This window comes from Ruegeria sp. AB8, from assembly GCF_056542605.1.
In genome coordinates this window covers 55112-166362 of the sequence record NZ_JBQGAB010000003.1, presented here as the reverse complement: position 1 = coordinate 166362, position 111251 = coordinate 55112, and the positions used below count along the sequence as shown (strand labels likewise).

General features: G+C 59.8%; 110 protein-coding genes and 1 pseudogene (2 of these 111 running past the window's edge). 61 read left to right on the top strand and 50 right to left on the bottom strand.

All coding sequences use genetic code 11. The features are described from left to right. On the top strand, positions 1-60 hold the final stretch of the coding sequence (ahcY, locus tag ACR0CG_RS04685) for an adenosylhomocysteinase (protein WP_480523039.1). The gene continues 1329 nt to the left of window position 1, outside the view; the window shows 60 of its 1389 coding nt (coding positions 1330-1389); its start codon lies off the left edge, out of view; the stop codon is at positions 58-60. 50 nt (positions 61-110) lie between these two features. On the opposite strand, the gene ACR0CG_RS04680 is transcribed toward ahcY, so the two are convergent. Then, on the bottom strand, positions 111-758 hold the full coding sequence (locus tag ACR0CG_RS04680; protein ID WP_480523038.1) for a DUF899 family protein: 648 nt from the start codon (positions 756-758) through the stop codon (positions 111-113). 191 nt (positions 759-949) lie between these two features. Here ACR0CG_RS04680 and ACR0CG_RS04675 point away from each other — a divergent pair, with 191 nt between their 5' ends. Beyond that, positions 950-1291, top strand: a complete 342-nt coding sequence (locus tag ACR0CG_RS04675) for a DUF2853 family protein (RefSeq protein WP_170807098.1) — start codon at positions 950-952, stop codon at positions 1289-1291. A 236-nt stretch (positions 1292-1527) separates the two neighbouring features. Here ACR0CG_RS04675 and ACR0CG_RS04670 read toward each other — a convergent pair whose 3' ends face one another. The 5 genes from ACR0CG_RS04670 to tsaD form a co-directional block, all read right to left on the bottom strand. After that, positions 1528-2556: a hypothetical protein gene (locus tag ACR0CG_RS04670; protein WP_480523037.1), complete on the bottom strand. Its 1029-nt coding sequence runs from the start codon at positions 2554-2556 to the stop codon at positions 1528-1530. A gap of 439 nt (positions 2557-2995) precedes the next feature. After that, a complete protein-coding gene (locus tag ACR0CG_RS04665; RefSeq protein WP_480523036.1) occupies positions 2996-3418 on the bottom strand; it encodes an EVE domain-containing protein in 423 nt (140 codons plus the stop codon). Beyond that, positions 3418-3687, bottom strand: a complete 270-nt coding sequence (locus ACR0CG_RS04660; protein WP_480523035.1) for a YciI family protein — start codon at positions 3685-3687, stop codon at positions 3418-3420. The genes ACR0CG_RS04665 and ACR0CG_RS04660 overlap by 1 nt, the downstream gene beginning before the upstream one ends. A gap of 1 nt (position 3688) precedes the next feature. Further along, positions 3689-4651, bottom strand: a complete 963-nt coding sequence (locus tag ACR0CG_RS04655) for an NAD(P)H-dependent glycerol-3-phosphate dehydrogenase (RefSeq protein WP_480523034.1) — start codon at positions 4649-4651, stop codon at positions 3689-3691. Then, positions 4648-5745: a tRNA (adenosine(37)-N6)-threonylcarbamoyltransferase complex transferase subunit TsaD gene (tsaD, locus tag ACR0CG_RS04650; protein ID WP_480523033.1), complete on the bottom strand. Its 1098-nt coding sequence runs from the start codon at positions 5743-5745 to the stop codon at positions 4648-4650. Before tsaD ends, ACR0CG_RS04655 begins: the two co-directional genes overlap by 4 nt. Before the next feature lie 169 nt (positions 5746-5914). Between tsaD and ACR0CG_RS04645 the strand changes: the two genes are divergently transcribed. The 3 genes from ACR0CG_RS04645 to ACR0CG_RS04635 are packed head-to-tail and all read left to right on the top strand — an operon-like array spanning position 5915 to position 9356. Beyond that, positions 5915-6556: a uroporphyrinogen-III synthase gene (locus ACR0CG_RS04645; protein ID WP_480523032.1), complete on the top strand. Its 642-nt coding sequence runs from the start codon at positions 5915-5917 to the stop codon at positions 6554-6556. Positions 6557-6610: 54 nt separating this feature from the next. Beyond that, positions 6611-7858, top strand: coding sequence for a COG4223 family protein (locus ACR0CG_RS04640; protein ID WP_480523031.1), 1248 nt, complete (start codon positions 6611-6613; stop codon positions 7856-7858). A gap of 10 nt (positions 7859-7868) precedes the next feature. Next, entirely contained in the window at positions 7869-9356 is a 1488-nt protein-coding gene (locus ACR0CG_RS04635; protein ID WP_480523030.1) for a heme biosynthesis HemY N-terminal domain-containing protein, read from the top strand. A 77-nt stretch (positions 9357-9433) separates the two neighbouring features. Here the strand turns inward: ACR0CG_RS04635 and ACR0CG_RS04630 are convergent, their stop codons facing one another. From ACR0CG_RS04630 to ACR0CG_RS04610, 5 genes are read right to left on the bottom strand one after another with little or no spacing between them, the layout of a single operon-like run. Next, complete coding sequence (locus ACR0CG_RS04630; protein WP_170680051.1) at positions 9434-9976, bottom strand: DUF3833 family protein; 543 nt, start codon at positions 9974-9976, stop codon at positions 9434-9436. Then, positions 9973-10590, bottom strand: a complete 618-nt coding sequence (locus ACR0CG_RS04625) for a DUF3833 domain-containing protein (protein WP_480523029.1) — start codon at positions 10588-10590, stop codon at positions 9973-9975. The genes ACR0CG_RS04630 and ACR0CG_RS04625 overlap by 4 nt, the downstream gene beginning before the upstream one ends. Then, the gene (locus tag ACR0CG_RS04620; protein WP_170612854.1) at positions 10587-11810 is read right to left on the bottom strand and encodes an MFS transporter; all 1224 of its coding nucleotides are present in this window, start codon (positions 11808-11810) and stop codon (positions 10587-10589) included. The genes ACR0CG_RS04625 and ACR0CG_RS04620 overlap by 4 nt, the downstream gene beginning before the upstream one ends. Beyond that, positions 11810-12352: a hypothetical protein gene (locus ACR0CG_RS04615; RefSeq protein ID WP_480523028.1), complete on the bottom strand. Its 543-nt coding sequence runs from the start codon at positions 12350-12352 to the stop codon at positions 11810-11812. The genes ACR0CG_RS04620 and ACR0CG_RS04615 overlap by 1 nt, the downstream gene beginning before the upstream one ends. After that, the gene (locus ACR0CG_RS04610; RefSeq protein ID WP_480523027.1) at positions 12306-13637 is read right to left on the bottom strand and encodes an NAD(P)/FAD-dependent oxidoreductase; all 1332 of its coding nucleotides are present in this window, start codon (positions 13635-13637) and stop codon (positions 12306-12308) included. The genes ACR0CG_RS04615 and ACR0CG_RS04610 overlap by 47 nt, the downstream gene beginning before the upstream one ends. A 187-nt stretch (positions 13638-13824) precedes the next feature. Between ACR0CG_RS04610 and ACR0CG_RS04605 the strand changes: the two genes are divergently transcribed. After that, on the top strand, positions 13825-14550 hold the full coding sequence (locus ACR0CG_RS04605; protein WP_480523026.1) for an SDR family NAD(P)-dependent oxidoreductase: 726 nt from the start codon (positions 13825-13827) through the stop codon (positions 14548-14550). Positions 14551-14552: 2 nt separating this feature from the next. Here the strand turns inward: ACR0CG_RS04605 and ACR0CG_RS04600 are convergent, their stop codons facing one another. After that, positions 14553-16205, bottom strand: coding sequence for a DUF6504 family protein (locus ACR0CG_RS04600; RefSeq protein WP_480523025.1), 1653 nt, complete (start codon positions 16203-16205; stop codon positions 14553-14555). A gap of 67 nt (positions 16206-16272) precedes the next feature. After that, entirely contained in the window at positions 16273-16560 is a 288-nt protein-coding gene (locus ACR0CG_RS04595; RefSeq protein WP_480523024.1) for an I78 family peptidase inhibitor, read from the bottom strand. 131 nt (positions 16561-16691) lie between these two features. Here ACR0CG_RS04595 and ACR0CG_RS04590 point away from each other — a divergent pair, with 131 nt between their 5' ends. Further along, on the top strand, positions 16692-17804 hold the full coding sequence (locus ACR0CG_RS04590) for an S-(hydroxymethyl)glutathione dehydrogenase/class III alcohol dehydrogenase (RefSeq protein WP_480523023.1): 1113 nt from the start codon (positions 16692-16694) through the stop codon (positions 17802-17804). Positions 17805-17898: 94 nt separating this feature from the next. Further along, positions 17899-18624, top strand: a complete 726-nt coding sequence (locus tag ACR0CG_RS04585) for an NYN domain-containing protein (RefSeq protein WP_480523022.1) — start codon at positions 17899-17901, stop codon at positions 18622-18624. A gap of 21 nt (positions 18625-18645) precedes the next feature. On the opposite strand, the gene ACR0CG_RS04580 is transcribed toward ACR0CG_RS04585, so the two are convergent. From ACR0CG_RS04580 to ACR0CG_RS04570, 3 genes are all read right to left on the bottom strand, one after another. Further along, positions 18646-19584, bottom strand: a complete 939-nt coding sequence (locus ACR0CG_RS04580; protein WP_480523021.1) for a DMT family transporter — start codon at positions 19582-19584, stop codon at positions 18646-18648. Positions 19585-19737: 153 nt separating this feature from the next. Beyond that, positions 19738-20151: a group III truncated hemoglobin gene (locus tag ACR0CG_RS04575; protein ID WP_480523020.1), complete on the bottom strand. Its 414-nt coding sequence runs from the start codon at positions 20149-20151 to the stop codon at positions 19738-19740. A gap of 49 nt (positions 20152-20200) precedes the next feature. Further along, positions 20201-23119, bottom strand: a complete 2919-nt coding sequence (locus tag ACR0CG_RS04570; RefSeq protein WP_480523019.1) for an error-prone DNA polymerase — start codon at positions 23117-23119, stop codon at positions 20201-20203. Between the two features lie 108 nt (positions 23120-23227). Here ACR0CG_RS04570 and ACR0CG_RS04565 point away from each other — a divergent pair, with 108 nt between their 5' ends. Beyond that, complete coding sequence (locus ACR0CG_RS04565; protein ID WP_480523018.1) at positions 23228-23692, top strand: DUF1203 domain-containing protein; 465 nt, start codon at positions 23228-23230, stop codon at positions 23690-23692. On the opposite strand, the gene ACR0CG_RS04560 is transcribed toward ACR0CG_RS04565, so the two are convergent. Further along, positions 23689-24681 (bottom strand): ABC transporter ATP-binding protein, encoded by a 993-nt coding sequence (locus ACR0CG_RS04560; protein WP_170619097.1) that lies wholly within the window; start codon positions 24679-24681, stop codon positions 23689-23691. The two genes, ACR0CG_RS04565 and ACR0CG_RS04560, sit on opposite strands and share 4 nt — an antisense overlap. An 87-nt stretch (positions 24682-24768) precedes the next feature. Here ACR0CG_RS04560 and ACR0CG_RS04555 point away from each other — a divergent pair, with 87 nt between their 5' ends. From ACR0CG_RS04555 to polA, 3 genes are all read left to right on the top strand, one after another. After that, positions 24769-24948, top strand: coding sequence for a zinc-finger domain-containing protein (locus ACR0CG_RS04555; protein WP_170612878.1), 180 nt, complete (start codon positions 24769-24771; stop codon positions 24946-24948). 34 nt (positions 24949-24982) lie between these two features. Further along, the gene (locus ACR0CG_RS04550; RefSeq protein WP_170612880.1) at positions 24983-25645 is read left to right on the top strand and encodes a YrbL family protein; all 663 of its coding nucleotides are present in this window, start codon (positions 24983-24985) and stop codon (positions 25643-25645) included. 93 nt (positions 25646-25738) lie between these two features. After that, positions 25739-28537 (top strand): DNA polymerase I, encoded by a 2799-nt coding sequence (gene polA / locus ACR0CG_RS04545; RefSeq protein ID WP_170680029.1) that lies wholly within the window; start codon positions 25739-25741, stop codon positions 28535-28537. A 50-nt stretch (positions 28538-28587) separates the two neighbouring features. Here polA and ACR0CG_RS04540 read toward each other — a convergent pair whose 3' ends face one another. Together ACR0CG_RS04540 and ACR0CG_RS04535 are read right to left on the bottom strand one after the other, a co-directional pair. Continuing rightward, on the bottom strand, positions 28588-28818 hold the full coding sequence (locus tag ACR0CG_RS04540) for a DUF2798 domain-containing protein (RefSeq protein WP_480523017.1): 231 nt from the start codon (positions 28816-28818) through the stop codon (positions 28588-28590). A 41-nt stretch (positions 28819-28859) separates the two neighbouring features. Further along, the gene (locus tag ACR0CG_RS04535) at positions 28860-29636 is read right to left on the bottom strand and encodes a hydroxypyruvate isomerase family protein (protein ID WP_480523016.1); all 777 of its coding nucleotides are present in this window, start codon (positions 29634-29636) and stop codon (positions 28860-28862) included. Between the two features lie 172 nt (positions 29637-29808). Between ACR0CG_RS04535 and ACR0CG_RS04530 the strand changes: the two genes are divergently transcribed. Then, a complete protein-coding gene (locus ACR0CG_RS04530; protein ID WP_480523015.1) occupies positions 29809-30753 on the top strand; it encodes a DMT family transporter in 945 nt (314 codons plus the stop codon). Here the strand turns inward: ACR0CG_RS04530 and ACR0CG_RS04525 are convergent. Continuing rightward, on the bottom strand, positions 30750-31331 hold the full coding sequence (locus ACR0CG_RS04525; protein ID WP_480523014.1) for a DUF1285 domain-containing protein: 582 nt from the start codon (positions 31329-31331) through the stop codon (positions 30750-30752). The two genes, ACR0CG_RS04530 and ACR0CG_RS04525, sit on opposite strands and share 4 nt — an antisense overlap. Before the next feature lie 64 nt (positions 31332-31395). On the opposite strand from ACR0CG_RS04525, the gene ACR0CG_RS04520 reads away from it, so the two are divergent. Genes ACR0CG_RS04520 through ACR0CG_RS04505 form a run of 4 tightly spaced genes read left to right on the top strand, consistent with a single transcriptional unit; the run spans position 31396 to position 38073 of the window. Beyond that, a complete protein-coding gene (locus ACR0CG_RS04520) occupies positions 31396-32403 on the top strand; it encodes an AAA family ATPase (RefSeq protein WP_480523013.1) in 1008 nt (335 codons plus the stop codon). Beyond that, a complete protein-coding gene (locus ACR0CG_RS04515) occupies positions 32400-33275 on the top strand; it encodes a DUF58 domain-containing protein (protein WP_480523012.1) in 876 nt (291 codons plus the stop codon). The genes ACR0CG_RS04520 and ACR0CG_RS04515 overlap by 4 nt, the downstream gene beginning before the upstream one ends. Beyond that, positions 33272-36034 (top strand): DUF4159 domain-containing protein, encoded by a 2763-nt coding sequence (locus tag ACR0CG_RS04510; protein WP_480523011.1) that lies wholly within the window; start codon positions 33272-33274, stop codon positions 36032-36034. The genes ACR0CG_RS04515 and ACR0CG_RS04510 overlap by 4 nt, the downstream gene beginning before the upstream one ends. After that, positions 36031-38073: a DUF7408 domain-containing protein gene (locus ACR0CG_RS04505; protein WP_480523010.1), complete on the top strand. Its 2043-nt coding sequence runs from the start codon at positions 36031-36033 to the stop codon at positions 38071-38073. Before ACR0CG_RS04510 ends, ACR0CG_RS04505 begins: the two co-directional genes overlap by 4 nt. Before the next feature lies 1 nt (position 38074). Here ACR0CG_RS04505 and ACR0CG_RS04500 read toward each other — a convergent pair whose 3' ends face one another. The 3 genes from ACR0CG_RS04500 to ACR0CG_RS04490 are packed head-to-tail and all read right to left on the bottom strand — an operon-like array spanning position 38075 to position 46427. Beyond that, positions 38075-38914: a 2-keto-4-pentenoate hydratase gene (locus tag ACR0CG_RS04500; RefSeq protein WP_480523009.1), complete on the bottom strand. Its 840-nt coding sequence runs from the start codon at positions 38912-38914 to the stop codon at positions 38075-38077. 13 nt (positions 38915-38927) lie between these two features. Further along, positions 38928-40964: a penicillin-binding protein 1C gene (gene pbpC, locus ACR0CG_RS04495; RefSeq protein ID WP_480523008.1), complete on the bottom strand. Its 2037-nt coding sequence runs from the start codon at positions 40962-40964 to the stop codon at positions 38928-38930. 36 nt (positions 40965-41000) lie between these two features. Beyond that, on the bottom strand, positions 41001-46427 hold the full coding sequence (locus tag ACR0CG_RS04490; RefSeq protein WP_480523007.1) for an alpha-2-macroglobulin family protein: 5427 nt from the start codon (positions 46425-46427) through the stop codon (positions 41001-41003). Between the two features lie 115 nt (positions 46428-46542). Here ACR0CG_RS04490 and ACR0CG_RS04485 point away from each other — a divergent pair, with 115 nt between their 5' ends. Continuing rightward, complete coding sequence (locus tag ACR0CG_RS04485; RefSeq protein WP_480523006.1) at positions 46543-48750, top strand: response regulator; 2208 nt, start codon at positions 46543-46545, stop codon at positions 48748-48750. Between the two features lie 9 nt (positions 48751-48759). Next, positions 48760-49236: a VOC family protein gene (locus ACR0CG_RS04480; RefSeq protein WP_480523005.1), complete on the top strand. Its 477-nt coding sequence runs from the start codon at positions 48760-48762 to the stop codon at positions 49234-49236. On the opposite strand, the gene yaaA is transcribed toward ACR0CG_RS04480, so the two are convergent. The 3 genes from yaaA to ACR0CG_RS04465 form a co-directional block, all read right to left on the bottom strand. Further along, positions 49227-49997, bottom strand: a complete 771-nt coding sequence (gene yaaA, locus ACR0CG_RS04475; protein ID WP_480523004.1) for a peroxide stress protein YaaA — start codon at positions 49995-49997, stop codon at positions 49227-49229. The two genes, ACR0CG_RS04480 and yaaA, sit on opposite strands and share 10 nt — an antisense overlap. A 33-nt stretch (positions 49998-50030) precedes the next feature. Then, a complete protein-coding gene (gene recQ, locus ACR0CG_RS04470) occupies positions 50031-52070 on the bottom strand; it encodes a DNA helicase RecQ (protein WP_480523003.1) in 2040 nt (679 codons plus the stop codon). Between the two features lie 78 nt (positions 52071-52148). Beyond that, entirely contained in the window at positions 52149-52436 is a 288-nt protein-coding gene (locus ACR0CG_RS04465; RefSeq protein WP_480523002.1) for a YggT family protein, read from the bottom strand. Positions 52437-52565: 129 nt separating this feature from the next. Between ACR0CG_RS04465 and ACR0CG_RS04460 the strand changes: the two genes are divergently transcribed. The 10 genes from ACR0CG_RS04460 to smpB all read left to right on the top strand — a co-directional run bounded on the left by ACR0CG_RS04460 (position 52566) and on the right by smpB (position 60772). Beyond that, positions 52566-53933, top strand: coding sequence for an MFS transporter (locus tag ACR0CG_RS04460; RefSeq protein WP_480523001.1), 1368 nt, complete (start codon positions 52566-52568; stop codon positions 53931-53933). After that, positions 53930-54793 (top strand): penicillin-insensitive murein endopeptidase, encoded by an 864-nt coding sequence (gene mepA, locus ACR0CG_RS04455; RefSeq protein WP_170807062.1) that lies wholly within the window; start codon positions 53930-53932, stop codon positions 54791-54793. Before ACR0CG_RS04460 ends, mepA begins: the two co-directional genes overlap by 4 nt. Beyond that, positions 54766-55650, top strand: a complete 885-nt coding sequence (locus tag ACR0CG_RS04450) for an esterase-like activity of phytase family protein (protein WP_480523000.1) — start codon at positions 54766-54768, stop codon at positions 55648-55650. The genes mepA and ACR0CG_RS04450 overlap by 28 nt, the downstream gene beginning before the upstream one ends. A 96-nt stretch (positions 55651-55746) precedes the next feature. Next, positions 55747-56391, top strand: coding sequence for a queuosine precursor transporter (locus ACR0CG_RS04445; protein ID WP_170679990.1), 645 nt, complete (start codon positions 55747-55749; stop codon positions 56389-56391). A gap of 263 nt (positions 56392-56654) precedes the next feature. Continuing rightward, positions 56655-57074, top strand: coding sequence for an alternative ribosome rescue aminoacyl-tRNA hydrolase ArfB (gene arfB / locus ACR0CG_RS04440; protein WP_170612920.1), 420 nt, complete (start codon positions 56655-56657; stop codon positions 57072-57074). A 60-nt stretch (positions 57075-57134) separates the two neighbouring features. Beyond that, positions 57135-57881, top strand: coding sequence for an SDR family oxidoreductase (locus tag ACR0CG_RS04435; protein WP_480522999.1), 747 nt, complete (start codon positions 57135-57137; stop codon positions 57879-57881). Between the two features lie 71 nt (positions 57882-57952). Beyond that, positions 57953-58969, top strand: a complete 1017-nt coding sequence (locus ACR0CG_RS04430; protein ID WP_480522998.1) for a P1 family peptidase — start codon at positions 57953-57955, stop codon at positions 58967-58969. A gap of 113 nt (positions 58970-59082) precedes the next feature. Next, a complete protein-coding gene (locus ACR0CG_RS04425) occupies positions 59083-59496 on the top strand; it encodes a c-type cytochrome (RefSeq protein ID WP_170612926.1) in 414 nt (137 codons plus the stop codon). 209 nt (positions 59497-59705) lie between these two features. Continuing rightward, positions 59706-60248 (top strand): isopentenyl-diphosphate Delta-isomerase, encoded by a 543-nt coding sequence (idi, locus tag ACR0CG_RS04420; RefSeq protein ID WP_170612928.1) that lies wholly within the window; start codon positions 59706-59708, stop codon positions 60246-60248. 47 nt (positions 60249-60295) lie between these two features. Then, entirely contained in the window at positions 60296-60772 is a 477-nt protein-coding gene (smpB, locus tag ACR0CG_RS04415; RefSeq protein ID WP_170679982.1) for an SsrA-binding protein SmpB, read from the top strand. A 13-nt stretch (positions 60773-60785) separates the two neighbouring features. Here the strand turns inward: smpB and glpK are convergent, their stop codons facing one another. The 3 genes from glpK to panB form a co-directional block, all read right to left on the bottom strand. Further along, on the bottom strand, positions 60786-62264 hold the full coding sequence (gene glpK, locus ACR0CG_RS04410) for a glycerol kinase GlpK (RefSeq protein WP_480522997.1): 1479 nt from the start codon (positions 62262-62264) through the stop codon (positions 60786-60788). Positions 62265-62331: 67 nt separating this feature from the next. Then, positions 62332-63174, bottom strand: a complete 843-nt coding sequence (panC, locus tag ACR0CG_RS04405) for a pantoate--beta-alanine ligase (protein ID WP_480522996.1) — start codon at positions 63172-63174, stop codon at positions 62332-62334. After that, on the bottom strand, positions 63171-64010 hold the full coding sequence (panB, locus tag ACR0CG_RS04400; RefSeq protein WP_170807053.1) for a 3-methyl-2-oxobutanoate hydroxymethyltransferase: 840 nt from the start codon (positions 64008-64010) through the stop codon (positions 63171-63173). The genes panC and panB overlap by 4 nt, the downstream gene beginning before the upstream one ends. 183 nt (positions 64011-64193) lie before the next feature. On the opposite strand from panB, the gene ACR0CG_RS04395 reads away from it, so the two are divergent. The 6 genes from ACR0CG_RS04395 to ACR0CG_RS04370 all read left to right on the top strand — a co-directional run bounded on the left by ACR0CG_RS04395 (position 64194) and on the right by ACR0CG_RS04370 (position 71684). Continuing rightward, the gene (locus ACR0CG_RS04395) at positions 64194-65669 is read left to right on the top strand and encodes an ABC transporter substrate-binding protein (RefSeq protein WP_480523170.1); all 1476 of its coding nucleotides are present in this window, start codon (positions 64194-64196) and stop codon (positions 65667-65669) included. Positions 65670-65801: 132 nt separating this feature from the next. After that, positions 65802-66800 (top strand): ligand-gated ion channel, encoded by a 999-nt coding sequence (locus ACR0CG_RS04390; RefSeq protein ID WP_480522995.1) that lies wholly within the window; start codon positions 65802-65804, stop codon positions 66798-66800. Between the two features lie 40 nt (positions 66801-66840). Next, a complete protein-coding gene (locus ACR0CG_RS04385; RefSeq protein ID WP_480522994.1) occupies positions 66841-67788 on the top strand; it encodes an ABC transporter permease in 948 nt (315 codons plus the stop codon). Further along, positions 67785-68600, top strand: coding sequence for an ABC transporter permease (locus tag ACR0CG_RS04380; RefSeq protein ID WP_170824956.1), 816 nt, complete (start codon positions 67785-67787; stop codon positions 68598-68600). The genes ACR0CG_RS04385 and ACR0CG_RS04380 overlap by 4 nt, the downstream gene beginning before the upstream one ends. After that, entirely contained in the window at positions 68597-70195 is a 1599-nt protein-coding gene (locus tag ACR0CG_RS04375) for an ABC transporter ATP-binding protein (RefSeq protein WP_480522993.1), read from the top strand. Before ACR0CG_RS04380 ends, ACR0CG_RS04375 begins: the two co-directional genes overlap by 4 nt. 34 nt (positions 70196-70229) lie before the next feature. Beyond that, on the top strand, positions 70230-71684 hold the full coding sequence (locus ACR0CG_RS04370; RefSeq protein WP_480522992.1) for an aldehyde dehydrogenase family protein: 1455 nt from the start codon (positions 70230-70232) through the stop codon (positions 71682-71684). Position 71685: 1 nt separating this feature from the next. Here ACR0CG_RS04370 and pncB read toward each other — a convergent pair whose 3' ends face one another. Continuing rightward, a complete protein-coding gene (pncB, locus tag ACR0CG_RS04365; protein ID WP_480522991.1) occupies positions 71686-72978 on the bottom strand; it encodes a nicotinate phosphoribosyltransferase in 1293 nt (430 codons plus the stop codon). 164 nt (positions 72979-73142) lie between these two features. Between pncB and ACR0CG_RS04360 the strand changes: the two genes are divergently transcribed. Further along, complete coding sequence (locus ACR0CG_RS04360; protein ID WP_480522990.1) at positions 73143-73700, top strand: hypothetical protein; 558 nt, start codon at positions 73143-73145, stop codon at positions 73698-73700. Here ACR0CG_RS04360 and pncA read toward each other — a convergent pair. Continuing rightward, on the bottom strand, positions 73697-74290 hold the full coding sequence (pncA, locus tag ACR0CG_RS04355) for a bifunctional nicotinamidase/pyrazinamidase (protein WP_480522989.1): 594 nt from the start codon (positions 74288-74290) through the stop codon (positions 73697-73699). The genes ACR0CG_RS04360 and pncA overlap by 4 nt on opposite strands. Positions 74291-74386: 96 nt before the next feature. Between pncA and trhO the strand changes: the two genes are divergently transcribed. Further along, positions 74387-75292, top strand: a complete 906-nt coding sequence (trhO, locus tag ACR0CG_RS04350; protein WP_480522988.1) for an oxygen-dependent tRNA uridine(34) hydroxylase TrhO — start codon at positions 74387-74389, stop codon at positions 75290-75292. 41 nt (positions 75293-75333) lie between these two features. Beyond that, entirely contained in the window at positions 75334-75876 is a 543-nt protein-coding gene (locus ACR0CG_RS04345; RefSeq protein WP_480522987.1) for an ion channel, read from the top strand. A gap of 25 nt (positions 75877-75901) precedes the next feature. Here the strand turns inward: ACR0CG_RS04345 and ACR0CG_RS04340 are convergent, their stop codons facing one another. The 6 genes from ACR0CG_RS04340 to ACR0CG_RS04315 form a co-directional block, all read right to left on the bottom strand. Then, a complete protein-coding gene (locus ACR0CG_RS04340; protein ID WP_170612952.1) occupies positions 75902-76231 on the bottom strand; it encodes a hypothetical protein in 330 nt (109 codons plus the stop codon). Positions 76232-76729: 498 nt separating this feature from the next. Further along, a complete protein-coding gene (locus ACR0CG_RS04335; RefSeq protein WP_480522986.1) occupies positions 76730-78868 on the bottom strand; it encodes a hypothetical protein in 2139 nt (712 codons plus the stop codon). Continuing rightward, complete coding sequence (gene motA / locus ACR0CG_RS04330; protein ID WP_480522985.1) at positions 78865-79734, bottom strand: flagellar motor stator protein MotA; 870 nt, start codon at positions 79732-79734, stop codon at positions 78865-78867. The genes ACR0CG_RS04335 and motA overlap by 4 nt, the downstream gene beginning before the upstream one ends. Before the next feature lie 46 nt (positions 79735-79780). Next, on the bottom strand, positions 79781-80365 hold the full coding sequence (locus ACR0CG_RS04325) for a MotE family protein (RefSeq protein ID WP_480522984.1): 585 nt from the start codon (positions 80363-80365) through the stop codon (positions 79781-79783). Next, entirely contained in the window at positions 80362-80880 is a 519-nt protein-coding gene (locus ACR0CG_RS04320; protein ID WP_480522983.1) for a hypothetical protein, read from the bottom strand. Before ACR0CG_RS04320 ends, ACR0CG_RS04325 begins: the two co-directional genes overlap by 4 nt. Positions 80881-80889: 9 nt before the next feature. After that, entirely contained in the window at positions 80890-81381 is a 492-nt protein-coding gene (locus ACR0CG_RS04315) for a flagellar basal body-associated FliL family protein (protein ID WP_480522982.1), read from the bottom strand. Positions 81382-81500: 119 nt separating this feature from the next. Here ACR0CG_RS04315 and fliF point away from each other — a divergent pair, with 119 nt between their 5' ends. The 4 genes and pseudogenes from fliF to fliP all read left to right on the top strand — a co-directional run bounded on the left by fliF (position 81501) and on the right by fliP (position 84703). Continuing rightward, on the top strand, positions 81501-83096 hold the full coding sequence (fliF, locus tag ACR0CG_RS04310) for a flagellar basal-body MS-ring/collar protein FliF (RefSeq protein ID WP_480522981.1): 1596 nt from the start codon (positions 81501-81503) through the stop codon (positions 83094-83096). Next, positions 83096-83692: a FliH/SctL family protein gene (locus tag ACR0CG_RS04305; RefSeq protein WP_480522980.1), complete on the top strand. Its 597-nt coding sequence runs from the start codon at positions 83096-83098 to the stop codon at positions 83690-83692. The genes fliF and ACR0CG_RS04305 overlap by 1 nt, the downstream gene beginning before the upstream one ends. Continuing rightward, entirely contained in the window at positions 83685-83972 is a 288-nt protein-coding gene (locus tag ACR0CG_RS04300; RefSeq protein ID WP_480522979.1) for a FliM/FliN family flagellar motor switch protein, read from the top strand. The genes ACR0CG_RS04305 and ACR0CG_RS04300 overlap by 8 nt, the downstream gene beginning before the upstream one ends. After that, positions 83972-84703, top strand: a pseudogene (gene fliP, locus ACR0CG_RS04295) (flagellar type III secretion system pore protein FliP). Before ACR0CG_RS04300 ends, fliP begins: the two are co-directional and overlap by 1 nt. Positions 84704-84712: 9 nt before the next feature. Here the strand turns inward: fliP and ACR0CG_RS04290 are convergent. After that, on the bottom strand, positions 84713-86164 hold the full coding sequence (locus ACR0CG_RS04290) for a sensor histidine kinase (protein ID WP_480522978.1): 1452 nt from the start codon (positions 86162-86164) through the stop codon (positions 84713-84715). After that, entirely contained in the window at positions 86161-86898 is a 738-nt protein-coding gene (locus tag ACR0CG_RS04285; protein WP_480522977.1) for a response regulator transcription factor, read from the bottom strand. Before ACR0CG_RS04285 ends, ACR0CG_RS04290 begins: the two co-directional genes overlap by 4 nt. A gap of 218 nt (positions 86899-87116) precedes the next feature. Between ACR0CG_RS04285 and ACR0CG_RS04280 the strand changes: the two genes are divergently transcribed. From ACR0CG_RS04280 to ACR0CG_RS04265, 4 genes are read left to right on the top strand one after another with little or no spacing between them, the layout of a single operon-like run. After that, positions 87117-88361, top strand: a complete 1245-nt coding sequence (locus ACR0CG_RS04280) for an ABC transporter substrate-binding protein (protein ID WP_480522976.1) — start codon at positions 87117-87119, stop codon at positions 88359-88361. Between the two features lie 57 nt (positions 88362-88418). Beyond that, positions 88419-89291, top strand: coding sequence for a carbohydrate ABC transporter permease (locus ACR0CG_RS04275; RefSeq protein ID WP_480522975.1), 873 nt, complete (start codon positions 88419-88421; stop codon positions 89289-89291). Next, positions 89284-90183 (top strand): carbohydrate ABC transporter permease, encoded by a 900-nt coding sequence (locus ACR0CG_RS04270; RefSeq protein WP_170444061.1) that lies wholly within the window; start codon positions 89284-89286, stop codon positions 90181-90183. The genes ACR0CG_RS04275 and ACR0CG_RS04270 overlap by 8 nt, the downstream gene beginning before the upstream one ends. Positions 90184-90186: 3 nt before the next feature. Next, entirely contained in the window at positions 90187-91284 is a 1098-nt protein-coding gene (locus tag ACR0CG_RS04265; protein WP_480522974.1) for an ABC transporter ATP-binding protein, read from the top strand. A gap of 58 nt (positions 91285-91342) precedes the next feature. Here ACR0CG_RS04265 and ACR0CG_RS04260 read toward each other — a convergent pair whose 3' ends face one another. Together ACR0CG_RS04260 and ACR0CG_RS04255 are read right to left on the bottom strand one after the other, a co-directional pair. Continuing rightward, entirely contained in the window at positions 91343-91951 is a 609-nt protein-coding gene (locus tag ACR0CG_RS04260; RefSeq protein ID WP_170612982.1) for an MlaC/ttg2D family ABC transporter substrate-binding protein, read from the bottom strand. Further along, positions 91941-92756: an MlaA family lipoprotein gene (locus ACR0CG_RS04255; RefSeq protein WP_480522973.1), complete on the bottom strand. Its 816-nt coding sequence runs from the start codon at positions 92754-92756 to the stop codon at positions 91941-91943. Before ACR0CG_RS04255 ends, ACR0CG_RS04260 begins: the two co-directional genes overlap by 11 nt. Positions 92757-93050: 294 nt before the next feature. Between ACR0CG_RS04255 and ACR0CG_RS04250 the strand changes: the two genes are divergently transcribed. The 4 genes from ACR0CG_RS04250 to ACR0CG_RS04235 are packed head-to-tail and all read left to right on the top strand — an operon-like array spanning position 93051 to position 95794. Next, a complete protein-coding gene (locus ACR0CG_RS04250; protein WP_170612984.1) occupies positions 93051-93506 on the top strand; it encodes a RidA family protein in 456 nt (151 codons plus the stop codon). Next, positions 93503-94270: a glycerophosphodiester phosphodiesterase family protein gene (locus tag ACR0CG_RS04245; protein WP_480522972.1), complete on the top strand. Its 768-nt coding sequence runs from the start codon at positions 93503-93505 to the stop codon at positions 94268-94270. Before ACR0CG_RS04250 ends, ACR0CG_RS04245 begins: the two co-directional genes overlap by 4 nt. 46 nt (positions 94271-94316) lie before the next feature. Next, positions 94317-95504, top strand: coding sequence for a GNAT family N-acetyltransferase (locus ACR0CG_RS04240; protein ID WP_480522971.1), 1188 nt, complete (start codon positions 94317-94319; stop codon positions 95502-95504). Then, positions 95501-95794, top strand: a complete 294-nt coding sequence (locus ACR0CG_RS04235) for a 4a-hydroxytetrahydrobiopterin dehydratase (RefSeq protein ID WP_170612990.1) — start codon at positions 95501-95503, stop codon at positions 95792-95794. Before ACR0CG_RS04240 ends, ACR0CG_RS04235 begins: the two co-directional genes overlap by 4 nt. On the opposite strand, the gene ACR0CG_RS04230 is transcribed toward ACR0CG_RS04235, so the two are convergent. The 4 genes from ACR0CG_RS04230 to ACR0CG_RS04215 form a co-directional block, all read right to left on the bottom strand. Further along, positions 95791-96102, bottom strand: a complete 312-nt coding sequence (locus ACR0CG_RS04230) for a hypothetical protein (RefSeq protein ID WP_170807028.1) — start codon at positions 96100-96102, stop codon at positions 95791-95793. The genes ACR0CG_RS04235 and ACR0CG_RS04230 overlap by 4 nt on opposite strands. A gap of 53 nt (positions 96103-96155) precedes the next feature. After that, a complete protein-coding gene (locus ACR0CG_RS04225; protein ID WP_480522970.1) occupies positions 96156-96503 on the bottom strand; it encodes an EF-hand domain-containing protein in 348 nt (115 codons plus the stop codon). Between the two features lie 11 nt (positions 96504-96514). Next, on the bottom strand, positions 96515-96760 hold the full coding sequence (locus ACR0CG_RS04220) for a glycine zipper 2TM domain-containing protein (protein WP_170612996.1): 246 nt from the start codon (positions 96758-96760) through the stop codon (positions 96515-96517). Positions 96761-96865: 105 nt separating this feature from the next. After that, positions 96866-97351, bottom strand: coding sequence for a peroxiredoxin family protein (locus ACR0CG_RS04215; RefSeq protein ID WP_170612998.1), 486 nt, complete (start codon positions 97349-97351; stop codon positions 96866-96868). Positions 97352-97450: 99 nt separating this feature from the next. Between ACR0CG_RS04215 and ACR0CG_RS04210 the strand changes: the two genes are divergently transcribed. The 4 genes from ACR0CG_RS04210 (at position 97451) to ACR0CG_RS04195 (ending at position 100135) form a co-directional block, all read left to right on the top strand. Further along, positions 97451-98662, top strand: coding sequence for an NAD(P)/FAD-dependent oxidoreductase (locus ACR0CG_RS04210; RefSeq protein WP_170824946.1), 1212 nt, complete (start codon positions 97451-97453; stop codon positions 98660-98662). After that, the gene (gene rsmD / locus ACR0CG_RS04205) at positions 98659-99219 is read left to right on the top strand and encodes a 16S rRNA (guanine(966)-N(2))-methyltransferase RsmD (RefSeq protein WP_480522969.1); all 561 of its coding nucleotides are present in this window, start codon (positions 98659-98661) and stop codon (positions 99217-99219) included. The genes ACR0CG_RS04210 and rsmD overlap by 4 nt, the downstream gene beginning before the upstream one ends. Positions 99220-99295: 76 nt before the next feature. Continuing rightward, the gene (locus tag ACR0CG_RS04200; protein ID WP_480522968.1) at positions 99296-99931 is read left to right on the top strand and encodes an HAD family hydrolase; all 636 of its coding nucleotides are present in this window, start codon (positions 99296-99298) and stop codon (positions 99929-99931) included. A gap of 24 nt (positions 99932-99955) precedes the next feature. Beyond that, positions 99956-100135: a hypothetical protein gene (locus tag ACR0CG_RS04195; RefSeq protein ID WP_170613006.1), complete on the top strand. Its 180-nt coding sequence runs from the start codon at positions 99956-99958 to the stop codon at positions 100133-100135. Here ACR0CG_RS04195 and map read toward each other — a convergent pair. Next, positions 100123-100935, bottom strand: coding sequence for a type I methionyl aminopeptidase (gene map / locus ACR0CG_RS04190; RefSeq protein ID WP_170613008.1), 813 nt, complete (start codon positions 100933-100935; stop codon positions 100123-100125). The two genes, ACR0CG_RS04195 and map, sit on opposite strands and share 13 nt — an antisense overlap. A gap of 177 nt (positions 100936-101112) precedes the next feature. On the opposite strand from map, the gene ACR0CG_RS04185 reads away from it, so the two are divergent. Further along, positions 101113-102789, top strand: coding sequence for a tetratricopeptide repeat-containing sulfotransferase family protein (locus ACR0CG_RS04185; protein ID WP_480522967.1), 1677 nt, complete (start codon positions 101113-101115; stop codon positions 102787-102789). 123 nt (positions 102790-102912) lie between these two features. Here the strand turns inward: ACR0CG_RS04185 and sfsA are convergent, their stop codons facing one another. Next, positions 102913-103614, bottom strand: a complete 702-nt coding sequence (sfsA, locus tag ACR0CG_RS04180) for a DNA/RNA nuclease SfsA (protein WP_480522966.1) — start codon at positions 103612-103614, stop codon at positions 102913-102915. 49 nt (positions 103615-103663) lie between these two features. On the opposite strand from sfsA, the gene ACR0CG_RS04175 reads away from it, so the two are divergent. From ACR0CG_RS04175 to ACR0CG_RS04160, 4 genes are read left to right on the top strand one after another with little or no spacing between them, the layout of a single operon-like run. Next, complete coding sequence (locus ACR0CG_RS04175; protein ID WP_480522965.1) at positions 103664-104386, top strand: competence/damage-inducible protein A; 723 nt, start codon at positions 103664-103666, stop codon at positions 104384-104386. After that, the gene (locus tag ACR0CG_RS04170) at positions 104383-105093 is read left to right on the top strand and encodes a GNAT family N-acetyltransferase (protein WP_480522964.1); all 711 of its coding nucleotides are present in this window, start codon (positions 104383-104385) and stop codon (positions 105091-105093) included. Before ACR0CG_RS04175 ends, ACR0CG_RS04170 begins: the two co-directional genes overlap by 4 nt. A gap of 14 nt (positions 105094-105107) precedes the next feature. Further along, positions 105108-105680 (top strand): peroxidase-related enzyme, encoded by a 573-nt coding sequence (locus ACR0CG_RS04165; RefSeq protein WP_480522963.1) that lies wholly within the window; start codon positions 105108-105110, stop codon positions 105678-105680. Then, positions 105677-106579: an OmpA family protein gene (locus ACR0CG_RS04160; protein ID WP_480522962.1), complete on the top strand. Its 903-nt coding sequence runs from the start codon at positions 105677-105679 to the stop codon at positions 106577-106579. The genes ACR0CG_RS04165 and ACR0CG_RS04160 overlap by 4 nt, the downstream gene beginning before the upstream one ends. Positions 106580-106662: 83 nt before the next feature. On the opposite strand, the gene ACR0CG_RS04155 is transcribed toward ACR0CG_RS04160, so the two are convergent. Then, positions 106663-107568, bottom strand: coding sequence for a LysR family transcriptional regulator (locus ACR0CG_RS04155; RefSeq protein ID WP_170679902.1), 906 nt, complete (start codon positions 107566-107568; stop codon positions 106663-106665). A 229-nt stretch (positions 107569-107797) separates the two neighbouring features. Between ACR0CG_RS04155 and ACR0CG_RS04150 the strand changes: the two genes are divergently transcribed. Then, entirely contained in the window at positions 107798-108238 is a 441-nt protein-coding gene (locus tag ACR0CG_RS04150; protein ID WP_480522961.1) for a DUF4399 domain-containing protein, read from the top strand. A 92-nt stretch (positions 108239-108330) separates the two neighbouring features. On the opposite strand, the gene ACR0CG_RS04145 is transcribed toward ACR0CG_RS04150, so the two are convergent. Beyond that, the gene (locus tag ACR0CG_RS04145) at positions 108331-108957 is read right to left on the bottom strand and encodes a dioxygenase family protein (protein WP_480522960.1); all 627 of its coding nucleotides are present in this window, start codon (positions 108955-108957) and stop codon (positions 108331-108333) included. Between the two features lie 122 nt (positions 108958-109079). After that, on the bottom strand, positions 109080-111107 hold the full coding sequence (locus ACR0CG_RS04140) for a 2,4-dienoyl-CoA reductase FMN-binding domain-containing protein (RefSeq protein WP_480522959.1): 2028 nt from the start codon (positions 111105-111107) through the stop codon (positions 109080-109082). Between the two features lie 138 nt (positions 111108-111245). Between ACR0CG_RS04140 and ACR0CG_RS04135 the strand changes: the two genes are divergently transcribed. Continuing rightward, positions 111246-111251, top strand: partial view of an RNA pyrophosphohydrolase gene (locus tag ACR0CG_RS04135; protein WP_480522958.1) — the beginning only. 480 nt of this gene lie beyond the right edge of the window; only the first 6 of its 486 coding nucleotides appear in the window; the start codon lies at positions 111246-111248; the stop codon falls past the right edge of the window.

Here is a 111251-nt window from a genome sequence, read left to right as displayed (position 1 = left end):
GCGGCGTATATCGGTGTAAAGCCGGAAGGCCCCTACAAGCCCGAGCATTACCGCTACTGATTGCGGCGAAACTCAGGAAAACGGCGGTCGATCCGGCCGCCGTTTTTGTTTCAGCGTAGTGGCGGCATGAAATCTCCGCGACCCTGCGGTGTGAAATCCAGGATGTTCCAAAGCGGCCATGCCGCATCTATGTGCCGCGGATGCCAGTCGCTGGGCTCAAAGAACAGCTCGGATCCCCAAAAATGATGAATTCCGTCCTGATCCCGTTGAAACACGTTCAGGATCGGCAGTTGATTACCGTCTTCCGTTTCAGCCAGATAGTCACGCTGGTATTCCGTACCAAGCGCTGAAAACAGGGGCAGATCATTCCAGCCCATCTGCATCTTTAACGCTGCCAGCTTCTGAGGCGTATTCTCGGCTACGACCAGAATCGATATTTTCCTTCGGATATGGGTGACTTGCCCGTTCAGCCCATCCAGAAATGCCGAACACATCGGGCAAGGGCTGGTGGCATTCGGCCCGTACATCAGAGAATAGATGGCAAGCGTGTCATGTTCGCCAAACAATGAAGACATCTTCGCGGCTTCACCGTCCAGCGACCTGAACGCATAGTCGTCTGGTACTTGCCCGCCTTTTGGCAGGCTGCGACGCATGGCTGCGACGGATTCGATTTGCGCTCTTAGTTCGGTTTCAGCCGTCAACAAAGCATTCCTGGCATTGCGATATTCGGGACTTTCGTTTGGCAGGGATACGGTCATTGCTTCCTTCGCTTTCATTATTTAACACTTATGTTAAATTAAAGCTGCGTTTCGATCAACCCCTGCTTATCCAATGGCGTTTACCTTAGGGGGGAAAGCGCGGTTTTTTTCCCTTTGTGCAAATCTCCACGCCCGCTACCGTATGTGCTGTGCTGAATGGACAGGACATGAACATCTAACAGGAGACGAAAATGGGAAAACGCGACGACCTGATCGCCAAGTATGCCGATGACCTGAAATCCAAATGCGGCATGGACCCGGACATGGACCTGCTGACCAAGGTTACGATTGGATGTGGTCCCGCCATTTATGACGCAGACGCCGCGACCGTGGCTGCCAGCCAGGAAAGCGAGCTGGAAACAGTCAAGAACAATTTCCTGATCAAGAAACTTGGCCTGTCCGACGGCCCGGAACTGATGGAAGCGATCAACAAGGCCATGGAAACCTATGGCATGTCCGAGCGCAACAAATACCGTGCTGTCGTCTATTACATGCTGACAAAGCATTTCGGCAAAGAGTCGGTCTACGGCTGATCCCGGATTCCGAATCTGATTGCGCCTGAACGGGAATCGACACCCGCTGATCTTACGGCGGGTGTGCTTAGTTTTACTTATATTCTAAACACTTGATTGTTGAACGACCTGCAAGAAACCGGGTAGGTTCAGTTCAGGACTAGGACGGTCAGAGCCAAGAATTCTATACACGTGTGGTGAGTTGGGAGCACGTGGGGTAGGGAAGGTTCTGCATCGTCGGAACCTTCCCGCATATTTCAGTTTGCGCCGCCCAACAGGCGGGCGATGAACTGGTCAAATCTGGTTTGTTTTTCGTCGCCGTCGCTTTTGCTGCTGCCGCCGCCACGTCCAGCCAGATACACCTCAATGCGGCCGGGCCTGGTTTTCACGTTGGAATCCGTAAAGTCTCGGGAAATTGCACCCAGGGCTTTCGCGGTCAGTGCCGCCATTTCCGCATCGTTCGGGTGATAGAACCGAACCTGGGTTTCCTTGACCGAATATCCCACCCGGGCTGACGCCACCACATTGGCTTCACCGTCGGCCAGAACTTTCAGCGCCACGTTTCGCGCATCCTCTGTAACTCGGGTCGGCACAATCAGCGCGACCTCGATATCCAGTTCTGGTTTTAAGTCAGGCAGTACTTCATCGGGCAATTGAGGCTCGACAATCATGCTGACTGGCGGGTCGGGGTTCAACGCCACCAAGCTGACCTGCGGTTCATCGGGCAGGTTTTCAACCTCTGTTTTTGCGACTTCCACATCATCGATAACTGCGTCTGGGGTTACTGCATCTTCGGCAACTGCGTCTTGAACCACTGGGTCTTCAACAACTGCGGCTTCTACAATGGCATCTTCGACGACCGGGGCTTCGACCACGCCTGTTTCGACTTGATCGGCCGGGGGACTCAGGTCTTCCTGAGGCGCAGGCGCGCTTTGCGCTTCTGCAGACAGGGCAGTCAGCTTGGGGTCCGGCTGTGCAACACTGTTGGAAAAGGCAGGGCTCCCTCGTTGAAGGGGCATCAGTTCCGCTCCGGGAAGGTTGATGCTGGCCACTTGGCTTCGCGGGTACACCTTTTTTCGGGAGGCCGGCGGTTCAGTTGCAATAGTGTCCGGTGCGGCAATCCTGACCGGAGGCTCATTCTCGGGGGCAGCAACCTCAGCAGTTAATTCGGGATCGCCCATCGCCGCGTCCAGAATGGCTTCATCTTCAGCGACCTGAGACCATTTGGTGGTGACCTTGGCACCGCCCCATTGCAATGCCGCGCCGCATGTCATTGCGATAAGCACAACAAGCAGGAGCCTTGTCGTGCCGCGATTGCGTTTCTTGTGCGGTCGAATTTCCGGATGTACAGGTTCCGAAACCGTTGGATCGGGCGCAGGGTCCGGGATTGCCTGCGCAGTATCCTTTGATCGTGCTACAGCTGGAATTTTGGCTACGCCATTCCTGGGGGCTGACCCATTCGTACGCGCCAGCGCCTTCTGCCGCTGCTTTCGCGCCTCTTCAAGTCGCGCCTCCCAATTTTTTGGGTTTCGCGGCTTGGACTTCCCAGTACTGCCTCTGGCGTCAGACATGGCTCAGACTTTCGAACAAGATCAAACTATGAACAAACAACACCAGAAATTAAGGTATCGCCAAAACCACAACCGAGATGCCCCCAACAGGCGAATTCCATTGGGTTATAGCATTTTGGAGGTCGCTTGAGAAGGTTTAGGCCCAAGAAGCGTTTCAATCAGGGCGGGTTTGCCCCAACGCGCAAATGGCGTCCCATTCCGATTCCGTGACCGGTTGCACGGAAAGTCGGGAGTTTTTGACCAAAACCATTTCGGCCAGACGCTCATCCGACTTGATCTGCTCCAAAGTGACTGCAGTCTCGAAAGGGCGAACGGCTTTGATATCTACGCAATCCCACCGGTCGTCATCCGTTGTGCTATCGGGATGCGCCTCGGCACAGACCTCGACGATGCCGACTATGGCCTTGTCTTTTTGCGAATGATAGAAAAAGCCGCGATCGCCTAAGGCCATCTGTCGCATGATATTGCGGGCCTGATAGTTGCGCACGCCGTCCCATTCCTCGCCCGTCTCGCCCTTGGCGACCTGTTGATCCCAGCTCCAGGTGGAAGGTTCGGATTTGAACAGCCAATACGCCATCAGCCAATGACCTTCTTCCAGGGAACCAGTTCGACCGATTTGAACAACCCAGCTTTGGCATAGGGATCGTTGTCGGCCCAGCTTTGCGCGGCTGCCAGATCTTCAACTTCCAGAATGATCATCGAACCAATCATCGCGTCGCCGTTCAGAAGCGGACCGGCCTGTGCCACGACGCCGGTTTCTTCGATATAGGCCAGGTGCGCAGCACGATTGTCCAGTCGCGTTTGCAGCGCCCCGTCCTTGTCGCGGGCGATCAGAGCGATCAGCATTTTATTCCTCCTTCAAAGGGCGATTGAGCAGCGATTGAATCGCCTTGGTTACACTGTATTCACCATGGCTGAGTTCCGCCACTGTTGTACTGATGGGCATGTCCAGTCCCTCGGCCCGGGCAATGTCGGACATGGCTTTTGCGGTGGCCACACCTTCCACTGTTGTTCCGGGGTCGAAACTATCGTTTCGACCCAAACTAAGGCCAAAACGATAGTTTCGCGACAACTCGGATGAACATGTCAGGACAAGATCCCCCAATCCCGACAGGCCCATCAAGGTCTCGGGCCGTGCGCCGCGCATGGCCGCGAAGCGCTGCATTTCCGCGAACCCCCGTGTCATCAGCGCCGCGCGAGCACTGTCGCCAAGACCGGCGCCGATACAGGCCCCACAACCGATGGCCATCACGTTCTTTAGCGCCCCACCCAATTCGGCGCCGATCAGATCAGTTGTCCGATACAGGCGCAGGTTGGTCGTTGTAAGCGCGTGTTGCAGGTGCTGGCCCGGTTCATCCTCATCGCAGGCCAGCGTCAGCGCGGTGGGCAAGCCGCGCGCGATGTCGTCGGCAAAGCTGGGACCGGTCAGCAAAGCGGGCCTTACATCCCGGGCGGTCTGGCGGATGACCGAAACCGGTCCAAGCCCGGATGTCAGTTCAATCCCCTTGCAGCAGGCCACAAGCGTCTTGTGCCGCAACAAAGGTGCATGTTCCGTGATGACTGCGCGAAGCTGCTGCATGGGTACGGCCAGCAACAGAACATCGTTGCCGGCAGCGACTTTGATATCCGACGTCACGGCGATATTCGGGCCGAGCTGAATGCCGGGAAGGCGTTTCGCGTTCTCGCGCCCGTCCTGCATGGCCCGCGCCTGATCCTGCGAGTGCGACCAGAGCGTCACAGGCCCATTTCCGGCAAGTGACACGGCCAGCGCTGTACCAAACGCGCCCGAGCCTAGGACTGAAATGCTCATGCCTTGGCGCCTTTCTTGCCGCTTCCCAGCATGGCCGGGCTGGTTTGGTCCAATGGCCACCGCGGGCGGGCGGTCAGGTCCAATCCGTCAAGTGTGCCACTGCGGAACCGTTCCAGCCCGGCATAGGCGATCATGGCCGCGTTGTCCGTGCACAGGTTCAACGGGGGTGCCGTGAACCGGGCGCCGGTTTCCGCGGAAACAGTCTCTAACGCTGCCCGAATTGCCCTGTTGGCCGCCACACCCCCTGCCACTGCAATGACAGATTCAGATGGCTTTTCGCCGAGATAGTGGGTAATCGCCCGACGGGTCTTTTCCGCCAGAGTATCGACGACGGCCTGTTGGAAGCCCGCACACAGGTCGGCCCGATCCTGACGGGTCAGGCCGTCTTTTTCACTCACGATCTGGTCCCGCATGCGCATCAATGCGGTTTTCAGGCCCGAGAATGACAAATCACAGCCCGGACGATCCAGCAAGGGCCGGGGAAAGCGGAACCGGTCCGGGTTGCCCATACGGGCTTCAGCCTCGACCGAGGGGCCGCCGGGTTGCGGCAGTCCCAGCAATCGGGCGGTCTTGTCGAACGCTTCCCCTGGCGCATCATCGATCGTGCCGCCCAAACGGGTGAATTGGTCAGGGCCATGGGCGATCAAATATTGGCAATGCCCGCCCGACACCAGCAGCATCAGGTAGGGAAATGCAATGCCGTCGGTCAGGCGCGGTGTCAGAGCATGCCCGGCAAGGTGGTTGACCCCAATCAGGGGTACGCCGGTTGCAGCACTCAACCCCTTGGCGCACATGACACCCGAGATTACCCCGCCAATCAGTCCCGGGCCGGCCGTCACCGCAATCGCGTCCATATCGCGAAGGTTCAGGCCGGACTCGTTCAGGGCCTGCGCCACGCAAACATCCAGCTTTTCAGCATGGGCCCGCGCGGCGATTTCCGGCACGACGCCGCCAAAGGCACTGTGAAGCTCTGTCTGGCCATGCACGACAGAGGACAGGATTTCAGCCCGCGCACCCTCGGTCTGGCGCACCACGGCGGCGGCCGTATCGTCGCAGCTGCTTTCCAGCCCCAGAACGGTAAGTGTTTGCACCATTGGCCTGATCCGTTGCATCATGATTGCAAAGCGGGGTATCACCCTGCGCGGACGCAAACAATCCCAAGGCCGAAGGCGCCGATAGTTGTATTTGTTGATGACCCGCCCTCACGCCGCATCCGAAAGGTTTGTTGCACAGTTGCCAAACCGCGTCAGATCGCGGGTTCAAGTGATTTACTCCCCGATTCTGGATATCAGGCCGCTTGCCGTTCAGGTTGACACAAAGGGAATGCGCGGGTTGATCTTCACCTCCGCAAACGGGGTCAATGCAGCGGCGTCGCTGGGCGTAACGCGGAACCTTCCCGCCTTTTGCGTCGGTCCCGCAACAACGTCCGCGGCCCTGTCCGCAGGATGGACTGCCCGGATGGCGGGGCAGACGGCAGAGGAATTGATGGGAGATCTGCTGCAACTCAGGCCGCAGACCCCATTGCTGCACATTCGGGGGGAACACAGCCGGGGCAATATCGCCGAGCGGCTGACCGAATCCGGCCTGACCGTGCATGAGCAGCCGGTCTATCAGCAAAAGCTGCTGCCGCTGTCGTCCGAGGCCGAGGAAATGGCGAACGACGATGATCCGGTCATTGCGCCGTTGTTTTCCCCCCGCTCGGCGCGACAATTTGCCGATATCTGGTCCGGTTCTGCCCCTTTATGGCTAGCGCCAATCAGCGAAGCGACGGCTGAACCGCTTTATGCATTGAACTATGCCCGGCTGAAGGTAGCGAAACAACCGACGCCGGGGAAAATGCGGAAAGCCGTGAAAAAGCTTGTGAAACACGCGATGCGGGTTGAGGGAAAAGAGAGCACGGATTAACTTGGTCAGGTCTGTTGTTCAGGATTTTTTGGAATCGATAAGGGGAATGTGACGGTGGCTGGTAAAACGAAATCCGATCAGGAGCCGGAGAAAGACCCTAAGTCGGAAGATATTGCCGAAAGCGTCGAAACTGAAGCCACGGATCAACCGGATAGTAAGCCCCTTGACGCGGCTGACCAGCCTAACGACGTAGTTTCCGAAGCCGAAGCCGAAGCCGAAGCCGAAGCCGAAGCCGAAGCCGAAGCCGAAGCCGAAGCCGAAGCCGAAGCCGAAGCCGAAGCCGAAGCCGCGCTTGCGCCGGTTGCAGAAAAAACTGTCGAACGGGTTGCGGAAAAAAAGGGCGGGTTCGTGCCAGCCCTGATCGGCGGCGTGGTCGCGGCGGCTATCGGCTATGTCGTGGGCAGCGGGTATCTGACCAATGGCTCGGGTTCAGAAGACGCCCTTTCCGCGCTTGAGGCGAAACTGGCCGAACAGTCAGACCAGATTGCGAAGCTTTCGAAATCTCTTGCGGACGCTCCAGATGTTACCGGTCTTTCCGATCAGATGACGGCTCTGGCTGACAAGCTGGCCCCGGTCGAAACGGATTTGGGTGCCCTGAAATCCAGTGTCGACACACTCAGCAGCAAGCTGGCTCCTCTGGATACCCGCCTGAGTGATCTTGAAAGCAACGCTCTGACCCAGGGGGCATCTCAGGAAACATCAGCTGCCTTCGAGGCTGAGCTGAAAAAGCTGCAGGATTCCCTGGCCGCACAGCGCGCCGTGGTCGAGAAGATGGTAAGCGACGCACAGGCGCTCGAGGCGAAAGCTTCGGCCGAAGCACTGGCTGCGACAAACGCAACGATCGTGTCGCGCCTGCAGGGCCAACTGGATGCGGGCCAGCCTTATGCCGATCTGGTGGCCGAACTGAAAGCCAATGGCGTGGATGTGCCTGACGCCTTGTCGGGTCCGGCGGACAAGGGTGTGGACAGCCTGTCCAGCCTGCGGGCCTCGTTTGATCCGGCGGCCCGGGCGGCGCTGGCGGACGCTCGTGATGCGGACAAAGGTGCGGGCGTGATTGCATTTTTGCAGCGCCAGACCGGCGCCCGGTCAGTTACACCGCAGGATGGGGACAGCCCGGACGCGATCCTGTCGCGGGCGCAGGCCGCTTTGGCCAGCGGGGACCTGCCGGCGGCGCTGAATGAACTCAAATCCCTGCCTGAAGCCGGACAATCGGCAATGGCAGACTGGGAACAGGCGGCTCAGACACGGGTCGCTGCTGTAGCCGCCGCAAATGCGCTTCAACCAAGCGCAAACTCGAACTGAAGGGCCTGCCATGCTGTGGTCATTGTTTAAGATTCTTGTTTTTGTTGCGATTATCGGTCTGCTGGCCATGGGCGCAGGGTTCCTTATGGAAACCAGCGGCGGTGTTCAGATCACGGCCGGGGGCACGGAATACACGTTAGGGCCGCTTCAATCGGTGATTGGGCTGGGTCTGCTGGTCCTGGGTGTCTGGCTGTTCTTCAAGTTGCTCAGCCTTTTGGTTGCGACGCTGAAATTCCTGAATGGCGACGAAACCGCCTTGTCGCGCTATTTCGACCGCAGTCGCGAACAGCGCGGCTATCAGGCACTGGCTGATGGCCTGATGGCGCTGGCTTCGGGGGAAGGACGCATAGCATTGAACAAGGCCACAAAGGCCGAAAAACTGTTGAACAAGCCCGAGCTGACGAACCTGCTGGTGGCGCAGGCGGCCGAATTGAATGGCGACACCAAAAAGGCGTCAGAGACCTACAAGAAACTGGTTACGAACAATTCGACCCGTTTTGTCGGTGTACGCGGCATCATGAAACAGAAACTTGCCGAAGGTGATGATGAAACCGCGCGAAAGCTGGCCGAAAAGGCGCTGGCGATCAAACCGCGGCATCAGGAAACGCAGGATATTCTGCTGGGCCTTCAGACCAAGGCCCAGGACTGGGCTGGCGCGCGTTCCACACTGACGGCCAAACTGAAAGCGGGCCAACTGCCGCGTGACGTGTTCAAGCGCCGCGATGCAGTTCTGGCCCTGTCCGAGGCCAAGGATATTCTGGACGAAGATGCGACTCTCGAACAGCAGGAGCACGCGATAGAAGCCAACAGGCTGTCACCCGATCTGGTTCCGGCCGCTGCAATGGCTGCGCGGGCCTATATCGCCAAGGGCAAGCCCCGGGCGGCAACCAAGATTCTGAAAAAAGCCTGGGAGGTTCAGCCTCACCCCGATCTGGCGCATGCCTTTGCCGAGATCGTGCCGGATGAAACGCCATCCGAACGGATCAAGCGCTTTACGGCACTGACCCGCATTCATCCTCAGCATCAGGAAACCCGGCTGATACTGGCGGAACTCAATATCGTTGCCGAAGATTTCCCCGAAGCCCGCCGCGCGCTGGGCGATGTGGTGGAAAAACAGGCAGATGCCCGGGCCTATACGCTGATGGCTGCAATCGAGCGCGGCGAGGGTTCGTCGGACGCGGTGGTGCAGGGGTGGCTGGCCAAGGCGCTGAACGCGCCGCGTGGTCCGCAATGGGTCTGTGACAACTGTCACGACATTCAGGCTGAGTGGGCCCCGGTCTGCCAGAACTGTCACAGCTTTGATACGCTCAGCTGGCAAACGCCGCAAACACCGGAAATCGCCAGTGCCACAGGGGTGCACATGCTGCCTCTGATCGTCGGTGCGCTCGAGGATAAATCCGAGCCGGAACAAGACGTTGTGGATGTTTCGAGTGACGAGGCGGAAGTGATCGAAATGGATGCTGAGCCAGTCGAGGACAAAACCGAAAAGTCGGCCTAGTGTTCAGACAGAATGCGGTGCCCAGCCGTTTGGGGCGTCAGGCTGCGGTTGCATGACCGTGGCCGCTCATCCCCGAACTACTTCTTTTCGAAGAACAGGATAACCTCGCCCAAACGGACGCCAAATCGTGACAGGTACGCACGATTGAGAAGCCTGTCGTCGTCCAGCAGCCACATCCAGTCATCGAAATCGGCCCGCATCGTGCCGTCTTTGACCGGCAGGTCGATGCTGTACTTCCAGTTGAATGTGTCGCCCCGCTCTATGCCTGATGCGGTGCCCAGCACACCCGGGGCTGTTCCGGTCCAGGTATCCTCACCTGTCTTTGTCAGGGTCCAGACACGTTGCTCGGTCGCGCCGTCGTCATAAGTGAAGTCTTCGACCAATGTCAGTGTTTCGCCGGTCCACCTGCCTTCAATATCGACCGTGAAGCGGCGCGAGACATTGCCCAAAACATCCTGAAACTGCCCATAGGCCACCGTCTGACCGTCAAAGAATTCCTCAAGGTTCAGTTGGCGATCAGAAAGAAAGGTCTTGGGAACCTTTGGCTTGGCGGAACAGGCGGCAAGGATCATAAGCGCGGCAATGGCCATACAGCCTGCCAGAAAGCGGCGAAAGGTCATTGCAGTGGCCTCGCCTCGGTTGTCGTGTCGCGACCATGTGCACCGTTCAGGTGCTTGGTCTTGACCGCTGGGGCGGGGCGCATGGTCGCTATCAACTCGACGACCTTCACCCCAAATTTCCGCATCTCGGACCGGTTCATGATCGCGCCGTTTTCGGTGAGATACATCCAGTCTGTGACGTCCAGAATATGCCCGCCGGCGTCTTCAGGCAGCACGATCCGGTAGGAAAGTCTGACGGTCGAGCCTGCGATAACGCCCTTTCCTTCTCCGACAATATCGTCTGCGGTTGCCGTGAAAGTGTTGCCGGCGCCCAGGGTCAGGTACCATTTGCGGGTAATTTGTTTGCCGTTGGAATAGCTGAAATGCTCGGTCAGCGTCCCGGAATTTCCGGTCCATTCCCCCACCATGCGCGCGACAAAGCTGTTGGACATCTTTCCGTTTGGCCCAAAGATCAGCCCTTCGGACAGGATTTCCCCGTTCAGTTGCTCTTTCAGCGAAAACTTCGGACCTGTGTCGGAATAGTCTGCGGGTGATTGAGACCGAAAGCTGAAGTAGCGCCTTTTTGCAAACAACAGGGCAAGCAGGGCAAACAGGAGAATTGCAAGGAGTTTCATTGGACGGGCTCCTTTGAGGGCAACGTCAGGACCAATCCGAACGCGCCAAGTTTCAGAATGCAGGGCAGCACGGCGTAAGCCAGGTTGAGTGTTTTCAATGCCTGGGCCGAGTTAGCCTGTCCGGGGGTGAATCCGCTGCGTTCAAGCAGGGGCAGTGTGAAGAAGGCGGCCAAGGCCAGACCCAGTTTTCCAGCGAAAGACCAGATGCCAAACGCAGCCGAAGCATTCAGCCCGGCACGTGTCAGAACCACCGAGAACATGGCGGGCAAGACCACCATGTCTGCCCCCAGCGCCGCGCCCGAGGTCATGCAGATCAACGCAAACCCCGTGAGGTTCCCGGTAGCCAGAAGGGCCGCCCCGACAAAGCTGGCAATCGACAGAGGCATCGCAATAATCAGAGTCTGTTTAGGGCCAATTCGGTTGCTGAGACGCGCCCAGAACGGAACACTTGCGCCCGCGCTAAGGAAAAACAGGATCAAAAGAGGTCCCGCTTTACCAGGCAGTTGCAGCCGGTCTTCGACAAAGAAAAGAAAGAGTGTGGATGTTATTGCCACAGGCAGGCTGTTTACAAGAGCAAGCACCAGCAGCCTGAGCGCACCAGCCTGGCCCAGGCCGGAATATGTCAGCCCTTCTCCGGTTATCGGCGGTCGCCGCCACATGGGGAAAGTCAAAACTATTGACAGGATAGCCATTATCCCAAGGAACAGCCCAAATGCGGGATATCCTTGCGATTGCGCCCCAAGGGCCGCCAGCAATGCCGGCGCACCTGCGGCAAGGATCACTCCGGCCAATTGCCCGCTTTCCCGATAGGCGGCCAGCGTCATCAGCTCTTTCGGGTCAGGCCGTTTGGCAAGTGTCGCGCTGCGGCCATAAAGCAGGATAGTGCCAAGGCTATAGGCTGAAAACAACAGGATCAGAATGGCGACCAAAGCCGCCACACTTGCGCCCTGAGGCAATGAGAATAGCAGGGGAAATCCGACCGCCAGACCCGCCATGGCCATGGCCGCGAACAGAACCTGCGCACCTGGCCAACGGTCTATGGCCCAGCCGATCAGTGGATCCTGCACCAGATCGATCAGGCGGATCGCCAGAAGTACCGTGCCGATCGTGGCCAGTCCAATGCCCAGATTGACAGCCGCAAACCGAGGCAAATGTATGTACAGCGGGATACCGGCCGCAGCAAGCATCAGCGCATACAGGCTGACCCGCGGATAAAGCATCATTTCCCCAACAGCGACTGGGTGAAAGCGGCAGAGCGCGTGTTGTCCCCAACGAAGATCGACATAAAGCTGCGTGTGATCCCCGGGTAAGCCATCGTGCATGTCTTGCGACCGTTCAGCCAGAAGCTCACTTTGTCCGGGCCCTGGGACACGGCCAGAAAGGTGTCGCCTTTGCTGACGGCGTCGAAACAACCATCCAGCTGTTGCCGAACCGGGGCGGCGCGTCCGATGCGTTTCATTTCATCCAGTGTCGAGTTCACGAGCGCCTTCTTTGTCAGGTTCCGCCGATAACGCAGTTCCAGGCCAAAATCTCTGCTCCAGCTGAGCGGCGCCCCACCTCGCGTGAACAGTTGCGCGTCATACAGAGGAAAGCCCAGGTACCGGAAGGTCGCCGCGCCGCGCGTCTGAGCATTGTCCAGAACACCAAAGACCGGAGAGGCCGCCAGCCCGCCCGGGGCAAGCATTGCAACGGACAACAGCGCGGCACGCCAGCTGTTATGCGTCGGTTGAAACAGGGATGGCAGCTTCTTCAGGAACGCCATGTTCAGCTCCGGGTGTTTGCGAGTTTCCTTTGATCAGCCCGACAACATGCATTGCGCTGGCAATCCCGTCTTCATGGAACCCATGTCGATTGTAGGCTCCGGCAAACCATGTCCGGTTTTGCCCCTGCATGTTTCGGATCTGCGCCTGCGCCTTTATGGCGGCCTTGTCGAAGACCGGATGCGCGAATTCCACCTGATCATAGATCTTGTCGTCGGCGATTTCGGTCGGCGCATTCAGCGTAACGAACAGAGGATCGCTATCAGGAATGTTCTGAAGCCGGTTCATCCAGTATGTCACGCCTACCTGTCCGGCTTGCGACCGGTAGGTCCAGCTGGACCAGCATGCGCGCCGACGCGGCATCTGGGCGGGGTCGCAGTGAAGCGTTGCGACATTCGGCTGATACCGGATCGCGCCCAGGGCAGCCTTCTCTGATGCAGTGGCGCCCTGGCCCAGAACGGCAAGTGACTGATCCGAATGGGTGGCCAGTACCACCTCGTCAAACAGGTCCGAGACACCCTGGCTGTGAATTGTAACTCCCAGATCGCTGCGCTGAATGTGATCAACCGGTGCGGCCAGGCGGATCTCACAGCCACGCGCACGCAGTGCGGCATCGATCCGGCGGACATATTCGATGCTTCCGCCCGTGACTGTGTACCATTGATGCTGATTGGCGCGGCCAGAGGCCAAAAGTGCGTGGTTGCGGAAAAACTGAACCAGTGAACGGGCCGGGAACTGGTCGACGAACTCGACCGGGGTGGACCAGATCGCGCCACACATTGGCATCAGATAGTTGTGGCGGAACCAGTGACCCAGGCGCAACTGGTCAACCAGTTCGCCAATTGTGGTGTCGTCATCCTTGGCCGCATCGGGTGCTTCTTTGCCAAAGCGCAAAATGTCCGCAATCATCTTGTAATAGGCAGGGCGTGTCAGGTTACGTTTCTGCGCCGTCAAGGTTCGCAGGTTGTTCAGCCCGTACTCGATCCGGCCGTTGTCGATGGTTGCCCCGAAACTCATCTCGCTTTTGCTGACGGGAACGTTCAGTTCATCGAACAGGCGCGTCAGATGCGGGTAGGTGACGTAGTTGAATACAATGAACCCGGTGTCGACGGGCTGGTCGCCGTTCCTTCCAGCCATAACCGTTCGGGCGTGACCACCCAGCCGGGGCTCGGCCTCGAACACGGTTACGTCGTTGTCTTCGGAAAGGTAATAGGCTGCAGAGAGGCCTGAAATGCCTGCGCCGATGACTGCGATTTTCTTGCGTACACGCGGGGTTTCGTCGAACATTCCATCCTCGTTATGCGTTATTTACTGAGATACGCGGGGCCAAAGACAGTGGATCAATAAAAAGCAATGCTTTGCTGTATCTTAGCATCCCAAGGCCGTTTGAGGTGGCATCCCCAGGTCCGGACGGTGGGTGATCCTTTCGGGTCACCGGTGCGTAAAACGACTGTCACAACCGGAATGAAAAGGCATGATCGATTTTGATGGAAAGACCTACTGGATCATTGGCGCAAGTGAAGGGCTGGGCCGCTCGCTGGCCGAGGCGCTGAGCAACAAAGGGGCGCATCTGGTCCTGTCCGCCCGCAACGCCGAACGTCTGAAAGAAATCTGCGGGTCGCTGCCCAATGCGCGCGCCGTTCCATTTGATGTCGCGGACCTTGAGGCGGTTCGCCGTGCGCGGCAACAGGTCGGAGAGGTTGACGGACTGGTTTACAATGCCGGCATCTATGAGCCGATGCCCGCAAAACACTGGGATACCGAGGCCGTTCTCGCGATGAATGACGTGAATTTCACGGGTGCCCTGCGGGTTCTTGGCGAAACAGTGCCGGGCTTTGTTCAGGCTGGTCGCGGGGATATCACGCTGATCGGGTCGTTGTCGGGTTATCGTGGGTTACCGGCGGCGATTGGTTACGCCGCCAGCAAGGCGGCGCTGATTTCATTGGCGGAATCCATGCGGCTTGATCTTGCCGGCACCGGTGTGACTGTGCGCATCGTCAACCCCGGTTTCATCAAGACCCGGCTGACCGAGAAGAACAAATTCAAGATGCCGATGCTGATGACGCCGGAAGATGCGGCAAACCGTGTGGTCAAGGCGATGTCGCGACGCCGGTTTCGCACCGATTTTCCGGCTCCGTTTTCGTGGCTGGTCCGGTTGTTTGATTATCTGCCGGACTTTCTGGTGTTTCGCGGCAGGTAGTATCAGCCGAACTGCCCCTGACAGAACCAGCCCGCCGACAGGGTGCCGCCATGGCCGTAAAACAGCCAAAGCCGCTCACCCTGTTCCGTCACCACCACCCAGTAATCGCGCACCCCGCTGCGCCAGTTGGGATCGTCCAGCCACCACTCGGGCGCGATGCGTTCCGGACCGGTGGCCTGCGCCAGCTGCCAGTCCCGCCCGCGCCAGCGAAAGGCACCGGGCACTTCTGGGGTTTCCGGGGCCATTACCGGTTCGGGTTGCCACATCTGCAAAGGCCGGGGGCGTGGCGGGACGGGCCAGTTGCGGGCGGGTTCCGACCACGCGGCGGCCAGGGTCTGAGCCGTTTTCTCGGGAATGTGAGACGCCGCCGGGTGGCGCCGTGTGATCGCCTCCAGACCCACCCGCGCGCCCAGTTTTCCGATCAGGTCTTCGACGGCTCTGTTGCCCTCCAGCCGTTCGCGGGCCGCGCGGCTGGCTTCGGCATGGCCGGTTCGGGTCCGGGCGTGGATGGGCTCGGACTGAACCGCCTCAAGTCGCAGCATGTCGATGCCATAACCTGCGTCGATCTTGTCGATTTTCATCTCTAACAAAGGGCGAATACGGTGTTTGTCATAGGTTGGGCGAGCCAGACCGACCTCGATGATCTCGGCCGCCTGATCCGCACGATGCGCTTCGAGCCGTAGGGTACGGACGCCGCGGCCCTTCTCTTCCAATCTGGCGCAGAGCGTGGGCAAAACCCGGTCGATGGCGGCCATCACGTCCTCGACCAATCCGATCGGGTTGGGCAGGGTCATCCGCACCGCAAAGTGATGCGGCGGACGGGCGGGCGAGACCGGCTCGGGGGCGCTGCCCATCGCCTGATCCAGCCGCAGCACCAGCCCCCGCCCGAACCGCCGCGCCAGAGAGGCGCGGGGCTGGCCCAGCAGATCGCCGATCCGGCGCAGGCCCAGCCGGTTCAGCTGCGCCACCACCTGATCCTCGAGCCTCAACGCTGCGATGGGCAGGGGGCTGAGCGCGCCATAGGATTGCCCCGGCGCTGCGATCCGTGCGCCGCCACCCAGTGCCATCACTTGCGGCGCGGCCCCGCCTTTGGTCCAGTGCCGCCGCTTGCCTGCGCGGGCGCGCGTGGCGCGGGCCTCCTGGCTGATGGCGTCACCGTTGCGGTCGGACGTGGCCTCTTGCCCGGCATAGCGCGCCAAGGCCCAGGCTGCCCCCAACGTATCTGCGATGCCCATCTGCACGCTCAGCCCCATATCGGCGCAGTCGGTCTCGATCACGCTCAGCAACGCTTCTTCGCCACCGAACAGATGTGCGCAGCCCGACAGGTCGACAATCAGCCCGTCCGGTGATTCCTCGGCCACCCAAGGGCTGAACTTGCCCACCCAGCGACGCAACGCGGTCAGAAACGCGGCCTCGGCCGGGGCATTGCGGGGGCGTGTCACAAGTGCTGCACACATGGCATGGGCGTCGCGCACCGGCTGACCCACGCGCAGACCGGCGGCCTGGGCTTCGGCGTTCAGCGAGGTGACGACCTGCATGTTCGATTGCTCGGTCACCACGGCCAAAGGCCCATCCTGCAGGCCCCGCGCGGCGCGGACCAGCCGTTCAGCCCCCAGACGGGGGAACCACAGCGAAAGTATTCGGCGTTTGGGCATCGGCAGACATCAAAGTGTTCTCATTTTGTTCTTATCTGAGAATCGATGCCAGAGTCGAGTCCGACCCCTAGCCGCAGGCCAGCCGCTGAACGATCCCGGCCCCGTTCACGTAAACGTTCAGTCGGTCGATGCGGTAATCCTGTGTGGCGATGTCATCCGGGCCCAGTACACGGGCTCGCTCGGGCAGGTCCGCCTGAATGCTCGAGACCGGCTGGCCAACGGAATCGGCAAAGGATTCCCCCTTGCAAAAGGCCAGTTCCACCGAAGCGGCTTGGGGGGTGGCGGCGACATCTTCGGGAATGCTGGTGTCGGTACAGGCTGCCAGAAGGATCACAAGCGGGATTAATCGAAGCATTGGCGTTCCTCTTTCTGACAATGTCGTTTCTGCAATATCAAACAATTAGCCAATTTGCCATCAAAGCGCAGTTGAAAACGCTCTGCAATTGACGCAGGGTCGGGGCAATTTAAGACAGGGAGACAAACACCATGCGTACCCGTGCCGCCGTTGCCGTTCAGGCGGGCAAACCTTTGGAAGTGATGGACGTGAACCTTGAAGGCCCCAAGGCGGGCGAGGTTCTGGTTGAAATCAAAGCCACCGGCATCTGCCATACAGACGAATTCACCCTTTCAGGTGCTGACCCCGAAGGCCTGTTCCCGGCCATTCTGGGCCACGAAGGCGCAGGTGTTGTGGTCGAGGTTGGTCCGGGTGTGACCAGCCTGAAGCCGGGCGACCACGTGATCCCGCTTTACACTCCGGAATGTCGTGAGTGTGAATACTGTCTGCATCCCAAAACAAACCTGTGCCAGGCGATCCGCAGCACGCAAGGTCAGGGCCTGATGCCCGACGGCACCTCGCGCTTTTCGACGCTGGATGGCGATCCGATCCTGCACTACATGGGCTGTTCGACCTTCTCGAACCACACGGTTCTGCCGGAAATCGCGCTGGCCAAGGTGCGCGAGGACGCACCCTTCGACAAGATCTGTTATATCGGCTGTGGTGTGACCACCGGCATCGGCGCGGTGATCAACACTGCCAAGGTCGAAATCGGCAGCCGTGCCATCGTGTTCGGTCTGGGCGGTATCGGCCTGAACGTGATTCAGGGCCTGCGTCTGGCCGGAGCGGATCAGATCGTCGGCGTCGACCTGAACCCGTCCAAGGTCGAGATGGCCACGAAGTTCGGCATGACCGATTTCGTGAACCCGAAAGAGGTCGAAGGCGATCTGGTCCCCTATCTGGTCAACCTGACCAAGGGCGGTGCGGACTACACCTTCGACGCCACCGGCAATGTCGGCGTGATGCGCGCAGCACTGGAATCGGCGCATAAGGGCTGGGGTGAGTCGATCATCATCGGCGTGGCGCCCGCGGGGGCCGAAATCTCGACCCGTCCGTTCCAACTGGTCACTGGTCGTTCATGGCGCGGCACCGCCTTTGGTGGCGCCCGTGGCCGGACCGACGTGCCCAAGATCGTCGATTGGTACATGGAAGGTAAGATCGAGATCGACCCGATGATCACCCACACCATGGGGCTGGATGACATCAACCACGGCTTCGACCTGATGCATAAGGGTGAGAGTATCCGGTCGGTCGTAGTTTACTGATCAGATTAAAAATAATCACGGGGCGGGCATTTTCCCGCCTCTTTTCGTTCATACATTCCTCACTACGAATTGATTTGTGAGTTGAGGAATTGAAGTGACGACAGGGAGTACGGACCGGCTGGCGGTTTTGATTGATGCGGAGAATGTTCCGGCAAAGCATGTTGTCGAGATTTTCGAGGAAGTCGCTACATTGGGTGAAGCCAGTCTGCGCCGGATCTACGGAGATTTCTCGGGTGACGCTCCACAGGGATGGAGCGCAGAGAAACTGGCGAAATACGCCATCGTTCCTCATCAGCAGTTCGCCAACACTACTAGGAAGAATGCCGGAGACATCGCCCTGGTGATAGATGCGATGGACATTTTACATTCGGGCCGGTTCGACGGGTTCGTTCTAGTATCCTCGGACAGCGATTTCACGCGGCTTGCCAGTCGCATCCGTGAACAGGGGTTGAGCGTGTTCGGGATTGGCGAGGAGAAGGCACCTTGGGCATTCAAGGCAGCGTGCAACCGCTACATTTCAATCGAAAACATCAAGAAGGATGAACCGCAGGCTGCGAGCGACACCAAGGGAAAGAATTTGGCGCCAATAAAGGAAATCAACCACGCCTCTCAACTCATTCGGAATGTTGTGCTCAAATCTGCAGAACCCGACGGATGGGCTGAGCTTGGCTGGCTCGGAAATCAACTGCTCAAGAATTACCCCTCTTTCGACACGCGATCATACGGGTTCGGACGCTTGAGTGATCTTGTTCGCGCGACAGGAAAATTTGAAGAGGCAGGCGTAAACGGAGGCCTGAAGATCAGGCCCAACGACAGGTAAAGATTCATGTGCGCGGTGGCGCTACTCCCCCGGTCTCGACGCCCCCGTATCCGACCTTGGCGATCGGACCCGCAGAACGGGTGTGTTAGCCGAAGTGGTATTGGACCGGCTTTCGCGCCAGACCACAAAAACGCCTGATGCAATGATGATGCTGGCGCCGACAGCGACCCAGCCGTCGGGCTGTTCGCCAAAGAACGCCATTCCGAATATCGTGGCCCAGATGATCTGGCTGTACTGGCTGGGTGCAACCACCCCTGCAGGTGCTGAACGATAGGCCATGATGATCAGATGTTGCGCGATCACCGAGAAAACGCCGACAAGGGCCATCATCGCCAGGTGCAGCAGCGATGGAGGCAGATACACCGCCGGTTGGGCGAGGCTCATCACAACGATGGCCAGCAGCATAGGGTAGAGGATCAGAACGGCCGAGCGTTCTTCGTTTCCGATCTTGCGTACCAGGACCGAGGCAAAGGCGCTGCAGAAGGCGGCCGTCAGGGCGGCCAGATGGCCCAGCGTGATATCCGTTGTGCCCGGGCGCAGAACGATCAGCACGCCGATCAGGCCCACGCCGACCGCGGCCCAGCGTTGCGCGCGAACCACCTCGCCCAGAATCGGAATCGACAGGACCGTGACGATCAGCGGGAAGGAAAACAGCAGCGAATAGACCTCGGCCAGCGGGAGGACCGAGAAGGCATAGAACGCGCAGGACATGGCCGTGACCATCAGTCCGGACCGCAGCAGGACCAGCCATGGATGATGGGGTAGAAAGTTTCCTGTCGTCCGGTCGGTCAGGATCGTGACCGCCATGGGGACAAAGGAAAACAGCGTGGCGAAAAAGATGATCTGCATCACCGAATAGGTGCCGCCCAGGACCTTGATCAGCGCGTCATGGCTGGCAAAGACCGCAAAGCCCAGAAACGCGTAGCCAAGTCCCCGAAGGGTGGAGTTTTGAGTGCTCATCAGTTGGCCTCGGGTCGTGGGTCGGTGTGGTTGCGATCGACGCGGCAGCCCGGATGAATTCTCGGGCTGGCTTTTCCTTTGACTAAACACATTTTCCGGGGGCGGATAGCCCCTATTTTACCGCTAACATGGCAAAGCCGCCATGATCGGAGGTCATTGCAGGATCGGCGGCGCGTCCTTGGGCTGGCGTGCCGATTGCACTCCGGCCTTCATCCCCACGCCGATGCGACGAGCCAATGCGACCCACGGCGTGGCGGTTTCAGGCGGTAGCGTTTGGGTGGCGACTTCTTCGAACAGGTCGAGCCAGCGGGCGAAAAGTTCGGGTTTCACATCGGGTCGTTCGATATGGACTCGCTGCGGGTTACCGTCATAGCTGCGCTCGAACAGGATGGCATTGCGCCAGAAGGCGGCGATCTTTTCCTCGTGCGCGGGCCAGTCGTCGACATGGTTGGCAAAGACCGGGCCAAGCACGGCATCCTCGCGCACACGTGCATAGAAAGCGCGGACTTGCGCGTTGATCTGGTCCGGTGTCGCCGGAAAGCGTGGGGGCAGGGTGGGGCGGGTCATGACGATCCTGGGATTCGACTCTGTTCTTGGGCAATATCCGGTTATCTGGTCAGGCTACAGGGGTGGTTTTGTCGCGCTGGCCCGGCGTCAGCAGGTGCCGCAGCAAGGCCACCGGATGCGCCTTGAGGCTGAGACGGGTGGCGACGTAGTCCTCGACCACCTGCTCGCCCAATGTCATCTGTGGCAGGTAGGCTTCGGGCTCATCCAGCGCCTCACCTTCCAGATCCTGCGAGAACAGCGGCAAGGGTTTGGCGGTCGCAATCGCCTTGGCTTGCCACAGCGCTTCGCGCCGGGTCAGATCGCAGGCGGCGAAGGCGTCGGCCTCGGCCAGGCGTTCGATCACCGAGGGGCCAAGGCCCGCACGACGCCAGACATCGTCGACCTGATGATAGCCATTGCCGCGCGCGGCGGTGAGCCAACTGGCGTCTTCCTCGCTGAGCCCCTTGATCTGGCGGAACCCCAGCCGCAGGGCCAACCCACCATGGCCATCGGGTTCCATCACATTGTCCCAGAAACTGGCATTGATGCAGACCGGGCGGACCTGAACCCCGTGCTCGCGCGCATCACGCACGATCTGGGCCGGGGCATAGAATCCCATCGGCTGCGAGTTCAGCAGCGCGCAGGCGAAAATGCCCGGATGGTGGCATTTGATCCAGGCCGAAGCATAGACCAGCAGCGCAAAGCTGGCCGCGTGGCTTTCGGGGAAGCCGTATGAGCCGAAGCCTTCGATCTGCGAGAAGCAGCGTTCGGCAAAATCATCCTCATAGCCGTTGCGCTTCATGCCGCGCAGAAACAGGGCGCGGAATTCACTGACATTGCCATGTTTCTTGAATGTTGCCAGTGAACGGCGCAATCGGTCAGCCTGTTCCGGGGTGAAACCCGCGCCCACGATGGCGATCTGCATCGCCTGTTCCTGAAACAGCGGCACGCCCATGGTCTTGCCCAGCACCTCACCCAACGCATCAGACGGGAAAACAACCGGCTCTTCGCCATTCCGCCGCCGGATATAGGGATGGACCATGTCGCCCTGAATGGGGCCGGGGCGGATGATGGCGACCTCGATCACCAGATCATAAAATTTGCGCGGCTTCATCCGCGGCAGAAAGTTCATCTGCGCCCGGCTTTCCACCTGAAACACGCCCACACTGTCGGCCACACACAGCATGTCATAAACCGCCGGGTCTTCGGGCGGCAGGGTGGCTAATGTGTAATCGGTCTGATGATGCTGCCCGATCAGATCAAACGCCTTGCGGATACAGGTCAGCATCCCGAGGCTGAGCACATCGACCTTTAGGATGCCCAGGCTGTCGATATCATCCTTATCCCAGCAGATAACCGTACGGCCTTCCATGGTGGCGTTTTCGATGGGGACAAGTTCGTCCAGCCGCCCCTCGGTAATGATGAAACCGCCCACGTGCTGTGACAGGTGGCGGGGGAAGCCATCGATCTCATATACCAACATTAGAGTCTGTTTTAGCCGTCGATCTTCGGGATCGAGGCCGATTTCGCGCATCCGGTGCGCCTCGAGCCCTGCAGCCGAGAAGAATCCCCAGAGCTGTGACGAGAGCGCAGATATGGTGTCTTCGGTCAGGCCCATGGCGCGGCCGACCTCGCGTATGGCGCGCTTGCCGCGATAATGCACGACCGTCGCGCAGAGGCCTGCGCGTTCGCGGCCATAGCGGTCATATATGTGCTGAATCACCTCTTCACGGCGTTCATGTTCGAAATCCACGTCGATATCGGGTGGCTCATCGCGAGCTTCCGAGACAAAACGTTCGAAGACCATTGTGCCCATCTCGGGGCTGACTTCGGTGATGCCGAGGCAGAAACAGACCACCGAATTGGCCGCAGACCCGCGCCCCTGGCAGAGGATGCCGCGGGAGCGGGCGAAATGGACGATGTCGCGGACGGTCAGAAAATAGGGTTCGTATTTCAGCTTGCCGATCAGGGTGAGCTCATGCGCCAGCATATTTTGCGCCTTCTTCGACGCGCCTGCCGGATAGCGCCATTTCAGCCCTTCATGTGCCAGACGGTGCAGGCGCTGGGTCGGGGTTTCCTGTTCGCTGCCCTCACTGGGATATTCATAGCGCAACTCATCCAGCGAGAAGGTGAGTTGCTCGCTGAGTGCATGGGCGCGGGCGACGGCGCCCTCATAGCCTTTGAAGATCCGCAGCATCTCGGCCTCGGATCGCAGGCGCTGTTCCCCGTTGGCCAGCGCATCGCGGCCCAGTTCGTCGACCTTGCGGCGCAGGCGGATGGCGGTCACCACATCGGCCAGCTTGCGGCGTGCACCGTGATGCATCATCGGTGTGGCGCTGGCAAGTGTGGGGAGGTCAAGTTGCTTGGATTTAGTCTCTAACACAGAGAAATATGCGCTATCCGCGCCATCATATCGGGGGTGCATCAACAGGTGTATGCGCCCGGCAAAGCGGCGCGTCAGCTGTTGTGCCTGTGTCCGCCATGCGTTCGCGCCGCCCCGGGACCGGATCGCCAGTGGCCAGAGCAGCAGGTGGAGACCGTCGGAGAACTCCAGAAGGTCTGACAGATGCAGGATGCAGTCGCCCTTTTCGGCGCGCAGGCGACCTGCCGACAGGATACGGCACAGGTTGGCCCAACCCTGCCGGTTCAGGGGCAGGGCGGTGACGGTGGGCGCGTCAGTGAAAATCAGCCGCGCCGCCGGGATCAGGCGCGGCACTGCATGGACCTGATAAGAGGGCGGTTTGGGGATGTGATCGGGGCAGGGCGGGCCGATCGAGGTGTTCTGCGCCTCCCAGTCCAGCCGTTCACGCACCTTGCGGGCGATCTCGCGTCCCTGCGTGTGGGCGCGGACGATGCCGGCGACCGAGTTGTCATCGGCAATCGCGATGGTGGACAGGCCCAGGGTGACGGCACGTTCCATGTACTCCTCGGGGTGCGAAGCCCCGGTGAGGAAGGTGAAATTCGATGTGATCGACAGTTCGGCATACATGGCGATTCCATATTATATTCACGTTTTGTTCTTTTTCGAGTCCTTTGCGCAGGAAACGGGTCGCCTGGGCTTGAGGTCACGGGCATGGTTGCCAAAAGGAGAACCGAAATGTTCAAAATCACCGCATTACCGACCGAAGATGTACGCGCCCTTCAGAAAGGAGGACCGGATGCCTATGGCGCCACCCCGGAACGTGTAGTTTCCACCGGGGCTGGGAATCCCTGCCGACACTGCCTGCAGAACATTCCTGAGGGCGAAGAAATGCTGATATTGGCACATCGGCCTTTTTTAGAGACACATCCCTACGCCGAAACCGGCCCGATCTTCTTATGTGCCGCCCCTTGCGAGCAGTACGGGGGTGAAGCGCTGCCCGAGATTCTGACCACATCGCCCGACTATCTGATCAAGGGCTACGGGCAGGACGACCGGATCGTCTATGGCACCGGCGCGATCACTGCAACGGATCAGATCAGCGAAAAAGTCAGGGAGATTTTCACCCGCCCGGACGTTGCATATATCCACGTCCGGTCTGCACGAAACAACTGCTATCAGGCGCGGATAGACCGGGCCTAAAGCTTGACCCGGTGCATGCCCCGGCGCGGCTGGTCCTGATCGGCAGCCGGGGGATCATCCGTGCGGCTGGACGTCAGCGCGAGGAACACATCCTCGAGATCGGCCTCTTCGGTACGGACATCGCGGATACGAATATTGGCCGCGCGCACCGATTCCAGAACCTGTTCGGCGCTGGTCTGGGCGCTTCGATACTGAAGGACAAGGTTGCCATCTTCGCGCAGCGTGGCCTCAACCCCCGGCGTCGCGGGCAGGTCGGCGACCGGGTTGTCCGGCACAATCACCATGGTGCGGCTGTCCATACGGCCCAGCAGGTTCGCGGTGCTGTCCTGCGCGATCTTTTCGCCATGGTTGATGATGGCGATCTCGTCACACATCTCCTGCGCTTCTTCCAGGTAGTGCGTGGTCAGGATAATGGTCATGCCCTGCTCGTTCAGCTTTCGAACATTGGCCCAAAGCATCTGGCGCAGTTCGATATCCACGCCCGCCGTCGGTTCATCCAAAACCAGAATCCTGGGGTGGTGGACCAGTGCCTTAGCCAGCAACAACCGCCGCCGCATACCACCCGACAGGGTGCGGGCGTAGGCTTCGGCCTTGTCGCTCAGGCCAACCAGTTCGAGGATCTCATCGCTGCGGCGCTGCGCCCTGGGCACGCCATATAGACCTGCCTGAACCTCCAAAGCGCCGCGTGGTGTGAAGAAGGGGTCAAGGTTCAATTCCTGCGGCATCACGCCGATGGCCGCCCGCGACTGGCGGGGATGCTGATCCTGATCAAAGCCCCAGATCGACACGTTGCCCGCGGATTTTATCACCAACCCGGCCAGAATATTGATCAGGGTGGACTTCCCGGCCCCGTTCGGTCCCAGCAGACCAAAAACCGATCCACGCGGAACCGTAAGATCAATACCTTTCAGCGCCTGCTTTTCGGGCTGGCCCTTGCCGCCGCGATAGGTCTTGCGCAACCCTTCGATCCTGATTGCCGCATCGCTCATGTGGCTCTTGCCCCCGGTTTGCTCATCGCTCATAAACGCACCTAATACATGCCCGCGAGGCCGACAACCGAAGAAGGATCGCCAGCCGTGACCATCGAAGCGCCGGAAACCAAGATCGTCGAAACCGCTCGTGTCGCCTGCGATGGCGGCGAGGGGGCATTGGGCCATCCGCGCGTCTGGTTGCAGATCCCCGAGGATACCGGCTGGGTTGAATGCCCCTATTGCGACTGCAAATACGTGCTGTCTGGCAGCGAGGCATCAAGCTGACAGCGTGACACGTGCCGCGCGGAACGGAGGCCGGATGCTTTGTGCAGTACAGCTTTTGCACCTGTCGGATCAGGAGCCCTTGGCAAAAGGCGGCCACAGAAACGTATACGCGTATCCGGGCCAGCCTGACCTGTTGATCAAGGTAACGCGCCCGCGAACACGTCGAAACCGTTCCTTTTCCAAGCGGTTGATCAGGCGGATCATGCCGGACACCGCATATCGCAACGCCCTGAAAGAGATCGAGTGTGAGCTGAAAGCCGCGTTGAAAAGCGGTGAGGACATTGCGCAACTGCCTTTGGCGCGGTCGTTTGGCGTCGTACAGACGGATGTCGGGCCGGGGGTTGTGGTGGAGCGTGTTCAATCCGAAGACTCCAAACTGGCAAAACATCTGTTGTGGATGTGTGAGCAGCACAAGCTGACCGAGGAAGTCTTGGCCGACCTCAATCGATTTGTTCAAAAGCTGTTCGAATATCAGATCGTGGGGCGCGATATCCACGAACAGAACATCGTCTACGGGCTGCGTGGTCAGGTCCGCATGTTTCTTTTGATTGATGGGTACGGGGAACGTAACCTCATTCCCTTGCGCACGCTGAACCGCCGATTGAATGATCGCTCGCTGAACAAGCAGATGCAGATGATCGCAGATCGCACGGGGTTGCGTTGGGACAAGGCACGCAGGGCATTCAGCACAGCGTAGGTCGACATATTTGCGCCAGATAGATCGCCTTCTTGACTGGCCACCCGAGCGCCCCTGTGGCAGAACCATCCCTGACCGACAGGGAGAGCGCGCATGAGCAATTTCGGAAAAGGGTGTCACCTGCATCTGATCGATGGATCGGCCTTTATTTTCAGGGCTTACCACGCGCTGCCGCCGCTGACGCGGAAATCCGATGGCTTGCCGATCGGTGCTGTGTCGGGCTTTTGCAACATGCTGCAGAAATATGTGGAAGGGAACGCCGGGCCGGATGCGCCGACTCATGTGGCGGTGATCTTCGACAAGGGTTCGCACACGTTCCGGAATGATCTTTATGATCAGTACAAGGCCAACCGCGAGGCAATGCCCGAAGACCTGCGCCCGCAGATGCCTCTGACCCGTGAAGCGACGCGCGCCTTCAATATCGCTTGCAAGGAACTGGAGGGTTATGAGGCGGATGACATCATCGCAACGCTGGCCGTTCAGGCGCGTGCGGCGGGGGGCCGTGTGACCATCGTCAGCTCTGACAAGGACCTGATGCAACTAGTCGGTGACGGGGTCGAGATGCTTGATGCGATGAAAAACAAGCGTATCGACCGCGACGGCGTAGTCGAAAAATTCGGCGTCGGGCCCGAGCGCGTGGTGGATGTGCAGGCGCTGGCCGGGGATTCGGTCGACAACGTACCAGGCGCGCCGGGGATCGGGGTCAAGACCGCGGCGCTGCTGATCAACGAATACGGTGATCTGGAAACCCTGCTGGACCGGGCCGAAGAGATCAAACAACCCAAACGCCGCCAGACCCTGATCGAGAAGCGTGACCAGATCGAGTTGTCGAAGAAACTGGTGCAACTGGACGAAAACACGCCGCTGGATTTCTCGCTGGACGATCTGGAGGTGAAGGACCCGGATGCCGAAACTCTGCTGGGTTTTCTGGCCGAGATGGAGTTTCGGACGCTTACCAAGCGTATTGCTGACAAGCTGGGGGCCGAGGCTCCGGTCATCGCTGATGCGCCCGCGCCTGCCGCCGAGGTTGAGGAAGCCGAAGCGGTTCCGTTCGATGCGTCGAAATACGAATGCGTCAGGGACGCAGGCGCGCTTCTGAAATGGATCGATCAAGGCTATGAACGCGGCTGGGTCGCCGTGGACACCGAAACCACCGGCCTCAATGAAATGATTGCCGGTCTGGTTGGCATATCGCTGTGCATAGAGGCGGGCGAGGCCTGTTACATTCCGCTGACGCACCGCGATGGATCCGCTGATGATCTGTTCGGTTCGGATGCACTGGCCGAGGGACAGATGCCGCTGGATGAGGCTCTGACCCTGCTGAAACCGATGCTCGAGGACCCCTCGATCCTGAAAATCGGGCAGAACATGAAATACGATGCCAAGATCTTTGCGCGCTATGGTGTCAACGTTTCGCCGATCGATGACACGATGCTGATGTCCTACTCCATGCATGGCGGAGAGCACGGTCATGGTATGGATACGCTGTCCGAACGGTATCTGAGCCACACACCGATCCCGATCAAACCGCTGCTGGGGTCCGGAAAATCGGCGATTACCTTTGACAAGGTGCCGATTGACGAGGCGACGGCTTATGCCGCCGAGGATGCGGACATAACCTTGCGCCTGTGGAAGCTGTTCAAGCCGCAACTGCATCAGGTTCAGGTGACGACGGTTTATGAAACGCTGGAACGCCCGCTGGTCCCGGTATTGGCCGAAATGGAAATGCATGGAATCAAGGTCGACCGCGATGTTCTGAGCCGAATGTCCAATGCATTTGCACAGAAAATGGCCGGGTTAGAGGCTGATATTCACGAACTGGCGGGAGAGAATTTCAACGTCGGTTCTCCTGCCCAGCTGGGCGAAATCCTGTTCGACAAGATGGGGCTTGAGGGCGGCAAAAAGGGCAAGACCGGGAAGTATTCGACTGGGGCCGATATTCTGGAGGATCTCGCGACCGAGCACGAGTTGCCGCGCCGGGTGTTGGACTGGCGGCAGTTGTCCAAACTGAAATCGACCTACACCGACGCGCTGCAAACCCATATCAACCCGGATACAGGCCGGGTGCATACGTCATATTCGATCACCGGGGCCAATACGGGTCGTCTGGCCTCGACCGATCCGAACCTGCAGAACATTCCGGTGCGGACCGAGGAAGGGCGGCGCATTCGCGAGGCGTTCATCGCCGAGCCCGGAAATGTGATGGTCAGCCTCGATTATAGTCAGATCGAACTGCGGATTCTGGCGCATATTGCCGATATCCCCGCCTTGAAACAGGCGTTTTCTGATGGGCTGGACATTCACGCCATGACCGCGTCCGAAATGTTCGACGTGCCGCTGGACGAAATGACACCGGATATTCGCCGTCAGGCCAAGGCGATCAACTTTGGCGTGATCTACGGCATCTCGGGCTTTGGTCTGGCCCGCAATCTGCGTATCCCAAGGGCCGAGGCGCAGGGGTTTATCGACCGCTATTTCGAACGCTTCCCCGGGATACGGAAATACATGGATGACACGGTCGCTTTTGCCAAAGAGCATGGCTACGTTCAGACCTTGTTCGGGCGCAAAATCCATACGCCCGAGATCAACGCCAAAGGGCCGCATGCCGGGTTTTCGCGCCGCGCGGCGATCAATGCGCCGATTCAGGGCACGGCGGCGGACGTAATCCGCCGCGCTATGGTGCGGATGCCGGAAGCGATCAGGGGGTTGCCGGCCAAGATGCTACTGCAGGTGCATGACGAATTGTTGTTCGAAGTGGCCGAAGACGCTGTGGACGAAACGATCCGTATCGCGCGCGATGTGATGGAAGGCGCGTCCGATCCCGCGGTCAGGCTGGATGTCAAACTGGTTGTCGATGCAGGGAAGGGCGCCAACTGGGCCGAGGCGCACTAACCCGGGGAACGCGCCGCGCATCAGGCCCGGCGGGCCATCTTTGCGGCGGGTCAGGCTTCGGGCCTGACCAGTCGTTCTACCAGCCGTTTCACTGCGGGACCAAGCAGCAGGATCACGGTAAAGGCGATTGGCCAGCAAAACATCCAGGATGCGATCCAGTCGCTCAGTGTGCCCGGCCCAAACCCCACCGCCTTGACCGTGGCAATGCCGGTCACCATGCAGGACATCAGACCAGACATGATAAGTCCGTACATGGCATGAGCGTAACGAGCGGGTATCATCCGGTTATCCTGTCAGTTGATTGCCCCCCATGTGTGGCATTTCAGGCCTGAATTCCAGTACCCCATCCCTGCATCCAGCCCAGCGAGGCTGCGGTTCGGTCGGTTGACGGGGTGTATTCGGCGCTGACCCACCCGGTATAGCCGCAGCGATCCATGGCATCGAAAAGCGCAGGAAAATCCGTGTCACCGCGCCCCGGTTCAGCGCGGTCTGGGGCCGCACCGATCTGTGCATGAGTGACAAGGGGGTGAAAACGGTCCCAGATGGCAAGCGCATCACCGTGGATCATTTCTGCGTGAAAGCTGTCATATTGCAGGCCGAGATTTGGGCGATCCACGCGGTCCAGCACATTGGCGGCCAGATCATAGTCATTCAGAAAATATCCGGGTTGCGACGTCGTATTCAGCGGTTCGATCGTGAATTTCTGCGTGGGCGCGAAATCAGCGGCCCATTGAAGATTTCGCACAAAGGTCTCAAACGCTGCTGAGCCTTCTGCATAGCCGGACATGATGTGCATCTGACCCGCGCGCAGCACCTGCGCATATCTCAGGACCCGGCGGATATCGGTCTGAAAGCGGGCCTCGCCGCCCAGAACGGCGGCATAGCCGGGCTGACCGCCCGTGTAGTTGGGCGGTGGGGCGTTGATCAGCAACAGCTCAAGCCCGTTTTCCAGCAGGGCGCGGCTGGTTTCACGGGCCGCGAGATCGTATGGAAACAGTATCTCCACGGCCGAAAACCCGGCACGCGCGGCCGCCTCGAACCTGTCCAGATAGGGAAGTTCGGCAAACAGAAGCGAGATATTTGCGGCAAATCTTGGCATGTGCTCGGTGTTCCTTTTACCGGGACCTTAGACCCGGGGTGATGTCCGGGAAAGGGACTGAAAACGACAGATTGTCGAAAATCGACCAGAATAGCGGTGGCACATCGCCGACCGTCGGGCCTGTGCGGCGAATCAATTTTGCGACGCCCTGCCAACAGAAGGTCTGAAATTCATGGCGATGAGCTCTGAAACCGTTCGCGGTCAATCCGCTTCTGTACCCCAAGGCCAGAGCTCTGCCTTGTCGGGCAATGGTCTGGCGGTTGCGTCTATGCTGTGCTGGGCTGCCGGGTTTCCGGCGGCTGAGGTATTGCTTCAAAGCTGGCCCCCGGTCGCCCTGTTGGCGGCGCGCCTGGCTTTGGCGGTGCTTGTTCTGGTGCCGGTCTGGATCCTGATAGACGGTCCGACACGTGTTCTTCGCGCACGGTGGCGGCACGCGCTGTTGGTGGGCGGGCTTGGCATAGGCACCGGCATGTTCCTGATCATCCTCGCACAGAAACTGACGGATCCCGTCACCGTCGCGATCATCGCGTCCTGCGCCCCGCTGACGGCAACCTTGCTCGAGCTTGCCGCAGGTACGCGGCGTCTGAAGTGGAACTTTGCCCTTGGCGTTGCTGTATCGATTATCGGAGGCCTGATCGCCACCAGTTCAATCGCCCCGGCGCAGCTGGGCTTGGGCGCGGTCTGCGCCGTTCTTTCAACGGTTCTGTTCTGCTGGGCCAGTCAGGCAACGGCGAGGGATTTCCCCGAACTGAGCCAGACCGGGCGCACCACGATCGTTTTTGTCGGTGGTCTGGTCATGGCCACCATTCTGATGATCCTGTCGCATCAGTTGGGGATGGATATTCTGCTGTCTGCTCCGATTGACGTTGATCAGGTCGGGATGCTGGCGATCTATGCGCTGATTTCGATGGGGATCAGTCAGATTCTGTTTGTTGGCTCCATCGCAAGGCTGGGCGTCGCGCTGGCCTCGTTTCACATCAACATCGCGCCGTTCTACGTAATGCTGATCATGGTGATGCTTGGGGAAGAGTGGAACTGGACCCGCGCGCTGGGCGCGGGCATCGTCGCGCTGGCGGTTGTGCTGGCACAAGACCGAAGATCGGTGCGCCTGGCCTAGTTACGCTCCAGCGCATCAGACTGGATCAAGGGAAAGAAAACGCCCCCTGACCAGACGCCGAACCAGCCATCATGGTCAGTGCCGATGTCGACAAGGCGGTAAAAGCTTTTGCGGTCAACGCGCGCCTCAAGGTTTGCGCGCATCAATATGTAAAGGGACGGTTCATTCGTTTCCGGATCGATGACAATGCGGATCGGGTGATCGGGCCCTGCGGCAGCCGTATCGCCCACCTGGGTTGTGAACGTCAGGACTTGCGCACCGCTTTCATCGGTGTTGTCAAAGTCCACGGCGACAAAGGGTGCATCCTCGACGGTGATTCCCACCTTTTCGACCGGGGTCACCAGAAAATACTCCCCGTCTTCTTTCTTAAGAATTGAGGAAAAAAGCTTCACAAGCTCGAAACGGTTGATGGGTGAGCCTAAATAACTCCACGAACCATCTTTGGCGATACGGATGTCCAGATCGCCGCAAAACGGAGGATTCCAAAGGTGAACGGGCGGTAAACCCCGCCTTTTGACCGATTTGACCGAGGCTGCAAGACCATCGGGAGAAGGTGTCACAGGTTTTTGTCCGCTCATTGCTTTTGCCATTTCCTGTCAGCGCGATACACTTCAATCATATTCGTCCACGGAAGGGAAAACCATGTCCGAACCTGCCGACCTCGTCGCCGAGATCGAAGCGCTGGAAAACAAGCTGCAAGAGGCCAAGACCTCGATCACCCGCCGCTTTATCGGGCAGGAGAGGGTCGTGGACCTGACCCTGACGGCGCTTTTATGTGGTGGTCACGCATTGTTGATCGGTCTGCCCGGGCTGGGTAAAACGCGGCTGGTGGAAACGCTGTCGACCGTGATGGGCCTGCATGGCAATCGCATCCAGTTCACGCCTGACCTGATGCCTGCCGATATTCTGGGGTCCGAAGTTCTGGATACCGCCGATGATGGCAGCCGTCATTTCCGGTTCATCCCCGGCCCGATTTTCTGCGAATTGCTGATGGCGGACGAGATCAACCGCGCCAGCCCGCGCACCCAGTCGGCGCTGCTGCAGGCGATGCAGGAGCGCACGGTGACGGTCGCGGGCGAAGATCGCTCGCTGGGTGTTCCGTTCCATGTGCTGGCAACGCAGAACCCAATCGAACAGGAAGGCACCTATCCATTGCCCGAAGCGCAGCTGGACCGGTTCTTGGTTCAGATCGATGTCGAATACCCGGATCGTCAAACCGAACGGGACATTCTGTTGGCGACGACGGGCGTGGAAGAAGACGAGGCCAACCAGATTTTCACCAAAGAGGAATTGCTGGCGGCACAGGTCCTGTTGCGCCGGATGCCGGTGGGTGAATCGGTGGTCGAACTGATCCTTGATCTGGTCCGCGCCTTCCGCCCCGAAGAACCGGGCGTTTCGGACCGTGTTTCTGAAACAGTCGCCTGGGGCCCTGGCCCCCGGGCGGCACAGGCGCTGATGATGACCGTGCGCGCCCGCGCGATGTTGCAGGGGCGTCTGGCGCCCAATGCCGAGGATGTGCTGGACATGGCGCGTCCGGTGCTCAGCCATCGCATGGCGCTGAACTTTGCAGCGCGTGCGCGTGGTGACAGTCTGGCCAGCCTGATCGACACCACCGCCGCCGGATTGGTGCGTACCGAGGCCGCGGCGTGAATGCCGCGCTGACCCTTCGTGAAAAATCCGAGGCCGAGGCGTCCCGGCTGCCGCCCCTTTTGGCGCGGGCCGAACATCTGGCCGGAACCGTCCTGCTGGGTGACCACGGGCGACGGCGTTCGGGCCTGGGCGACGATTTCTGGCAATACCGCCCGGCGCAGGCCGGTGACAGTCGCCGTCTGATCGACCACCGACGCTCGGCGCGGGGGGATCAGCAGTTCGTGCGCGAGCGGGAATGGCAGATCGCCCAGTCGATCATGCTGTGGGTCGATCAGGGCGCATCGATGCGGTTTGCCTCGGACAGGGCGCTGCCGACCAAGGCGGACCGGGCGCGACTGCTGGGTCTGGCGACAGCGATCTTGCTGGTGCGGGGTGGTGAGCGCGTCGGACTGACCGGCACCACGCTGCCGCCGCGGCGGGGCAACGCCCAGATCATCCGGCTGGCGCAAGCCTGGTCCGAGGACACCGAGGTCGACTATGCACCACCGGAACACCGGGCCATGGTTCCGCATGCCCGGGCTGTGTTCATCTCTGATTTCCTGGGTCCGCTGGATGAGGTTGAACTGGCGCTGACCAAGGCTGCGGATCGCGGTGTTCGCGGTGTTTTGCTGCAGGTTCTGGACCCCGGCGAGGAGACCTTTCCCTTCCAGGGGCGCACCATTTTCGAAAGCGTCGGCGGCTCGGTCCGGCATGAAACCCTGAAGGCCGGAGATCTGCGCGACCGCTATCTTGGCAGGTTGGCCGAGCGCAAGGATGCGCTGACGCAGCTTTGTCGTGCAACTGGCTGGCAACTGGGTCAGCACCACACCGGTGAAAGCGCGCAAGCGGCTCTGTTGTGGCTCTATCGTGCGTTGGACGGAGGTACGCAATGACGGTTCTGGCAGGCATCGGATTTACAGCCCCATGGGTGCTGCTGGGCCTTCTGACCCTGCCGATCCTGTGGCTGATTCTGCGCGCCGTGCCACCGGCACCCATTCGCCGACTGTTCCCGGCGGTTACATTGCTGCTTGGGTTGAAGGATGACGAAAGCGTCTCGGACCGAACCCCGTGGTGGCTGCTGCTGTTACGGATGCTGGCGGCGGCGGCGATCATCATCGGGCTGGCCGGGCCGGTTCTGAACCCGTCGCGTGATCAGGCAGGATCGGGTCCGCTTCTGATGGTTCTGGACGCCAGTTGGGCCGGAGGAACGCGTTGGTCAGCTACGCTGGATCAGATCGACGCGCAATTGACCGAGGCTGGTCGTGCCGGTCGCCCCGTATCGATTTTGCGCCTGACCGACCCGGAAACACCGGTTTTTCAGGCCGCTGAGGCATGGCGCGGGCGCCTGCCGGGCCTGATGCCGATGCCTTGGCAGCCAAGCCCGAAACAGTTGGATCAGGTGTTGGCGGCGCTGGCCGAGGTCGATGGCGGGTTCGAGACACGCTGGTTCAGCGACCGGCTGAACTACCCCGGCCACGACCGGATGTTATCCGCCCTGCAGGCGCGCGGGAGCGTTACGGTCTACCGTCCGTCTGCGCCGGTTCTTGCACTATTGCCCGCAGCGTATCAGGACGGCGTTATTCAGGTGACAGCGCTGCGCTCGGAACCCGGACCGGCCATGTCGCTGACGATCCTGGCTCAGGGCCGCGACCCCGCAGGTGCAATGCGTGTTCTGCAATCGGTCGATGTGACGTTCGAGGATGGTGAAAGCCAGGCGCAGGTTGATCTGTCACTGCCTTCCGAGTTGCGCGCCCGGATTACGCGGTTCGAAATTCAAGGCCAGCGCTCAGCCGGGACCACGACGCTGACCGATGACAGCCTGCGGCGGCGCGAGGTTGCCCTGATTGCCGGTACGCTGAACCGCGAGGGGCTGGAACTGCTGTCGCCGCTGCATTATCTCACACAGGTTCTCAGACCGACCGCTGATTTTGTCGATGGCGGTTTGCTGGATGTGTTGCCTGCCAACCCTGATGTGATCGTGCTGGCGGATGTGGCCAAACTCTCTGACACGGAACAGGCTGAATTGGTTCAATGGGTCGAAGAGGGTGGGCTGTTGCTGCGCTTTGCGGGCCCGCGCATGGCGGCAAGTGATCTGGGCCGCAAGGATGAAGACGCCTTGTTGCCGGTTCGTCTGCGCAGCGGCGGGCGTTCGGTCGGTGGCGCGATGAGTTGGGGAGAAGCCAAGGGGTTGGCGCCATTTGTCGAAGGCTCGCCATTCTATGGCCTGCAGATCCCCGGTGATGTGACTGTCACTACGCAGGTCATGGCCCAACCAGACCCTAATCTGGCCGATCGGGTGATTGCATCGCTGTCTGACGGAACGCCGCTGGTCACCCGAAAGACATTGGGTCTGGGCCAGGTCGTGCTGTTTCACGTCACGGCTGACGCGGAATGGTCGACCGTTCCTCTGTCCGGTTTGTTTGTCGAAATGCTGGACCGTCTGGCCGTGGCCTCGGCCGCAAAATCCCGGCAGGAGGCTCAGTTGCAGGGCACCGTCTGGGAGCCGATTCAAGTTCTGGACGGGTTCGGGTCGCTTTCGGATGCGGGCAATCTGGCCGGGGTGGACGGTGTTGATCTGTTGTCCCGGGCGGTCGGTCCGGAATTGCGGCCGGGACTGTATGAAAGCGGTAAACAGAAACTGGCGCTGAACGCGCTGACCGAGGACGCGACATTCCAGCCGGTGGTTTGGTCTGGGGATGTGACGATCAGGGGGCAGGAAGTTAACACGGAAACCCCGATCGGGGGCCTGTTGCTGAGCCTCGCGCTGCTGTTGCTGACGGTGGACGTGATCGCCTCGCTGGCCTTGTCCGGGCGGTTGGGCTTGGCGCGTACGGCGGTGGTGGCCCTTGGCGCATTGATGCTGACCCCCGAGGCGCAGGCCCAATCCCCCGAAGACACCGAATTTGCGCTAAGCGCCACGCAGGAGTTGGTTCTGGCTCATGTACTGACGGGTGACGAGAATGTGGATGCCGTTGCAGGGGCCGGTATGCGCGGGCTTTCGCAAACACTGTTGTTCCGAACCTCCGTGGAACCAGCCGAGCCAATCGGCGTCGATCTGGAACGCGACGAACTTGCGTTCTTTCCACTTCTGTACTGGCCCATCACACCGGATCAGCCTCAGCCTTCCTCCGAGGCGTACGCAAAGCTCAATGCGTATCTGCGCTCGGGCGGAATGATCCTGTTCGATACACGCGACTCGGATGTGGCCCGTTTTGGCGCCGCCAGTCCTAACGGGCGCAAGCTTCAACAATTGGCCGGACCTTTAAACATCCCGTCGTTAGAGCCTGTTCCGCGCGATCATGTTCTGACACGTGCCTTTTATCTGCTGCAGGATTTTCCGGGACGATATGGCGGGGCAGAGGTCTGGGTCGAAGCCGCGCCGCCGGATGCGGAACAGATCGAAGGGATGCCGTTCCGAAACCTCAACGACAATGTCACCCCGGTGGTGATCGGCGGCAATGACTGGGCCGGTGCCTGGGCCATCGACCGAAACGGGCAGGCCCTGCTGCCGGTTGGGCGCGGTTATGCCGGCGAACGTCAGCGCGAACTGGCCAACCGTTTTGGTGTGAACCTGGTGATGCACGTTCTGACCGGGAACTATAAATCCGATCAGGTCCATGTGCCCGCTTTGCTAGACAGGTTGGGGCAATGACCGGAACCGTCATCTTTGATCCGCTGATCCCATGGCCGGTATTGGCCATTGTCGCCGGGGTTGCGCTGGGCGGCGTCATTCTTGCGCTGTGGCGCGGACTGTCCGGCTGGGCCTTGCGCGGGTTGGCGGCTTTGGTCGTTGTCGCGGCGCTGTCCGGTCCGGTCTATCAGGTCGAGGATCGCGCGCCTCTGACGGATATCGTCCTGATGATCGAGGATGAAAGCGCCAGTCAGACCCTGTCGGATCGCGCCGATCAGACGGCACGGGCCGCAGAGGAACTGGCGGCAGAAATCGAATCCCGCGACAATACCGAACTGCGCCGCATCGCCGTCGGCGACGGTGACGGGGATGAAGGCACGCGGGTGATGGCTGCCCTCAACGAGGCGCTGGCGGAAGAACCCCGTGCGCGTATCGCCGGGATACTGGTGGTCTCGGACGGTATCGTGCATGACGTCGATCAGGCCCCGAACCTGCCCGCGCCATTGCATCTGCTGCAAACCGGCCGTGCCAGCGATTGGGACCGTCGACTGATTGTCCGCAACGCGCCTGCCTTTGCCATTATCGGAGAGCCCGTGACGCTGACCTTGCGGGTCGAGGACAGCGGCGCCGCACCTGCCGGAGCAGCCACCGCGCCGCTTGAAATCTCGGTCGACGGGGCCGCGCCGGAAAGCTTCAGCATTCCCATCGGGGTGGATGTCGAGCTTCCCATAACGCTGCCGCATGGCGGGCGGAACGTCATCCAGTTCTCGGTGCCGCAGGCCGAGGGCGAGCTGACCGATCGCAACAATACCGCGCTGATTCAGATGAACGGTGTCCGTGATCGGCTGCGGGTTTTGCTTGTTTCCGGAGAACCGCATCCGGGCGGGCGGACATGGCGTAACCTTCTGAAATCGGACAGTTCTGTCGACCTTGTCCATTTCACCATCCTGCGCCCGCCGGAAAAACAGGACGGGGTGCCGGTGGACGAGCTGTCTTTGATCGCCTTCCCGACGCGCGAGCTGTTTCTTGAGAAGATCAACGATTTCGACCTGATTATCTTTGACCGCTACAAGCGTCGAGGCATCCTGCCCGCGATCTATCTGGACAATGTCACCAACTACATCAACGAAGGTGGTGCGGTTCTAATTGCGGCCGGGCCGGATTTTGCGACGGCTGACAGCATTTTCCGATCTCCGCTTGCTCCGATCCTGCCCGCGCAGCCGACCGCGCGTGTGATTGAGGAACGCTATGTGCCGAAAGTCACGGATCTTGGTCAGCGCCACCCGGTTACAACCGATCTCGGCGATCCCGAAACCTGGGGCGCGTGGCTGCGTCAGATCGATGTCAAGCACCGGTCAGGTGAGGCGTTGATGTCCGGGGTTGATGATCGGCCGTTGCTGGTGCTCGACCGTGTGGGCGAAGGGCGCGTGGCGCTTTTGGCCTCGGACCACGCCTGGCTGTGGAGCCGGGGCTTCGAAGGCGGTGGCCCACAACTGGAACTGCTGCGCAGGCTTGCGCATTGGATGATGAAAGAACCCGAACTTGAGGAAGAAGCCCTGTGGGCCGAAGCTAACGGTCAGGTCATGCGCATCATCCGCCAGACGCTCAGCGATGAGGTTGGGACCGTGACCGTGACGCGCCCAAATGGCGAAACGCTGGACATGACGCTTGAGGAGGTGTCACCGGGACGGTTCGAGGCCCAATATATCGGACCTGAGATCGGGCTCTACCGCCTTGAAGAAGGTGAGAATTCAGCGGTGATCGGTCTTGGGCCCGCTGCGCCGAAAGAGTTCGAGCAGACCATAGCAACCGGCGACCTGCTGGAACCGCTTCTGGCAGATTTGCGCGGTGGTGTTGTCCGTCTGGAGGACGGGCTGCCGTCGATCCGCAATGTGCGCGTCGGGCGGCCGGCCTCGGGGCGCGGCTGGATCGGTCTGACCCCAAGAGACGCTTATGAGACGCGCGATGTCACGCAGGCCGGGTTGCTGCCGCCCTGGCTGGTCTTGCTGCTGGCTGGCGGGTTCCTGCTGGCTGGCTGGCTGCGTGAGGGGCGGCGATAGGCTACTCGAATGTCACGCTGACGGTAGGATTGCCGGGCAGGCCGTCATACCTGACGGACGCACCGCCTTTGCCTTTGGCAGGCGGAAACAGCGGACCGAACGAGCCAACCGAAATCAGATCGCCGTGTGCAAATTCGATCCCTTTTGACATCAGCCAGAGTGCCGCGTTTGCCGGATGGCCCAAAACGGCTGTGCCAGGCGCCTCTGCCAGAACCTCACCGTCGGCAGCACTCAGCGTGACAGTCATGCCCATCAAAGCCTGCGACATGCCGGCGGGATCGGTGACGGCGATTTCAGACCCTAAAACGCCGAGTTTAGGCGCAACCCCGATTGCGGTCAGGGTGACGGGGGTAATGGGTTCTCCGTCGGCCAGGGTCAGGTCAGGCAGTTCGATGAAGGGGCGAACAGACGAGACATGTTCCATCACTTCGCCAGGTGTGGTTGCCTGATTGATCGCGGCGTCGCCGACCACCAGGATCAGGTCCGCCTCGAATACCGGACGGGCCCCCCAATTTTCTGAAACACTTGCCCCGTCATCCAGCATCATGTCGCGATACAGAATACCCTGAACCGGTTCACTTGCTCCAAACCTGTCCTGCGCGGGTTTGCTGGTCAGGCCCGCCTTGTAGCCAATCAACGGTCCAAGATGCGGCTGCATCGCAGTGACAAGTTTCGCCTGCGTGCAAAGCGCATCCGCCATGCTTCCGTCCGGGGTCAGAGCAACGGTAGGTGTGTTCGTAAGATAGTCCTGAACAAACCGGTCGATCTGGGCGTCAGACGCGCATTCAGCCGCTGTCTGAGTGGCCGTCAAAGCAAGAACAAAAACAAGCCAATTGCGCATTCGTTTTCTCCCGTCATCTGATCTTGAACGAAACCCTGTCGGATTTGCCCAGTGCATCCAACACGACAAGGGCGGTGTGTCCGGGCCCGGGGTTGGGAATTTCAAACTCTCTGTGGTGCTGGCCGGTTACGACGGGCACGTCGTCAGACAGGACGGAAAACGGCCCGGTTCCGCCCCTCAGCTTCAGCGTAAGGGAGGCTCCATTTGTCTCTAACAAGGCATCCTTGGGCGGAAACAATAGTTGCGGCGCAGAAGGATCCGCCTCAAAAGCCGCCTCGCGGGGGCGGAACATTTGCAAAGGCTGGGGCAGTTGCGCGGCACCGACCAGCAGGGTTGATGGCGGCGGCGGCGGCATCGGAGTGAATTTGGGTTTCAGAAGACCTAAGGCTTCAAACAAAACTGGGGCCGCAAGTGCGCCGCCAAACGCACCGGGCACCGGTGTGCCGTCTGCCCGCCCCAGCCAGACACCGATGACGTGACGGCCGTCATAGCCGATCGCCCAGGCGTCCCGGTGCCCGTAAGAGGTTCCGGTCTTATATGCCAATACACCGGATTGCGCACCTGATGGCGGGGTCAGTCCGGTCAGAATATTGCCAACCTGCCAGGCCGCCGGTTCCGACAGGACACGTCGCGTATAATCGTCGCCATCCAATGCCCGATAGTGCAAGACGGGGCCTTGGCCACCTGCCGCCACCACCGCAAAAAGCTGCACAAGATCGTGCAGGCTAAGCCCGACACCGCCAAGCGAGATCGCCAGACCCGGTGCGCCTCCGTTGAGGCGCGGTTCGGTGTTGGCACGCTGCAGGGCGTCCATGACGCGGGCAGGTCCCAGTTCTTGCGTCAGGCGCACCACGGGGATGTTCAGCGACAGTTGCAGCGCATCGCGAATACGCACGTCACCCCTGAACACGCCGTCGAAGTTGCGGGGTGCATATCGCCCGAACATCACCGGGCTGTCGCTGATCAGGGTTTCCGGATGCGCCAGACCCTGGTCGAAGGCCAGTCCATAGATCAGGGGTTTCAAGGTTGATCCGGGTGAACGCAACGCCTGCGTCATGTCCACAAACCCCTGACGCGCGTCCTGATAACCCGCCGACCCGACCGAAGCCAGAATCGCGCCGGTTTCATGGTCAGCCACGATCATTGCGCCGGAAACGCGGGGTCCGGCCCGTTTGGCGGCCTGCGCGATCAGCGGTTCCAACTTTGCCTGCAACGCCCCGTCCAGGGTCAGGTCCTGCGCCAGAGCTTCGGGCAACCCCGCACGAGCCCGGTCCGTCAGATGGGGTGCCAGCCGGGGAAAGGGCCGCATTCTGGTTGGCACCGGGTCTGCCATGGCGCTTTGCATCTCGGGTCTGGACAAAAGACCATTGCGATGTAGCCGTTGCAAAACCCGGTCGCGGGCTTTGCGCCCTGCTTGAAGATTGCGGTCGGGTCGCCGTGCCTCGGGGGATTGTGGCAGGGCGATCAACAAAGCCGCCTGCGCAGGCGTCAAACGGGACGGATCCTTGCCGAACCACGCCCGACTGCCCGCCCGGACCCCTTCAAGATTGCCACCATAAGGGGCGTGGGTAAGATACAGCGACAGGATCTGATCCTTGTTCAGACGTTGTTCCAGCGCCAGGGCCACCCGGATCTGGCGGAGTTTGCCGCTCCACCGACCTGTCGGGCCATCCTCGATCAGGCGGGCAACCTGCATGGTCAGGGTCGATCCGCCAGAAACAGGTCGGCCGTTCCAAAGCGACTGCGCCCCCGCCCGCGCCATGGCCAGCGGATCGATGCCGGAGTGAGCGCGAAACCGTTTGTCTTCGTACCGGATCAGCATGTTGACAAAACCCGGATCGACCGGGCCATGCTGCATCCGCCAGATACCGTCCGCCACCGGAAATGCGCGCAGCAGATCGCCGTTCTGGTCCCGCATCTCGACCGAGGTTTCTGTCAGAACCGCAGGCAGCGATGTGGCGTCGACCCAGTCCGCAAAGCGGTCGCGGGCAAAGCCGGTCACATACAAAAGCCCCGCAAGTGCCAAGAGCAGAAGGCTGACCCTAGGCATCGGCCTTGCCAAAACTTCGATATGTTTGACCCCCGATCATTCGACCACAACGCGCCCAGTGTTGGTGTGCGCCCGGTTCTGCGGGCGGTACATATCCTCGACCGAGGCCGCCGGGTGATGAAAGGCACCGGGTGTTACGGCACGTGCCACATACGCAAGCGTGACCGGCTTGCGGTCCTGCAAGTCAACCGCTGCCAAAAACCGGTCAGACCGGAATTCGGTATGCCTGGCTTCGGACAAATCCAGCCAGTCCAGCGACCGCACATCACCTGAACGCAACAGGTTGGGAATGTCGATCTCGATACCAGCGGCTAGCGGGTCGTCGATCATCAGGCGCGCACCGCCATCCTCGAAGGGCGTGACGGTCAGAACCGTGACAAATCGCGTGCCCACCGAAAGTGCGGGTTGGTCCAGCGGTTCACCTTCCATTGAGAAATACACCCGCTCGATCGCATATCCGGTTCCGCCCGCCGCAGGCGGCACGTCGGGTATTCCCGTCACCGTCATCGTGATGTCCGTGGCCTGCCCGTCCGTGGAAGTTATGTTCAGTACATCGTCGCTGTCCGAATGCAGGACCTGCACAAACGGCCCCTCGATCGACGCACCGTTTACACGCAGCCCGGCGCTTTCCGGGTTCGAGATCAGCGCATGCGCCGCCAGCAGCGACCATGATGCCTCCTGCGTTGACAAATGCGCCGGGGCGGAACTGATCCGCCGGATCAGATCGTCCCGGTCGATCACCTCGCTGCCTGCGTCCACGGCCAGCGTCAGCAGTCCGGCCGCATCGCGCAGTTCGGTTCCGTAATCGGTGCGCCAGTAGCTTTGATTTTGATCCGGCCGCTCGGCCAGCAGCTGGGCAGCGCGTGCAAACATCCTGTCCGCTCGTGTCTGATCCCCGTAAGAGGCCAGCGCCGCCCCAAGCTGAGCGGCTGCCAGAGGCGTGGCGAAGGCATCACCTTTGACGTCGGCGTAATAGCGCAGATCGCCCATGGATGCCGCGCTTTCGCGGGCCAGAACCATCAGCGCATAAGCGATGTCTTGCCCGCCTTCATCGAAATCAGGGGCATAGCTGATCCTGTTTCGCAGGTTGTCCATCGCCTGTGCAAAGGCACGGTCCGGCACTGTATGGCCCTGCGCACGGGCGCGGGACAGGAAGTCGGTGACAAATGCATCCAGCCAGAAATCGCCGCCCTGGGCGCGCCACAGCCCAAAGGCACCATTCGAGGTTTGCCGGGTCAGTATGCTGCGGATGGCCGTGCTGATCCGCGCTTCGATCGCCGGTCCGTTCCCCAGCCCCGAGGCCTGGGCGACCGAAGACAGATACAGCAGCGGCAGCGCCTGACTGGTGATCTGTTCGGTGCAGCCATATGGGTACCTGTTCAACCAATCCAGCAGGCCGGGCGTGTCGAATTTCGCCAGCGGACCGGCGGACAGGATCGCCTTGACCGATCCGGGCCGGAATCCGTCGAAGACATCCTGCGAAAACAGAAAGCTGTCACCCTCGCCCAGCGAAAATCGGCGTGTCAGAGCAACGGCAGGATCGTTTGCGCGAACCGGCATCCGCAACGTCTGAGGCAGATCGCGGCCGTCCGGTGTTGTGATTGACAGGTTGATCTCAGGGTCACCAACCGCAGTTGCGCGAATTGGAACTTCCAAAACGGTCTTGCCGCCGGGTTGCAACGTGAAACTGGTCGGGGTTGCGGCCAGTTCCAGCCCGGCCGAAGCCGCCAGACCCAGTGCCATTTCACCTGCCGGACCGTCGGCATGCACGATCTCCAGCAGCATCCGGCTTTGGTCGCCAGGGGCCAGAAAACGTGGCAAGCTGGCCGATACGATAACCGGGTCGCGAACGACCATCTCAGCTTCGGCCTGACCGACTGCGCTGCGCGACCAGGCGACGGCCATCAGACGCACGGTGCCGTTAAAATCGGGCAGAGGAATGTCCAGTTCGACTTCGCCTGCTTCATCGACCTGAACCGGACCGCTGAAAACGGCCATCAGATCCTGTGTCGGCGGCGGCGCCTGCCGCCGCATACCAGCGTCGCTGTCACCACCAGAACGAACGAGACCCATGGTCCCGTTCATCCCGTCGATCAGTCGGCCATAGACGTCCCGCAATTCGACGCCCAGACGGCGTTGTCCGAAGTAATAGGATTGCGGGTCCGGTGATTCAAAACCTGTCAAGTTCAGGATACCGACATCTACCGCTGCCAGCGTCAGCCAGACGGGATCATTGGCCGGGGCGTTCTCGACCCTGATGCGGGTCTTTTGCACCTGTCTTGGCGTCGTAAGTTCGGGCACCTCAATCCCGACCTGCAGCCTGCGCCCGACCGGTTCAACACTGGCGTGAGCGATCCCCATGGCCCTGGCCGGGTTCTGGCCGGCGGATACGTCCATCGGCCGGATGAGTGTGGCTGCGACATAGGCGCCCGCGCCCCATTCCGGCGTGACGTCGATGGGAAAAACGGTTTCCCCTTCAGGGACTTGGATCATCTGGCGTTGGATCAGCCGGTTCGACAGAACGTCGATCTGCGCAACACCTGCCATGCGGGCCACAATCCTTAGCTGCGCCGTGTCACCGGGGCGATAGCTGTCACGGTCCAATGACATGTCCAACCTGTCCGGAGTGCTTGTGGCGTCGGCGGCCTGGTACCAGCCCGCGTAGAAATCGAAGGCCGCTTCGGCGTATGCGCCATCGATGCGCTGCACCACAAGCTCGTACCGGCCCCAGTCGACCGCGGATGTCAAAGTCAGCGGGTCTGACTGAAACTCGGCCTCTCCGGTGGCGATCCGGGTGCGCCGGGTGGTGGGTTCCCACTTCCATTCTCCGTACAGCTGGTACCACTGATACCGGGTTTCAATCCGGTTCAGGGTCCAGCGCAAGCGCATCGGGGTGGTCGACAGGTCCGGCGACAGTCCGACGACCTGAAATCCGGCTTCGGTGCCTTCAGGCACAACACCGTCAAACAGTGGTTTGATTCCTATGACCGGCTGCGTTGGCCGGACCGGAGCCGTCAGCCGGCGCTCGACCGGTCGCCCTGACCCGTCTGCCAGCCGGGCAATCACCGTGGCTTCAACGGGCTTCCCTTCAGTCTCTAATACAGGGAATTCCACCGCGACAGTTGCCAGACCGGTGGCGTCGGTGCGCGTATTGCCAAAATAGGTGCTTTTGGTGGAAACCGCTGCGTCATAGCGGCCAAACCGATATCCGTCATATCCAGAAACCGCTTCCGCCGGGCGCGCGAGGACCTGGCCGTCGATGCTCAGATCCGACCCCGGTGCGCCGAACAGATAGCGGGCTTCGATCCGCAGAGGCGGGTTGTCGCCGGGATGCAACGGGGCGTCCGGCAAGGACAGGTCGAAGTCGATCCGCTCGGGCAGGAAGTCTTCGATCAAAACGGTCTGCTGCGCCAGCGCATCAGCCTTCGGGTCCGACTTGACTTCGATCCGCCATGTTCCGCGCGGTGCATCCACAGCCACGGGCAACGCAAAAACATGACCTCCGGCAACACCGCCGTCCGACACGGCGCGTCGGTACTCAACCCCGTCCGGGCGGTGCAGTATAGCAGTCAGCGGCAAACCCTCGATGGCCTGCGCCTGATCGTCACGCGTCAGGGCCGTCAGGTGAATCGTTTCACCGGCGCGGTAGGCGCCCCGGTCGGTGGTCAGAAAGACATCGATTGGTCCTGCTGGTGCCCGACCCTCGACACCACGGTCGGACAAGTCAAAGGCCGGGTTGGTTAGCGACAGGAACCCGATATCGCTGTCACCATCGACAGCCACGACCAGCGCGGGCGAGCTTGCTCCCGTTCCCCGAACAAGACCGGCATCAAACAGGACATGGCCTTCGGCATCCGTCTTGGCCCGGGCAATAACCGCATTTGCATTCGAGATCACCGAAACCTCGATCCCTTCGCGGGGTACGGCGTTGGGCAGGCCACGGACCGTGACATGCAGGCCGTCCGTGCCTTGAGCAGTTGAAAGACCCAGATCAGACAGAACGAACCACTGCGTGGCTGACGGGTCGTCGTAAGGGTCACTGCCGGGCACCCGCGCGGACAGCGTGTAGATACCGGCCGGTTGATCAGCAATCGCCTCAGCCAGCGGCAGGCGCGCTGTCATGGTCTGGTTCAGCTGGTTTTTGACTTCCGCTGTACCTGTCCAGATATCCTCGGCAATCTCGTTGCTGAACTCGCGTTCTTCCCATTCGCTGAGGGGGCGGCCGAAAAAGCCCTGCTGAACCGCACGCAACAGGTTACGGTCGCTGATCCGGCGCAAGGTCAGATCCAGTTCGGCGACGTTGACCGTTTCAACGGGCAAGGCCGCATCCGCTGACTTAGGCAGCACATATCCGCGCCCGGGAAACCGGGCCGTTGGCGAACGGTCGCGCACGTAGTGGGTCAGGCTGACATTGCGGTTCAGCACTTCTCCCGAGGCGGCTGGCAACCCCTCGCGCAAGGTGAACTGATACCGCGCACCATGCGCGACACCATCGACGCAAAGCTGCTTCTCGTCTGCCTGCACCACCAGACCATCGTCGCTGCGCTGAACAAAGGGGTCATAGTCGACACCGGCTTTGACAAGCGGTTCCGAGAATTCAACGCAGATGCGCGGCGCAGCGGCATCGCTTTCAACGCTGCTGTCCAAAACCCGGAACCCGTATTTGCCGATCGCATGATCCAGAGCGGCCAGAACCTCCTCGCGCGGCTGAAGCTGCTTGGCCAGTCGCAGCGCCGGGATCATGTCACGCCCGCGTTCGACAGCTTCAAGCGCGTTCGACAAGACTATTAGTGCTGATACCTGAGCGCCCTCTGATTCCGCGCGCAAGTATCCGTTGATGGCGGCGCCAAGCGCTTGATCGTGAAGGACATTTTTTTCGTTCCAACCCGACGCTTCGATGGCAAGCAGCAGGCGGGCGTAATCTGTCCACAGGTCAGAGGCATCATTGATCGACAGGGCCACACCGGTCCACTGCATGGCCAGTGCCGGCGTATTGGCGGCGCGGGCGGCGTTCATCGCGTCTTCGACATTGAATCCGCCGGCCGAGTGCAGAAATCCAAGGTTCCTGGCCTGATCACGCGCCCGTTCAAAATCGGTCGGTCGCAGGAAATCCAGCGTACCTTTGCGGGTTTCTGCCAGTGTTAGGGTCGAATCTGGCGTTGAAACCTTCTGTGCGGACAAAGCGCCGTTGTAGGGTTCCTGCCGGGCTATGTCCTTCTTTGGAAAGCAGGCATCCGAACGAGTGTTGAAGGTAAATGCGGTGCAGCTTTGGATGGCCGAACACGCCTGAATGCAGGTTTTCAGATCCGTGTCGAACAGCGCATTCAGATCGGTTCCGATAAAATCAGCGTCGCGGGTCGTGATGTATCGGAACTCTGGCGCGGCAGTTTGTGCCTGACCTGGGGCTGGCTGGAAAAAATGTGAAAGAAAATAAACTATTGCAATCAAAACCAAGCGGTGCATCGCAACCTCCTATTTGCAGCAACCCTCGCATGTGGCCCGCTTGTTTGGCAACGGCTTAAACACTTCTTCACGGTCTGGCGGGATGGTGCGGGAATGTGTTCCGGGATCACCTGAAATGAGTCTTGCAAACAAACTGGCGCAGGAACGGCGTGCGCGGCTGGCAGCCGAACGGTTGTTGGAGTTGAAACAGGCAGAACTGTCAGCCGCGAACCGCAAACTGGGCCAGCACGCCATCGCCCTGACCAGACGCATCGGTGAAACCCAGGCCGAGGTTGAGACGGTTCGCGGCGAGAACGAACGGGTCAAGTCCGACCTGACCGTCGCCCACGCCAAGATCGAAGTGGCCGAGCGGCGTCTGTGGCATTCGATCCAGACCATTCAGGACGGGTTTGCCTTCTTTGACGCAAACCACAGCCTGATTGGGGCCAATGCCGCGTATCTGAGCGTGTTCGAAGGCTTGGAAGAGATCGCTTCGGGCATATCCTACGCGCGTATCCTCGAGATCCTGACCACCGAGGGGATCGTCGATACCGGACCCGAGTACGCGGCCGACTGGCAGGCGCGGATGCAGTCGCGGTGGATGCAGGCAAACCCCGAACCGGTGGTCATTCAGCTTTGGAATGGCCAGTATATCAAGCTGATCGATCAACGCGGCAACGGCGGGGACGTGGTCAGCCTTGCGTTGAACATAACTTCCTCGGTCCGGCATGAGGCCGAACTGACGGCGGCGCGGGAACGGGCCGAAGCCGCCAACCGCGCCAAATCCTCGTTTCTGGCCAATATGAGCCACGAGATCAGAACCCCGATGAACGGCATCGTCGGAATGACCGAGTTGCTGGCCGAGACGCAGCTTGGGGAAGAGCAGCGTTTATACGTCAACACCATCCGGAACTCGGGCGAGGCGCTGCTGGTCATCATCAATGATGTGCTGGATTATTCAAAGATCGAAGCGGACAGGCTGACCCTGCACCCCGAGCAGTTCGACTTCGAACGGTGCATTCTCGAAATGGCGATGCTGCTGCAGCCCGGCGTCCGGGAAAAAGGTCTGACCTTGCTGGTGGATTATGATCTGTTTCTTCCAACGTTGTTCATGGGCGATCCGGGACGTATTCGGCAGGTTCTGACCAATCTGGTGGGCAACGCGGTGAAATTCACCGCACAGGGCCACGTCCTGATCCGCGTAACCGGAGTCCCTAATGCCAAGGCGCAGACGTGCGACATCCATGTCGCGATCGAAGATACCGGGATCGGAATTGCCGAAGACAAGATCGGCCACATATTCGGTGAATTCAACCAGGTGGAAGATGAAAGAAACCGGCTGTTCGAGGGGACCGGGCTGGGGCTTGCCATTACCAAGCGACTGATCACCCTGATGGATGGGACCATCTGGGTCGAGAGCGATCCTGGTAAGGGGTCGTGTTTTGGGTTTCGCATCTCTTTGCCGACCATGCCGGGACCACAGCCGGAGCCACCTGATCTGGGGGGACGTTTGCGTCATGTGGTCGTGGTTGAGGATCTGGCTGTAAATCGAGCCATCCTGAGCAAGCAGCTGGGGCGCCTGGGATTCAGGGTCACAGTTTGCGAGACCGGATCAGAGGCCTTGAAAATCGTGGATGAGACGGTCGACCTGCTACTATGCGACCATGACCTGCCCGATATGGACGGGCTTGAATTGGCGGCAATCCTGAAGGAACGCGGACTGGGTGACGCACCCGTCGTCGTCATGTCCGCCAACCCGGCTTTGATCCACGCCAGCGCGTCCCGGCACCTGGTTGAAGGTGTCTTGCAGAAACCGATTCCCCGGGCCGAACTGTATTCCCAGCTGATGGCGCTTGGCAAAGCCAGCAAAACAGTCGAAGCGGTCTCGGTCACCGAGGCACCCAGCCGGGTCAATATGCCTTCCGGGCAGCGTCTGATGCGGGTTTTGGCGGCCGAGGACAATCGTACCAATCAACTGATCCTGAAAAAGATGGTCAAGGATGCGAATATCGATCTGCGATTTGCAGATAACGGGATTGATGCGGTGCAGGCCCATCTGGATTTTGACCCGGACCTGATCTTCATGGACATCTCGATGCCGAAAATGGATGGCAAACAGGCTACGGCTGAAATTCGGCGGCGCGAGGTTGGGACAGGACGCCATGTGCCCATTGTCGCCCTGACCGCCCACGCGATGGACGGGGACGACACCGGAATTTTGTCCGCCGGGCTGGATCACTATCTGACGAAACCGCTACACAAGCAGCGCATACTTCAGAGGATCCACGACCACTGTCCCGATGGCGCCTGCCCGGTCATTGCCGAACTCGGACATGTCGAATAGCCTGATCGCATGACCCGCAAGCAAACCTCGGATCACCGCGGATTTCGCCCTCGTGCGTTGGGCGAGATTGCGATCCGCTGCGCCGACATGCCCGCGATGGTTGCGTTCTATGAAAATGTGATCGGGCTTGAGCGTCTATCGGGCGATCACAACAGCGCCATTACCTTTTTTCGCATCGCCGACGGGTTTGGCGGACATACACAGGTGCTGGCGTTGTTTCATCACACGGCGGCTCCGCGGCCCGGGTTGCACCCGAACAGCGCAAACAAGCCCGTGACCGGAGGCAGGTCATCCTTGCATCACATTGCCCTTTCGCTGCCGTTTTCCGAGCAGGAGGCCGTCATGCGCTGGTACACCGATTTAGGACAACCCTACCGCGTCGAAGAATTCGGCTGGATCGGCTGGCGTGGAGTCTTCACAGAGGACCCCGAAGGCAACACCGTTGAACTGGTGGCTTTTGATCCTTCAATGCTGGATCAGGCCTGATAGGGGCGCACAAAGACCGGTTTGTCCTGTTCCGATAGGTCGGGACGGTATTGATAACCTCCGGTATCGAAATCCAGCAACCCCTTGGGATCGGTCAGCCGGTGCTGGATAACATACCGCGCCATGGCACCGCGCGCCTTTTTGGCAAAGAAACTGACGATCTTCGGCTTACCGGCTTTGTCTTCCATGAACACCGGTGTGATGACCCGCAGTTTAAGCGCCTTCGGGTCGACAGCGCCGAAATATTCCTGACTGGCGCAGTTGATCAGAATGTCAGACCCAATAGCGCTACCTTGCGCGTTAAGGGCCTTGCTCAACTGGTCGCGCCAGTATTCATAAAGGTTTTTGCCGCGCCGGGTCTTAAGCTTGCTGCCCATTTCCAGCCGATAGGCCTGAATGGCATCCAACGGTCGCAGCACACCGTAAAGGCCGGACAGAATGCGCAGATGATCCTGCGCCCAGACCAATTCCTCGGCGTCCAATGAGGTTGCTTCGAGCCCTTGATAGGTGTCACCGGCAAATGCCAATGCGGCGGGGCGGGTCACTTCTGCGTCCGGCGCATCGGAAAAAAAACGGTACCGGTCGCGGTTCAACCGGGCCAGATCGTCGCTCAGGTCCATCAGTTTCTTCAGATCGCCCAGAGTCAAGTTTCTGGCGGTCTTCGAAAGGCGGATCGCGTCAACCTGAAAGTCCGGTTGCGTGACATCGACATCCCGCTCTGCCCAGTCCAGCCGCTTGGCCGGGGAAATGACTACCAGCATATCCGCCCTCGTTTCTTGCCTGATGCAGGGTATCTAGCCCGCCTGACGCAGCACGTCCAGAAAGGCAGCGCCAAACCTTTCGTGACGGCGGTCTCCCAGAACCTGCTCGATCGCTCTTGGATCGTCCGAGCGGAGTTGCGCCACCTTTGCCAGTTGAGAAGCCGAGCAAGTCAGCGGTTTGTCGATCCCGTCCGGACCGCGTGATAAGCGTGTCTGAATTTCAAGCAGGCGATCGTAGATGTCGCCCTGATCGCGCCCGGCCAGCTTGCGCCGCGCGGGATGCACGGTTTCGACCACACCCGCGATCACCTCAAGAAAGGTGTCGCCGTACCGCTCCAGTTTCTTCGCGCCGACGCCACCGATCCGGGCCATGTCATCCAGCGTGGCGGGGCGCTTTTCTGCCATCTCGATCAGGGTCCGATCGGGGAAGATCACATAGGCCGGAACCCGGGCTGATTCCGCCAGCGCCCGTCGTTTGGCCTTCAGCGCAGACAGCAGAGGCGCATCTTCTTCCGACACCATCATCTTGACCGCTGGCCGACGGGTCGCCTTGCGTATTGTATCCTTACGCAAGTTGATCTGCGCCTCGCCCTTCAGGATCGGCTTTGCGGCCTCGGTCATGCGCAGCGCGCCGTGGCGTTCAGGATCGGGTCGAACCAGATCATGGCCCATCATCTGCCGGAAAATCGCCTGCCATTGCGGGCGTGACCAGTCCTTGCCGATACCCCATGTCGACAGATCATCGTGGCGGCGGGCACGGATCTTGTCGGTCTCGTTGCCCAGCAGAATGTCGATCAGATGACCCGAGCCAAACCATTCCTCGGCCCGCAGGATCGCGGACAAGGCCATGCGAACAGGTGTGGTGCCGTCGAACACTTCAGGTGGGCTGTCACACAGATCGCATTTACCGCAGGGTTCAGCCTGTTCGCCAAAATAACTCAGAAGGCTCCGGCGGCGGCATTCCAGCGCTTCGGCCAGTCCTAACAGGGCGTTCAGGCGTGCGTGATCGGCCATGCGCCGTTCAGGCGGGGCCAGCCCTTCGTCGATTTGCGAACGGCGCAGGCGGATGTCGTCGGGGCCGAACAGGGTCAGGGTTTCCGCAGGGCTGCCGTCGCGCCCAGCACGGCCGATTTCCTGGTAGTAGGCTTCGATGGATTTGGGCAGGTCCGCGTGGGCGACCCAACGGATATCGGGTTTGTCGATCCCCATGCCGAACGCCACGGTGGCGACCACGATAAGGCCGTCTTCACGGGCAAAGCGGGTTTCGACGATGCGGCGATCTTCGGCCTCCATGCCACCGTGATAGTGGCAGGCAGAATGGCCTTCAGCCCGCAGGGCCTGCGCCAGAACTTCGGTCTTGTTGCGAGTGCCGCAATAGACAATGCCCGATTGCCCTTTTCGGGCGGCGGCGAAGTCGAGCACCTGCTTTCGCGGCCCGTCCTTGGCGGCAAAGGCCAGATGGATGTTCGGCCTGTCGAAGCCACGCAGAAACTTACGCGGAGCGGTGCCGTCAAACAGTTTCTCGACGATCTCGTCCTGCGTTTCCGCATCCGCCGTCGCGGTGAAGGCGGCCAGCGGCACATCCAACGCGCGCCGCAACTCTCCGATCCGCAGATAGTCGGGGCGGAAGTCATGCCCCCACTGACTGACGCAATGCGCTTCGTCCACGGCGATCAGGCTGACATTGATCCGCCGCAGCATCCCCAGCGCAGATCCTGTCGCCAGCCGTTCCGGTGCCATGTAAAGCAGCTTGAGCCGCCCGGCTTCCAGCGCCTCCCACACGGCGTCGGTTTCCTCGGGCGTGTTGCCGGATGTCAGTGCACCCGCTTCGACTCCAGCCTCTTGCAGCCCGCGCACCTGGTCGCGCATCAGGGCGATCAGAGGGGAGATCACCACCGTCACCCCGTCGCGCAGCAGGGCAGGAAGCTGATAACACAGGGATTTACCACCGCCAGTGGGCATGATCGCCAGCACGTTTTCGCCTGCGGTCACGGCATCGACGATCTCTTCCTGCCCGGGGCGGAAATCGTCGAATCCAAAGACATCTCGCAACAAGGGTGCGGCGTCGAACATGTGCGGGGGCGCCCTGTTTTAAGGTTTATCTGCTCTTAAGACAGGACAATCACACACTAAGATTCGGTGAACAAGAGGTCAGACGAAATAGACCGCATTGTTGATCAGGATGATCCGCAGCGCATAGACCGCGATCAGCACCACCAATGGTGTCAGGTCCAGTCCGCCCATGTTGGGCAGAACGCGCCTGATCGGGCCATAGATCGGTTCCAACAGTCGGTTCAGGCCATACCAGATCTGCGCCACTAGCTGTTGATGCAGGTTGAGCACCTGAAAGTTGATCAGCCAGCTCATGATCACATGGGCCAGGATGATGAACCAGACAATGTCCAGGATCAGCAGAAGGATTTGGATCAGCGACAGCATGGGCACTCCGTTTGCGCGTTTGCTGAGACCTAAGCGCCCCGGCCGCAAAGAGCAAGTGCAGGCCAACAGAACGCTTGCGAAATGCCGCGAAGCCCCGTCTTATGAAGCAAAACGCACAAAGAGGCAGTGATGGCAGAGATTTCCAAGCGCAAGCGCATCTGGGGATGGTGGTTTTTCGATTGGGCCAGTCAGCCATATCATACGCTGCTGGTGACATTCGTGTTCGGCCCCTATTTTGCAGGGGTCGCAGCCGGATACTATGCCAATACCGGGCTGGAAACAGAAGCCGCCGCCGCGCAAGCGCAGACGGTTTGGGCGAACTGCCTGACCATCACCGGGTTGATCATCGCGTTTGGCGCGCCTTTGTTGGGGGCCATGGCAGATGTGTCCGGCCGCCGCATCCCGTGGATTTTCGCGTTTTCGGTGATGTATGCGGTGGGGTCCGCCGCGCTATGGTACACGCTGCCGGATGGTTCGAACATGTGGCTGATGCTGTCGGCCTTCGGATTGGGGTTTGTTGGTGCGGAATATGCGCTGATCTTCATCAACTCGCAGCTTCCCGATCTGGGCGATGACAATGAAGTCGGAGAGATTTCAGGCTCGGGCTTTGCCTTTGGATATTTTGGCGGTCTGATCTCGCTGGCGATCATGCTGTTGCTGTTTGTCGAACAACCCAACGGCAAGACGTTGATCGGGATGGAGCCGTTGTTCGGGCTGGACGCCGCCGCGCGCGGGGGCACGCGCTTTGTCGGGCCTTTCACCGCCGGGTGGTTCGTTCTGTTCATGGTGCCCTATTTCCTGTGGGTACGCGACGATGCACAAACGAACAAGAAGGGCAGTTTCGGCGAGGCATTGCGGCTGCTCGGGAAGTCAATTGCCGCCCTGCGGCACCGGGGCAGTCTTGCGGCCTATCTGGGCTCGTCCATGTTTTACCGTGACGCGCTGAACGGGCTTTACAGTTTTGGCGGCGTTTACGCTCGCCTGGTGCTGGAATGGGACCTGATCAAGATCGGCGTGTTTGGAATCGTCAGCGTTCTGGCCTCGGCCATCTTTGCCTGGATCGGCGGCAAGTTGGACCGGAAATACGGCCCTAAACCGGTTATTTTGACCGCTATTTGGGTTCTGATCTTTGTCTGCGTCACTGTCGTTCTGATGGACCGGACGCAGATCTACGGCATTGCGTTGCCCGAGGGATCAAACCTGCCAGATCTGGTCTTCTTCGGTTGCGGTGTTCTGATCGGTGGCATGGGCGGTATCCTGCAATCGGCCAGCCGATCCATGATGGTGCGCCATACCGATCCCGAGGCGCCGGTCGAGAGCTTCGGGCTTTACGGGCTGTCCGGTCGCGCCACTGCCTTTGCCGCGCCCCTGCTGATCGGGATCGCAACCGCCGCGACGGGCAGCGCAAGACTGGGGGTGTCACCCATCGTTCTGTTGTTTATTCTGGGCCTGTTCCTAATGCGCTGGGTTAAACCGGAAGGGGATCAGAGCAGATGATTTTATTACGTTTTTTGGCAATTCTTGCGACTTTGACGCTGGCAGGCGCGGCGGGGGCGCAACCCCTGGCCAAGCAGTTGTTCGGGGCGCAGAGAGTCAGTTCACAACAAAAACCCGCCGCCTTCGGCAGTTATTCGCGCGGATGTGCGGCCGGGTCGGTGCAATTGCCCGAAACCGGGCCGACATGGCAGGCCATGCGTCTGTCGCGAAATCGAAATTGGGGGCATCCTGAAGCGATCGATTACGTGCAGGACCTCAGCCGTTTTGCGGCGAAGCAACCAGGTTGGAATGGTCTCTATGTCGGGGATATCAGCCAGCCGCGTGGCGGTCCGATGACATCCGGCCACCGCAGCCATCAGCTGGGTCTGGACATCGATATATGGATGCTGCCGGGCAACGACATGAGGCTGTCCCGCAAGGCACGCGAGAATATCTCGTCGATTTCCCTGCGCCGCTCGAACGGGGCGTATGTGAACGGCAACTGGACCAAACAGCACCATGCCGTTCTGCGAGAGGCCGCCAAGGACAAGCGCGTGGCCCGGATATTCGTCTTCCCGGGCGCCAAAGTTCAGATGTGCAACGACGAAAAGGGCAACCGCGCCTATCTGCGCAAGATCAGGCCATGGTGGGGGCATCACTATCACTTCCATGTCCGGCTGAAATGCCCCAGAGGATCGCGTGGCTGCGTCAATCAGGATACGCCGCCCAAAGGTGATGGCTGTGCCGAAGCGCAGCAATGGGTGCAGAATATCCTCAACCCGCCGCCGCCTGATCCAAACGCGCCCGCCCCCAAGAAACGCCGCGAATACCGGTTGGCCGATCTGCCCCAGCAATGCACCGCCGTCTTGCAGTCCAACTGATTGCGACACTGGTGCTGGCGGGGCCTCTTCGGGCAGCCGAGGGTCCTGCCGCCACCCATCTGGGCAGTTTTACGTGGACCCACGGGTCGGACTGGTTTGGCGGTTTTTCGGCGATCCATATGTCCGAGAACGGTCGCAAGCTGATCGCGCTCAGCGACCGGGCCGTCCTTGTGGCCGCGCGGATTGACCGGGACGGGGACCGTATCAGCGAGGTCAAAATATTGGGGCATTGGCCTGTCCTGTCCAGCACAGGGCGCGCCTTGCCCGGTTACACAGGTGATTCCGAAGGACTCGCCGTCGCGCCTGACGAAAGCTTCTATATCTCTTTCGAAGGCATTCACCGCATTGCCCGCTATTCGGGCCCTGGCGGTGCTGCGCGCGTTCTGCCACGCCCCAAGGCGTTCGACGGTTTGGATGGCAACGGATCGTTCGAGGGGTTGGCGATCGACACTCAGGGGCGGCTGTATACCCTGCCGGAAAAGAACCGCACCGCCGAAGGCAATATCCCGGTCTATCGCTGGAACGGTCAGGCGTGGTCTACACCGTTTGTCCTGCCGCAGCGGGGCCGGTTCCTGCCTGTGTCCGCAGATTTCGGCCCGGATGGCCGATTGTATGTTCTCGAACGCGCCGTATCGCTGACCGGCTTCCGCTCGCGCCTGCGCCGTTGGCAGATCAATGCAGACACACCCATGTCCGAAGAGACCCTGTTTGAAACCGGTACCGGAACGCATGATAACCTCGAAGGGTTGTCGGTCTGGCGCGACGGTCAGGGGCGTCTGCGGGCGACGATGATCTCGGACGACAATTTTCTGGCCCTGCAGCGTACCGAACTGGTGGAATACCTGCTGCCCGAATGACTTGCCAAACACGATTCGACTCGCTAGAAGCGCGGCTTGCCTTGGGATGAACCCTTGGCCAAGTCGCCGCTACCTTGTCAAAACGGGCATCTGAAAATGCAACGCAGCTTTATTCCCGGCATTATTGCCATGGCCACTATCGTTGTGGCCTCGAACATCCTGGTCCAGTTCCTGATCCTTGACGGCCTGCTGACCTGGGGTGCCTTCACATATCCGCTGGCCTTTCTGGTCACTGACATCATGAACCGCGTCTATGGCGTGGGTCCGGCCCGCAAGGTCGTGTTTGCCGGGTTTGTCACCGGTATCATCTGCTCGCTCATCGGCAGCCAGATCATGCTGCAGGGCGATGGCTTCACCTATGCCGCAGTGCCGCTGCGGATTGCCGTCGCGTCCGGAACCGCCTTCCTGATCGCGCAGCTGACGGACGTTACTGTGTTCAACGCGATGCGCGGCGGCCGCTGGTGGCGCGCGCCGCTGGTCTCGACTTTGGTCGGCTCGGCGCTGGACACCGCGTTGTTCTTCACCATCGCATTCTCGGCGTCGGTCACGTTCTTCGGCGCCAATGCCGATGCGGCCATCAGCTGGGCATGGGAACCTGTTCCCTTCATGCTGTCCGGTCCAATGGCACCTTTGTGGGTAACGCTGGCCTTTGCCGACTGGCTGGTGAAACTGTCGCTGGCGATGATCGCACTGATCCCGTTCAAAGTGATCGTTGCGCGACTGACCGCTCAGCCTGTGTAAAAAAGTGCTTTGAGATTGGCACAACTTGTGTCACGCTTCTTTTCAACCGCAACAGATAGAAAAGGAGGTGATCCAGTGTCGAGAAAGAGATTGGAGAGAGGTGTCGGAACAACCGGGGGGATCGCCTGTTAAGGCAGCCCTTGGCGGAGCGCTCGCTCCGGCTGGTCGTTTGATCTAACCGACCCGACCTCCTGAACTTTCGAAGGGCCGTCCCGCCGGGGCGGCCCTTTTTGTTTCTGCGCGCCACCTGTAAGGTCGCGCGCATGTTGCGCGTTACGGACGATATCATCCTGCAGGACTGGGAAATGACCGAGAGCTTTGTGCGCTCGTCCGGTCCAGGCGGGCAAAACGTCAACAAGGTTTCCACCGCTGTCGAGCTGCGGTTTGAGGCGGCGCGCTCCCCGTCTCTGCCGGATCCGGTCAAAGCCCGGCTGAAACGGCTCGCCGGGCGACGCTGGACCAAAGAGGGCGCGATCATCATCCAGTGCGAAGAGACCCGCTCGCAGGCGCGCAACCGTGAAATCGCGCGCGCCAGACTGGCCGAACTGATCACCCGCGCATTGGTCAAGCCCAAGCGGCGTATTGCAACCAAGCCCACCTACGGTTCGGTCAAGCGTCGGCTTGCGGCAAAAAAGGCGCGTGGCGACGTCAAAGCGCTGCGGGGCAAGGTGTCCGAAGATTAATCTGGTATCTTGCCGGGGCGTTGATAGTCTGACCCGGAGCATCGGCAGAGGGGTAACGCGATGAGGCTTAAGGATAAAACCGCAATCGTGACTGGCGGCGCCTCGGGGTTTGGGGCCGGGATTGCCCAGAAGTTTCTTGACGAGGGCGCGCGCGTGATGATCGCCGATATCAACAAGGATGCGGCAAAGCAAATGGCCGCGACCCTTGGCGCGGCAGCCGTCGCCCAGCACGTTGATGTCGCCGACGCGATTTCCGTTCAAACAATGGCAGACGCCGCCATCGCCCAGTTTGGGCAGGTTGATATTCTGGTGAACAACGCAGGCGTGACGCATCTGCCGACACCGCTGGAGGAAGTGAGCGAGGAGGATTTCGACCGCGTCTTCAGCGTTAACATGAAATCGGTCTTTCACACCGCGCGGGCATTTGTACCGGCAATGAAGGCGCGAGGCTCGGGCGCGATCCTGAACGTTGCTTCCACAGCTGGTCTGTCGCCGCGCCCGAACCTCAACTGGTACAACGCCTCAAAGGGTTGGATGATCACCGCAACCAAGACGATGGCCGTCGAACTGGCGCCCTTTGGCGTTCGCGTGAATGCGATCTGTCCGGTGGCCGGAGAAACCCCCTTGCTGAAATCCTTCATGGGCGAAGACACACCCGAGATTCGCGCCAAGTTCCTGTCGACCATTCCACTGGGCCGGTTTTCCACGCCTCAGGACATGGCAAACGCCGCCTGTTTCCTGTGCTCGGACGAGGCCAGCATGATTACCGGAACCGCGCTGGAGGTTGACGGTGGCCGCTGTATCTGACCTGCGCCCTCTTTTTTGAAAAGCACCTCCACCGGGGGCAGCGCTTTGCTGAGACAAGGGAAACCATCTCGATGAAACCCGGACCTAAGAACCTGATCACCGATATTTCCGGCCTACTGGTTGGAAACGCGCAGGATGACCGGTTGAAATCCGGCACGACCGTTATGACCGCCGATGTACCTTTCACCGCGTCTGTGCACGTGATGGGCGGCGCGCCGGGTACGCGCGAAACCGATCTTCTGGCCCCGGACAAAACGGTGACAAAGATAGATGCCATCGCCCTGTCCGGCGGATCGGCTTTTGGACTGGATGCCAGTTCCGGCGTGTCGGATGCGCTTCGGTCGCAAGGCCGGGGGTATCCGGTCGGCCATACCGTGGTCCCGATCGTGCCCGGGGCAATCCTGTTCGATCTGCTCAACGGCGGTGACAAAAGCTGGACCGAGAACCCGTACCGTGCCTTGGGGCGCGCCGCTTTTGACGCGGCCTCAAAGGACTTTGCGCTGGGCACGGCCGGTGCAGGGACCGGAGCCCTGGCCGCTATGCACAAGGGCGGGCTTGGGTCTGCATCGCTTGTTCTGGACACGGGCGTCACCGTCGGGGCTCTGGTCGCAGCCAACCCGCTGGGCAGTGTCACCACGCCCGGCGACCGTCATTTCTGGGCCGCGCCTTATGAAATTGGCGACGAATTCGGCTGTTTAGGGCCTGATTCCAGCGCAGGCCTAGGAGCGCCTCAAGTCAGCCTCAAGGCGCAGGCCATGCGCCCGGCCGAGCCGGACAAGACCAACACAACCATCGCTGTCGTGGCGACGGACGCCGCTTTGACCAAACCGCAATGCCAAAGGCTGGCCGTGGCCGCGCATGATGGGATTGCCCGCGCCATCCTGCCCGCCCATACGCCGGGTGACGGTGATCTGGTCTTTGGTGTCAGTACCGGGTCAATGCCTTTGGAGAACGAAGCAGAGCTGGGAATGATCGGTCACGCCGCCTCGCTATGTCTGGCGCGCGCCATTGCGCGGGCGATTTATCTGGCAACACCAGCGGCTGGCGATCTTTTGCCCTGTTGGTCCGGGTCACATGACATAAGTTAAGGACGGCCACTATGCCGCAGTGGCACAGTGGCCGCGCGCGGCAATCTGCGCGTTGACTCTTTTTTGCGCCGACGATCCATTCGGTGCAGCCAATTCGTATCGGAGCAAAAGCTATGAATCGCATCCTCGCAACCGCAATCGTCGGCCTGATGGCCCTACCCGCATATGCAGAAGGCGACGCCGAGGCCGGCAAAAAGACCTTTAACAAATGCAAATCCTGCCACCAGATCGCCGATCCTGCTGGCGAAGTGATCGTCAAGGGCGGCAAGACCGGCCCGAACCTGTATGGAATCGCGGGTCGGACCGCAGGCACCGTCGAAGGGTTCAAATACGGCGACAGCATCGTTGCTGCAGGTGAAAACGGGTTAGTTTGGGATGAAGCGACCTTTGTCGAGTATTCGCAAGATCCCAAGACCTTTTTGAAATCCTATCTGGATGACACAGCTGCCAAGTCCAAGATGACCTTCAAACTGAAAAGCGGCGGCGAAGACGTCTACGCTTATATCGTCAGCGTTTCGGGCGAATAATCTCCAGCCATCAGACGACCTGTGTAAGTACAAAAGGCCGCAGCCCCTGCGGCCTTTCGTGCGGTTGATAACGGGTACGATCAGCGCCACGTTGGGAATGCGCGGCCAGTCACGCTCTGAACATGTGATGCCGCGACGTCAAGCCGATCCGGCCAAAGGTAATCCGCAACGTCCCGTCACACAGGCGGATTGGCAGCAGGAGACAACAAATGGGTATCATGATCCCGGCATGGGTCGATGGCGAACTGACCCCCGTCGACAAGCTTGAGGCGCATGAAAAGGGCCTGCGGCACAAGGCGGTGTCGGTCTTTGTCGTGCGCGGGACCGAGATTCTGCTGCAGCGCAGGGCGTTGGGAAAGTACCACACGCCGGGCCTGTGGGCGAACACCTGTTGCACACATCCTGACTGGGGTGAAACCGCATCCAAATGCGCTGTGCGCCGTCTGCGCGAGGAACTTGGGATTACAGGGCTATACCCGGAATACCGTCATCGGCTGGAATACCACGCCGATGTCGGCAATAACATGATCGAACATGAAGTGGTCGACGTGTTTCTGGCCAGGGCTCGTGGTTCTCTGAAAATCGAGCCTAATCCGGAAGAAGTCATGGAGATCCGCTGGATCGATTATCACGATCTTCTGGCCGAGGTGCAGCGCCACCCATCCCGGTTTACGCCGTGGCTGAAGATTTATCTGCACAACCACTCTGACACGATTTTTGGCCCCGATCTGATCATCTCGGCGCCATCCTGACGTCTACGGCTTGCAAGGTCCGCCCAAGCCGCCTAAATCAACGCGTCATGGCCAAACAGAAGACAGACCCGAACTACAAAGTCATCGCCGAAAACCGGCGTGCCCGCTTCGATTACGCGATCGAGGACGATCTCGAGTGCGGCATCGTGCTGGAGGGGTCCGAGGTCAAGTCCCTGCGCGCTGGCGGATCGAACATCGCCGAAAGCTATGCTTCGGTCGATGACGGAGAATTGTGGCTGATCAACAGTTACATCGCGCCCTACGAACAGGCCAAGGTCTTCAAACACGAAGAACGCCGCCGGCGTAAGCTGCTGGTTTCGCGCAAGGAATTGTCGAACCTGTGGAACGCGACCCAGCGCAAAGGCATGACACTGGTGCCGCTGGTTCTGTATTTCAACCACAAGGGCCGCGCGAAGCTGAAGATCGGCATCGCCAAGGGCAAGAAGCTGCACGACAAGCGCGAAACCCAGGCCAAGCGCGATTGGTCACGGCAGAAGCAGCGGTTGATGAAGGATCACAGCTGATCCTTCACTGGTTTCAGAACGCCATTGCGGCAGAAACGGCACGTTTCCAACGGTCATAGGCAGCATCGCGGTCTTCGGCGGACATTTCCGGTTCAAACCGGCGATCCAGCGCCCAGGTTTCCGAGAATCCCTGCTGCTCCGGGTAGATGCCGGCGCGCATCCCGGCCAGCCAGGCAGCACCCAGGGCGGTGGTTTCCTGCATCACAGGGCGGTCAACCTCGGCGCCGAGATAATCCGACAGGCCCTGCATCGCCCAATCCGATGCACTCGCCCCGCCATCGACGCGCAGGGTGACATCAGTATCCGCGCCCCAATCACCCTGCATGGCATGCCACAGGTCGCGCGTCTGGTAGGCGATGCTTTCCAGCGTAGCCTTGGCAAACTCGGCGCGGCCTGAATTGCGGGTCAGGCCAAACACCGCGCCGCGGCAATCCGGCTTCCAATAGGGTGCCCCAAGGCCGGTAAAGGCCGGAACCAGCACAACATGCTGGTTGGGATCGGCCTGCTGTGCCAGTTCTCCGCTTTCCGGCGCCGAGTCGATAATCTTGAGCGCGTCGCGCAGCCATTGAACCGCCGCCCCGGCGACAAAGATCGACCCTTCCAGCGCGTAAGTCCGCTGACCGTCCAGCTGATAAGCGATGGTGGTCAACAGGCGATTGTTGGATTTGACCGGCGTTGGTCCGGTGTTCAGCAGCGCAAAGCAACCCGTGCCATAGGTTGACTTCATCATCCCGGGCTGGAAACAGGCTTGTCCGATGGTGGCGGCCTGCTGGTCCCCGGCCACGCCCAGGATTGGAATATTGCCACCAAATAGAGACGTATTTCCGAAGTCCGACGCGCAATCATGTACTTTCGGCAGCATATTCATCGGTACATCCAGCAGATCGCAGATCTCGGCGCTCCACTCACCCTTGTGAATGTCAAATAGCAGAGTGCGTGCGGCGTTGGTTGCGTCAGTGGCGTGGCTGCGTCCTTCCGTCAGGCGCCAGATCAGGAAGCAGTCGATGGTGCCGAACATCAACTCTCCGGCTTCGGCCCGTTCCCGCGCGCCGGTTACGGTGTCCAGCAGCCATTTTACCTTGGTGCCCGAAAAATAGGGATCAAGCAGCAGACCGGTCTGGGCGGTGACGTCATCTTCACAACCGGCCTGCTTGTAGCGGGCGCAAATCTCGGCGGTCCGGCGGTCCTGCCAGACGATGGCGTTGTGAATGGGTTTGCCTGTGGCGCGGTCCCAGACGACGGTGGTTTCGCGCTGATTGGTGATACCGATGCCCGCGATCTGATCTGCGGCTACGCCGGTGTTGTCCATCACCTCGCGGCAGACACGCAGGACGCTTTCCCAAATTTCCTCGGCATCATGCTCGACCCAGCCCTCCTGCGGGAAGTGCTGGGTAAATTCGTGCTGCGCGGTGCCGACGCGCTGCATACCCGTGTCGAACAAAATGGCCCGCGATGATGTGGTGCCCTGATCAATGGCAAGAATATAGGTCAAGCCTGCGCCCTCTCCCGTTTGGTTTTGCAGGACTTTAGCGCAAACAATGACAATCGTGCCAGAGCGTTCAGACAGGAATGTTGTCGATCAGCCGAACACCTTCAAGCCAGGCCGCTGCCAGCAGACGGGCAGGCCGCTCAGCATGGCTCAAGGGTTCCAGTGTCTCGGCGCAGTGCAGTTTCAAATATTCCACCTGCGCAAAGCCAGCAGCCAGCAGGGCAGTGCGCGCCTTCGAAGCCAGCGGATCGAAAGCTACCCCGCCATCCAGCGCGTCCGCCAGTTCCTGCATGACCCTGCTTATGTTCGCGGCAGTTTTCAGCCCTTCGGGTGACAGGCGCAGATTGCGCGAGGACATGGCAAGACCCGAGGGTTCGCGGACCGTGGGGCAGCCGATCACCTCGATGGGGATATCCAGATCCCGTGCCATCCGGCGAACGACCAACAGTTGCTGATAGTCTTTTTCCCCGAAATAGGCTCGATCTGACTGTGTTTGAAGGAACAGTTTTGCGACCACCGTGGCGACTCCGTCGAAGTGACCGGGGCGGAATTCGCCCTCAAGCACATTGGTCAGACCCATGACAGATACATTGGTGGCGAAGCCCTGCGGGTAGATTTCCTCGGGCTCGGGCACATAGATCGCGTCGACACGCAATGGGGCCAGTTTCTGCGCGTCCTCGATTTCGGTGCGCGGATAATTGGCCAGATCCTCGGGGTTGTTGAACTGTTTGGGGTTCACAAAGATCGTGACGATCACCCTGTCGGTGCCCGCCTTCGCGGCCTCGACCAGTGACAGATGCCCTTGGTGCAACGCACCCATGGTGGGAACAACCCCGATCACCTCGCCCTTGCGGCGCCAATCGGTGGTCAGCGCGCGCAAATCCGCCAGACGGCGAAGGATTGGAGCGGTCATTTCCCGGGTCCTTTGGACGGCGCCCGGTCGGCAAAGACATGTTCGTCCGCCGGAAAAGTCCGCGCCCGCACTTCGGCGGCGTATTCGGCAATGGCAGCCTCGGCCAGAGGGCCAAGCTCGGCATACCGTTTGACGAATTTCGGTTTGAAAGCGGTGAAAAAGCCCACCATGTCGTCTACCACGAGGATCTGCCCATCGCACCCGGCGGACGCACCGATACCAATTGTCGGTATCGCAATCTCAGCCGTAATGCGGTCGGCCAACCCTTGCGGGACTTTCTCTAACACGACGGAAAATGCGCCGGCTTCGGCGACGGCATGGGCGTCGGCCAGCACGGCGTGGGCCTGATCATCTCGGCCCTGTACCTTGTAGCCGCCCAGAGTGTTGATCGATTGCGGCGTCAGGCCGATATGAGCCATCACCGGGATGCCACGCCTGACCAGAAAGCGGATCGTCTCGGCCATCTCAACGCCGCCTTCCAGCTTGACTGCGCCCGCGCCGGTCTCTGCCATCAGGCGGGCCGCGTTCTTGAACGCCTGTGCCGGGTCGTGTTCGTAGCTGGCAAAGGGCATGTCGATGACCATCAAGGCCGTCTCCAACCCGCGCGCGACGGCCTGGCCATGCAGGATCATCATCTCCATCGTTACCCCAAGGGTCGATTCCAGCCCGTGCAGCACCATGCCGACGCTGTCGCCCACCAGAACAAAATCGCAATGGGCATCCATCAGCCGCGCCATCGGAGTGGTATAGGCGGTCAGGCTGACCAACGGATCACCGCCTTTTCGGGCGCGAATATCCTCGGCATTTGGGGCTTTTTTGCGGGCTGTGGCGCTCATGCTCGTTCCTGCAGGGTCAATGTTGCAGTGCAGCATAGCAGATCGCGCGCTGGCGAAGAAACCCCGGTTGCGCGAACATTTCCTTGAATGACCCGAGGTTTAGAGTGACATTGTTATCAATAAAGCCGGTGACAGCATGAGCCGGTCTGTTTTCAGTGGGGAGTGAATTTCGTGACAATACAGATGTTTCGACCCTTTGTGTCAGCACTGGCCGTCAGTGCCAGCCTGTTTGCCAGCCAGGCTCTGGCCAAATCAGATATCACAATAGCGATGCAGCTTGAGCCGCCGCATCTGGACCCGACAAGCGCGGCAGCACAAGCGATAGATTCGGTCGTTTACACCAATATCTTCGAGGGCCTGACCCGTTTCATGGGTGACGGATCTGTTGTCCCGGGTTTGGCGGAAAGCTGGGAGATTTCGGATGATGGCACCGAATACACCTTCACGCTGCGCGACGGGGTGACGTTCCATGACGGCACGACCATGGATGCCGAGGACGTCAAATTCAGCCTGGATCGCGCCCGCGCCGAAGACAGCGCCAATGCGCAGAAGGCGTTGTTCGCCGGAATTCAGGATGTCGAGGTTGTTGACCCGCTGACCGTCAAAGTCACCTTGTCGGAACCCAATGGCAATTTTCTGTTCAACATGGCCTGGGGCGACGCGGTGATCGTTGCGCCCGAAAGCATAGAAAACATCAAGACAAATCCGGTCGGCACCGGCGCTTATACCTTTGGCAATTGGGTTCAGGGCGACAGCATTACGCTGAACCGCAATCCTGATTACTGGGGTGACCAGCCCGCGCTGGAAACGGCCACCTTCAAGTTTATCTCGGACCCGACCGCTGCCTTTGCCGCCATGATGGCCGAGGATGTGGACGTTTTCGACATTTACCCGGCTCCCGAGAATCTGCCTCAGTTCGAGGCCGATCCGCGGTTTCAGGTTCTGGTCGGCTCGACCGAGGGCGAGACGATTCTGTCGACGAACAACAAGCTGACCCCGTTCGATGACATTCGCGTTCGCCAGGCGCTGGCTCATGCTATTGATCGTCAGGCCATCATTGACGGCGCCATGTTCGGATACGGCACGCCAATCGGCACTCATTTCGCGCCGCACAACCCGGCTTATGTGGATCTGACCGGCAATTCTGCCTACGACCCTGAAAAGGCAAAGGCGCTTCTGGCCGAGGCGGGTCTGGAAAACGGGTTCGAAACCACGCTGCATCTGCCGCCGCCATCTTATGCCCGCCGTGGCGGTGAAATCATTGCCGCGCAGCTGGCCGAGGTCGGTATAACGGCCGAAATCATCAACGTGGAATGGGCGCAATGGCTTGAGACGGTGTTCAAAGGCAAAGAGTTCGGCCTGACCATCGTAAGCCACACGGAACCGATGGATATCGGTATCTATGCGCGCCCCGACTATTATTTCCAGTATGACAGCACTGATTTTCAGGCTCTGATGGATACCTTGAATTCCACGACCGATCCTGACGAACGCGCACGGCTTCTGGGCGAGGCGCAACGGCTGATTTCCAATGACTACGTCAATGGATATCTGTTTCAGCTGGCAAAGCTGGGCGTGGCCCGGGCCGGAGTGCAAGGGCTGTGGCAGAATGCGCCCACCGCCGCAATTGATCTGACCGGGATCAGCTGGTCAGAATAATATCACGCCGGGGCCGCGTCTGGCGGCCTCGGTGATCCTCAACTCAAAGCGAGCCCGAATGTGAAACTGGTCCGCGTCATATGTCTCCTGGCTGTGATGACATGCCTCTCTTTGATCGGGGGCGGGCCGGCATTGGCGCAGAACACGCTGGGCGGCGGGCTTCACGCGCTGAAGGGGACACCGGAAAACCCGCTCCAGGTCGGGATCGGTATCCGGATCGATCAGATCACAAGCGTGGATCAGAAGGCTGAAAATTATGGGGCCGTCGTCATATTGAGGGCCGAATGGACCGATCCGACGCTGGCCTTTGACCGGGATGACGTCGGACGCGAAATTCAGGTGTTCAACCCTTCGGTGCTGGCCAATCACGCCCGCGAACTGGGGGCGGTTTTGCCTGCGTTTGTGGTGCATAATCAGCAATCCAACAAGTGGGTCCATGAAGCCGCCGCCTCGGTGCGCCATGACGGGCATGTTGTCTATGCCGAGAAATCCTCGCTGACCTTGCAGGCCCCGCATTTCGATTTCCGGAAATACCCCTTCGACACGCAGCAGTTCTATTTCGAAGTCGTCTCGGTTTTTCCGACTGAATACGTGTCCTATTACCCGCTCGAGGCGTATTCAGGCCTCGGCGATCTGCTGGGCGAGGAAGAGTGGATTTTGGACAACGCCCGGGTCGAGCACTCGACCGTGATCGGACTGTCCGGCCGGGACAGTGACCAGATCGCGCTTGCCTTCGAGGGTCACCGGCACCTGACCTATTATGTGATCCGGGTATTCCTGCCGATGCTGGTGCTGATCTCTGTCGGCTGGGCGCTGTTTTTTCTGGATGAATACCGCCGCCGGATCGAGATCGCCGGGGGTAACCTGCTGGTATTCGTGGCCTTCAACTGGGCCATTTCTGCCGACCTGCCCAAGCTGGGCTACCTGACTTTTCTGGACTTCATATTGCAATGCATGTTCCTGATGACCGGGGCACTGATCGTGTTCAATGTTGCGCTGCGCAAACTGAAAGTGTCCGGTCGCGAGGACGCGGCACGAAACCTGGACAACTATGCGATCAAGTGGATCTACCCGCTGGGTTACGCAGCCATCGTCGGCTATGCGGTTTTTGCCTTTCTGATGACACCTTAGGTGCTGGACCCGTGCGGTATGCGCCCCTAACGTGGTCCTGATGCTGCGCTATGCCCTCAAACGTCTGATTTCTTTGCTGATCAGCCTCGCCGTCGCCTCGGTCGTCATCTTCGCGGTGATCGAAGTCGCGCCGGGTGATCCGGCCTCTTTCATGCTAGGCGTGAATGCACAGCCCGATACTTTGGCGGCGCTGCGGGCTGAACTTGGGCTGGATGGGACAAAGCTGCAACGGTATCTGAACTGGGTCGGCGGCATGCTGGTGGGGGATTTCGGCACGTCCTACACGTATCGCACACCTGTTTCCCAGATGATCGCGGATCGTCTTTGGGTGTCGCTCCCCCTCGCGCTCTATGCGTTGACGCTGTCTACCCTGATCGCCTTTCCCGCCGGAATCTACGCAGCATCCCGCCGTGGCAAGCCGGGTGAACTGGCCGTTATGGGTGCCACGCAGCTGGGCATCGCGGTGCCGAATTTCTGGTTTGCGATGATGCTGGTGCTGATCTTCGCCATCAACCTGCGCTGGTTCAATGCCGGGGGGTTTGCAGGATGGAAGGATGGCCTTTGGACCGGCCTGCATTCCCTGACCCTGCCTGCAATTGCGCTGGCCTTGCCGCAGGCGGCGATTCTGGCGCGTGTGATGCGGTCGGCCCTTCTGGACATTCTGGGCGAGGATTTCATGCGCACTGCCCGGGCCAAGGGGCTGACCCGCCGCCGGGCGCTGTGGCGGCATGGGGTTAGAAACGCGCTGATCCCGGTATTGACCATCATCGGGCTGCAGTTTTCCTTCCTTCTGGCTGGCTCGATCATCATCGAGCAAGTGTTCTATCTGCCCGGCCTAGGGCGACTGGTGTTTCAGGCCATCTCGGCGCGCGACCTGATCGTAGTGGAATCCGTGGTCATGCTGCTGGTCTTCGCCGTCATCACCGTCAATTTCCTGGTCGACCTGGCCTACGCCGCTGTTGATCCAAGGTTAAGGAGCCGGACATGAGCCGCAACCTGATCCTCGGCACTGCGCTGTCCTCGCTGGTTCTGCTGGCGGCCCTTTTGTCATTTGTCTGGACGCCTTACGACCACGCCACGCTGAACATCCCCGGCAAGTTGCAGACTCCGGACTCAATGCACTGGTTCGGAACCGACCATTTCGGGCGCGACATGTTTTCGATGATCATGGTCGGTGCGCGCACGTCGATTGCGGTGGCGCTGGTGGCCGTCGGCATCGGCATGGCGCTGGGCGTGCCCTTGGGACTGGCGGCGGCCGCCCGCAAAGGATCCTGGCTGGACGAGGTGATCATGCGCGGCAACGATCTGGTCTTTGCCTTCCCTTCGCTGGTCATTGCCATCCTGATCACCGCTGTTTTTGGCGCCGGTGCGATCAACGCGATCATCGCCATTGGTATCTTCAACATCCCGGTCTTCGCCCGAATTACCCGCGGCGCGGCTCTGTCGCTGTGGGAGCGGGAGTTTATTCTCGCCGCCCGTGTCTCGGGCAAGGGTGCGGCGCGGATATCGATCGAACATATCCTGCCCAACGTCGCAAATCTGCTGATCGTGCAGGGCACGATCCAGTTCAGCCTTGGCATCCTGGCCGAGGCGGGCCTGTCCTATGTCGGACTGGGTGCGCAACCGCCCACGCCAAGCTGGGGGCGGATGCTGGCGGATGCGCAGACGATGGTCAGTTTTGCCCCGCATTTGGCTCTGATTCCGGGGGTGGCGATCATTGTCACGGTTCTGGGGCTGAACCTGCTGGGCGATGGTCTGCGCGACTTTCTGGACCCACGTATTCGGGTGGCCCGCACATGAGCCTGTTGCAAATCGAAAACCTGTCATTGTCGATTCATGGCGCGCCGATCCTCAGACAAGTCGGCCTGACAATTGATCCCGGACAGATCGTGGCCGTAACTGGTGAAAGTGGATCCGGCAAATCCATGACCGCGCTGGCCGTGATGCAGTTGTTGCCGAACGGAGCGGTGGCCAACGGCACCATTCAGCTGGACGGACAGGATCTGATGCAACGATCCGAGAGCCAAATGTGCGCCCTGCGTGGCGCGGCCATCGGCATGGTGTTCCAGGAACCGATGACTGCGCTCAACCCGGTCATGACGATCGGTGATCAGGTGACGGAAACGATTCTGATCCACAAAGCGATGTCACCCGCCAAAACCCGTGAGCAAACGCAAGAGGTTCTGACCCGCGTCGGCCTGCCGCCCGACCGGTTTCCGCTGTCGCGCTATCCGCACGAACTATCTGGCGGTCAGCGTCAGCGCGTTGTGATCGCAATGGCAATCGCCTTGCGCCCTCGGCTTCTGATCGCCGATGAACCGACCACCGCACTGGATGTCACCACGCAGGCACAGATTCTGGACCTTCTGAAAGGGCTGGTTCGCGAATACGGCATGGGATTACTGATGATCACCCATGACCTGGCGGTTGTCGCCGACATGGCGGACCAGATTATTGTCATGCGCCATGGCGAAGTGGTGGAAAGGGGTGCAACGAACGATCTGCTGCGGAACATGCAGCACCCCTATACCCGTATGTTGTTCGAAGCCTCGGACCATCAGGTCACACTTCCCGATCCCGTTCGACCGGGCCCGCTGCTGGAGGTGACAAATGTCGTTCGTGACTACCGTTTGCCCCGCAGGCGGTTATTCGAAACACCGGCTCGCCACCGGGCGGTGGATGACGTCAGCTTTACCCTCAGCCGGGGTGAGCGCCTTGGTCTGGTTGGAGAGTCCGGTTGTGGAAAATCGACACTAACACGGGCAATTCTAGGGCTTGAAGATGTTCAGGGTGGGCAGGTTCTGTTGAACGGGCAGCCTGTTTTTGCGGCCCACAAGCCCAATCTTGCGGTGCGCCGTAACATGCAGGTGGTGTTTCAGGACCCCTTTGGCAGCTTCAACCCACGCCATCGTGTCGGGCGGCTGATCACCGAGCCGTTTCACATGCTGGACACCCCTCCGACGGGATCAGAGCGGCAGGACAGGATTTCCGAGATGCTGACGGCCGTTGGCCTCAGCCCCGGTGACGCCGGAAAATACATACATGAATTCTCGGGCGGGCAGCGTCAGCGGATCGCCATCGCCCGTGCGCTGATCATTCGGCCGGAGCTGATCCTGTTTGACGAGGCGGTTTCGGCGCTGGATGTATCGGTTCGGGCGCAAATCCTTGACCTGCTGGCCGAGCTTTGTGCGACCTATGATCTGACCTATCTGTTCATAAGCCACGATCTGAGCGTCGTTCGCACGGTCACGGATCGGGTCATGGTGATGCAATCCGGACGAATTGTTGAACAGGGTGAGACTGAAGCCGTCTTCAGCAATCCGCAGCATCCTTATACGCAAAAGCTGATTTCCGCTGCGCCAAAGCTGCCGGATTACAATCGGGGTGCCGCGTGAACTGCCGTGTTAGAGCCTGAATCGGAGACATTGAATGACTGATCAGATCTGGTTTGACCCAACTCGGTGTCTGATAGCAGGCGAGTGGATATTACCGATCAGCGGCGGCACCTTGCCCCTGACCAATCCTTCGGACGGATCAGAAATCTGCCGGATTGCGCGCGGCACGAAGCAGGATATCGATGCTGCTGTTGGCGCGGCCCGGTCCGCTTCGAATGGAGCGTGGGGCCGAATGACGGCGCTGGACCGAGGACGTATTCTGACTCGCTTGGGGCAACTGGCTCTGGAAAAGGTCGAAGACCTTGCCGCTCTCGAGGCGATGGATGTCGGCAAACCTCTGACCCAGGCTCGCGCAGATGCGGTTGCATTGGCGCGCTATTGCGAGTTCTACGGTGGCGCAGCAGACAAGGTCATGGGCCAGACGATTCCGTATCTGGACGGCTATACTGTCTACACGCTGCGCGAGCCGCACGGGGTTACCGGCCACATCGTGCCCTGGAACTACCCGATGCAGATCATCGGCCGGTCTGTGGGCGCCGCGTTGGCGATGGGCAATGCCTGTGTTCTGAAACCCGCAGAAGAGGCATGCCTGACCGCGCTGGCTTTTGCGCATCTGGCGATTGAAGCCGGCTTGCCGCCCGGTGCGCTGAACGTCGTGCCCGGGCTTGGGACCGAGGCCGGAGCGGCGCTGTCGGCACATCCGGATGTCGACCACATCTCATTTACCGGATCCGTTGCCACGGGCGCATTGGTGCAGCAGGCGGCGGGGCGCAACGTGGTGCCGGTGACGCTGGAACTGGGCGGAAAGTCCCCTCAACTGGTGTTTGACGATGCCGATCTGGATGCTGCGCTGCCGTTTCTGGTGAACGCAGGGATTCAGAATGCTGGCCAGACCTGTTCCGCCTCGTCTCGCATATTGGTGCAGCGCGGTATTTACGATCAGGTCCGGTCGCGTATGGCCGAAGCTTATGAACAGTTGTCCGTCGGACCGGCGATGCAGGATTTGCGGGTTGGCCCATTGATTTCGGACCGGCAAAAGCAGATCGTGACCGGGTTTCTTGAAAAAGGTACCGATCTGAACATCGCGGCGCAGGGGCGGATCGCTGAGGGTGCGCCGGAAAGTGGCGCTTATGTTCGCCCGACCCTGTTCTCGGACGTGCCGCCGGATCACGTCCTGGCCCGGGACGAGATATTTGGCCCGGTACAGGTTCTGATCCCTTTCGACACCGAGGAACAGGCTCTAAATATAGCAAACAGCACCGATTATGGTCTGGTTGCCAGCATCTGGACCCGCGACGGGGCGCGGCAGATGCGGCTGGCGAAACAATTGCGTTCGGGACAGGTGTTCATCAACAATTACGGTGCAGGTGGCGGGGTCGAATTGCCCTTTGGCGGGGTGGGAAAATCCGGTCACGGACGCGAAAAAGGGTTCGAGGCGCTGTACGGGTTCTCGCAACTGAAAACAGTGGCGGCTTTCCACGGGCGATGATCTAGACAATCACTTCGATCGCCTTTTGCGCGCCAACACCGAATACACGCTTGTAGCGCTCGATCTGATCCGCCGGACCCATAGCCTTTTCGGGATTGTCCGATAGCTTCACTGTCGGTCGGCCATTGGCAGAAACTGCCTTGCACACCAGCGAAAACGGCGCCAGCGCATCATCTGGCACGAGCCCCCGGAAATCATTGGTCAACAGGGTCCCCCAACCGAAGGACACGTTGACCCGTTCCGCAAACTGGCCGTGCAATTCCTGAATTTTTGCAACATCCAGCCCGTCTGAAAAAATGATACGTTTCTGGCGCGGATCTTCGCCGCGGGATTTCCACCAGTCGATGGCAATCTCGGCACCGGCGGCCGGATCGCCGCTGTCGATACGAATGCCGGTCCATCCGGCCAGCCAGTCGGGCGCGCTGTCCAGAAACCCCTTGGTGCCATAGGTATCGGGCAGAATGATCCGCAGGTTGCCGTCATGTTCCTCGTGCCAGTCGCTCAGGACGTCATAAGGCGCCTGGGCCAGGTTCGCATCGCTATCGGCCAGTGCGGAATAAACCATGGGCAGTTCATGGGCATTGGTGCCGATGGCCTCGACCTCGCGCCGCATCGCGATCAGGCAGTTCGACGTGCCGGTGAACGAACTGCCCAGCCCTTCGATCATCGCTTGAACGCACCAGTCCTGCCACAGGAAGGAATGACGCCGGCGGGTTCCGAAGTCGGCGATCCCCAAGCCGCCAATACCGCGCAGTTGTTCGATCTTTTCCCAGACCCGTGTCATCGCTCGGGCATATAGTACCTGCAGTTCGAACCGGCGCATGTCATTCAGAACCGCGCGCGACCGCAGTTCCATCAACACCGCCAGCGCCGGGATTTCCCACAGCATGACCTCGTGCCATTTGCCCTCAAAGGTCAGCTCGTACTGATCGCCTTTGCGTTCCAGGTGATAGGGCGGCAGGCGCAGGTTTTCGAACCATTCCATGAAATCCGACCGGAACATCTGCCGCTTTCCGTAGAAAGTATTGCCGCGCAGCCATGTGCTTTCGCCGCGGCTGAGGCTGAGCGAGCGGATATGATCCAGTTGCTCGCGCAGTTCGCCTTCATCGATGAGTTTCGCCAGCGGAATGTGATTCGACCGGTTGATCAGCGAAAAAACGACGTCCGTTTGGGGCTTATTTCGAAACACTGACTGGCACATCAGAAGTTTGTAGAAGTCCGTGTCGATCAAAGACCGGACAATCGGGTCGATCTTCCATTTGTGATTGTACACGCGTGTCGCAATATCGACCATGTGGAACTCCTGCGATTTCCATTGTTAGATCAATCGGAACGATGAATGGCAAGAGTCGCCCAATTGGTGACAATGACAAGGTCCAGTCACATTGCGGGCAAATTGTGTGTGCTTTTCACGGGTTAGTGAAAAGAGGGGATGGACATGTGAGTTGAGTTTAGTGAATGGGTCTCGAGTACGACTTTGATATTGTAACGATTGCACAGGACGAAGTGGAGCCAGCTCAGGCGGACACAGTAGCTTTGCAAAATGGGAAGACGCGGGCCCGAGCCTTGTTCCGCGACTTTCAGACGGCAGAAGCCCTGCGCGACACGTCACCGAATATCCGCAAAATGTTTGTGGACGCCGGGTTCGATTTTGAAACCCGGAGCAGCAGTTTGCCCAATGGTATCTACCGGGCAGAAGACGAGGATTTGCGAAACCTCGTCATCCAGCGCCTTTTTGCCAATATCAAGGCCACGGGCCTGGCGGGCGAGTATTGTGGTGAATTTGATTTGTGGGCGTTTCTGAACGGCATCAAAACCGCCCGCCCACAAGGAAAACGCCGCCGAAAACCACCAATACAGTTGCTGCCCTACATTCAGCCTGAACCGGAAAGCGCACCGCAACCGGTGCCGCCCAAACGGCGGACGCTGCCCTGGCGCATTGGAATCGCGCTGGGTCTGGCTGTGCTGTTGATTGTCTTGCTCAGATTTTTGGCAGCAGCCGGCGCGACGCCTTAGATCAGGGTGACGCCGGCCTTGTGCATCGCGCTTTCCGCCGCCTTCAAGGATCCGTCCAGATCAATGGCGCGACAGGCCGCCATCCTGACAGTCACGCCAAATCCCAGACGCGCCGCGTCAAGTGCTGAAAATTGAACACAAAAATCAGTGGCCAACCCGACAAGCGTCAGTTTGGTGATGCCACGGGTGTTCAGATACCCCTCCAGGCCGGTGGGTGTTTTCTGGTCGTTCTCAAAAAAGGCCGAATAGCTGTCGACGGCAGGGCGAAATCCTTTGCGAATGATCAAATCTGCATCGGTTCTGAGCTCCGCATGAAACGCGCTGCCCTGGCTGCCCTGAATGCAATGATCCGGCCACAAAACCTGGGGGCCATAAGGCATTTCGACCGATTCAAATGGGTTCCGTCCGGGATGCGAACTTGCAAATGACGAATGCCCCTCCGGGTGCCAGTCCTGGGTCAGAATGACCGCGTCGAAATCGTCCATCATGTCATTTATTGGGACAACCACTTCGTCGCCGCCGGGAACAGCAAGCGCGCCGCCGGGGCAGAAATCGTTCTGAACATCGATCACGATCAGGGCATGAGTCATGCGGACCTCCTTCCGTCGATCTATCGGTAGGCGGGCAGATGGGGGGCGTCAATCCGTTCTCTTGCGACTCTGCGCGGGTGGTATTAGATCGCGCGCATGTACACAATCGCCGCTCTCTATCACTTTACCCGATTCGCCGATCACGCCGCACTGCGTGAGCCATTGCTGGGACTGTGTCAGGCGCAGTCCGTCAAAGGAATCCTGCTACTGGCGCAAGAAGGGATCAATGGCACAATTGCAGGCCCGCGAACCGGGATCGATGCTGTTCTGGCCCATATCCGCGCCCTTCCGGGCTGCGCCGATCTGGAATGGAAAGAGGCTTCGTCGGATCACCCGCCCTTTGGCCGGATGAAAGTGCGCCTTAAGAAAGAGATCGTGACAATGGGCCAGCCGGATGTCGATCCGCAGGCCCGCGTCGGTCACTATGTCGAACCTGAAGACTGGAACGACCTGATCCGCTCGGATGACGTTGTACTGATCGATACGCGAAACGACTATGAGGTGGCGATCGGCACTTTTGAGGGCGCAGTAGACCCTAAAACAGCCAGTTTTCGCGATTTTCCAGATTGGTGGGAGGCGAACAAGGACCGTTTCCACAACAAACGTGTCGCCATGTTCTGCACTGGTGGTATCCGATGCGAAAAATCCACCAACTACCTGCTGGGACAGGGGGTCGACGATGTCTATCACCTGAAAGGTGGGATTCTGCGGTATCTCGAAGAGGTTCCGGCCGAAGACAGCACCTGGCAGGGGGAATGTTTTGTGTTCGACAACCGTGTCTCAGTCGGGCACGGGTTGGTCGAAGGGCCGCATAACCTGTGTCATGGCTGCCGACGCCCGATTCTGCCGGATGACACGAAGCGGCCGGAATACGAGCATGGCGTTTCATGCCATCATTGCATCGGTGAGACCTCGGAGGCGGACAAGATGCGCTTTCGCGAACGGCAGAAACAGATTGCACTGGCCCGCGCCCGTGGGGACGCGCATTTGGGCGCAAACTGATCGCCACGCGTTAAGGGTTGTCGATTTCCGCCGGAACGCTGATGATCGCGCATACGCAACTGTCCGGAACACCCATGTCGACCGAACCAAGAACGCTGGAAGAATGGAAATCGACTTTGGCCGCCGCCTTCGGGCTGGTTCTGGTCAGCTTTCTGGCCTGGTACGCTCTTTCCAGTCTCAACGAGGCCACGGCAGGGAACACAATTGGCACGATTGCTTCGGGCGCGCTGGTGCTGTGGCTGATCTCGCAGACCTGGTACTACATGACTCAGGTCACGTCTCCCCGTCGTCAGCTGTTGTTGATGGGAATATCGTTCATACAGGTGGTGCCGTTCCTGTTCGCTGCGGTTTACGGCGCGTTCGGCTATTATGACCTGTGTGTTGTCGGCGCAAAAGGTCCGGCCGATGTGCTGTATTTCTCCTATGTGACTTTCACGACCGTTGGGTTTGGAGACCTGAAGCCCGCCGGTCTGTGCCGCGGCCTGGCAGTGGCCGAGGCGATCACCGGCTACATTCTGCTGGGCCTGTTCGTGGCCGCGGCAGTTGGGCTGTATGGGCGCGAACACAACAGGCATCCGCACTGACCCCTGATTACCCTCGCAACAGAGTCTATTTGTTGCTGTCAATCCACTGCGACATGCGTTGCTTGTCGCGAAAGCACTCGGAAGGAATAGGCCGGCGTTTGCTGCGTGAAATACGTTCTGCAAAGGCCACCTGCTTGCCTGTCGGGTAATTGGCGAAGGGTGAAGGATCGTTAGGTTTGTGTGCCGAAATCCAGTCCGACATTGATTTTCGGTCCCGCTGCGCCTCAACCGGAATTTCCAGAGCAGACTTTTCCGCAATGGCACGGGCATAGCGCATCTGCCGGTCCGTCACCGGCAGCATGTGATAGTCGTTGCTGGGCGCATCAAACCAGCTTTGGCGGGCAGCGTTGGTCATAGCTCGAAAACCTCCGTTCAACATGAGAACAAATATAGAACATTTTAGGAACTTTTCAAGATTTCCGCTGACCGGCTTCTGATTGAGCCGATATTTGTCCAGCCTGTCCCCTCGCCATGCGAGCAATTTGGCGCGTTTTTTTTGCGTCCAATGGAAATGAAGGAACGATTCGGTGTGAATTCAACCCATGTTCGGTCACGTCGCCGATAGTGGCAGGTTGAACGGCGACAATGCGCGCGAATTGTATTGCGCCCGGATCGGCCCGTTTTTGATCAGTCTGCTAAATGAAAAAAGACCGGAGCTCTCGGTTTCTCGAAATCTCAGACTCTGTACATCAAGATCAATCGACCGAGAAAGTGCTGCCGAAAAGGTAAGGAGAGATTAAGCCCGGTAAGACTAAAGTTACCTTTCCCACGGCATTACAGTGCTGTTTGTGATCGAACAGCCGATGCGTCTATTCCCTCGAACCACTCATGCAATCGTGGGCAGTGGCTTTCGTTAGGGATCAAGCGCGGCAAGCAACTCGGCAATCTTTTGGCGCGTATCTTCACTATCTTTCAAAAGATATGCCGCATCTGCCAGCGGTTTGGCCGGGTTTCGTGCTGGTTGTTTTGCCAAAGCCCGCGTCGTTGCGGCAATCTTTGCGAACTGCCCGTTTTGATCTGCTGTTTGATCTGTCAGATTGGCCAGCCAGAAATATCTATCGGCTTCATTCAGCGTCCCAAGCTTCTTCGATAGTTCACCGGCTTTTACGAAATCTCCGACAGTACGGGCCGCCTCAATCCGAAGAAGGTCGGCTTGAACGCTATCATCGTCGGCAAGCTCGAGCATGGCTTGATGAGGACGCCCGCCCAGCAAGGCCGCGCGAGCCCTCAGACTTGCACGCTCCGACCGTTTGATACTGTCTTGCGGGCGGCTGGCGAAGAAATGGGCCTTTGACGCAAACCCGAGCGTCGCCAACCGATCGGAAAGTGCGATGGCGGTTTCGGTGCTCAGATCCGACACGAAGTCATCCGCCAAGCCTAGGGTTCGACGCAGGAATGTCACGTCATCCGAGCGTTCCGCCACCATCAACATAACCTGGTTCAGCGTTCCCGCCCTGCCTTCACCCGCAGGCAGGCTTTCGGCAAGATCCACCGCCGCATCGTACTGGTCACTCAGGCTCAACGCCACTGCATGGGCCTGCATCACCATTGACCCAATTTCGGATCTCCGGAACTCCCGCACATATGCCGCCGCCAGATCGACGTCCTGAGCCGAGACCGCACCCCTTTCCCCCCAGCGTTTTTCTATCAGTTGCGCCAGCGCCAGCGGGGCTTCCAGCACGGCATCTGGTGACGAGATGACTTCGTTCAGTAAAGCCTCTGTTTGCGGGTCATCCCCTTCAGCACTGGCAACCGCAGCTTTCGCGCGACTGACCTCAGGCCGGCTTTCGGGCTCAACTCTGTCGATTGTCCGCAGGATCCGCCGCGCCGCCTCAAGTTTCTGGCCTTCCACCAGGATATTCGCCAATGAAGGGCCGAAGTGGCGCTGAAGATGGTTTGGCAGGCGCGGAAAAGCTTGTTCAATGGCCTTCAGATCAGCGTCGGCCCGCAATGTCTGTTCACTTAATACCGACCAGAGCGCGGCGTCACTGGCGCACCCTTGAAGATCTTCGAACGGGTTCGGTTCCGCGACTGTCTGATCGTCAATGATCCGGGCAATGGCCGCGATCCGGTCCCCATCGGAAGATTGCGGGCTGGTCAGATCCAGCACCTGTAAAGCCTCGATTCCGAAACCGTGGAAAGCGTATAGTTTTGCCAGCTTAATGACAGTTTCCGAATCCACACGATCAAACTCTTCAAAGAGTCCGACTCGCAGATCGGCTATCTGTTCGGAAAAGGAACGCCCCTCTGACCAGCTATCAAACCCGATTTCCGCGCGTGTCAGGCAGGGCGGGCGCGATGGCACCGGTGGAATGTCCGGCACCGGAAAGCCCGGCAAGTCCTCCAGCACTGACGAAACCCGGAAGTTCGGCTCCAGGTCCGGCAAATCTTCCAAATCGTGAACCTCAGGCACCCGGCGCGGTCCCTGACCGGCAAGGTTCAGGTCAAGGATGTCGCGATCCGCGCCTTGCACGAACCGCGTAGAAAGCCGTTCTTCTATTCTTTGCAATCCCTGTTCAAGAAGCGGCAGTGCAAATGGCTCTGGCGCCCGGTCAGACGCGGATTGTTCTTGCTCGAAACCCTGCGAGATGTCTGGCAAGGACACCAACAATGGGCCAAGTGGTGGCAGGATATCCACCGGGGCAATATCGATGACGATCATCGTGTTCTGATACAGAAAGGCGGACGCGGCACAGTCGCACCCGAATTCCATGTCCAGTTCGGCACCGGGCTGCGCCTGAGAAAGCGTTCTCAAACGGGCGCTTGAGAGTCGGGCAAAGACAGACCCTGTTTCAAACCTGACATCGTCAATGGCCACCTTCAGACGCGCACCGTTCTTTTTCTGGGTCAAAGCCCACTCGGTTCCATGAGGCACCTGCGCGACAAGCCGCGTGTGCCCGTCATGTTCGCCGGATCGAACCGTGACGGATTGTGCCGCGGCACAATTGGCGACCACGAACAGAGAAATAGCGAGAAGAGCACCCCGGATCATGCCGCCGCCTGTTTGAGTTCCTTCAGCGCATCCTCCAGTTCGGCAAAGCCGGGGCGGTTGTGCGTTGGCGTGTTTTGTCGTCCGACTTCAATCCACATTGCAGCGTTATGGTTGTGCAGGTTGGCAACCAGAACCTCTTTTATCAGTTGGTAGAAATGGTTGTCCTCCTCGACCACGGCTTTCAGTTTCCCCGCGAACGGTCCGACCAGGCCATAGGCAAGAAAGACACCCAGAAACGTGCCGACCAGGGCGCCGCCGATCAGCTTTCCCAGAACTTCGGGTGGCTGGTCGATCGATCCCATCGTCTTGATCACACCCAGAACCGCCGCGACAATTCCCAATGCTGGCAGCCCGTCCGCCACGGTCTGCAACGCGTAGCTGGAATGCATGGCATGGTGGAAATTGGCCTCCATCCGTTTTTCCAGCACTTCTTCCACCTGATGCGGATCGTCATAATTCATGGCCGCTGATCGCATCGTGTCAGAGATCAGATCCACCGCTTCCCGGTCTGCCTGAATTTTCGGATATGCGGAAAACAAAGTAGAGTTTTCGGGTTCTTCTATATGCTGTTCAACCTCGACCGGGTTGGCTTTGGCCATGCGGATCAGGGAAAACAACAGGCACAGCAGGTCGCGGTAATCCTGCGGTTTCCATTTGGGTCCCTTGAATACCTTTCCCATGTCTTTGGCGGTATGCTTGACTGCGCTCATGTCGTTGCTGATCAGAAATGCCCCAACAGCGGCTCCGCCGATCATCATCATTTCAAAAGGCAATGATTTCATAATGATAGCCATCTTGCCGCCAGCTGCGAGATAACCGCCGAAAACCATGACGAAAATGACGATGATTCCTACAAGTCCGATCATCTGCGTTCTCCGGCAAAATGTGTTTTGGGTGCGACCAATAGTTTCATCATTCTTCGGGGGCCGAAGCGTTGCGACCTGCCATCACGACGCTCACCGTGTAGGCGACCTCGGGTGGGAGCCCGGAAAGAATGCCGGCCGCAGCATCGGAAGGCATTCGGGCCAGAAAACCTGCAGAGAACACCGGGTCCATAGTTTCGAATAATGCGGCGGCGTCTTTCGGCTTCATGCTTTGGTACATGTCCGTAAGCTTGCTCAGATCGCTTTCGGCGGCTGTGTCGGCGATGGCCAAAGTGGCTCGCAGGTCCTGTTCTGCCTGCTGCAGGGCAATCAGGCGGGATTCGATGGCCTGATCTGCTATTTCCAAGGCCTTTTCCCTATTCAGAAGGGTGTTTTCACGTTGTACCAGCTGTTCTTCCCGGCGAAGCAGTTCGGTCAGCAGAACCTGAACATCCGGTGCCTTTTGAGAAGCAGGTTGCAGCAGTGGCTGAGACGGGTCGGCAGCCTTTGCAAGGGCGGGGCCGGCTTCCAGACCCAATCGGATCACAGCGGACCCGACCATCAGCAAGGAAATCACAGTCAATACTCCGCCACGAGACCGACCCCGCCTGCTTGGCGTTTTTCGTTGTTTCATGGCGTAGCCTCGCCTGATTTGCGGGCATGCCTGAAAAACATCAGACCTTCCGGGTTACCCTTAGGCTGAGGTGCGACCACGATATCCTCGTGTTTCTCCGTATCCGGTTGTTTTGTGGGACCCTGTGGCGCCGGGGTCTCCGAATCCACCGCCGGTTCAACCGCGGAGTTTTCTGGCTCGGCTTCTCTGGGCCCAGGGTCTTCCGGATCCGGGCCAACGTTGCCCTTGTCCGGGATAATATCATGCATCGAGGCCATCATCAGTTCGAGCCGCCCGGCTACGGACTCGGCACGCTGGGTCAGCTCCTGTAAAGCAACTCCGGACTGATCGGAGGCAGACCGGGCCGACTCAAGCGATCTTATTAGCGCGTCCGCCTGCGAGGACAGAACCGCCACGGCACCACCGACACCCCGCTCCAGATCAGTGAATTTCCGGAGCCGCCGCGACAGCACAAAACAATACAGACCGGCGCCAAGAGCGCCTGCAACAAGCAAAATATCCGCAATCAGCTCCAATTTCGCCTCCTAATTCAGTACAAATTCCATCACCAGAACATCGCGGACGCGCCCTTTGCCCACGACAATTTCGATACGTCGCAGCAGGTGTCCCCGGATGCGGATCAAGGCCAGCGAATCCTCCAAATCTTCGACTTCGATCGCGCGGAGATAACCATTGAGAACGTCCATGATGCGGGGCTTCATCTTTTCGACATCACCGATGTAGGGTGCATTCACTTCAAGCTGGGCATGAAACCTCAGATGACGCGAATCGCCGACATCCACCGAAATGATCGCGGGTGGCAGGTCGACAAAGCCAATCTCGGGCACTGCTTCGGCAGAGATTTCAGCCATTTCCTCATCGGATTCGGTACGGTCGTCACCAAGCGGTAGCAGGCCGGACGTTGCCAGATAATACCCGCCGGCCGTACCGAGCACGGCCAAAACCGCCCCGACTATCAGGCCTGTTTTACCGGGTTTTACCGATGCTTCGCTTTCTTCAGCCGTTGCGTCAGCCATGGCGTCCTCATCCATCCGTTCGGCCACCGTCATAACCCCGCAGTGACTAACCGATTGTTAAGGGCAATCGTCCAAACAGAGGTTGCGCCGGGCAGAATGTCGGCGAGTCGGAGGTGAGCGTGCAGCAGATCGGAACTGTCTGGGCAAATTTGGACAGGCGTAAGCAAATTGTCGTCGCCGGCGCGGTGGTGCTGGTTTTTCTTGGGGTTCTTGCCATGTCCCGGCTGGTGACGGCACCGTCGATGACATTGCTATACGCCGGACTCGAAAGTGGGGCCGCTGGCGATATTGTCCGGGCTCTGGATCAGCGCGGGGTTGCATTCGAGATTCGCGGTGGTTCGATCTATGTCCCCGGAACGCAGCGGGATGAACTGCGCATGACGCTCGCCAGCGAGGGGTTGCCTGCAAACGGCAATCGCGGGTACGAACTGCTCGACTCGCTTAGCGGGTTCGGCACCACGTCGCAGATGTTCGATGCCGCCTACTGGCGCGCCAAGGAAGGTGAGCTTGCCCGGACCATCGTCGGCAGTGCCTATGTCAGTCAGGCCCGTGTTCATATCGCCAACAGCTCTTCCAACCCGTTCCAGCGCCGCGCCGCGCCAACAGCATCGGTGTATCTGGTGCCTTCGGGTGGTCAGATTACGGCAGATCAGGCCCGTGCCATTCGCTTTCTGGTGTCGTCGGCGGTCAGTGGCCTGACCCCGGAAAACGTGGCGGTTATCGATTCAAACGGAGCGGTGATCGGCGCCCAGGAAAGTCAGGCCGCGGCAGACACGGCTTATGACAAGGCCCGAACCCTGCGCGAGCGGGTTTTGCGCCTGGTCGAGGCCCGCGTTGGTGCGGGAAACGCAGTGGTCGAAGTCAGTGTCGATACGGTGACAAGAACTGAATCGATCCGCGAACGCCGCATCGACCCTGAAACGCGCGTGGCGATCAGCACGGATGTAGAAGAACGTTCAGACAGTGCGCGAAACCAGTCCTCGGATGTGACCGTCGCGTCGAACCTTCCGGATGGCGACGCGGCGGGCGGTGACGAATCTAACTCCACTGCGACCCAGACCCGGGAACGGGTGAATTACGAAGTGTCCGAGACCGAACTGGAAGTGCATAACGCCCCTGGTGCGGTCAAAAGACTGACAGTGGCAGTTCTCGTCAACGGTTCCAGGGAAGTGACGGATGAAGGGGCGGAAAGCTTTGTGCCACTGCCGCAGACCGAGCTGGACGCGCTTCGCGAGTTGGTCGCGTCTGCCGTTGGTTTCGACGCTGCGCGGGGCGACGTGATTACACTCAAATCGATGGATATGCCTTTGATAGAGCCGCAAGGAGTGCTGGTTTCCGGTTCCTTCTGGCCGAAACTCCATCTGGACGCCATGTCTCTGATTCAGATGGCGGTGCTGGCGATTGTCTCTCTGATCCTGGGGTTGTTTGTCATCCGCCCGATTCTGACAAAGCCGGTTGCGGCCGCCGCGCTTTTGCCTGCGGACCGTACGCTCGAGACAGAGGCCGCTCCATTTCTTGTTGGTGAAATCGCGACGGCGGATGGGGCAGAGTTTGCGCAAATACTCGGTCAGGCGAAGCAAGCAGAGGTTCCCGCGCTGGGGTCGCCTGCCGGCGCTGACCCGGTTGACCGCTTGCGCGCAATGATCGGTGAAAAGCAGGAAGAAACCGTCGAAATTCTGCGTAGCTGGCTTGAAGAAGGTGAGGAGGCTGTGTGATGTCCATTGCCCATCTTCTCGAAGACTTCTCGGCACAGGCCAGTGGTGCTCAGGTGCATCTGCTGGACGAGGAGGCATTGGAAGAGCATCGCCTTGCCGCATTTGAACACGGCTACAAGGCAGGTTGGGAGGATGCCCTGACCGCGCAGGAGCAAAGCCTTGATCAGGCGTCCGCTGCGCTGGCCGCGTCGCTTGAAGACATGTCCTTCACCTATCACGAGGCGCTGAACCGGATGTCGCTGTCACTTGAGACGATGTTCGAGGGGCTCGTCCGTCTTGTTCTGCCAGAAACGCTGGAGCGGGGCTTTGGTACCCGTCTGGTGGAGCAGTTGTGCGAATTGGCTGGCGAGCAGATCGGTCAGCCTATGCAAGTACTGGTTCCTGTGGGGCAGGCGGATGGTGTCGGTGCTCTTGTGCCGCCGGGTCTGAGCCCACCCCCAAAAGTGATCGAGGATTCATCGTTGGAACCGGGGAAGGCGCGGCTGCAGGTTGGCATGTCGCAGCAGGAGGTGGATTGCAACGCCTTGCTGGCGTCGATTTCCAACGCATTCGACGCTTATCTGTTCGAGGCAAGAAAGGGATTGTCAAATGAGTGAAAATCAGACCCTAAATAATGGCAAATCAAATCCGTTTGAAACCGTCCCGATCGAAGTGACGGTCTCGGTCGGTCGGGCGCGGCCATTGATCCGCGACCTGCTGGCGTTGGGCGAAAACGCGGTACTGACCCTGGACAAGCGTATCGAGGATCCCGTTGACCTGTATGTTGGCGACCAGCTGGTTGCGCGGGGGCTTCTGGAAGAATTGGAGGGCGATCAGGCCGGTCAACTGGCCGTGCGCCTGACCGAGATATCGGACCTTCAGCGCGGGATCGGTTGATGCGTCCGCTGGTCTGGCTTGCCTTGGCGCTGGCGCTGCTGACCCCGTCTTTGGCGGCGGCGCAGGATGTGACCTTGTCGCTGGGTGAGGGTGGATCGATCTCGGCGCGCACAGTGCAGCTGATCCTGTTGATCACCGTGCTGAGTCTGGCGCCCGGACTGGCCATCATGATCACCTGCTTTCCGTTTCTGGTTACGGTTCTGGCCATATTGCGATAGGGCATCGGCCTGCAGCAGTCACCGCCGAACATGTTGATTGTCAGCTTGGCCCTGTTCCTGACCTATTTCATCATGGAGCCGGTTTTCACCGAGGCCTGGGAAACCGGAATACGCCCGATGGTTGAAGAGACAATGGATGTGGAACCGGCGCTGGAACGTGCGTTGGTTCCATTTCGCACCTTCATGGCCGCACGACTCGACCCGGACACGTTTCACGCCATGGCGGCCCTGCGTCCGGGCGGCGACACGATTGCGCTGTCGCCGGACGCGCCGGTATCGGTTCTGATGCCGTCTTTCATGCTGTCGGAAATTGCGCGGGCCTTTCAGATCGGATTTCTGATTTTCCTGCCGTTGCTGATCATTGATCTTGTGGTCGCAGCGGTTCTCATGTCGATGGGCATGATGATGGTTCCCCCGGCTACCGTGTCACTGCCGTTTAAACTGTCCTTTTTTGTGATCGCTGACGGGTGGTCCCTGATCGCAGGCGCATTGGTGCGCAGTTACGCGATCTGACATGAACCACTATTGACGTGTGATGTGCAGGCGGGCGCGCAATCCCTGTTCTCCGGCCTCGAAGCTAAGTGTCCCACCATGCTGTTCGGCGATGGTTGCGGCGATCGTCAGGCCCAGGCCATAGCCGTCAGAGGATCCGATATTCGACCCGCGCCGGAACGGTGCCATCAGTGCCTCGATATCCGCGGCGGTCAGGTCGGCGCCTTTGTCCTCGACCGTGATGGTGGCCGTCTGCGCATCTGTCGCAAGCTCGACCTCGGCCTGCCGCCCGTATTTCAGCGCATTGTCGATCAGATTGGTCAATGCGCGTTTCAGCGAAATTGGCCGCCCGATAACCAGAATGCGCCGCGTTTCGGGCATCGAGCCATGGCCGCGGCGCGACATGAAAACCGAACGCCCGCCTTCGACCAGAACCGGGGCGGCCTGTTTCAGGGTGACGGGCCGGTCCATGTCCTGGTAATCGGCCACCACGGATTCAACCAGCGCCGTCAGCGAGATCTGACGTGGTTCCTCGACACTGAGTTCGGACCGTGTCAATGTCAGGACGCTTTCGATCATTCCGGTCATCTGGTCCACGTCAGCCTCGAGTTTCTCGCGCAGGTCGCGGTCGGGGATCAGGGCGGCGCGCAACCGAACGCGCGTAGCCGGTGTGCCCAGATCGTGACTGACGCCAGACAAGACAATGGCGCGCTTTTCCAGCTGCGCCCGTTCCGCATCAAGATGGTCGTTCACGGCCTCGACGATTTCGCGCAGTTCGCCGGGACCCTCGGTATCGTAGCTGTCCGGCCCGCCGCGCCGCTTTCGGTCGCGCAGTGCGTGTGAGAACCGGGTAAATGTGTCGCTGACATTCCCGACCGAAGTGAGAAGGATCGCCAACGCAACAACGGCCACCAGAATTGCAGGCAGCCGGAGATCAGCTGGTGCGGCACCGCAGCCCCAGACGTCGGTTCCGTCCACCATCTGCCACGCACTGCGCCCAAAGCGGGCGATCAGAACCGGTTCGCTGCAATAGGTCGCCAGCAGCCGGGTCAGGCTGCCCATCTTTTCCGGCCCAGTCTGATCACTGCCCGAGAGAATGTCCGAAACGGGGTAAACCAGGCGGTCAGACATGACGGTCAGGGTCAGTTCGCGCCCGCTCAGCGGGGCGGAACTGTCGGTGAAGATCGACAGGTTGGTGACAAAACTGCGGTCCGACATGCCGGGCAGTTGTTCGAACCGGCCGACCTCGGCCAGGGCGGCGCTTGGCACGGGCAATCGGGTTATCGTGATGCCGGAGGGCGGGGTTTTGCCGACACGCAGGTCCTCATAGACCGCGAAGCCCGCAACTTGCGCCCGCGTCAGGAAGCCCTCCCACGCCTGCGCAGACGCAAACCACAGTCCGGCTGAAACCAAACCGGCGGAAAACGCGGCGATTGTCCAGATCCAGCCCAGGCTGCGCAGACGCAACGCAGGCCTGTTCATGCGTCCTCTTCCACCGAAACATCCGTGGCAAAGACATATCCCAGCCCCCGTTCGGTCCGCAGCATTTGCGGTTCTTTGGGATTGGCCTCGATCTTCGAACGCAGACGTCCCACCAGCATATCGATGGCGCGGCCCTGTGCCTCGCTCTTGTCGCCATCACCGGTGACGTCCAACGCTGCGGCGATCTCGCCCCGGGTCAGCGGGATATGCGGATTGGCCAGCAACACCTTGAGCAATGCGCTTTCGCGCTGAGAAAGGGGCACCAGATAGCCCTCGGGCGAAAAAACCTCGTCCCGTTTGCCGTCATATACCCAGCCTGCAAAGCGAAAGGTCCGGGTGCGGCGCCGATAGGCCAAAGACGGCGTGCGCCGAGTCCGCTGCATCACGGCCCGCACCCGCGCCAGCAGCAGATGCGGGTTGAAAGGCTTGGCGATATAGTCGTCCGCGCCCACCTCGTACCCGGCCATGCGCTGATGATCTGCGGACAAGGCGGACACGAATATGATCGGGACATCCTGTTCGCGCCGCAATCGGGCGCAGATGTCCACGCCGTTCTCATCCCCCAGCATGACATCGAGCAGAATAAGGTCGATGCGCCCCGAGGACATGTGCGTGCGGATTTCCATGTCCGAACTGGCGGGAAGTGCGATGAACCCGTTCTGTTGCAGAAACTGGGTCATCATCGACCGCATTTCCGGGTCGTCATCCACCACCAACAAGCGCGAAATGGTCACGCTTCTCCTCCCTGTCACGGTTTCTGTCCGGCTCGCCAATTGTAACGAACGGCAACAGATTCAAGTCCAACGTAACAGGCTGTAACAAATGGTGGGAAAAATTCCACCATTGCCGGGATTTACCCCGGATAATCATTGCCAGACGGCCATCCGCTATTCGTAGTATCGCGCATCGCCGCCGGTCCGGTGGCTAAAAAAGTATCTGGGAGGATCCCTTTATGAAACGTTTTGCATTGTCCGCAGTTTCGACTCTGGCTGTGGTCGCAGGCACCTCGGTTACGGCCGAGCCGCAGGCCGAAGTTCTGCACTGGTGGACATCCGGCGGCGAGGCCAAATCGGTCGCCGTTCTGCAGGAAGAATTCGCCTCAAATGGCGGTACCTGGACTGACATGCCCGTTGCCGGCGGCGGTGGTGATGCGGCAATGACCGCGCTGCGGGCCCGTGTTCTGGCCGGTAACGCTCCGACTGCAGTTCAGTTGAAAGGCCCGGCCATTCAGGAATGGTACGAAGAAGGCGTTCTGGCTGACATCTCGAACGTGGCCGAGGCCGAAGGCTGGGCGGATGTCCTGCCCGCGTCGATCGCCGGTCACATGATGTGCGAAGGTACATGGTGCGCCGCTCCTGTGAACGTTCACCGCATCGACTGGATCTGGGCGAACGCTGACGTGCTGGCTGCCAACGGCATCGAAATGCCCACGACATGGGAAGAGTTCAACGCTGCAGCCGAGAAACTGCAGGCCGCCGGTGTGATCCCGCTGGCCCATGGTGGTCAGTCCTGGCAGGACGCGACCGTGTTCGAAGCGGTTGCTTTGGGTCTGGGTGGACCCGAATTCTATAAGAAGGCCTTTGTTGATCTGGACCCTGAAACGCTGACCTCGGATACCATGGTTCAGGTCTTTGACCAGATGCGCACCCTGCGCGGGTTCGTGGACGAAAACTTTTCGGGCCGTGACTGGAACCTGGCCACCGCCATGGTCATGAACGGCGAAGCGGCGTTTCAGATCATGGGTGACTGGGCCAAGGGCGAATTCCTGGCGGCTGGCAAGAAGCCCGGCGAGGACTTCCTGTGCGCCTCGACCCCCGGCGACGGTTATCTGTACAACGTCGACAGCTTTGCCATGTTTGACGTGGAAGGTGACGACAAGCGCGCCGGTCAGGAACTGCTGGCCAAGCTGATCGTTGCGCCGAACTTTCAGGAAGTGTTCAACCTGAACAAAGGCTCGATCCCGGCCCGTACGGATGTTGCACTGGATGCGTTCGACATCTGCGCGCAGATTTCGGCCGAAGACATGGGCTCGACCTCGGCAGGAGGTTCTCTGCTGCCGTCTTACGCGCATGGTATGGCTCTGCGCGGTGCGCAGGCTGGTGCGATCACCGACGTTGTGACCGCGCATTTCAACTCGGATATGTCCTCGGCTGACGCGGTTCAGCAACTGGCGGACGCGGTGGCAAACAGCTACTGATCCAACACGCTCTGCCCCCTATACTGCGGGGCAGAGCATCTTTCCCCGGAGGAAAAAATGTCCGAATGGCTGGAAAACCACCTGCCCAAGGTGGTGCTTACACCGTCGTTCATCGCCGTATTGATCTTTGTCTACGGATTTATCGGATGGACCGCGTGGGTGTCGCTGACCCGATCGAAACTGTTGCCAAAATACGAGATCAAGGGCTTCATTCAATACGAACGCCTGTTCGACTCGCCCCGTTGGGATACGGCGATCAACAACCTTTATATCTTTGGCGCGCTGTTCATCGTGATCGCGATGATGCTGGGCCTGTTGCTGGCTATTCTGCTGGATCAGAAGATCCGCGTCGAAGGGGCCATTCGCACGATCTACCTGTACCCCATGGCGCTGTCGATGATTGTGACCGGTACCGCGTGGAAGTGGATCCTCAACCCGGGCCTGGGTATCGAGGCGATGGTGCAGGGCTGGGGCTTTCCGAACTTCGAATTCGACTGGCTGGTGAACCCGGATTACGCCATCTACACCATCGTCATTGCTGCGATCTGGCAGAGCTCGGGCTTTGTCATGGCGCTGTTCCTGGCCGGTTTGCGTTCGGTGGATGGTGAGATCATCAAGGCCGCGCAGGTCGATGGTATCCCCACATGGCGCATCTATACGGCGATTATCATCCCCTCGATGGCCCCGATCTTCCTGTCCGCCTTCATCGTGCTGGCGCACCTTGCGATCAAGAGCTTTGACCTTGTCATCGCCCTGACGGGTGGCGGTCCGGGCTACGCGACCGATCTGCCCGCAACCTACATGTACGCCATGGCGTTTTCGCGTGGCGATATCGGTCAGGCGGCTTCCTCTGCGATGATCATGATGCTGGTCGTCTTTGCGATCGTGGTTCCCTACCTTTACTCAGAGCTGAGGGCGAAAAATGACTGATCTGTCGATGCCCCAAACCCAAACCCGCACCCAAAGTGCCACCGGCAAGATTGCCCTGCGTTGGCTGCTTTATGTCCTGCTGGGCCTGTTCGCGCTCTATTACCTGATGCCGCTTTTCGTGATGTTGACCACATCGCTGAAAAGCCTTGAGGAAATTCGCACGGGCAGCCTGATTTCCTTACCGCGCGAGGTCAGTTTTGAGGCCTGGAAAACCGCGTGGTCCGGCGCCTGCACTGGTATCCAGTGCGAGGGTCTGCGGCCCTATTTCTGGAACTCGGTCCTGATCGCGGTGCCCGCAGTGGCCATCTCGACCCTGCTGGGCGCGCTGAACGGCTATGTCGTGGCGCAATGGCGGTTCAAAGGCGCGAATATCATCTTCTCGCTGATGCTGTTTGGCTGCTTCATCCCGTTTCAGGTCGTCCTGCTGCCGATGGCGCGCCTGTTGGGCATGATGGGGATTGCCGGGACCATTCCGGGCCTGATCTTTGTGCACGTGATCTACGGGCTGGGCTTCACCACGCTGTTCTTCCGCAATTACTATGTCACCATTCCGTCCGAACTGACCAAAGCGGCTCGGGTCGACGGTGCCGGGTTCCTGCGGATCTTCTGGTCGATCTTCCTGCCGCTGTCGCTGCCCATCATCGTGGTGACCGTGATCTGGCAGTTCACCCAAATCTGGAACGACTTCCTGTTCGGCGTGTCGTTCAGCCAGGCGGGAACGCAGCCCGTGACCGTGGCGCTCAACAACATCGTAAACTCCACCACCGGCGTCAAAGAGTACAACGTCGACATGGCTGCCGCGATCATCGCGGGGCTGCCGACGCTGCTCGTCTATGTCGTTGCCGGTAAGTATTTCATCCGCGGCCTGACCGCCGGTTCCGTGAAGGGATAACCCATGGCTCCCATCCTCGATATCAACAACCTGTATAAGAATTACGGTGCGACCGAGATTCTGAAGGACATCAACATCTCGATCGAACCGGGCGATTTCCTGGTGCTGGTCGGCCCCTCGGGCTGCGGCAAGTCCACCCTGTTGAACTGCATTGCAGGTCTGGAGCCGATCTCGGGCGGCACCCTTTCCATCGGTGGCAACGACATGACCCATGTCAGCCCCAAGGATCGCGACATCGCGATGGTGTTCCAATCATACGCTCTGTATCCGACCATGACTGTCGCCAAAAACATCACCTTTGGTATGAAGGTGCGAGGCGTCGACCAGGCCACGCAGGACGCGAAACTGAAAGATGTCGCGTCACTGCTGCAAATCGAGCAGTTGCTGAACCGTCGTCCCAGCCAGTTGTCTGGTGGCCAACGTCAGCGTGTGGCGATGGGGCGGGCGCTGGTGCGCGATCCCAAGCTGTTTCTCTTTGATGAACCCCTGTCCAACCTTGACGCCAAGCTGCGGGTCGAGATGCGGACCGAGATCAAGAAGTTGCACCAGACGCTGGATGCCTCAATCGTCTATGTGACCCATGATCAGATCGAGGCGATGACGCTGGCCACCAAGATCGTCGTTCTGAAAGGCGGCATCGTGCAGCAGATCGGCAGCCCGGCCGAGATCTACAACAATCCGGCCAACCTGTTTGTCGCTGACTTCATGGGCTCGCCCGCGATGAACCTGATCCCGGCCAAAGCATCGAACACTGGGTCAGGCACCCAGATCGCTATCTCGCGCGGAGCGGGCGAGACGCTGGTGTTGAACGATGCCCGCGACTTGTCCCTGCCAACGGATGTGATCCTTGGCCTGCGCCCCGAGGATATCGCCGAAGCAGGCTTTCGTGCCGGAGCGGGCGTACAGGAGGCCGCGTGCATGGTCGATATGGTCGAACCGGCAGGCGCGGACACTTATGTGGTCTCGGAACTGGGCGGCAAACAGGTCACGGCGCGCCTGCATGCGGAAACCAGCGCACAGGCTGGTCAGATGCTGAACCTGGCCTTCGACATGAGCAAAGTGTCTTATTTCGCCGAAGAGACCGGCGAACGCCTCAACTGAAATGAAAAAGCGCCGCGCGAGTGTTTCGCGCGGCGCTTTTTTGATCTCTCGAATGGGATCAGCTGAGCCGGTTCATGTCTTTGATCAGCCTGTTCAGGTCGCCGCCACGCGCATCCAGCATCGCTCCGACTTCGGTCCGTTCGGTCAGCAGCATGTTCACCCCTTCGATGAACATATTGAAGAACCGGTCACGCCCGGATTTGTCCGAGACCAGAAAGGTTACATCGAACGGCGCGGATCCCTTTAGCTTGACAGAGGTTCTGACCTCGTAGCCAGCCTTGATTTTCCGCGCGTCGCGAACAGTCACTTCGCCGCCGATGAATTCGCGGAACCGGCGTCCGTATTTGGTGGAAATGTAGCCCTGAAACGCCTTGGTGAACTGTTTCAGCTGCGTTGGGCTGGCCGCGCGGCCGTCGGCGCCCAGCACATAACGCGCCATGATCGGCACATCGGCATATTGCACGAAGATCTTTTCAAAATCGCGCAACATGGCATTTTCGGATTTGCCCGAGGCGATCACGCGATTGATGTCGTCAACAACGCTGACAACCAAAGCCTTGGCACTGGCTTCGGTCTGGGCAAGCGCGGGCAGGGGGACTAGGGCAAGCGCAAGGCCTGCTAATCCGGTGGCAACAAAATCGCGTCTGTTCAGAGGGTTATTCGGCATAGGGGTCCTCGTAAGGGTCTAGATAGGGGTCCCTGACAGGGTCGGTTCCGGTTTCGGCATAGGGGTCGGTATAAAGACCCAGATAGGCGTCCTCATCGTCTCTGGCCAGTTCAAAGCGGCGATTTTGCAGGTAGATCGTGCGCGCCTGGGCATAGCTGTCGGCGCTTTCATACAGGATCGAGTCGACCGTGTCTGCAAACCGACCCCGGTCGCCCATCCGGCGCACAACTTCGGCATAGACGCCGATGTTGTCCACCGGGCGGACCGGGCTGAAATTGATCGGGTTCGAGAACAGGTTGACGATCACACCGACCGAGTCCCGCGCGGTCGACGGACCATAGAAGGGCAGTTCGACATAGGCGCCTTCACCGACCCCCCAGACATGCAGGGTTTCACCGAAATCCGTGTCAACTGGCGGCAGGTTCAATTCGCTTGCCGGGTCGGACAGGCCCACACCGCCCACTGTCGTATTGATCAGAAACCGCAACAGCGCATTGCCGGACTGTTTGATATTGCCCTGCAAAAGATAGTCCAGGGCCTGACCGGGCATGGTCAGGTTCTCGGCGAAATGGTTGAAGCTTGTAACCATCGGGTCGGGCACGATCTTCACGTAGCCTTTCGAGGCGGGACGAAACAGAAACCGGTCAACGCCAAGGTTGAATTTGTGGATACCCCGGTTGGCGTTTTCATACGGATCAAAGATTTCTCCGCGTGCGGCTTCGTCCTGCGGTTGGGATGCGCAGGCGCTCAGGACAGCAAACACAGACAGCAGGATCAGAGGTTTCAGGCTGAATTTACTCGACACGGTCTTCGTTACTCCAATACATCCGTTGCGGGTACACCGGATACTTAATCAATGTGGCCTTTTTCAGCGCTTCAAGGCCCAATTCGCCGTCACATATGTGTTTCGCAATCACTTTGAAACACATAGCGTTTAACCCGCCGAAAGGAAGTAGGTAAAGTGACTCAAGTTCAACAGTTCAGAATAAGAAAAGTTTCGCCAAGGCCGTTCAGCGATGAAAAATGACGGTTTCCAGCTTTCCCAACCGCGTGTTCGCGGTTAGCGTCCGCCCGAGTCAAACAAGGTGAGGATCATCACATGAGCATTGCAGCGAAACTGGAAAGCCTGGGCGTTGCCCTTCCCGACGCACCCGCACCGGCCGCGAACTACGTGCCCTTCGTACGTGTTGGCAACATCGTCTATGTCTCGGGTCAGATTTCCAAGGCCGACGATCTGATCACCGGCAAACTGGGTGACGACATGGATGTCGAGGCAGGCGCAGCCGCAGCCAGGGTGTGCGCCATTAACCTGCTGGCCCAAGTCAAGGCGGCTTGTGGTGGCGATATCGAGAAACTCGTGCGCGTTATCAAGCTGACCGGCTTTGTGAACTCGACCGCTGATTTCACGGCCCAGCCGCAGGTCATCAACGGCGCGTCCGATTTTCTGGTCGAGGCGCTGGGCGAAGCCGGCCGCCACTCGCGCTCGGCTGTCAGTGCGGCATCCCTGCCGCTGGGTGTCGCGGTCGAGATCGAAGGCATTTTCGAAGTCCAATGACGCCATCTCTGCCAGCAGAGTTCCTGCGAGCCCCGATTGCACATCGGGCGTTGCACGACATTGCGGATCACCGCCCGGAAAACAGCCGGGCGGCCATTTGCGCGGCTGTCGCGGCCGGGTACGGCATCGAGGTTGATCTGCAACTGACGGCCGATGACCGGGCCATGGTATTTCACGACTATGACATGACCCGGCTGACCGGGCAGCCTGGCCCGATACGCCAGACCACCTGCGCTCAGGCGAAGGCCATGCATCTGCTGCATGGCGATGACGGTATTCCCACGCTGGACGAAGTGCTGGAGCTGATTGGGGGCAAGGTACCACTGCTGATCGAGCTCAAGGATCAGGACGGTGCCATGGGCACTGATATCGGACCGTTGGAACGCGACACCGTGCGGGCACTGCGCGGGTATGAAGGCCCCGTGGCGCTGATGTCCTTCAACCCCAACAGCGTTGCGGAACTGGCGCGGCTTGCCCCGCATCTGCCACGTGGTCTGGTTACGTGTTCCTACGATCCAAAGGTGGAGCTTCTGCCGCAAAAGGTTTGCGACCACTTGCGCGAAATCCCGGATTTCGACCGGGTCGGTGCCGCTTTCATCAGTCACGAGGCCGAGGATCTTTCCCGCCCCCGCGTGGCTGAACTCAAGGCGCGTGGCGTGCCGATCCTGTGCTGGACCGTTCGTGCGCCCGGGCAGGAGGCCGAGGCGCGCAAGGTTGCCGACAACGTGACCTTCGAGGGGTATCTGGCGGCACATCCGGGTTGATCCCGCCCCGGGCCGTCACAGATAAAGAACAGACGCGGGAGGGGATATGGATCAGGCACAGATTGAGGTTCGGGTTCTTGGGTCGCTCTCGCAGATACCTGCGGTCGAGTGGGACAGTTGCGCTTGTCCCGAGACTGATGATGGTGGGCGTCCGCTGGACCCGTTCACCACGCACCGGTTCCTGCTGGCGCTCGAAGAAAGCGGCTCGGTCGGGCGCGGTACCGGCTGGCAGCCGCAATATCTGACGGCTTATCTGGACGGGATGCTGATTGCTGCCGCCCCGATGTATGCCAAATCGCACAGCCAGGGCGAGTATATCTTCGACCATAGCTGGGCCCATGCCTATGAGAATGCCCGCGGGCGCTACTATCCGAAGCTGCAAATCGCAGTACCTTTTACCCCGGCAACCGGGCGCCGTTTTCTGGTGCGCCCCGGCTATGAAGGTGTCGGCACGTCGGCGCTGGTTCAGGGCGCGGTGCAGCTGGCAGCCGACAACCGGATCTCGTCAATTCACATAACCTTTTGTACCGATGATGAGGCGCGTGCAGGTGAGCAGATGGGACTGATGCACCGGACCTCGCAGCAGTTTCACTGGCTCAACGATGACTACACCGATTTCGATGCGTTTCTGAGGGCGCTGTCGTCCCGCAAGCGCAAGAACATCCGCAAAGAACGGGCACAGGCAAACGGCTTCGGCGGAGACATTCGCACACTGACAGGCGCGGATCTGCACCCCGAGTACTGGGACGCTTTCTGGCGCTTTTACCAGGATACCGGTTCGCGCAAATGGGGGGCACCCTATCTGACGCGCCAGTTCTTTGATATTGCACAGGAAACCATGGCAGATGACATGGCATTGGTGTTGGCTGAACGCGATGGGTATCCGGTTGCCGGGGCGCTGAACTTCATCGGGCGTGAAACGCTGTTCGGACGCTATTGGGGCTGTGTCGAGCATCACCCCTGTCTGCATTTCGAGTTGTGCTATTATAGAGCTATCGACTTCGCCATCGCTCATGGCCTCAAACGGGTCGAGGCGGGCGCGCAGGGCGAGCACAAGCTGGCCCGCGGCTATTTGCCCACGCGTACGCACAGTCTGCACTGGATCGGCGATCCGGGATTTGCGGACGCTGTGCAGAATTATCTGGACGCCGAAGCCCGCGCGGTGGGAGAAGAGATTGAGATTCTGACGGACTATGGCCCGTTCAGAAAATCGAACCCGGAGGAACAGCAATGACCGAACTACTGTCGACCGAGACACGCGGCCCGCTACTGGATCCGTTGTTCAGGAACGGCTGGACGATGGTCGATGACCGGGATGCAATCACAAAAACCTTTATCTTCGAGGATTTTGTCCACGCTTTTGGCTGGATGACGCAGGTGGCGATCTTTGCGGAAAAGTGGAACCACCACCCCGAATGGTCGAATATCTACCGCACCGTCGAAGTGGTCCTGTCCACCCATGACGTAGGCGGCCTTTCCGCGCTGGATGCCAAGCTGGCGCGCAAGATGGACAGTCTGCTCTAGCCCCGGTCACTGCCCGAGCCCACACCGCCCGCCAATGACGCGGCTACGCCCATCTGTTCGAATTCAGCCGGAGTAACCGTGCCATCGCTGACATTGATGCCGCCGGGAATCCGGGTTGTCTTGTTGCCGATCGACCGGACGCTGCGCGCCGCCGGGTTAATATCGAGACAACGTGTCTGATAACAGGTCAGACCATTGGTGTTGATCTGGATACGCGCCTGCCCGTCGGGACCCGTCACCACCGGGGCCTGCGGGACGTCACAGGCCGCCATCACGCTCAGAATCCCAAGGCCAATCCATTTGTTCATCAAAGGCTCCCGTCCCATCAGATCAGCCCCGGTTGTTCCGGGGCCGGTCCGTTTCAGTCCAGCTGGCCATTGCCGTCCTGGTCGGCGGCCAGAAAATCTTCGTTCATCTGTGCGTCATATTCGGCACGAGAAACCTGGCTATCGTTGTTGCGGTCCACTTTCCGGAACATGTCGAGACTTAGAAAGGGTTTCGCTTCGGTCTGACCCAGGGTGCCATTCTTGTCCTCATCCATTGCCTGAAAGGCATAGTCGGAAAAGGCGTTGAACTCGTCCCGCGACAGGAAGCCGTCGTTGTTTCCGTCGATTGCGTTCAACTCGCCCTCATGCAATTCGGCGACGCTTTCTGCGGAAACGGCACCGGCCATCATCATGGCCATGATCACTATAATACCACGTTTCATTCCGCCTCTCCTCAGCACGCGTAACGTTGACCGGACACGCCACCGGCTGCCGCGCCGGCTGCCGTCAGAATCGTCTGGCCCGACCCGCCGCCAAACTGATTGCCGATGGCCCCGCCAATCAGCGCACCACCCAAGGTCCCGCTGAGGCACGCAATCTCATGCTGCCGTGCGGCTTGCTGCTGCGGTGTGGGGGCCGGTCCACAGGCCGCCAACAAGCCTGCGCCACCTAAAATCAAAGGAAAAATCTTTAGCATCATAAACAAACTCCCCGGTTATATGTGCCAAGTATTCGCACTTCGGGGCTTTGCATCAAGTTAAATGCACTTTAACCGGCCCCGGCTTGCCCCCGGGGCCAGCCAATTTCAGATGACGTCCAGCAGACCTTCGCCGGCCGAAATTTCACATGCGCCCGGGCTTTCTTCGAGGTTCAGTGCCACGACCCGGCCATCTTCGACCAGCATCGCATAACGTTTCGATCGTGCGATCAGACCGGCGGGCGGGGCGTCGAAATCCATTCCGATGGCTTTCGTGAACTCGGATGCAGCATCGGCCAGCATGGTCAGGCCCGCATCCGAGGCGCCCGTCGCCTCGCCCCATGCTTTCATCACGAACGGATCGTTGACCGAGATGCAAATAATCTCGTCGACGCCTTTGGCGCTGAACTGATCCTTGGTGCGCATGAAGCTGGGCACATGCGCCGAATGGCAGGTCGGCGTGAACGCGCCCGGCACGGCAAAGATCACCACCTTGCGCCCTTTGGTCTTGTCCGACACCCGAACCTCTTCCGGGCCTTCCGCACCGATCTGGGTCAGCGTGGCTTCGGGCAGCATATCACCTGTTGAAATCATTTTAGCGCTCCTGTCATTTGGATTTGCAGAGTCGGTCCCTGCCGCAATATAGGTGAGCGGATCAAGTTAACCACGGGAATTCGACAGGGTGGGAGGAACATGAGCCATATTGTCGTGATTGGTGCCGGTCAGGCCGGATCTTCGCTTGTTGCCAGACTGCGCAAGGACGGGTTTGAGGGGGACATTACCCTGATCGGGGCCGAGCCGCATCTGCCCTACCAGCGCCCGCCATTGTCCAAAGCCTACCTGTTGGGTGAGATGGAGCTGGAACGCCTGTTCCTGCGACCCGAAAGCTTCTATGCCGAGAACAATATCACCCTGCGTCTTGGCCAGCGTGTCACCGCCATCGACCCAAAGGCAAAAACCGTGACCCTGGGCGATGAGGTCATTCCTTACGACGAGCTGGCACTGACCACCGGATCGGACCCGCGCCGCCTGCCCGCATCCATAGGCGGGGATCTGGACGGCGTGCACGTGGTGCGTGATCTGGCCCATATCGACGAGATGGAGCCCCGTGTGACAGACGGCGCACGCGCGTTGATCGTGGGCGGCGGTTACATTGGCCTCGAGGCTGCGGCGGTCTGCGCCAAGCGCGGGGTCAAGGTGACGCTGGTCGAGATGGCCGACCGCATCCTGCAACGGGTCGCTGCCCGCGAGACCAGCGACTATTTCCGCGCCCTGCACAGTGAATATGGCGCCGACATCCGCGAAGGCGTCGGGCTGGACCGTCTGGTTGGCGACAACGGCAAGGTCACCGGCGCGGTACTGACCGACGGTACCGAGCTTGCGGTTGATTTCGTGGTGGTCGGCGTTGGTATCGCCCCCTCGACCCAACTGGCTGAAATGGCAGGCCTGGAACTGGACAACGGCATAAAAACCGACGCCCATGGCCGCACCTCGGACCCGTCGATCTGGGCGGCGGGCGACTGCGCGTCCTTCCCGCACAAGGGCGACCGAATCCGCCTGGAAAGCGTACCCAACGCCATCGATCAGGCCGAGATCGTGGCCCAGAACATGCTGGGGGCTGCAAAGGACTATGTTGCAACGCCGTGGTTCTGGTCAGACCAGTACGATGTGAAACTGCAAATCGCGGGGCTGAACACCGGTTATGACCGCGTTGTGACCCGCAAGGGCGAGGGTCAGACCGTTTCGTTCTGGTATTACAGCGGGGATCGGCTGATTGCTGTTGATGCGATGAACGACCCGCGCGCCTACATGGTCGGCAAGCGCCTGATCGAAATGGGCAAGACGGCGGATCCGGCGACTGTGGCCGACCCCGACGCGGACTTGAAACCGCTGCTCAAGGCGTGAGGATCATCGCCGGAGACTTCCGGGGCCGCGCGCTGGCCCCGGTCGGCAAGGGGGACGCAGGCGCGCATTTGCGCCCCACCACGGACCGGGTCCGCGAAAGCCTGTTCAACGTTCTGGCCCACAAGATCGATTTTGACGGTCTGCGGGTGCTGGACCTGTTCGCGGGCACAGGCGCATTGGGGCTCGAGGCGCTGTCACGCGGTGCATCTCATGTGACCTTTGTCGATGACGGGCGCGTGGCGCAGGGGCTGATCCGACGTAATATCGACCTGACCCGCAGTGTCGACCGCACCAACCTGATCCGCCGCGATGCGACCCGGTTGGAGGAAAACCCCGGCGCACCCTGTGATCTGATCTTTCTGGATCCGCCCTACGGCAAGGCGCTGGGCCAGAAGGCAATCGCCGCTGCCCTGACCGGCGGCTGGATCAGCGACCACGCGGTTCTGGTCTGGGAAGAAAACTCTGCCATGGTTATACCTGAGGGGTTCAGCCTGCTGGATGCACGGAAATACGGCGACACCCATATCTCATTGATGCAGCGTGGCTTTTCGGATTGAAACGACCTGCGCGGATTACAGGTTTGCAGGCTGGTCGATCCTCGGCTAGCTCAACCGAAAACAGGCGGAGGACCGTATGCACGATCTGGTCATTTTCGATTGCGACGGAGTTCTGGTTGATAGTGAGGTCATCTCGAACCGGGTCTTGATGGAAAATCTGGCGCGATACGGGCTGAGCCTTTCACTGCCGGATTGTATGTCTCTGTTCGTGGGTGGAACCATGGCAGGTGTCCGGGACAAAGCGCAGGCTTTGGGCGCGGACCTGCCCGAGGACTGGACCGATCAGGTTTATGCGGAAACATACGAAAAGCTGCGAGCGGGCGTGCCGTTGGTGGCAGGTGTGCAAAGCCTGCTGACGCTTTTGGATCAGAAGGGCATTCCGTTCTGTGTCGCGTCCAATGGAAGCCCGTACAAGATGCGGATCACATTGGGCCAGAATGGATTGTGGGACCGGTTCAGCGATGTGATGTATTCCGCCCATGTGCTGGGAACCGGCAAACCCGAGCCGGATATGTTTCTGGCCGCCGCAGAACGTTTCGGTTCGATGTCCCCGGTGGTGATCGAAGACAGTGTGAATGGCGTCACTGCCGCCATTCGTGCCGGAATGCGGTGCCTGGGGTTTGCCGCCCATGACGACGGGGCATCCCTGGCGCAACTGGGGGCAGAGGTGTTTCACGACATGGCCGACGCCCCGCGGCTTTTGGGAATTTGAGCCGGGCGTGCTACCATCCCTGATATGGACCGCGCCTTACCGTCTCCGTTCTGGACGATCACATCCGATACCGACACAACGACCGGCCCGCCGCCAAAACCGCGTCGCGCGCCCGTGTTTATCCATGACGCAATCACCCCATGGGGTGACGAGACGATGCTGCTGAAACTGCTGCGCGAGCAGGCTGCCGATCAGGAAGAATAGGTCGGGTGGAACTTTCCGCCCGGCGACAGGGTAAAGATCTCGACCCCGTCCGAGGTCACCCCTACCGAATGCTCGAATTGCGCCGACAGAGACTTGTCGCGGGTCACGGCGGTCCAGTCATCGGCCAGGGTCTTGGTCTCGGGGCGGCCCAGGTTCACCATCGGCTCGATGGTAAAGAACATCCCCTCTTCCAGTTTGGCTCCGGTACCCGGACGACCGTAATGCAGAACGTTCGGCGGCGCATGGAAGACCCGGCCCAGACCGTGGCCGCAGAAATCGCGGACAACACTCATCCGATGGGCCTCGACATAGGTCTGAATGGCATGGCCGATATCGCCGAACGTATTGCCGGGCTTGACCATTTCGATGCCCTTGAACAATGCGTCATGGGTTACCTGGATCAGCCGTTCCGCCTTGCGCGGCAGTTTGCCCGCAACATACATGCGAGACGTGTCGCCGAACCAGCCATCAACAATGACGGTGACGTCGACATTGAGGATATCGCCGTCTTTCAGCTTTTTGTCGCCGGGGATGCCGTGGCAGACCACGTGGTTCACGCTGATGCAGCTTGCGTGCTGATAGCCCTTGTAACCGATAGTGGCCGAAGTCGCGCCCGCATCTTCGACCATCTGCGTGATGAGACCGTCAATCGCGCCCGTCGTCTGGCCCGGAAAAACATGGTCGGCAATGTCGTCGAGAATCCGCGCCGCCAGCGCCCCTGCCGCATGCATCCCGGCAAAGTCACCCTGTTCATAAATGCGGATGCCGTCCTTGGTCAGACGGCCACGATGCTCTTTCATCGACGCTAAGCTCCAAATATGTCGCGCAGCATTCCTTTTACGCTGCTTGTGCAGAAAGTACCAGAGGGTGCAGGGTAGCACCTGCAGTCGGAGGGTTGCCTTATCTCTGGTAGACCCCGCGGGCAGAATGAAATAGCACATGGCAAGCCGCCGGGTTTGTGCAAATGACAGAAAGGCATGGCAATGCAAAAAGCTGATCAGCTGAGGGCCGAAATCGCCAGCATCAGCGATCTGCTCAGGAAAGGCCGGGCCGATCGGGCTTTCAAACGGGCAACCAAGGCCGCCAAGAAATGGCCGAACGTGTCGGCATTGCCAAGACTTGCCGGTCTGTGTGCGATCCAGCAGGGCAAGTTCCCTCTGGCCCAGACTTATTTCGAACGGGCATGGCGGCTGGAACCCGGAAACGCGGATTTGATCCAGAATTACGGCATGAGCCTTGTTCAGGGTGGCGACGCTGGCAAGGCGCTGGCGTTCATTGACAAAATCGGCGCGCGCGCACCCCTGACGCCACCCCAGCAGTTCATTCGCGCGATGGCGTTTCTGCGAGAGCAGAAGGAACAAAAGGCGTTGGAAGCCGTTGATCTGGTGCTGAAGCGCCAGCCCGGCAATCTCGAGGCGCAATGCCTGAAAGCCGATATTCTGGACGAATTGCGCCGCTGGGACGATGCGGTCGGGCTCCTGACGGCGCTTGTCAAACAGCATCCCAAATTTCAGTACGGGCAATTGCGCCTGTCCAAGGCTCTGGCCGGGGTCGGTCGGCTGGACGAAGCCCTGAAACACGCAGGTCTCGCGCTTGCCTTGGCGCCCGGTCATCCGGAAACACTGGAGTTCATTTGCAAGCTGCCGGGCCTGAAGCAGGACGATCTGCCTGCCTTGCGGGCTCAGGTCTCAAAATTCTTCGGCGAGGGGCCGATCGCCAACCGTGAAAGTGCCTCGCTGATTCACTTCGCTGCCGCAAGCCTTGCGCGTCTGGACAAGGACCTGGCGCAGGAGATGCATCATCTGGACGAGGCGCACAAACTGCGGCGCGACGGTTTGGAAAGTCTGGAGGAGAGCCGCGAGAAGGAATGCCGCGACCGTCTTGCTGCGCCTTTGCCGAAGGAATCTTCGGACCCGCGAACCGACATTCCACGCCCGATCTTCGTTGTCGGCCTTGCCAGATCGGGCACAACTCTGGTCGAGCGTATCCTGTCGGCACATTCACAGGTACAGGGGCTGGGAGAGCTTGCCACCGTTCAGTTCTGGGTGATGAAAGAGGAAAGCCTGCATTCACAGGCGCAACCACTGGCGGATTACTATGTCGAGCGCCTGCCCGAGTTGAACCGGGACGCCACAGCCTTTGTGGACAAGATGCCGGGCAACTACGCCTATCTCGGCGCGATTGCACAGGCCTTTCCCAATGCGCTGATCCTGAACGTCCAGCGCGATCCAAGGGACGTCGCCCTGTCGATGTGGCGCGAGAATTTCGGTGCGCAGGGGATGTATTTCACCCATGACTTCAAATGGATGGCGGCCGAGGCCAACCGTTACCGCCGCTACATGCAGCACTGGCACAAGGAACTGCCGGGCCGTATTCACGACATCCGGTACGAGTATCTGGTCAACAATCTGCAGGACGCCGCAGCAGAGCTTGCCCAAGTTTGCGACCTGTCGTTCGAAGAAAGCATGCTGACGCCGCAATCCTCATCGGACGCGGTCAAAACCGCCAGCAGCCTTCAGGTCCGCCGGCCCGTCAGCACGTCGTCGGTCGGTCGTTGGCGCGAGGTGGCGGATCACTTGGCGCCATTTGTGAAGCGACTGGATGCGGAGCTTTGGCCGGATGTGCACGAAGAGGCTCAAGACGCCGTGAAGTAAGAGGCCCAAATTCAAGGAGACCTATGAACTCCACCGTGTCAGGAAACGCAGGTAACCCGTCGGTATCTTTGTGGTGATCCAAATCTGGGTTGAAACGAAACGCCTGCGCCGTGCAAGGCGTCCTTATGTGCGAATGGATGCCAGGTTTACCCAAACACCTTCCGGCGAAATCCGCGTTCCGTAAACCAGCCGCTCGACGCCCTGCGCCTGCGCGGCCTCGAAGGCTGCCGCATAGGCGGGGTCAATATCGTCGGCCAGCGCAAACCGGTCGCAATCGGTGCGCTGCACCAGATAAAGCATAATGGCGCGGTGTCCTTGTGTGGCCATCGCCGCCAGCTCGCCCAGATGTTTGGTGCCGCGCGCGGTTACGCTGTCTGGGAACTCGGCCAGACTGGGCTTGCGGGACAGGGTGACACTTTTGACCTCGACATAGGCGTCCGGCAGGCCAGGCCCGGTCAGAAGGAAATCGATGCGGCTGTTCTGGCCGTATTTCACCTCGGCTCGGATGGTTTCATATGCCGCCAGTTCCCGGATTTCACCGGCGTTCAGTGCTGCGCGCAGGGCTTTATTCGGAACCGATGTATCGACCCCGGTGAAATGTCCGTTTTCGTGATCGACCAGCCGCCAGCCGTATTTCAGCTTTTTCTTCGGATCGTCATTGGGCTCCAGCCAGATTTGCTCACCCGGTTCGGCCAGCCCCATCATCGAGCCTGGGTTGGCGCAATGGGCTGTAACCTCGCGCCCGTCCTCAAGCGTGCAGTCGGCCAAGAAGCGTTTGTATCGGCGGATCAGGCGGGCGGGGACAAGAGGGGTTTCAAATCGCATGTCTCACGGCCTATACCTGCCCAAACGGTCGATCAAGAGGGGAGCGCACATGGCCAATCCAACCGCCGCAATGCTGGTGATCGGGGATGAAATCCTGTCCGGCCGCACCCGCGACGCCAATATGCACTATCTTGCTCAGGAGCTGAACAAGCACGGCATCGACCTGAAAGAGGTCCGCATCGTTTCAGATGAGGCACCGGCCATCGAGGCGGCGGTCAGGGCGCTGTCCGATGCGCACGATCATGTCTTCACCAGCGGTGGTATCGGCCCGACCCATGACGATATCACCGCCGATTGCATCGCCCGCGCGTTTGAAACCCCAATTGATATTCGCGCCGACGCACGTGCCCTGCTCGAGGCGCATTACGACAAGTCGGGGCTGGACCTGAACGCTGCCCGTCTGCGCATGGCGCGCGTTCCGGACGGTGCCGCACTGATCGAAAACCCGGTTTCGACGGCGCCCGGTTTCACCATCGAAAACGTGCATGTGATGGCTGGGGTGCCCTCCGTCTTTCAGGCCATGGTGGCCAGTGTTCTGCCCACGCTGACCGGCGGCAGCCCGTTGCTGTCGCAGACCCTGCGCATCGACCGCGGTGAAGGGGACATCGCGCAAACCTTGGCGTCGCTGGCCGAGGAGTTCTCCGATCTGACCATCGGCTGCTACCCGTTCCAGATCAACGGGGTCTTTGGTGCCAACGTCGTTGTGCGCGGCACCGACGGTGCCCGCATCGACGCCGCAACCACCCGCCTGGCGAAAGAGCTTCAGCTTTGAGCGTCAACTGGGAGGCCGTGGTGGACGGCACATGGCCAGCCGCCGCGTACGAAACAATCGGGCCGTTCCGGCTGCGGCAAGGGCAGGGGGGCGGCTCTCGGGTGTCCGCTGCCAGTGCGACCTCTTCCGCGACCGAAGCCGATATTGATGCGGCCGAGAAAGCCATTCTGGCACTCGGGCAGAAACGCCTCTTCTGTCTGCTTCCGGGGGACGACGCGCTGGATGCCCAGCTTGCCGGACGCGGCTACACGGTGCTTGATCCGGTCAACATCTACGCCTGCCCGGTCGGGCATTTGACGGACGTGCCGGTGCCGCGCGTGACCGTGTTTACCATCTGGAAACCGCTTGCGATCATGTGCGAGATTTGGGCGACGGCCGGTATCGGGCCGCAGCGTCTGGCCGTCATGGATCGGGCGGATGGCCCGAAGACCGGCCTGCTTCTGCGGCGCAAGGACCAACCGGCGGGAGTTGGATTCGTGGCTGTACATGAAGGGGTTGCCATGATGCATGCTTTGGAAATCCTGCCCGCTCATCGCCGACAGGGTCTGGGACAATGGGCCATGCGCGCCGCGGCCTTTTGGGCGCTGGACAACGGCGCCCATACCTTTAGCGTGATCTGCACCAAGGCAAATACCGGCGCCAATCGACTCTATCACTCGCTTGGGATGGAGATCGCCGGAGAGTATCACTACCGCCAGCTGGCCTGAGGAGAAAGACAGCCGTGCCCGATCAAGACATGCCCACAGCGCTGAACCTGCCCATGGTCGACCCGCTGCCGCCCGAGACACAGAAGTATTTCGACATCTGTGTCGAAAAGCTGGGCATGGTGCCAAACGTGCTGAAGGCCAATGCGTTTGATATCGACAAGCTGAACGCGTTCACCGCGATGTACAACGATCTGATGCTGGCAGACAGCGGGCTGACCAAGCTGGAACGCGAAATGATCGCGGTTGTGGTCTCGTCCATCAACAAGTGTTTCTACTGCCTTGTGGCGCATGGCGCAGCCGTCCGGCAATTGTCCGGCAACCCGCAGCTGGGCGAGATGCTGGTGATGAACTACCGCGTGGCGCCGTTGGACGACAAGCAGCGTACGATGCTGGATTTCGCCGCCAGAATGACGACAGCCAGCGCTGAGATCGAGGAAACCGACCGCCAGCGGCTGCGTGACGTTGGTTTCTCGGATCGTGATATCTGGGACATCGCCAACGTGACCGGCTTTTTCAACATGTCGAACCGGGTGGCCAGCGCCACGGGTATGGTCCCGAACGACGATTATCACGCCCAGTTCAGATGATCCGCTGCGTTGCCCTTTGCCTGTTGATGCTGGCCGCTCCGGCAGCGGCGCAGGACCTGACGATGCCAACCGGTGCCCGTCAGATCAGCGACCGTACCAGCCCGCTGGACAGTTACGCGCTGCCGACCGGTCCGTTCGCCGATGGCACAGTCCCGACACGCGAGGTCGAGGGGCGGGTCAAACGCTTTACCTGGAAGCTTCAGGCCGGATCCAGCACGACGTTGCAGATTCTGGCCCCGCTCAGGGATCAGCTTGTCGCGCAGGGCTTTGATATTGGGTTCGAATGTGAGGTCCGCGCCTGTGGCGGTTTCGATTTCCGCTTTGGCATCGAAGTGGTTCCGACACCCGACATGTATGTCGCCATTCAGGATTATCGTTTTCTGTCCGCCTCGCGCGATCAGGAAGTGCTGAGCCTGCTGGTCAGCCGCAATCCGCCCGACGGGTACGTGCAGATGATCCGTGTTACACCCGTGGCGGAAACCTCGCCGCCCCCGGTCGTGGTCGAGGAAACGGTCGAAACCGAAGGTGGCCTGCTGGCGGACTTGCAGCAGAATGGGCATGTCATTCTGGACGATCTGAATTTCAGCACCGGTGAAGTTGATTTGGGTGAGGGTCCGTTTGCCTCGTTGGCGCTGCTGGCGGGGTTTCTGGGCGACAATCCCGACCTGCGCCTGGCGCTTGTGGGCAACACCGATGACACCGGCGACCTGCAAGCCAATATCTCGGTCAGCACAAAACGCGCCCAGTCGGTCCGTACCCGCCTGATCGAGGCACATGGCGTCGCGCCGGACCGGATCGAGGCGGAAGGGGTTGGATATCTGGCACCGATCACCTCGAATGCAACGCCGGAAGGCCGTGATCTCAATCGCCGGGTCGAGGCGGTTTTGCTGATCAATTAGATACCTAAAAGTCCTACCTAGGCTGGGACAAAAAAAGGCCCGCACGAAAGGCGTGCGGCCCGTTCAGTTTCCACGGGGAGAATTTACCAGTCCATCGGACCCTTGTCGCTGAATGAATCAGCCAGAAAATCAATGAATGCTCGTACCTTGGGCTGCGTGAAGCGGCCGGGCGGGTAGACGGCATAGACGCCCTGTACCTCATCCGGCAGGGACGGCATCGCGTCCTGCACCGCTCCGGACTTCATCGCGTCGGCATAAAGATAGCTGGGCAGATAGGCGATACCCAAACCTGAGATGGCAGCGTTCAGCAGGGATTGGCCGTCATTGACGCTCAGCCATCCGGCGGTGCGAACCTGCCGCTTTTCGCCCGAGGGTGCAGTCAGTTTCCAGACATTGCCTGATGACTGGCTGGAATAGTGCAGAAGCTTGTGTTCGTTCAGATCGTCAATCTTCTGCGGGCGTCCGTATTTCTCGATATAGCTGGGGGCCGCAACCATCCGTTTGACGGTTTCGGTCAGTTTGCGCGCGCGCAGGGTACTGTCTTCCAGTTCTCCGATTCGCACGGCGACGTCGAACCCCTCTGAAATCAGTTCGACATACCGGTTGTTCAGCACCATGTTCACGGTGATGTCGGGATAGGCCGACAAAAAGCCGGACAACACAGGCGACAGGTGATTCACACCAAAATCCGTGGCCACGCTGATCCGTAGCAGACCGGACGGGGCGGACTGCATCGATGTCACCAGCGCGTCCGCTTCGCCTGCGTCATTCAGCACGCGGCGGGCACGATCATAATATGCCAGCCCGATCTCGGTGGGCGAAACGCGGCGCGTTGTCCGGTTCAGCAGTCTAGCACCCAATCGTGCCTCAAGGCTCGATACATGCTTGGAGACAGCTGATTTGGAGATGCCCATCTTTTTGGCCGCATCTGTAAAGCCGCCCTGATCCACTACATTGGAAAAGGCTTCCATTTCGGTCAATCGGTCCATTCGCGTACCCCAGGTCTTGGTTCTTTGCCTGACCATGGCCCTGAACTTGGGCGGAAACGGGGCAGACATGGGATAATATCTGGGATTTGATTCGGATCGTTTGCACATGGGAAACGCTGAAACAGTGGTTTCCATGCGCGCTACAGGACGTGCCTTGTCAGCAAATCAGGGGACAACTGCCCAATCGTGCTATGTTGAGAATGGCAAATTTGTGTCCAGGGAGGGAATCATGAAATCATTTTTTGGTGTTGCCGCGCTTTGCCTGTCCGCTTCGCTTGCGCTGGCCCAGGGTGAGACGCCGTCAAACCCCGACGCCCGGGTCTATTTTGTCAATCTCGCGGATGGTGACACCGTCCAGTCGCCGGTCACGGTGGTGTTTGGCCTCAGCGGCATGGGGGTTGCCCCTGCGGGGACGGAAAAGGAAAACACCGGCCATCACCACCTACTGATCGACCGCCCGCCAGTGGGTGAGGGCGAGGACGGAGCGGACGAGCTGTCCTATGGCCTGCCCGCCGACGACAACCACCTGCATTTCGGTGGCGGCCAGACCCAGGTAACGCTGGACCTTGAGCCGGGCGAACACACGCTGCAACTGGTTTTGGGCGATGCGGACCACGTACCGCATGCGACGCCGATTGTGTCCGAGGTGATTACGATTACGGTGGAGTAACCGCCTTACCCCGAACTTTGCGGTGATCTCCGTCGACCACGGCGGGTAAACTCTTGGCGTGCAGAGCCTTTCAATGCTGAGAACAATGCCTGTCAGACAACTATGTTGACTGTCGTTTCTATCCCGCCCGAGACCTCGACATACGTCATCGAAACGTTGCGGGCCTCGGCCGGGGACATACGCCGATAGAGCGAATCCCGCTGATTGCCGGGGTTTCCCGCCTCGTACAACTGCGTGGTCAGTACCTCGCGGTCTCTTTCTAACACCTTGACATGGATATGCGGCGTCCGGCCCGGATAGCTGCCTGGCTTGATTGTCCGGAAACTATAGCGACCCTGCGCGTCCGTGATATCATGTCCAAAGCCCTGAAACCCCCGGTCGTATTGCACATTCCGCCTGTCGCCGGGGTGAATGTACTTTCCATTCACGTCGCATTGCCAAATCTCGATCCGGTATCCTGCCCGGGGACGCCCGGCCTTGTCTGAGATCCGTCCTTTTAGGGTGATCACCTCACCTCCGGCTTCCCGAACCAGACCGACGACTTTGACCAGATCGTTATCCGCATCGGCGACGCGCATCGGTTCCGTAGGGTAGAACGGACCCTCTGCCGCATTCGGCGTCAGTTGCGCGGCAGCGGTGCGCCCTGCAACCCAGATCGCCCCGAAAAAAGTGACCGCGCCGGTGAGAAACCCGCGCCGATTGTCTTCGCCCGTTGCCATGGCCTTCTCCACAGTTGCACCCGGTCAGGTCCGCGCCCCGGCAGACGGGCGCAGAACCTAAGATATAGACCGAAACCTGTGTGCGGCCAATTTCCACAAAGGCCGAACGAAGGGTCGTCTCCTTAGAACGCCGCAGCCAGCCGCGTGCCCTGATTGATTGCCCGTTTGGCGTCCAGTTCGGCGGCCACATCCGCGCCGCCGATGACATGTGGCGTAATCCCGCGTTCGATCAGCGCATCCGCCAGACTACGCTCGGACACCTGACCGGAACACAGAACGATCGTGTCCGCTGCAATCACCGTCGGGTCGGCGCGTTCTTCGCCAAAGCTGACATGCAGGCCCTCATCATCGATGCGCTCATAGTTCACGCCGCCCACGAAATTGACGTCCTTCATTTTCAGTGTCGTTCGATGAATCCAGCCGGTAGTTTTGCCCAAACCTTTGCCATGCGCCTGTTTTTTGCGCTGCAGCAGCGTGACCTGACGTTTTGGCGCTTCGGGTTGCGGCCCTTCCGGCGCAAGGCCCGAGCGGTGCTTGGCCGGGTCAGTAACACCCCATTCCTTCATCCAAGCGGGCAGGTCAGTGGTCGGGCTGTGGCCCTCTTCGACCAGATACTCAGACACGTCGAACCCGATGCCGCCCGCGCCGATCACGGCCACGGACTTCCCGACCTTGGCCTTGTTGCGCAATACGTCGACATAGCTGAGGACATTGACCCGATCCTGCCCCGGAATCTGCGGATCGCGCGGGGTGACGCCGGTGGCAATCACCACTTCGTCATATCCGGTCAGGTCCTCTGCCTCCACCTCGCGGTTCAGTTCCAGCTTCACGCCAAGATCGCTCATCATGGTGCGGTACCAGTCGACGAGGCCCCAGAATTCTTCTTTCCCCGGAACCTGCTTTGCCATGTTCAGCTGGCCGCCGATTTCGGCGGCGCGGTCGAACAGCGTCACGTCGTGACCACGCTGGGCGGCGGTCATCGCGGTGGACAGTCCGGCAGGCCCTGCGCCAACAATGGCAACGGTTTTTGGCGCCTCCGCCTGGGAAATCACCAGCTCAGTTTCATTGCAGGCACGCGGGTTGACTAGGCAGGTGGTCAGCTTGCCGCTGAATGTATGATCCAGACAGGCCTGATTGCAGGCGATACAGGGCGCGATCTTTGCGCCGTCGCCAGCGATGGCCTTGTCCACGAAATCCGCATCCGCCAGCATTGGCCGCGCCAAGGATACCATGTCGGCGCAACCGGTCGACAGAACTTCTTCGGCCACTTCGGGTGTGTTGATCCGGTTCGAGGTGATCACCGGGATCGACACCTTGCCCATCAGCTTTTTGGTCACCCACGCAAAAGCTGCGCGTGGGACGCTGGTGGCAATCGTCGGAATTCGCGCTTCGTGCCAGCCGATTCCGGTATTCAGGATCGTAGCCCCCGCCTTTTCGATCTCCTGCGCCAGTTGTACAACTTCGTCATGGGTCGAGCCGTTGGGGATCAGATCGATCATGGACAGGCGATAGATGATGATGAATTCGGCGCCCACTGCCTCGCGCGTGCGGCGCACAACCTCGATCGGCAGGCGCATCCGGTTTTCGTAGGAACCGCCCCAGCGGTCGGTGCGCTTGTTCGTGTGCGTCACAAGAAACTGGTTGAGGAAATACCCCTCGGACCCCATGATCTCGACCCCGTCATAGCCCGCTTTCTGCGCCAGAACGGCGGCAGTCACGATGTCGCTGATCTGCTTCTCGATACCCTCTTCATCCAGCTCATGCGGGGGAAACGGCGAGATCGGGGATTTGACCGGGCTGGGGGCCACGCATTTGGGGCCATAGGCATAACGGCCCGCATGCAGGATTTGCATGGCGATCTTGCCGCCCGCGTCGCGCACGCGCTGGGTCACGATGGAATGGTTCGCCACTTCTGTCTCGTTGGTCATCATCGCCGCCCCGGGCAGCACCGATCCCTCAAGGTTCGGGCCAATTCCGCCTGTCACCATCAACGCCACGCCGCCCCGCGCCCGGTCGGCATAGAATTCGGCCACCCGGTTCCAGTCGCCGGTTTCCTCAAGCCCCGTGTGCATCGACCCCATTAACACGCGGTTTTTCAGCGTGGTAAAGCCCAGATCCAGCGGGGCCAGCATGTTTGGGTACGCAGTCATGGCGGAACTCTCCCTCGTAAACTCGGCTGATAGATTGACGTTCGCGTCAACATTGTCACGTGAAACCTAACGTCATACTCTTTGCCTTCGCCGTGCCGCTTGTTACAGACGCTACACAGCATTTTCACGAGGCCGCACATGACA

What these genes read in the sequence shown, in the direction of transcription:
- ACR0CG_RS04680 (WP_480523038.1), bottom strand. Translation starts at nt 758, where the DNA reads ATGACCGTATCCCTGCCAAACGAAAGTCCCGAATATCGCAATGCCAGG.
- ACR0CG_RS04675 (WP_170807098.1), top strand. Translation starts at nt 950, where the DNA reads ATGGGAAAACGCGACGACCTGATCGCCAAGTATGCCGATGACCTGAAA.
- ACR0CG_RS04665 (WP_480523036.1), bottom strand. Translation starts at nt 3,418, where the DNA reads ATGGCGTATTGGCTGTTCAAATCCGAACCTTCCACCTGGAGCTGGGAT.
- ACR0CG_RS04660 (WP_480523035.1), bottom strand. Translation starts at nt 3,687, where the DNA reads ATGCTGATCGCTCTGATCGCCCGCGACAAGGACGGGGCGCTGCAAACG.
- ACR0CG_RS04655 (WP_480523034.1), bottom strand. Translation starts at nt 4,651, where the DNA reads ATGAGCATTTCAGTCCTAGGCTCGGGCGCGTTTGGTACAGCGCTGGCC.
- tsaD (WP_480523033.1), bottom strand. Translation starts at nt 5,745, where the DNA reads ATGGTGCAAACACTTACCGTTCTGGGGCTGGAAAGCAGCTGCGACGAT.
- ACR0CG_RS04635 (WP_480523030.1), top strand. Translation starts at nt 7,869, where the DNA reads ATGCTGTGGTCATTGTTTAAGATTCTTGTTTTTGTTGCGATTATCGGT.
- ACR0CG_RS04630 (WP_170680051.1), bottom strand. Translation starts at nt 9,976, where the DNA reads ATGACCTTTCGCCGCTTTCTGGCAGGCTGTATGGCCATTGCCGCGCTT.
- ACR0CG_RS04625 (WP_480523029.1), bottom strand. Translation starts at nt 10,590, where the DNA reads ATGAAACTCCTTGCAATTCTCCTGTTTGCCCTGCTTGCCCTGTTGTTT.
- ACR0CG_RS04620 (WP_170612854.1), bottom strand. Translation starts at nt 11,810, where the DNA reads ATGCTTTATCCGCGGGTCAGCCTGTATGCGCTGATGCTTGCTGCGGCC.
- ACR0CG_RS04615 (WP_480523028.1), bottom strand. Translation starts at nt 12,352, where the DNA reads ATGGCGTTCCTGAAGAAGCTGCCATCCCTGTTTCAACCGACGCATAAC.
- ACR0CG_RS04610 (WP_480523027.1), bottom strand. Translation starts at nt 13,637, where the DNA reads ATGTTCGACGAAACCCCGCGTGTACGCAAGAAAATCGCAGTCATCGGC.
- ACR0CG_RS04605 (WP_480523026.1), top strand. Translation starts at nt 13,825, where the DNA reads ATGATCGATTTTGATGGAAAGACCTACTGGATCATTGGCGCAAGTGAA.
- ACR0CG_RS04600 (WP_480523025.1), bottom strand. Translation starts at nt 16,205, where the DNA reads ATGCCCAAACGCCGAATACTTTCGCTGTGGTTCCCCCGTCTGGGGGCT.
- ACR0CG_RS04595 (WP_480523024.1), bottom strand. Translation starts at nt 16,560, where the DNA reads ATGCTTCGATTAATCCCGCTTGTGATCCTTCTGGCAGCCTGTACCGAC.
- ACR0CG_RS04590 (WP_480523023.1), top strand. Translation starts at nt 16,692, where the DNA reads ATGCGTACCCGTGCCGCCGTTGCCGTTCAGGCGGGCAAACCTTTGGAA.
- ACR0CG_RS04580 (WP_480523021.1), bottom strand. Translation starts at nt 19,584, where the DNA reads ATGAGCACTCAAAACTCCACCCTTCGGGGACTTGGCTACGCGTTTCTG.
- ACR0CG_RS04575 (WP_480523020.1), bottom strand. Translation starts at nt 20,151, where the DNA reads ATGACCCGCCCCACCCTGCCCCCACGCTTTCCGGCGACACCGGACCAG.
- ACR0CG_RS04570 (WP_480523019.1), bottom strand. Translation starts at nt 23,119, where the DNA reads ATGTATGCCGAACTGTCGATCACATCGAATTTCACCTTCCTCACCGGG.
- ACR0CG_RS04565 (WP_480523018.1), top strand. Translation starts at nt 23,228, where the DNA reads ATGTTCAAAATCACCGCATTACCGACCGAAGATGTACGCGCCCTTCAG.
- ACR0CG_RS04560 (WP_170619097.1), bottom strand. Translation starts at nt 24,681, where the DNA reads ATGAGCGATGCGGCAATCAGGATCGAAGGGTTGCGCAAGACCTATCGC.
- ACR0CG_RS04550 (WP_170612880.1), top strand. Translation starts at nt 24,983, where the DNA reads ATGCTTTGTGCAGTACAGCTTTTGCACCTGTCGGATCAGGAGCCCTTG.
- polA (WP_170680029.1), top strand. Translation starts at nt 25,739, where the DNA reads ATGAGCAATTTCGGAAAAGGGTGTCACCTGCATCTGATCGATGGATCG.
- ACR0CG_RS04540 (WP_480523017.1), bottom strand. Translation starts at nt 28,818, where the DNA reads ATGATACCCGCTCGTTACGCTCATGCCATGTACGGACTTATCATGTCT.
- ACR0CG_RS04535 (WP_480523016.1), bottom strand. Translation starts at nt 29,636, where the DNA reads ATGCCAAGATTTGCCGCAAATATCTCGCTTCTGTTTGCCGAACTTCCC.
- ACR0CG_RS04530 (WP_480523015.1), top strand. Translation starts at nt 29,809, where the DNA reads ATGGCGATGAGCTCTGAAACCGTTCGCGGTCAATCCGCTTCTGTACCC.
- ACR0CG_RS04525 (WP_480523014.1), bottom strand. Translation starts at nt 31,331, where the DNA reads ATGAGCGGACAAAAACCTGTGACACCTTCTCCCGATGGTCTTGCAGCC.
- ACR0CG_RS04520 (WP_480523013.1), top strand. Translation starts at nt 31,396, where the DNA reads ATGTCCGAACCTGCCGACCTCGTCGCCGAGATCGAAGCGCTGGAAAAC.
- ACR0CG_RS04510 (WP_480523011.1), top strand. Translation starts at nt 33,272, where the DNA reads ATGACGGTTCTGGCAGGCATCGGATTTACAGCCCCATGGGTGCTGCTG.
- ACR0CG_RS04505 (WP_480523010.1), top strand. Translation starts at nt 36,031, where the DNA reads ATGACCGGAACCGTCATCTTTGATCCGCTGATCCCATGGCCGGTATTG.
- ACR0CG_RS04500 (WP_480523009.1), bottom strand. Translation starts at nt 38,914, where the DNA reads ATGCGCAATTGGCTTGTTTTTGTTCTTGCTTTGACGGCCACTCAGACA.
- pbpC (WP_480523008.1), bottom strand. Translation starts at nt 40,964, where the DNA reads ATGCCTAGGGTCAGCCTTCTGCTCTTGGCACTTGCGGGGCTTTTGTAT.
- ACR0CG_RS04490 (WP_480523007.1), bottom strand. Translation starts at nt 46,427, where the DNA reads ATGCACCGCTTGGTTTTGATTGCAATAGTTTATTTTCTTTCACATTTT.
- ACR0CG_RS04485 (WP_480523006.1), top strand. Translation starts at nt 46,543, where the DNA reads ATGAGTCTTGCAAACAAACTGGCGCAGGAACGGCGTGCGCGGCTGGCA.
- ACR0CG_RS04480 (WP_480523005.1), top strand. Translation starts at nt 48,760, where the DNA reads ATGACCCGCAAGCAAACCTCGGATCACCGCGGATTTCGCCCTCGTGCG.
- yaaA (WP_480523004.1), bottom strand. Translation starts at nt 49,997, where the DNA reads ATGCTGGTAGTCATTTCCCCGGCCAAGCGGCTGGACTGGGCAGAGCGG.
- recQ (WP_480523003.1), bottom strand. Translation starts at nt 52,070, where the DNA reads ATGTTCGACGCCGCACCCTTGTTGCGAGATGTCTTTGGATTCGACGAT.
- ACR0CG_RS04465 (WP_480523002.1), bottom strand. Translation starts at nt 52,436, where the DNA reads ATGCTGTCGCTGATCCAAATCCTTCTGCTGATCCTGGACATTGTCTGG.
- ACR0CG_RS04460 (WP_480523001.1), top strand. Translation starts at nt 52,566, where the DNA reads ATGGCAGAGATTTCCAAGCGCAAGCGCATCTGGGGATGGTGGTTTTTC.
- mepA (WP_170807062.1), top strand. Translation starts at nt 53,930, where the DNA reads ATGATTTTATTACGTTTTTTGGCAATTCTTGCGACTTTGACGCTGGCA.
- ACR0CG_RS04450 (WP_480523000.1), top strand. Translation starts at nt 54,766, where the DNA reads ATGCACCGCCGTCTTGCAGTCCAACTGATTGCGACACTGGTGCTGGCG.
- ACR0CG_RS04445 (WP_170679990.1), top strand. Translation starts at nt 55,747, where the DNA reads ATGCAACGCAGCTTTATTCCCGGCATTATTGCCATGGCCACTATCGTT.
- arfB (WP_170612920.1), top strand. Translation starts at nt 56,655, where the DNA reads ATGTTGCGCGTTACGGACGATATCATCCTGCAGGACTGGGAAATGACC.
- ACR0CG_RS04435 (WP_480522999.1), top strand. Translation starts at nt 57,135, where the DNA reads ATGAGGCTTAAGGATAAAACCGCAATCGTGACTGGCGGCGCCTCGGGG.
- ACR0CG_RS04430 (WP_480522998.1), top strand. Translation starts at nt 57,953, where the DNA reads ATGAAACCCGGACCTAAGAACCTGATCACCGATATTTCCGGCCTACTG.
- ACR0CG_RS04425 (WP_170612926.1), top strand. Translation starts at nt 59,083, where the DNA reads ATGAATCGCATCCTCGCAACCGCAATCGTCGGCCTGATGGCCCTACCC.
- idi (WP_170612928.1), top strand. Translation starts at nt 59,706, where the DNA reads ATGGGTATCATGATCCCGGCATGGGTCGATGGCGAACTGACCCCCGTC.
- smpB (WP_170679982.1), top strand. Translation starts at nt 60,296, where the DNA reads ATGGCCAAACAGAAGACAGACCCGAACTACAAAGTCATCGCCGAAAAC.
- panC (WP_480522996.1), bottom strand. Translation starts at nt 63,174, where the DNA reads ATGACCGCTCCAATCCTTCGCCGTCTGGCGGATTTGCGCGCGCTGACC.
- panB (WP_170807053.1), bottom strand. Translation starts at nt 64,010, where the DNA reads ATGAGCGCCACAGCCCGCAAAAAAGCCCCAAATGCCGAGGATATTCGC.
- ACR0CG_RS04395 (WP_480523170.1), top strand. Translation starts at nt 64,194, where the DNA reads ATGTTTCGACCCTTTGTGTCAGCACTGGCCGTCAGTGCCAGCCTGTTT.
- ACR0CG_RS04385 (WP_480522994.1), top strand. Translation starts at nt 66,841, where the DNA reads ATGCTGCGCTATGCCCTCAAACGTCTGATTTCTTTGCTGATCAGCCTC.
- ACR0CG_RS04380 (WP_170824956.1), top strand. Translation starts at nt 67,785, where the DNA reads ATGAGCCGCAACCTGATCCTCGGCACTGCGCTGTCCTCGCTGGTTCTG.
- ACR0CG_RS04375 (WP_480522993.1), top strand. Translation starts at nt 68,597, where the DNA reads ATGAGCCTGTTGCAAATCGAAAACCTGTCATTGTCGATTCATGGCGCG.
- ACR0CG_RS04370 (WP_480522992.1), top strand. Translation starts at nt 70,230, where the DNA reads ATGACTGATCAGATCTGGTTTGACCCAACTCGGTGTCTGATAGCAGGC.
- pncB (WP_480522991.1), bottom strand. Translation starts at nt 72,978, where the DNA reads ATGGTCGATATTGCGACACGCGTGTACAATCACAAATGGAAGATCGAC.
- ACR0CG_RS04360 (WP_480522990.1), top strand. Translation starts at nt 73,143, where the DNA reads ATGGGTCTCGAGTACGACTTTGATATTGTAACGATTGCACAGGACGAA.
- pncA (WP_480522989.1), bottom strand. Translation starts at nt 74,290, where the DNA reads ATGACTCATGCCCTGATCGTGATCGATGTTCAGAACGATTTCTGCCCC.
- trhO (WP_480522988.1), top strand. Translation starts at nt 74,387, where the DNA reads ATGTACACAATCGCCGCTCTCTATCACTTTACCCGATTCGCCGATCAC.
- ACR0CG_RS04345 (WP_480522987.1), top strand. Translation starts at nt 75,334, where the DNA reads ATGATCGCGCATACGCAACTGTCCGGAACACCCATGTCGACCGAACCA.
- ACR0CG_RS04340 (WP_170612952.1), bottom strand. Translation starts at nt 76,231, where the DNA reads ATGACCAACGCTGCCCGCCAAAGCTGGTTTGATGCGCCCAGCAACGAC.
- ACR0CG_RS04335 (WP_480522986.1), bottom strand. Translation starts at nt 78,868, where the DNA reads ATGATCCGGGGTGCTCTTCTCGCTATTTCTCTGTTCGTGGTCGCCAAT.
- motA (WP_480522985.1), bottom strand. Translation starts at nt 79,734, where the DNA reads ATGATCGGACTTGTAGGAATCATCGTCATTTTCGTCATGGTTTTCGGC.
- ACR0CG_RS04325 (WP_480522984.1), bottom strand. Translation starts at nt 80,365, where the DNA reads ATGAAACAACGAAAAACGCCAAGCAGGCGGGGTCGGTCTCGTGGCGGA.
- ACR0CG_RS04315 (WP_480522982.1), bottom strand. Translation starts at nt 81,381, where the DNA reads ATGGCTGACGCAACGGCTGAAGAAAGCGAAGCATCGGTAAAACCCGGT.
- ACR0CG_RS04305 (WP_480522980.1), top strand. Translation starts at nt 83,096, where the DNA reads ATGTCCATTGCCCATCTTCTCGAAGACTTCTCGGCACAGGCCAGTGGT.
- ACR0CG_RS04300 (WP_480522979.1), top strand. Translation starts at nt 83,685, where the DNA reads ATGAGTGAAAATCAGACCCTAAATAATGGCAAATCAAATCCGTTTGAA.
- ACR0CG_RS04290 (WP_480522978.1), bottom strand. Translation starts at nt 86,164, where the DNA reads ATGAACAGGCCTGCGTTGCGTCTGCGCAGCCTGGGCTGGATCTGGACA.
- ACR0CG_RS04280 (WP_480522976.1), top strand. Translation starts at nt 87,117, where the DNA reads ATGAAACGTTTTGCATTGTCCGCAGTTTCGACTCTGGCTGTGGTCGCA.
- ACR0CG_RS04275 (WP_480522975.1), top strand. Translation starts at nt 88,419, where the DNA reads ATGTCCGAATGGCTGGAAAACCACCTGCCCAAGGTGGTGCTTACACCG.
- ACR0CG_RS04270 (WP_170444061.1), top strand. Translation starts at nt 89,284, where the DNA reads ATGACTGATCTGTCGATGCCCCAAACCCAAACCCGCACCCAAAGTGCC.
- ACR0CG_RS04265 (WP_480522974.1), top strand. Translation starts at nt 90,187, where the DNA reads ATGGCTCCCATCCTCGATATCAACAACCTGTATAAGAATTACGGTGCG.
- ACR0CG_RS04260 (WP_170612982.1), bottom strand. Translation starts at nt 91,951, where the DNA reads ATGCCGAATAACCCTCTGAACAGACGCGATTTTGTTGCCACCGGATTA.
- ACR0CG_RS04250 (WP_170612984.1), top strand. Translation starts at nt 93,051, where the DNA reads ATGAGCATTGCAGCGAAACTGGAAAGCCTGGGCGTTGCCCTTCCCGAC.
- ACR0CG_RS04245 (WP_480522972.1), top strand. Translation starts at nt 93,503, where the DNA reads ATGACGCCATCTCTGCCAGCAGAGTTCCTGCGAGCCCCGATTGCACAT.
- ACR0CG_RS04240 (WP_480522971.1), top strand. Translation starts at nt 94,317, where the DNA reads ATGGATCAGGCACAGATTGAGGTTCGGGTTCTTGGGTCGCTCTCGCAG.
- ACR0CG_RS04235 (WP_170612990.1), top strand. Translation starts at nt 95,501, where the DNA reads ATGACCGAACTACTGTCGACCGAGACACGCGGCCCGCTACTGGATCCG.
- ACR0CG_RS04230 (WP_170807028.1), bottom strand. Translation starts at nt 96,102, where the DNA reads ATGAACAAATGGATTGGCCTTGGGATTCTGAGCGTGATGGCGGCCTGT.
- ACR0CG_RS04225 (WP_480522970.1), bottom strand. Translation starts at nt 96,503, where the DNA reads ATGAAACGTGGTATTATAGTGATCATGGCCATGATGATGGCCGGTGCC.
- ACR0CG_RS04220 (WP_170612996.1), bottom strand. Translation starts at nt 96,760, where the DNA reads ATGATGCTAAAGATTTTTCCTTTGATTTTAGGTGGCGCAGGCTTGTTG.
- ACR0CG_RS04215 (WP_170612998.1), bottom strand. Translation starts at nt 97,351, where the DNA reads ATGATTTCAACAGGTGATATGCTGCCCGAAGCCACGCTGACCCAGATC.
- ACR0CG_RS04210 (WP_170824946.1), top strand. Translation starts at nt 97,451, where the DNA reads ATGAGCCATATTGTCGTGATTGGTGCCGGTCAGGCCGGATCTTCGCTT.
- ACR0CG_RS04200 (WP_480522968.1), top strand. Translation starts at nt 99,296, where the DNA reads ATGCACGATCTGGTCATTTTCGATTGCGACGGAGTTCTGGTTGATAGT.
- ACR0CG_RS04195 (WP_170613006.1), top strand. Translation starts at nt 99,956, where the DNA reads ATGGACCGCGCCTTACCGTCTCCGTTCTGGACGATCACATCCGATACC.
- map (WP_170613008.1), bottom strand. Translation starts at nt 100,935, where the DNA reads ATGAAAGAGCATCGTGGCCGTCTGACCAAGGACGGCATCCGCATTTAT.
- ACR0CG_RS04185 (WP_480522967.1), top strand. Translation starts at nt 101,113, where the DNA reads ATGGCAATGCAAAAAGCTGATCAGCTGAGGGCCGAAATCGCCAGCATC.
- sfsA (WP_480522966.1), bottom strand. Translation starts at nt 103,614, where the DNA reads ATGCGATTTGAAACCCCTCTTGTCCCCGCCCGCCTGATCCGCCGATAC.
- ACR0CG_RS04175 (WP_480522965.1), top strand. Translation starts at nt 103,664, where the DNA reads ATGGCCAATCCAACCGCCGCAATGCTGGTGATCGGGGATGAAATCCTG.
- ACR0CG_RS04160 (WP_480522962.1), top strand. Translation starts at nt 105,677, where the DNA reads ATGATCCGCTGCGTTGCCCTTTGCCTGTTGATGCTGGCCGCTCCGGCA.
- ACR0CG_RS04155 (WP_170679902.1), bottom strand. Translation starts at nt 107,568, where the DNA reads ATGGACCGATTGACCGAAATGGAAGCCTTTTCCAATGTAGTGGATCAG.
- ACR0CG_RS04150 (WP_480522961.1), top strand. Translation starts at nt 107,798, where the DNA reads ATGAAATCATTTTTTGGTGTTGCCGCGCTTTGCCTGTCCGCTTCGCTT.
- ACR0CG_RS04145 (WP_480522960.1), bottom strand. Translation starts at nt 108,957, where the DNA reads ATGGCAACGGGCGAAGACAATCGGCGCGGGTTTCTCACCGGCGCGGTC.
- ACR0CG_RS04140 (WP_480522959.1), bottom strand. Translation starts at nt 111,107, where the DNA reads ATGACTGCGTACCCAAACATGCTGGCCCCGCTGGATCTGGGCTTTACC.